General features: G+C 71.1%; 119 protein-coding genes and 1 pseudogene (1 of these 120 running past the window's edge). 63 read left to right on the top strand and 57 right to left on the bottom strand.

The features are described from left to right. Together J1M46_RS10640 and J1M46_RS10635 are read left to right on the top strand one after the other, a co-directional pair. On the top strand, positions 1-692 hold the 3' portion of the coding sequence (locus J1M46_RS10640; RefSeq protein WP_206447776.1) for a DUF1206 domain-containing protein. 175 nt of this gene lie to the left of the window's left edge; the window shows 692 of its 867 coding nt (coding positions 176-867); its start codon lies beyond the left edge, outside the window; it ends in the stop codon at positions 690-692. 41 nt (positions 693-733) lie between these two features. Further along, entirely contained in the window at positions 734-1,579 is an 846-nt protein-coding gene (locus tag J1M46_RS10635; RefSeq protein ID WP_206447775.1) for a DUF1206 domain-containing protein, read from the top strand. Between the two features lie 47 nt (positions 1,580-1,626). On the opposite strand, the gene J1M46_RS10630 is transcribed toward J1M46_RS10635, so the two are convergent. Beyond that, positions 1,627-2,067, bottom strand: a complete 441-nt coding sequence (locus J1M46_RS10630; RefSeq protein WP_206447774.1) for a hypothetical protein — start codon at positions 2,065-2,067, stop codon at positions 1,627-1,629. Positions 2,068-2,216: 149 nt separating this feature from the next. Here J1M46_RS10630 and dcd point away from each other — a divergent pair, with 149 nt between their 5' ends. Then, on the top strand, positions 2,217-2,810 hold the full coding sequence (gene dcd, locus J1M46_RS10625; protein WP_206447773.1) for a dCTP deaminase: 594 nt from the start codon (positions 2,217-2,219) through the stop codon (positions 2,808-2,810). A 3-nt stretch (positions 2,811-2,813) separates the two neighbouring features. After that, positions 2,814-3,728, top strand: coding sequence for a hypothetical protein (locus J1M46_RS10620; RefSeq protein ID WP_206447772.1), 915 nt, complete (start codon positions 2,814-2,816; stop codon positions 3,726-3,728). A 213-nt stretch (positions 3,729-3,941) separates the two neighbouring features. Here the strand turns inward: J1M46_RS10620 and J1M46_RS10615 are convergent, their stop codons facing one another. The 4 genes from J1M46_RS10615 to J1M46_RS10600 form a co-directional block, all read right to left on the bottom strand. After that, on the bottom strand, positions 3,942-4,184 hold the full coding sequence (locus J1M46_RS10615; protein ID WP_206447771.1) for a hypothetical protein: 243 nt from the start codon (positions 4,182-4,184) through the stop codon (positions 3,942-3,944). A 190-nt stretch (positions 4,185-4,374) separates the two neighbouring features. After that, positions 4,375-4,590 (bottom strand): hypothetical protein, encoded by a 216-nt coding sequence (locus J1M46_RS10610; protein WP_206447770.1) that lies wholly within the window; start codon positions 4,588-4,590, stop codon positions 4,375-4,377. A gap of 267 nt (positions 4,591-4,857) precedes the next feature. Beyond that, positions 4,858-7,755: a helix-turn-helix transcriptional regulator gene (locus J1M46_RS10605; RefSeq protein WP_206447769.1), complete on the bottom strand. Its 2,898-nt coding sequence runs from the start codon at positions 7,753-7,755 to the stop codon at positions 4,858-4,860. Positions 7,756-7,916: 161 nt separating this feature from the next. Further along, positions 7,917-8,312, bottom strand: coding sequence for a hypothetical protein (locus tag J1M46_RS10600; protein ID WP_206447768.1), 396 nt, complete (start codon positions 8,310-8,312; stop codon positions 7,917-7,919). 120 nt (positions 8,313-8,432) lie between these two features. Between J1M46_RS10600 and J1M46_RS15430 the strand changes: the two genes are divergently transcribed. Then, positions 8,433-9,002: a MarR family winged helix-turn-helix transcriptional regulator gene (locus J1M46_RS15430; RefSeq protein ID WP_241249092.1), complete on the top strand. Its 570-nt coding sequence runs from the start codon at positions 8,433-8,435 to the stop codon at positions 9,000-9,002. 55 nt (positions 9,003-9,057) lie between these two features. Further along, complete coding sequence (locus J1M46_RS10590; RefSeq protein WP_206447767.1) at positions 9,058-9,540, top strand: nucleoside deaminase; 483 nt, start codon at positions 9,058-9,060, stop codon at positions 9,538-9,540. A 31-nt stretch (positions 9,541-9,571) separates the two neighbouring features. On the opposite strand, the gene J1M46_RS10585 is transcribed toward J1M46_RS10590, so the two are convergent. The 3 genes from J1M46_RS10585 to J1M46_RS10575 all read right to left on the bottom strand — a co-directional run bounded on the left by J1M46_RS10585 (position 9,572) and on the right by J1M46_RS10575 (position 12,486). After that, positions 9,572-11,035, bottom strand: a complete 1,464-nt coding sequence (locus tag J1M46_RS10585; protein WP_206447766.1) for an MFS transporter — start codon at positions 11,033-11,035, stop codon at positions 9,572-9,574. Positions 11,036-11,106: 71 nt separating this feature from the next. Next, positions 11,107-11,745 carry an NYN domain-containing protein gene (locus J1M46_RS10580; protein WP_206447765.1) on the bottom strand — a complete coding sequence of 213 codons (639 nt, stop codon included), beginning with the start codon at positions 11,743-11,745 and terminating at the stop codon, positions 11,107-11,109. A gap of 201 nt (positions 11,746-11,946) precedes the next feature. Next, positions 11,947-12,486 (bottom strand): NUDIX domain-containing protein, encoded by a 540-nt coding sequence (locus J1M46_RS10575; RefSeq protein ID WP_206447764.1) that lies wholly within the window; start codon positions 12,484-12,486, stop codon positions 11,947-11,949. A gap of 289 nt (positions 12,487-12,775) precedes the next feature. Between J1M46_RS10575 and dnaK the strand changes: the two genes are divergently transcribed. The 9 genes from dnaK to J1M46_RS10530 all read left to right on the top strand — a co-directional run bounded on the left by dnaK (position 12,776) and on the right by J1M46_RS10530 (position 20,370). Then, the gene (gene dnaK / locus J1M46_RS10570) at positions 12,776-14,641 is read left to right on the top strand and encodes a molecular chaperone DnaK (protein ID WP_206447763.1); all 1,866 of its coding nucleotides are present in this window, start codon (positions 12,776-12,778) and stop codon (positions 14,639-14,641) included. 2 nt (positions 14,642-14,643) lie between these two features. Then, positions 14,644-15,393, top strand: a complete 750-nt coding sequence (locus J1M46_RS15830; protein ID WP_206447762.1) for a nucleotide exchange factor GrpE — start codon at positions 14,644-14,646, stop codon at positions 15,391-15,393. A gap of 51 nt (positions 15,394-15,444) precedes the next feature. Further along, positions 15,445-16,407 (top strand): DnaJ C-terminal domain-containing protein, encoded by a 963-nt coding sequence (locus J1M46_RS10560; protein WP_206447761.1) that lies wholly within the window; start codon positions 15,445-15,447, stop codon positions 16,405-16,407. Then, positions 16,407-16,841 carry a heat shock protein transcriptional repressor HspR gene (locus J1M46_RS10555; protein WP_206447760.1) on the top strand — a complete coding sequence of 145 codons (435 nt, stop codon included), beginning with the start codon at positions 16,407-16,409 and terminating at the stop codon, positions 16,839-16,841. The genes J1M46_RS10560 and J1M46_RS10555 overlap by 1 nt, the downstream gene beginning before the upstream one ends. Positions 16,842-16,882: 41 nt before the next feature. After that, entirely contained in the window at positions 16,883-17,761 is an 879-nt protein-coding gene (locus J1M46_RS10550) for a hypothetical protein (protein WP_206447759.1), read from the top strand. Positions 17,762-17,770: 9 nt separating this feature from the next. Beyond that, a complete protein-coding gene (locus tag J1M46_RS10545) occupies positions 17,771-19,126 on the top strand; it encodes a hypothetical protein (RefSeq protein ID WP_206447758.1) in 1,356 nt (451 codons plus the stop codon). A gap of 62 nt (positions 19,127-19,188) precedes the next feature. Further along, on the top strand, positions 19,189-19,728 hold the full coding sequence (locus J1M46_RS10540; RefSeq protein ID WP_206447757.1) for a hypothetical protein: 540 nt from the start codon (positions 19,189-19,191) through the stop codon (positions 19,726-19,728). Positions 19,729-19,762: 34 nt separating this feature from the next. Further along, complete coding sequence (locus tag J1M46_RS10535; protein WP_206447756.1) at positions 19,763-20,182, top strand: dihydrofolate reductase family protein; 420 nt, start codon at positions 19,763-19,765, stop codon at positions 20,180-20,182. A gap of 5 nt (positions 20,183-20,187) precedes the next feature. Further along, complete coding sequence (locus J1M46_RS10530; RefSeq protein ID WP_206447755.1) at positions 20,188-20,370, top strand: hypothetical protein; 183 nt, start codon at positions 20,188-20,190, stop codon at positions 20,368-20,370. A 64-nt stretch (positions 20,371-20,434) separates the two neighbouring features. On the opposite strand, the gene J1M46_RS10525 is transcribed toward J1M46_RS10530, so the two are convergent. Then, positions 20,435-20,917 (bottom strand): Hsp20/alpha crystallin family protein, encoded by a 483-nt coding sequence (locus J1M46_RS10525; protein ID WP_206447754.1) that lies wholly within the window; start codon positions 20,915-20,917, stop codon positions 20,435-20,437. Between the two features lie 266 nt (positions 20,918-21,183). Here J1M46_RS10525 and J1M46_RS10520 point away from each other — a divergent pair, with 266 nt between their 5' ends. Further along, a complete protein-coding gene (locus J1M46_RS10520) occupies positions 21,184-21,927 on the top strand; it encodes an ABC transporter ATP-binding protein (protein WP_206447753.1) in 744 nt (247 codons plus the stop codon). After that, on the top strand, positions 21,924-23,216 hold the full coding sequence (locus J1M46_RS10515) for an ABC transporter permease (protein ID WP_206447752.1): 1,293 nt from the start codon (positions 21,924-21,926) through the stop codon (positions 23,214-23,216). The genes J1M46_RS10520 and J1M46_RS10515 overlap by 4 nt, the downstream gene beginning before the upstream one ends. 159 nt (positions 23,217-23,375) lie before the next feature. On the opposite strand, the gene J1M46_RS10510 is transcribed toward J1M46_RS10515, so the two are convergent. Beyond that, entirely contained in the window at positions 23,376-23,978 is a 603-nt protein-coding gene (locus J1M46_RS10510; protein WP_206447751.1) for a uridine kinase family protein, read from the bottom strand. Between the two features lie 356 nt (positions 23,979-24,334). On the opposite strand from J1M46_RS10510, the gene J1M46_RS10505 reads away from it, so the two are divergent. Both J1M46_RS10505 and J1M46_RS10500 read left to right on the top strand, forming a co-directional pair. Beyond that, a complete protein-coding gene (locus J1M46_RS10505; protein WP_206447750.1) occupies positions 24,335-25,534 on the top strand; it encodes a serine hydrolase in 1,200 nt (399 codons plus the stop codon). Between the two features lie 56 nt (positions 25,535-25,590). Continuing rightward, complete coding sequence (locus J1M46_RS10500) at positions 25,591-26,139, top strand: hypothetical protein (protein ID WP_206447749.1); 549 nt, start codon at positions 25,591-25,593, stop codon at positions 26,137-26,139. A gap of 297 nt (positions 26,140-26,436) precedes the next feature. Here J1M46_RS10500 and J1M46_RS10495 read toward each other — a convergent pair whose 3' ends face one another. From J1M46_RS10495 to J1M46_RS10475, 5 genes are all read right to left on the bottom strand, one after another. After that, on the bottom strand, positions 26,437-26,910 hold the full coding sequence (locus J1M46_RS10495) for a nucleotidyltransferase domain-containing protein (RefSeq protein WP_206447748.1): 474 nt from the start codon (positions 26,908-26,910) through the stop codon (positions 26,437-26,439). 46 nt (positions 26,911-26,956) lie between these two features. Then, positions 26,957-27,736, bottom strand: coding sequence for an alpha/beta fold hydrolase (locus J1M46_RS10490; RefSeq protein ID WP_342384348.1), 780 nt, complete (start codon positions 27,734-27,736; stop codon positions 26,957-26,959). 10 nt (positions 27,737-27,746) lie between these two features. After that, on the bottom strand, positions 27,747-28,469 hold the full coding sequence (locus tag J1M46_RS10485; protein ID WP_206447746.1) for a Pr6Pr family membrane protein: 723 nt from the start codon (positions 28,467-28,469) through the stop codon (positions 27,747-27,749). A gap of 175 nt (positions 28,470-28,644) precedes the next feature. After that, complete coding sequence (locus J1M46_RS10480; RefSeq protein ID WP_206447745.1) at positions 28,645-28,923, bottom strand: hypothetical protein; 279 nt, start codon at positions 28,921-28,923, stop codon at positions 28,645-28,647. A gap of 105 nt (positions 28,924-29,028) precedes the next feature. Beyond that, positions 29,029-30,102 (bottom strand): alpha/beta fold hydrolase, encoded by a 1,074-nt coding sequence (locus J1M46_RS10475; RefSeq protein ID WP_206447744.1) that lies wholly within the window; start codon positions 30,100-30,102, stop codon positions 29,029-29,031. A 189-nt stretch (positions 30,103-30,291) separates the two neighbouring features. On the opposite strand from J1M46_RS10475, the gene J1M46_RS10470 reads away from it, so the two are divergent. The 11 genes from J1M46_RS10470 to J1M46_RS10420 all read left to right on the top strand — a co-directional run bounded on the left by J1M46_RS10470 (position 30,292) and on the right by J1M46_RS10420 (position 43,976). Beyond that, entirely contained in the window at positions 30,292-30,660 is a 369-nt protein-coding gene (locus J1M46_RS10470) for a hypothetical protein (RefSeq protein WP_206447743.1), read from the top strand. Continuing rightward, complete coding sequence (locus J1M46_RS10465) at positions 30,648-31,001, top strand: hypothetical protein (protein ID WP_206447742.1); 354 nt, start codon at positions 30,648-30,650, stop codon at positions 30,999-31,001. Before J1M46_RS10470 ends, J1M46_RS10465 begins: the two co-directional genes overlap by 13 nt. A 9-nt stretch (positions 31,002-31,010) precedes the next feature. Then, positions 31,011-31,538: a helix-turn-helix domain-containing protein gene (locus tag J1M46_RS10460; RefSeq protein WP_206447741.1), complete on the top strand. Its 528-nt coding sequence runs from the start codon at positions 31,011-31,013 to the stop codon at positions 31,536-31,538. Then, on the top strand, positions 31,490-31,750 hold the full coding sequence (locus J1M46_RS10455; RefSeq protein ID WP_241249089.1) for an NlpC/P60 family protein: 261 nt from the start codon (positions 31,490-31,492) through the stop codon (positions 31,748-31,750). The genes J1M46_RS10460 and J1M46_RS10455 overlap by 49 nt, the downstream gene beginning before the upstream one ends. Positions 31,751-31,893: 143 nt before the next feature. Next, positions 31,894-32,604: a response regulator transcription factor gene (locus J1M46_RS10450; RefSeq protein ID WP_206447739.1), complete on the top strand. Its 711-nt coding sequence runs from the start codon at positions 31,894-31,896 to the stop codon at positions 32,602-32,604. Then, positions 32,601-33,770 carry a sensor histidine kinase gene (locus J1M46_RS10445; protein ID WP_206447738.1) on the top strand — a complete coding sequence of 390 codons (1,170 nt, stop codon included), beginning with the start codon at positions 32,601-32,603 and terminating at the stop codon, positions 33,768-33,770. The genes J1M46_RS10450 and J1M46_RS10445 overlap by 4 nt, the downstream gene beginning before the upstream one ends. A 188-nt stretch (positions 33,771-33,958) precedes the next feature. Then, complete coding sequence (locus tag J1M46_RS10440; protein ID WP_342384347.1) at positions 33,959-34,576, top strand: DUF305 domain-containing protein; 618 nt, start codon at positions 33,959-33,961, stop codon at positions 34,574-34,576. Positions 34,577-34,744: 168 nt separating this feature from the next. After that, entirely contained in the window at positions 34,745-37,162 is a 2,418-nt protein-coding gene (locus J1M46_RS10435; RefSeq protein WP_206447737.1) for a heavy metal translocating P-type ATPase, read from the top strand. 48 nt (positions 37,163-37,210) lie between these two features. Then, positions 37,211-39,640, top strand: coding sequence for a phosphoketolase family protein (locus J1M46_RS10430; protein ID WP_206447736.1), 2,430 nt, complete (start codon positions 37,211-37,213; stop codon positions 39,638-39,640). Position 39,641: 1 nt separating this feature from the next. After that, complete coding sequence (locus tag J1M46_RS10425) at positions 39,642-42,863, top strand: beta-phosphoglucomutase family hydrolase (protein ID WP_206447735.1); 3,222 nt, start codon at positions 39,642-39,644, stop codon at positions 42,861-42,863. A 33-nt stretch (positions 42,864-42,896) separates the two neighbouring features. After that, positions 42,897-43,976 carry a type II glyceraldehyde-3-phosphate dehydrogenase gene (locus J1M46_RS10420; protein WP_206447734.1) on the top strand — a complete coding sequence of 360 codons (1,080 nt, stop codon included), beginning with the start codon at positions 42,897-42,899 and terminating at the stop codon, positions 43,974-43,976. A gap of 18 nt (positions 43,977-43,994) precedes the next feature. Here J1M46_RS10420 and J1M46_RS10415 read toward each other — a convergent pair whose 3' ends face one another. From J1M46_RS10415 to J1M46_RS10390, 6 genes are all read right to left on the bottom strand, one after another. Then, positions 43,995-44,261 carry a metal-sensing transcriptional repressor gene (locus tag J1M46_RS10415; protein ID WP_206448688.1) on the bottom strand — a complete coding sequence of 89 codons (267 nt, stop codon included), beginning with the start codon at positions 44,259-44,261 and terminating at the stop codon, positions 43,995-43,997. Positions 44,262-44,334: 73 nt separating this feature from the next. Beyond that, positions 44,335-46,617 carry a heavy metal translocating P-type ATPase gene (locus J1M46_RS10410; RefSeq protein ID WP_446698582.1) on the bottom strand — a complete coding sequence of 761 codons (2,283 nt, stop codon included), beginning with the start codon at positions 46,615-46,617 and terminating at the stop codon, positions 44,335-44,337. 68 nt (positions 46,618-46,685) lie between these two features. Continuing rightward, positions 46,686-46,991: a hypothetical protein gene (locus J1M46_RS10405; protein ID WP_206448765.1), complete on the bottom strand. Its 306-nt coding sequence runs from the start codon at positions 46,989-46,991 to the stop codon at positions 46,686-46,688. Positions 46,992-47,002: 11 nt separating this feature from the next. After that, positions 47,003-49,330, bottom strand: coding sequence for a heavy metal translocating P-type ATPase (locus tag J1M46_RS10400; RefSeq protein ID WP_206447733.1), 2,328 nt, complete (start codon positions 49,328-49,330; stop codon positions 47,003-47,005). A gap of 48 nt (positions 49,331-49,378) precedes the next feature. Further along, positions 49,379-49,726 (bottom strand): hypothetical protein, encoded by a 348-nt coding sequence (locus J1M46_RS10395; protein ID WP_206447732.1) that lies wholly within the window; start codon positions 49,724-49,726, stop codon positions 49,379-49,381. Beyond that, positions 49,723-49,935, bottom strand: coding sequence for a heavy-metal-associated domain-containing protein (locus J1M46_RS10390; protein ID WP_206447731.1), 213 nt, complete (start codon positions 49,933-49,935; stop codon positions 49,723-49,725). Before J1M46_RS10390 ends, J1M46_RS10395 begins: the two co-directional genes overlap by 4 nt. Positions 49,936-50,034: 99 nt before the next feature. On the opposite strand from J1M46_RS10390, the gene J1M46_RS10385 reads away from it, so the two are divergent. The 4 genes from J1M46_RS10385 to J1M46_RS10370 all read left to right on the top strand — a co-directional run bounded on the left by J1M46_RS10385 (position 50,035) and on the right by J1M46_RS10370 (position 52,035). Then, positions 50,035-50,460, top strand: a complete 426-nt coding sequence (locus J1M46_RS10385) for an FAD-dependent oxidoreductase (RefSeq protein WP_206447730.1) — start codon at positions 50,035-50,037, stop codon at positions 50,458-50,460. Next, positions 50,363-51,540, top strand: a protein-coding gene (locus J1M46_RS10380) for an IS3 family transposase (RefSeq protein ID WP_095376931.1) whose coding sequence is annotated in 2 segments (ribosomal slippage) — positions 50,363-50,621 and positions 50,621-51,540 — 1,179 coding nt in all. Because the reading frame shifts where the segments join, the coding sequence is not laid out codon by codon here. The genes J1M46_RS10385 and J1M46_RS10380 overlap by 98 nt, the downstream gene beginning before the upstream one ends. A 53-nt stretch (positions 51,541-51,593) precedes the next feature. After that, the gene (locus J1M46_RS10375; protein ID WP_206447729.1) at positions 51,594-51,743 is read left to right on the top strand and encodes a hypothetical protein; all 150 of its coding nucleotides are present in this window, start codon (positions 51,594-51,596) and stop codon (positions 51,741-51,743) included. Continuing rightward, positions 51,703-52,035 carry a hypothetical protein gene (locus tag J1M46_RS10370; RefSeq protein WP_206447728.1) on the top strand — a complete coding sequence of 111 codons (333 nt, stop codon included), beginning with the start codon at positions 51,703-51,705 and terminating at the stop codon, positions 52,033-52,035. Before J1M46_RS10375 ends, J1M46_RS10370 begins: the two co-directional genes overlap by 41 nt. 145 nt (positions 52,036-52,180) lie before the next feature. Here J1M46_RS10370 and J1M46_RS10365 read toward each other — a convergent pair. Then, positions 52,181-52,531, bottom strand: a pseudogene (locus J1M46_RS10365) (IS21 family transposase); the annotation flags it as partial. A gap of 259 nt (positions 52,532-52,790) precedes the next feature. On the opposite strand from J1M46_RS10365, the gene J1M46_RS10360 reads away from it, so the two are divergent. From J1M46_RS10360 to J1M46_RS10340, 5 genes are all read left to right on the top strand, one after another. Further along, positions 52,791-53,552 (top strand): tyrosine-type recombinase/integrase, encoded by a 762-nt coding sequence (locus J1M46_RS10360; RefSeq protein WP_206447727.1) that lies wholly within the window; start codon positions 52,791-52,793, stop codon positions 53,550-53,552. An 81-nt stretch (positions 53,553-53,633) separates the two neighbouring features. Further along, positions 53,634-53,789, top strand: a complete 156-nt coding sequence (locus J1M46_RS10355) for a hypothetical protein (protein WP_206447726.1) — start codon at positions 53,634-53,636, stop codon at positions 53,787-53,789. Then, a complete protein-coding gene (locus J1M46_RS10350; RefSeq protein WP_206447725.1) occupies positions 53,786-54,763 on the top strand; it encodes a tyrosine-type recombinase/integrase in 978 nt (325 codons plus the stop codon). The genes J1M46_RS10355 and J1M46_RS10350 overlap by 4 nt, the downstream gene beginning before the upstream one ends. After that, a complete protein-coding gene (locus J1M46_RS10345) occupies positions 54,750-55,769 on the top strand; it encodes a tyrosine-type recombinase/integrase (protein ID WP_206447724.1) in 1,020 nt (339 codons plus the stop codon). The genes J1M46_RS10350 and J1M46_RS10345 overlap by 14 nt, the downstream gene beginning before the upstream one ends. A gap of 666 nt (positions 55,770-56,435) precedes the next feature. Then, entirely contained in the window at positions 56,436-57,185 is a 750-nt protein-coding gene (locus tag J1M46_RS10340) for a hypothetical protein (protein ID WP_206447723.1), read from the top strand. Between the two features lie 161 nt (positions 57,186-57,346). Here the strand turns inward: J1M46_RS10340 and J1M46_RS10335 are convergent, their stop codons facing one another. Beyond that, positions 57,347-57,715, bottom strand: coding sequence for a hypothetical protein (locus J1M46_RS10335; RefSeq protein ID WP_206447722.1), 369 nt, complete (start codon positions 57,713-57,715; stop codon positions 57,347-57,349). Positions 57,716-57,943: 228 nt separating this feature from the next. Between J1M46_RS10335 and J1M46_RS10330 the strand changes: the two genes are divergently transcribed. Next, the gene (locus tag J1M46_RS10330; RefSeq protein WP_206447721.1) at positions 57,944-60,244 is read left to right on the top strand and encodes an AAA family ATPase; all 2,301 of its coding nucleotides are present in this window, start codon (positions 57,944-57,946) and stop codon (positions 60,242-60,244) included. A gap of 146 nt (positions 60,245-60,390) precedes the next feature. Here the strand turns inward: J1M46_RS10330 and J1M46_RS10325 are convergent, their stop codons facing one another. Together J1M46_RS10325 and J1M46_RS10320 are read right to left on the bottom strand one after the other, a co-directional pair. Beyond that, positions 60,391-60,711: a type II toxin-antitoxin system RelE/ParE family toxin gene (locus J1M46_RS10325; protein WP_206447720.1), complete on the bottom strand. Its 321-nt coding sequence runs from the start codon at positions 60,709-60,711 to the stop codon at positions 60,391-60,393. Then, positions 60,708-60,959 (bottom strand): addiction module protein, encoded by a 252-nt coding sequence (locus J1M46_RS10320; protein WP_206447719.1) that lies wholly within the window; start codon positions 60,957-60,959, stop codon positions 60,708-60,710. The genes J1M46_RS10325 and J1M46_RS10320 overlap by 4 nt, the downstream gene beginning before the upstream one ends. Positions 60,960-61,092: 133 nt before the next feature. Between J1M46_RS10320 and J1M46_RS10315 the strand changes: the two genes are divergently transcribed. The 3 genes from J1M46_RS10315 (at position 61,093) to map (ending at position 63,720) form a co-directional block, all read left to right on the top strand. Then, entirely contained in the window at positions 61,093-61,416 is a 324-nt protein-coding gene (locus J1M46_RS10315) for a hypothetical protein (RefSeq protein WP_206447718.1), read from the top strand. Positions 61,417-61,499: 83 nt separating this feature from the next. Next, complete coding sequence (locus J1M46_RS10310; protein ID WP_206447717.1) at positions 61,500-62,906, top strand: sugar porter family MFS transporter; 1,407 nt, start codon at positions 61,500-61,502, stop codon at positions 62,904-62,906. A gap of 31 nt (positions 62,907-62,937) precedes the next feature. Next, a complete protein-coding gene (gene map, locus J1M46_RS10305) occupies positions 62,938-63,720 on the top strand; it encodes a type I methionyl aminopeptidase (protein ID WP_206447716.1) in 783 nt (260 codons plus the stop codon). Here map and J1M46_RS10300 read toward each other — a convergent pair whose 3' ends face one another. Together J1M46_RS10300 and J1M46_RS10295 are read right to left on the bottom strand one after the other, a co-directional pair. Continuing rightward, positions 63,721-64,188 carry a hypothetical protein gene (locus tag J1M46_RS10300; RefSeq protein ID WP_206447715.1) on the bottom strand — a complete coding sequence of 156 codons (468 nt, stop codon included), beginning with the start codon at positions 64,186-64,188 and terminating at the stop codon, positions 63,721-63,723. A 73-nt stretch (positions 64,189-64,261) separates the two neighbouring features. After that, positions 64,262-65,590, bottom strand: coding sequence for a cytochrome P450 (locus tag J1M46_RS10295; protein WP_206447714.1), 1,329 nt, complete (start codon positions 65,588-65,590; stop codon positions 64,262-64,264). Positions 65,591-66,027: 437 nt separating this feature from the next. Between J1M46_RS10295 and J1M46_RS10290 the strand changes: the two genes are divergently transcribed. Continuing rightward, positions 66,028-67,719 carry a DEAD/DEAH box helicase gene (locus J1M46_RS10290; protein WP_241249087.1) on the top strand — a complete coding sequence of 564 codons (1,692 nt, stop codon included), beginning with the start codon at positions 66,028-66,030 and terminating at the stop codon, positions 67,717-67,719. A gap of 157 nt (positions 67,720-67,876) precedes the next feature. Here J1M46_RS10290 and J1M46_RS10285 read toward each other — a convergent pair whose 3' ends face one another. Next, positions 67,877-68,956, bottom strand: coding sequence for an ROK family protein (locus tag J1M46_RS10285; RefSeq protein ID WP_206447713.1), 1,080 nt, complete (start codon positions 68,954-68,956; stop codon positions 67,877-67,879). A gap of 80 nt (positions 68,957-69,036) precedes the next feature. On the opposite strand from J1M46_RS10285, the gene J1M46_RS10280 reads away from it, so the two are divergent. Both J1M46_RS10280 and J1M46_RS15420 read left to right on the top strand, forming a co-directional pair. Further along, the gene (locus J1M46_RS10280) at positions 69,037-69,801 is read left to right on the top strand and encodes an endonuclease/exonuclease/phosphatase family protein (RefSeq protein WP_206447712.1); all 765 of its coding nucleotides are present in this window, start codon (positions 69,037-69,039) and stop codon (positions 69,799-69,801) included. 74 nt (positions 69,802-69,875) lie between these two features. After that, complete coding sequence (locus J1M46_RS15420; RefSeq protein WP_241249086.1) at positions 69,876-71,024, top strand: pyroglutamyl-peptidase I family protein; 1,149 nt, start codon at positions 69,876-69,878, stop codon at positions 71,022-71,024. Position 71,025: 1 nt separating this feature from the next. On the opposite strand, the gene J1M46_RS10265 is transcribed toward J1M46_RS15420, so the two are convergent. Further along, on the bottom strand, positions 71,026-71,709 hold the full coding sequence (locus J1M46_RS10265; protein ID WP_206447711.1) for a YdeI/OmpD-associated family protein: 684 nt from the start codon (positions 71,707-71,709) through the stop codon (positions 71,026-71,028). A gap of 207 nt (positions 71,710-71,916) precedes the next feature. Between J1M46_RS10265 and J1M46_RS10260 the strand changes: the two genes are divergently transcribed. The 3 genes from J1M46_RS10260 (at position 71,917) to J1M46_RS10250 (ending at position 73,810) form a co-directional block, all read left to right on the top strand. Continuing rightward, a complete protein-coding gene (locus J1M46_RS10260) occupies positions 71,917-72,705 on the top strand; it encodes a hypothetical protein (RefSeq protein WP_206447710.1) in 789 nt (262 codons plus the stop codon). A gap of 140 nt (positions 72,706-72,845) precedes the next feature. Then, positions 72,846-73,208: a phage holin family protein gene (locus J1M46_RS10255; protein WP_342384414.1), complete on the top strand. Its 363-nt coding sequence runs from the start codon at positions 72,846-72,848 to the stop codon at positions 73,206-73,208. Continuing rightward, on the top strand, positions 73,205-73,810 hold the full coding sequence (locus J1M46_RS10250; RefSeq protein WP_206447709.1) for a DUF3618 domain-containing protein: 606 nt from the start codon (positions 73,205-73,207) through the stop codon (positions 73,808-73,810). Before J1M46_RS10255 ends, J1M46_RS10250 begins: the two co-directional genes overlap by 4 nt. 56 nt (positions 73,811-73,866) lie before the next feature. Here J1M46_RS10250 and J1M46_RS10245 read toward each other — a convergent pair whose 3' ends face one another. Beyond that, a complete protein-coding gene (locus J1M46_RS10245; protein WP_342384346.1) occupies positions 73,867-74,916 on the bottom strand; it encodes a threonine aldolase family protein in 1,050 nt (349 codons plus the stop codon). Positions 74,917-75,104: 188 nt separating this feature from the next. Between J1M46_RS10245 and J1M46_RS10240 the strand changes: the two genes are divergently transcribed. Further along, a complete protein-coding gene (locus J1M46_RS10240; protein ID WP_206447707.1) occupies positions 75,105-75,413 on the top strand; it encodes a hypothetical protein in 309 nt (102 codons plus the stop codon). Positions 75,414-75,538: 125 nt separating this feature from the next. Beyond that, positions 75,539-75,868: a hypothetical protein gene (locus tag J1M46_RS10235; protein ID WP_206447706.1), complete on the top strand. Its 330-nt coding sequence runs from the start codon at positions 75,539-75,541 to the stop codon at positions 75,866-75,868. A gap of 90 nt (positions 75,869-75,958) precedes the next feature. Here the strand turns inward: J1M46_RS10235 and J1M46_RS10230 are convergent, their stop codons facing one another. The 5 genes from J1M46_RS10230 to J1M46_RS10210 all read right to left on the bottom strand — a co-directional run bounded on the left by J1M46_RS10230 (position 75,959) and on the right by J1M46_RS10210 (position 80,421). Next, complete coding sequence (locus J1M46_RS10230; protein ID WP_206447705.1) at positions 75,959-76,678, bottom strand: hypothetical protein; 720 nt, start codon at positions 76,676-76,678, stop codon at positions 75,959-75,961. An 11-nt stretch (positions 76,679-76,689) separates the two neighbouring features. After that, complete coding sequence (locus tag J1M46_RS10225) at positions 76,690-77,607, bottom strand: ABC transporter ATP-binding protein (RefSeq protein ID WP_206447704.1); 918 nt, start codon at positions 77,605-77,607, stop codon at positions 76,690-76,692. Further along, complete coding sequence (locus J1M46_RS10220; protein ID WP_146797372.1) at positions 77,604-77,963, bottom strand: GntR family transcriptional regulator; 360 nt, start codon at positions 77,961-77,963, stop codon at positions 77,604-77,606. The genes J1M46_RS10225 and J1M46_RS10220 overlap by 4 nt, the downstream gene beginning before the upstream one ends. Before the next feature lie 440 nt (positions 77,964-78,403). Further along, positions 78,404-79,543 carry an ABC transporter permease gene (locus J1M46_RS10215; protein WP_206447703.1) on the bottom strand — a complete coding sequence of 380 codons (1,140 nt, stop codon included), beginning with the start codon at positions 79,541-79,543 and terminating at the stop codon, positions 78,404-78,406. Further along, complete coding sequence (locus J1M46_RS10210) at positions 79,540-80,421, bottom strand: ABC transporter ATP-binding protein (RefSeq protein ID WP_206447702.1); 882 nt, start codon at positions 80,419-80,421, stop codon at positions 79,540-79,542. Before J1M46_RS10210 ends, J1M46_RS10215 begins: the two co-directional genes overlap by 4 nt. Before the next feature lie 193 nt (positions 80,422-80,614). On the opposite strand from J1M46_RS10210, the gene J1M46_RS10205 reads away from it, so the two are divergent. Then, the gene (locus tag J1M46_RS10205) at positions 80,615-81,280 is read left to right on the top strand and encodes a hypothetical protein (protein ID WP_206447701.1); all 666 of its coding nucleotides are present in this window, start codon (positions 80,615-80,617) and stop codon (positions 81,278-81,280) included. A gap of 272 nt (positions 81,281-81,552) precedes the next feature. Here the strand turns inward: J1M46_RS10205 and J1M46_RS10200 are convergent, their stop codons facing one another. Further along, positions 81,553-83,439: a hypothetical protein gene (locus J1M46_RS10200; protein ID WP_206447700.1), complete on the bottom strand. Its 1,887-nt coding sequence runs from the start codon at positions 83,437-83,439 to the stop codon at positions 81,553-81,555. 82 nt (positions 83,440-83,521) lie between these two features. Continuing rightward, positions 83,522-83,839 (bottom strand): ArsR/SmtB family transcription factor, encoded by a 318-nt coding sequence (locus tag J1M46_RS10195; protein ID WP_241249590.1) that lies wholly within the window; start codon positions 83,837-83,839, stop codon positions 83,522-83,524. On the opposite strand from J1M46_RS10195, the gene J1M46_RS10190 reads away from it, so the two are divergent. Continuing rightward, complete coding sequence (locus tag J1M46_RS10190) at positions 83,789-84,175, top strand: arsenate reductase/protein-tyrosine-phosphatase family protein (protein ID WP_342384345.1); 387 nt, start codon at positions 83,789-83,791, stop codon at positions 84,173-84,175. The two genes, J1M46_RS10195 and J1M46_RS10190, sit on opposite strands and share 51 nt — an antisense overlap. A gap of 45 nt (positions 84,176-84,220) precedes the next feature. Here J1M46_RS10190 and J1M46_RS10185 read toward each other — a convergent pair whose 3' ends face one another. Continuing rightward, positions 84,221-84,667, bottom strand: a complete 447-nt coding sequence (locus tag J1M46_RS10185; protein WP_241249085.1) for an SRPBCC family protein — start codon at positions 84,665-84,667, stop codon at positions 84,221-84,223. Beyond that, positions 84,667-85,020 carry an ArsR/SmtB family transcription factor gene (locus J1M46_RS10180; protein ID WP_206447697.1) on the bottom strand — a complete coding sequence of 118 codons (354 nt, stop codon included), beginning with the start codon at positions 85,018-85,020 and terminating at the stop codon, positions 84,667-84,669. Before J1M46_RS10180 ends, J1M46_RS10185 begins: the two co-directional genes overlap by 1 nt. A 272-nt stretch (positions 85,021-85,292) precedes the next feature. Between J1M46_RS10180 and J1M46_RS10175 the strand changes: the two genes are divergently transcribed. Then, positions 85,293-86,816, top strand: a complete 1,524-nt coding sequence (locus J1M46_RS10175; protein ID WP_206447696.1) for an HNH endonuclease signature motif containing protein — start codon at positions 85,293-85,295, stop codon at positions 86,814-86,816. A gap of 201 nt (positions 86,817-87,017) precedes the next feature. Beyond that, complete coding sequence (locus J1M46_RS10170) at positions 87,018-87,227, top strand: DUF433 domain-containing protein (RefSeq protein ID WP_206447695.1); 210 nt, start codon at positions 87,018-87,020, stop codon at positions 87,225-87,227. Positions 87,228-87,261: 34 nt separating this feature from the next. Here J1M46_RS10170 and J1M46_RS10165 read toward each other — a convergent pair whose 3' ends face one another. Genes J1M46_RS10165 through J1M46_RS10145 form a run of 5 tightly spaced genes read right to left on the bottom strand, consistent with a single transcriptional unit; the run spans position 87,262 to position 92,704 of the window. Then, positions 87,262-88,377 carry an aminotransferase class V-fold PLP-dependent enzyme gene (locus J1M46_RS10165; protein WP_206447694.1) on the bottom strand — a complete coding sequence of 372 codons (1,116 nt, stop codon included), beginning with the start codon at positions 88,375-88,377 and terminating at the stop codon, positions 87,262-87,264. Then, positions 88,374-89,210: a carboxylating nicotinate-nucleotide diphosphorylase gene (gene nadC, locus J1M46_RS10160; RefSeq protein ID WP_206447693.1), complete on the bottom strand. Its 837-nt coding sequence runs from the start codon at positions 89,208-89,210 to the stop codon at positions 88,374-88,376. The genes J1M46_RS10165 and nadC overlap by 4 nt, the downstream gene beginning before the upstream one ends. Beyond that, on the bottom strand, positions 89,203-90,822 hold the full coding sequence (gene nadB, locus J1M46_RS10155; protein ID WP_206447692.1) for an L-aspartate oxidase: 1,620 nt from the start codon (positions 90,820-90,822) through the stop codon (positions 89,203-89,205). The genes nadC and nadB overlap by 8 nt, the downstream gene beginning before the upstream one ends. Further along, complete coding sequence (nadA, locus tag J1M46_RS10150) at positions 90,819-92,066, bottom strand: quinolinate synthase NadA (protein WP_206447691.1); 1,248 nt, start codon at positions 92,064-92,066, stop codon at positions 90,819-90,821. The genes nadB and nadA overlap by 4 nt, the downstream gene beginning before the upstream one ends. Next, entirely contained in the window at positions 92,063-92,704 is a 642-nt protein-coding gene (locus J1M46_RS10145; RefSeq protein WP_206447690.1) for an NUDIX hydrolase, read from the bottom strand. Before J1M46_RS10145 ends, nadA begins: the two co-directional genes overlap by 4 nt. Positions 92,705-92,831: 127 nt before the next feature. Between J1M46_RS10145 and J1M46_RS10140 the strand changes: the two genes are divergently transcribed. Both J1M46_RS10140 and J1M46_RS10135 read left to right on the top strand, forming a co-directional pair. Beyond that, positions 92,832-93,308 (top strand): DUF2975 domain-containing protein, encoded by a 477-nt coding sequence (locus J1M46_RS10140; RefSeq protein WP_206447689.1) that lies wholly within the window; start codon positions 92,832-92,834, stop codon positions 93,306-93,308. Further along, complete coding sequence (locus J1M46_RS10135; RefSeq protein WP_206447688.1) at positions 93,308-93,547, top strand: helix-turn-helix domain-containing protein; 240 nt, start codon at positions 93,308-93,310, stop codon at positions 93,545-93,547. Before J1M46_RS10140 ends, J1M46_RS10135 begins: the two co-directional genes overlap by 1 nt. 18 nt (positions 93,548-93,565) lie before the next feature. On the opposite strand, the gene J1M46_RS10130 is transcribed toward J1M46_RS10135, so the two are convergent. From J1M46_RS10130 to J1M46_RS10120, 3 genes are read right to left on the bottom strand one after another with little or no spacing between them, the layout of a single operon-like run. Next, positions 93,566-94,228, bottom strand: coding sequence for a response regulator (locus tag J1M46_RS10130; RefSeq protein ID WP_206447687.1), 663 nt, complete (start codon positions 94,226-94,228; stop codon positions 93,566-93,568). Beyond that, entirely contained in the window at positions 94,225-95,502 is a 1,278-nt protein-coding gene (locus J1M46_RS10125; RefSeq protein ID WP_206447686.1) for a sensor histidine kinase, read from the bottom strand. Before J1M46_RS10125 ends, J1M46_RS10130 begins: the two co-directional genes overlap by 4 nt. Positions 95,503-95,542: 40 nt before the next feature. Then, entirely contained in the window at positions 95,543-95,713 is a 171-nt protein-coding gene (locus J1M46_RS10120) for a hypothetical protein (RefSeq protein ID WP_206447685.1), read from the bottom strand. A gap of 168 nt (positions 95,714-95,881) precedes the next feature. On the opposite strand from J1M46_RS10120, the gene J1M46_RS10115 reads away from it, so the two are divergent. Then, positions 95,882-96,544 (top strand): DUF6766 family protein, encoded by a 663-nt coding sequence (locus tag J1M46_RS10115; protein ID WP_206447684.1) that lies wholly within the window; start codon positions 95,882-95,884, stop codon positions 96,542-96,544. 61 nt (positions 96,545-96,605) lie between these two features. Here J1M46_RS10115 and J1M46_RS10110 read toward each other — a convergent pair whose 3' ends face one another. After that, on the bottom strand, positions 96,606-96,872 hold the full coding sequence (locus J1M46_RS10110) for a hypothetical protein (RefSeq protein WP_206447683.1): 267 nt from the start codon (positions 96,870-96,872) through the stop codon (positions 96,606-96,608). Between J1M46_RS10110 and J1M46_RS15640 the strand changes: the two genes are divergently transcribed. After that, positions 96,871-97,005, top strand: coding sequence for a hypothetical protein (locus tag J1M46_RS15640; protein WP_274606921.1), 135 nt, complete (start codon positions 96,871-96,873; stop codon positions 97,003-97,005). The genes J1M46_RS10110 and J1M46_RS15640 overlap by 2 nt on opposite strands. A gap of 72 nt (positions 97,006-97,077) precedes the next feature. Beyond that, positions 97,078-97,755, top strand: coding sequence for an O-methyltransferase (locus J1M46_RS10105; RefSeq protein ID WP_206447682.1), 678 nt, complete (start codon positions 97,078-97,080; stop codon positions 97,753-97,755). Between the two features lie 190 nt (positions 97,756-97,945). Here the strand turns inward: J1M46_RS10105 and J1M46_RS10100 are convergent, their stop codons facing one another. Further along, positions 97,946-98,104 (bottom strand): hypothetical protein, encoded by a 159-nt coding sequence (locus tag J1M46_RS10100; RefSeq protein WP_206447681.1) that lies wholly within the window; start codon positions 98,102-98,104, stop codon positions 97,946-97,948. Positions 98,105-98,124: 20 nt separating this feature from the next. On the opposite strand from J1M46_RS10100, the gene J1M46_RS10095 reads away from it, so the two are divergent. After that, the gene (locus tag J1M46_RS10095) at positions 98,125-99,135 is read left to right on the top strand and encodes an alpha/beta hydrolase (protein WP_206447680.1); all 1,011 of its coding nucleotides are present in this window, start codon (positions 98,125-98,127) and stop codon (positions 99,133-99,135) included. 67 nt (positions 99,136-99,202) lie between these two features. Here J1M46_RS10095 and J1M46_RS10090 read toward each other — a convergent pair whose 3' ends face one another. The 4 genes from J1M46_RS10090 to J1M46_RS10075 all read right to left on the bottom strand — a co-directional run bounded on the left by J1M46_RS10090 (position 99,203) and on the right by J1M46_RS10075 (position 101,306). Then, positions 99,203-99,460 carry a 2-oxo acid dehydrogenase subunit E2 gene (locus J1M46_RS10090; RefSeq protein WP_241249584.1) on the bottom strand — a complete coding sequence of 86 codons (258 nt, stop codon included), beginning with the start codon at positions 99,458-99,460 and terminating at the stop codon, positions 99,203-99,205. Continuing rightward, entirely contained in the window at positions 99,457-99,768 is a 312-nt protein-coding gene (locus tag J1M46_RS10085) for a hypothetical protein (protein WP_206447679.1), read from the bottom strand. The genes J1M46_RS10090 and J1M46_RS10085 overlap by 4 nt, the downstream gene beginning before the upstream one ends. Next, entirely contained in the window at positions 99,765-100,013 is a 249-nt protein-coding gene (locus tag J1M46_RS10080; RefSeq protein ID WP_206447678.1) for an addiction module protein, read from the bottom strand. The genes J1M46_RS10085 and J1M46_RS10080 overlap by 4 nt, the downstream gene beginning before the upstream one ends. Positions 100,014-100,121: 108 nt before the next feature. After that, positions 100,122-101,306 (bottom strand): hypothetical protein, encoded by a 1,185-nt coding sequence (locus tag J1M46_RS10075; RefSeq protein ID WP_206447677.1) that lies wholly within the window; start codon positions 101,304-101,306, stop codon positions 100,122-100,124. A 91-nt stretch (positions 101,307-101,397) separates the two neighbouring features. Here J1M46_RS10075 and J1M46_RS10070 point away from each other — a divergent pair, with 91 nt between their 5' ends. Then, on the top strand, positions 101,398-102,627 hold the full coding sequence (locus J1M46_RS10070; RefSeq protein WP_206447676.1) for an MFS transporter: 1,230 nt from the start codon (positions 101,398-101,400) through the stop codon (positions 102,625-102,627). 118 nt (positions 102,628-102,745) lie between these two features. Here the strand turns inward: J1M46_RS10070 and J1M46_RS10065 are convergent, their stop codons facing one another. From J1M46_RS10065 to J1M46_RS10055, 3 genes are read right to left on the bottom strand one after another with little or no spacing between them, the layout of a single operon-like run. Continuing rightward, the gene (locus J1M46_RS10065) at positions 102,746-103,588 is read right to left on the bottom strand and encodes a MetQ/NlpA family ABC transporter substrate-binding protein (RefSeq protein WP_206447675.1); all 843 of its coding nucleotides are present in this window, start codon (positions 103,586-103,588) and stop codon (positions 102,746-102,748) included. Between the two features lie 54 nt (positions 103,589-103,642). After that, complete coding sequence (locus tag J1M46_RS10060; RefSeq protein ID WP_206447674.1) at positions 103,643-104,455, bottom strand: methionine ABC transporter permease; 813 nt, start codon at positions 104,453-104,455, stop codon at positions 103,643-103,645. Beyond that, on the bottom strand, positions 104,452-105,438 hold the full coding sequence (locus J1M46_RS10055; protein WP_206447673.1) for a methionine ABC transporter ATP-binding protein: 987 nt from the start codon (positions 105,436-105,438) through the stop codon (positions 104,452-104,454). The genes J1M46_RS10060 and J1M46_RS10055 overlap by 4 nt, the downstream gene beginning before the upstream one ends. A 227-nt stretch (positions 105,439-105,665) precedes the next feature. Here J1M46_RS10055 and J1M46_RS10050 point away from each other — a divergent pair, with 227 nt between their 5' ends. Further along, a complete protein-coding gene (locus tag J1M46_RS10050; protein WP_206447672.1) occupies positions 105,666-106,868 on the top strand; it encodes a hypothetical protein in 1,203 nt (400 codons plus the stop codon). A gap of 30 nt (positions 106,869-106,898) precedes the next feature. Here the strand turns inward: J1M46_RS10050 and dcm are convergent, their stop codons facing one another. Next, complete coding sequence (gene dcm, locus J1M46_RS10045; RefSeq protein ID WP_206447671.1) at positions 106,899-108,272, bottom strand: DNA (cytosine-5-)-methyltransferase; 1,374 nt, start codon at positions 108,270-108,272, stop codon at positions 106,899-106,901. Positions 108,273-108,586: the final 314 nt, after the last annotated feature.

Here is a 108,586-nt window from a genome sequence, read left to right as displayed (position 1 = left end):
TGCACCTGATCATCGGCGGCATCGCGCTGAGCGTCGCGCTGGGCGCGGGCGGCTCCGCCGACCAGTCGGGGGCCATGCGCGCGATGCAGCAGACGCCGCTGGGCGGCATCGCGCTGTGGGCTGTGGGCATCGCGATGGTGCTGCTGGCGCTGCACGCGCTCGTGAGCGCCATCGCCGCTTCGCGACGCGACTGGAAGGATGCGCTCAAGCACGCCGGGCGCGGCATCGCCTACGCCGCGGTCGGCTCGACGGCGCTCGTCTACGCGGTCGGCGGCTCGTCCGACAGCGAGCAGAGCACCGACTCGATCTCCTCCGACCTGATGGCGACGCCCTTCGGGCCGTGGCTGGTCGGTGCGGTCGGCACGGTGATCGCCGGCATCGGGGTCTACTTCGTCATCAAGGGGGTACGGCGCACGTTCCTCGAGGACGTCTCGCCGCCGCGCAGGTTCCGCCGGCTCGTCGAGGTGCTCGGCACCGGCGGCTACGTCGCCAAGGGGTTGGCCGTGGTCGTCGTCGGCGTGCTGTTCCTGACCGCCGCCGTGCAGCACGATCCCGAGCAGGCCGGCGGCCTCGATGCCGCGCTGCAGTCGCTCACCACGGTGCCCGGCGGCGTCTTCGCGCTCGTCGGCATCGCCGTCGGGCTGATGCTCTACGGCATCTACTGCTTCGCGCGAGGCGCTTGGTCGCGCTGACGCGGCGGGCGATCCCCGGCCGGCGCGGCTAGCGTTGGCCCATGGCGTCGGGCGAAGGGCTGCGGGAGCCGCTGTCGGACGCGGCGGACGCGGCATCGGACGCCGCGCACAAGGCGCAGCGCGCCGCCGCCGGAGCCGAGGACCACCGCGCCACCTCCTGGATCGAGAGCGTCGGCCAGTCGGCGAACGGCGTCGTGCACATGGTGATCGGCGGCATCGCGCTCGGCATCGCCTTCGGCGCGGGCGGCCCCGCCGACCAGTCCGGCGCCATGCGCGCGATCGAGCGCACGGTCGTGGGTGGCATCGCGCTCTGGGTGGTCGGCATCGCGCTCATCGCGCTGGCATTGCACGCCTTCGTCATCGCGATCGCCCAGTCGCGACGCAGCCGACGCGACGCCCTCCGTGCGGCGGGCCGCGGCATCGGCCACGCGGTCGTCGGCGGCACCGCGCTGGTCTTCGCGTTCGGCGGCGAGGTCGACGGGGAGCGGGCGACGGAGACGCTCTCGTCCGCCGTGATGGCGAGCCCGGTGGGGCTGTGGCTCATCGGCGCCGCCGGCCTCGTGATCGTCGGGGTGGGGGTGGCGTTCGTGCTGCGAGGGCTGCGCCGCACGTTCTTCGAGGATGTGGCCCCGCCGCGGCGATTCCGGCGGCTCGTCGAGGCGCTCGGCATGCCGGGCTTCGTCTCGAAGGGCATCGCGATCGCCATCGTCGGCGTGCTGTTCGTGCTCGCCGCCGTGCGGCACGAGCCCGATGACACCGGTGGGCTCGACGGCGCGCTGCAGTCGCTGACCACCGTGCCCGGCGGCGTGATCGCGCTGGTCGCGATCGCGATCGGCCTGATCGTCTACGGCGGCTACTGCGTCGCCCGCGGCATCTGGGCGCGCTGAGGGCGGCGCCCTTCGCGCCCCGCTCGGCGCGCGGAGCGAAGGGCGGCCTACGCGCCGCGACCGCGCCGCGGGTGCGGCAGGATCGGGTTGCGCAGCCGCGCGAGCTTCCTCGCCAGCTCCGCGGGCGTCAGGTTCGCCCGCTCGTGCGCCGGCAGGTCGGCGAGCGTGGGCTCGGGATTCCGCTCGACGGTGGCCGGCGCCGCATCGGCTGGCGTGACATCGTCCGGAGCCTCCGGCACGTGGGGATGCTGCTCGACGTGCCCGGCGCGCAGGCGGGCGTCGAGCGCCGAGAGGTCGGTGCCGCTCGACTGCAGGTCGCGGCCCATCGTGCGCAGCACGCGCACCACCACCTCGTACTCCTCGTCGGTCACACCTGCCTCGACGCGGCGGGCCACCTCGTCGTCGCCGATCGAGCGCCGCGCGCGCTCGACGGCGGCCGCTGCGAGCTCGACCCAGTCCTCGAGCCGGCGATCGCGCCTGCCGTCCATGGCCACCTCCCCTGCGACCTCAGACCACGACCTGGTGCCCAGGCCCGTCTGCACCCATCGTCCTCCCTTCTGCTGTGAACCGCGCCAGCGCATCCGCCGTGTCGGATACTGACGAGGGCCGGCGCGCGCCGAGCGATACGCTCGCACTCGTGCTGCTCAGTGATCGCGACATCCGTGCCCGGCTCGACTCGGGCGAGCTCGCCCTCGACCCGCTCGACCTGTCGATGGTGCAGCCGGCGAGCGTCGACGTGCGGCTCGACCGCGGCTTCCGGCTGTTCGACAACCACAAGTACCCGTTCATCGACCCGGCGGAGGATCAGCCGGAACTCACCCGGCTGGTCGAGGTCGACCACGACGAGCCGTTCATCCTGCACCCGGGCGAGTTCGTGCTCGGCGCCACCTACGAGCGGGTGACGCTGCCCGACGACGTCGCCGCGCGGCTCGAGGGCAAGTCGTCGCTCGGGCGGCTCGGCCTGCTGACCCACTCGACCGCCGGCTTCATCGACCCTGGCTTCTCGGGCCACGTCACCCTCGAGCTCTCGAACGTGTCGACGCTGCCGATCAAGCTCTGGCCGGGCATGAAGATCGGGCAGGTCTGCTACTTCCAGCTCTCGTCGCCGGCCGAGTCGCCGTACGGCCAGGGCGCGAACCTCAACCGCTACCAGGGGCAGCGCGGGCCGACCGCGTCGCGCTCCTTCCAGTCGTTCCACCGCACGCGCATCGACGCGCCCGAGATCGAGTAGCCCGTGGCCGGGCCGCTGCGCGTCGAGCGCGACGTCGAGGTGGCGCGCTGGGTGCAGGAGTCGCTCGCCGACTTCGGCTCGGTCGCCGCCCACGTGCCGCCGATCTTCGACGCCTACGCGCGCGTCCTGCACCCGGCGACGCTCGAGACGCCGGCACTCCGTGCTGACGGCACCGGTGAGACGGATGCGTGGGGCAGCGTTCGGTACGACGCACGCGAGATCACGTGGGCGGAGGCCGGGAGGCTGCTGGGCGATCGCGACCTGTCGGGTGACCGCTACACGGTCTGGGAGTCGCGCTTCGGCGACGGCGACGCCGAGCTGGCCGACGGCCGCCGCATCCTGCCGCCGCACGGCCTCGACACCCCGGTGCCGCTGCTGGCGACGCTCACCGAGCTGCTGCTCGAGTGCCACGGTGATGCCGAGGTGCTGGCAGCGGTGTGGGCGGGGAGCGGCCTCGACCCGCGCGGGTCGAGCGTGTTCACAGCGTTCCCGGAGGGCACGAGCTGGTGGGTGCGGCGGCGCGAGTCGCGGCGGCTGCAGGCGCAGCATCGGGCCGAGCAGGTCGCCGCGGTCGACCCCGAGGTGCTGGCCGCGATGCAGGCGCAGCATGTGCTCGGGCTGCCGGCCGAGCAGCAGGGCCGCGGCCACGTGCTGCTGCGCGCGCAGCTCGGCGTCTTCGCCGACCCCGCCTGGGTCGAGACGGCTGGGCTCGGCTGGCGTGCCGACCGCCCCCTCGGATACCGCGCGCCCAACGCGATCTGGCCGGTCGAGCCGCACGCCGCACCGGCTTGGTTCATCGCGACCGACCTCGACCTCGACGTGACGCTGATCGGCGGCAGCGCCCAGCTCGTGGACCGCGTGCTGGACCATCCCGCGATCGAGGCGGAGCGCATCCGCCCCACTGACCCCGTGCTCTGACCCGCGACGCCCCGCCGCGCTGAGCGTTCGCCGCCGCAGGTATAGGGCAACTTGCTCAGACCGATGTCCCCACAGAGCGAACAGTCATATATCTATGGCAGCGCCGCTCGCGGGGCGACCCAATGGCGAGGCGATGCGAGGCCAACGAGGACGCTGGTGCGGACGGGGCCGGTACGGCGGCGGGGGCGCCGGCCGTGTTGCGCTGGTCTGGTCTCAGGAAGGCCGTTGGCCGTGCGCCGCGGCGTCGGCGCTGCGGCGCTGGCGGCGCTCGCGGCGGAACTGCACGGCGCCCGCGACGAACGCGACCACGCCGACGACGATGCAGCCGATGCGCGCCCAAGCGGGCACGTCGGGGAAGAACAGCGTCGGCGCGACGAACGCGAAGGTCGCGCCGACGAAGTACCAGACGGCTGTCTGGGGCGCGCTGGCATTGGTCCCGGTCGCGGAGTGGCTCATAGCCTTGACCGTATCAGGGCACCTCCTCGTCTGCTTGCTGTCGCGGCACCACGGGACGGATGCGTCGCGCCGAGCGCATCCGCCCTGCCGCACCGATCGTGCCGCCGCATGCGGCGAGGCGCACCGCCCGTGGGGGGTCAGTGCGCCTCTTCTGCGGGTGCGGTGCGGTGCGGCGCGCGCCGCCGGCAACTCACGCGGTCGCGGGGCGGCGGTGCGCGGGGCGCAGCAGCGAGGCCAGGCGGACGAGGATGCCGGTGCGGACGGGGGTCGGTGCGGCGGCGGGGGTGCTGACGGTGCCGGCGTCGCGGCGCTCCTGCAGCATGCGGCGGGTCTCGGCGTCGCGGACGACCTGGGCGTGGCGCTCGCGAAGGATGCTCTGCGTGGCCTCGAGGTTGATCTGTTCCATGATCTGCTCCTGGTGCTGCTGGTGCGGTGCTGGGTGCTCCGGCTGATGTCTACGAGATTCCTCGCTGAGGGGTGGCCCGCGGATCGGGCGGATGCCCTAACTTCGGCCCCGATCTGCCGATCTGAGGTGGGCCCGGATGCCTTAGGCCTGCACCGCAGGCACCCTCAGAAGCGCTCGGCGCGGCTAAGGCACGCCTACTGGGCCGGTCGCGAGCGCGTCGGGCGCGCGCGGCCCCTCAGACGAGCAGCTCGGCCGCGGTCGGTGCCCTCAGACGAGCAGCTCGGCCGCCCGTGCGGCAGCCTCGGCGCGGCCGCTCGCGCCGAGCTTGCGCAGGATCGCCGAGACGTGCACGCTCGCGGTCTTGTCGCTGATGAACAGGCGCTCGCCGATCTGCCGATTGGTGAGGCCCTCGGCGACGAGCTCCAGCACCTGGCGCTCGCGCGCCGTGAGCTCGATCGCACCGGTCGCGCCACCGCCGGCCGCCGAGGCGAAGCCGGCGCGAGCGGCGAACTCGGCGATCTCGCCCGCGGGGCCGGTCATGCCCAGATCCTCCGCGAGCGCGGCAGCAGTGGCGGCGGTGGCCTCGGCGGCGGTGCGGTCGCCGCTGAGCAGCTGCGCCTGCGCCAGCCGCAGCAGCGCGGTGAACCGCACGCGCACCGGCAGCCGGCCGCTCTCGGTCGCGGCGACGGCCGCCAGCCACGCCTCGACATCGTCGCCGGCGAGGTGCGCTTCGAGCTGGGGCCGCCAGAACTCGGCGATCTCCCATACGGCGGCCGCGTCGAACGCTGCACGCAGCCGCCCCTCGGCCTCGCCGAGTGCAAGCCCGGCCGGGCTGCGGCCGGCGCGGCGCATGCGGTCGAGCAGCTCGGCGCCGAGCACGGCCATCCACAGGGCAGGGCCGGGCAGCACCGGCGCGCCCGACCAGAGCAGCGCGACCCGCTCCCACGCAGCGTCGAGGTCGCCGTGCGCGACGGAGAGGTTCGCCATCGTGCGTCCCAGCTCGAGCGCATCCTCGGGCTCGCCGCTCGCCGCATCCTCGAGGGCGCCGCGCCACTCGCGCTCGATGCGCGTCGCGCCGTCGACGTCGCCCCGCAGCAGCAGCAGATCGATCTCGGCCCCGGCCGCATATCCCTCATACATGGGCGACGAGTGCAGCGATCGCACGTGGCGCACGGTCGCGGCTGCGCCGTCGAGGTCTCCCAGCGCGAGCTTCGAGCGCGTCCCTGTCGCAGCGATGCTCGCGCCCCAGCCGCGCTCCATCCCGAACCCGCGCGAGAACTCGACGGCCGCATCCGCCATCGCCACTGCCTCGTCGAAGCGGCCCATCAGAGCGAGCATCCAGCCCACCTGCTCGTCGTGCCGCAGCCGCGCGTTGGGCTCGCCGTCGGAGAGCGTGAGCGCTTCGTCGAAGGCTGCGAAGGCCCTGTCGACCTCGCCGTCGAAGGCGAACGCGCTCGCCAGATTGGTCAGCGCGCGGACGAGCTCGAAGCCGACGCGTGCCGCGATGCCCTCGTCGCGGTTGCTCGCGAGCGCCGCCCTGGCGTAGCGCACGGCCTCCTCGAGCGTGGCGCGGCTGCCGGGCTCATGGTGCGCGGCGCTGATGATGCCGAGGCCGCACAGCACGCGCGCGCGGATCGCCTGGCCCTCGGCGTCGTCATCCGCGGGCAGCAGCTCGAGCGCCTGCCGGCACATCTCGAGCCCGCCTGGCCTGCCATGGGTGTGCCGCACGATCATCGCCTCGTGCAGCAGCAGCGCCCGTCCGCGCGGGTCGTCCTCGCCGATCTCGGCGAGCGCCTCGTCGAGGACGGCGAGCGCGCGGGCATCGCCGGCCTGGTCGTAGGCGCTGGCGGTCTCCAGGAACAGCTGCGACCGCCGCACGCCGGTGAGCCCCTCGGCGTCGGGCACGTGCGGCCACAGCTCGAGCGCGCGCTCGCCGAGCCGCGCGGCGCTCGCGGGGGCGCCGGCGCCGACCGCCTGGCGGGCCGCGTCGATGAGCGCAGGCAGCGCGCGCAGCTGGTCGCGCGCCTCGAGCCAGTGGTGCGCGATCTCGGCCGAGCTGCCCGCGCGGTCGTCGCCCGCTTCGAGCGCGGTCGCGTAGCGGGCGTGGAAGCGACTGCGCTCGCCGGGCAGCAGCTCGTCGTGCACGGCCTCGTGGGTCAGCGCGTGGCGGAAGCCGTAGGCGGTGCCGTCGGCCGTCAGCACGTTCGCGGCCATCGCCTCCCGCACGGCCGCATCGAACCCATCCGGGTCACCCGTGTGCACGCGCGAGACGATCTCGTGGTCGACGCTCGCGCCGCCCGCAGCGATCAGCCGCACGAGCGCCTGGGTCGGCTCGCTCAGTCGCGCGTAGCGGGCCAGCACGAGGTCGCGCAGCGTGCTCGGCAGCTGGTCGCCGGGCTCGGTCTCGAGCGCCAGCAGCTCCTCGATGAAGAAGGGGATGCCGTCGCTGCGCTCGATGAGGGCCGCCACCGCCTCGGGCTCCGGCAGCTCGCCGCGGATCCGTTGCACCTGCTCGATCACCTGCTCGGCGCTCAGGCGGCGCACGTCGATGCGGCGCACCTCGCGCGCGCGGTCGAGCTCGACCAGCACCGGCTGCAGCGGGTGCCCGCGGCCGACGTCGTCGGTGCGGTAGCTGAGCACCATGAGCACCCGACCGTTCCGCAGCGTGCGCAGCAGGCTGCGCAGCAGGTCGAGCGTCGGCACGTCGGCCCAGTGCACGTCCTCGACGACGGCCACCAGCGGCGCCTCTGCCGAGAGCCGCTCGAGCAGCAGGCTCACCGCGTCGTGCAGCTGCTCCTGGCTGATCTCGCTCGCCTCGCCCTCGGCGAGCTCGGGCAGCACGGCGGGCAGCAGCCGGCCGCCGGGGCCTGCGGCCTCGAGCACGACGGATGCGCCGAAGCGCGCGACGAGGTCGCGCAACAGACCGCGCAGGGGCGCGAAGGGCGTCGCGAGCGAGCCCATCGCGACACACTGGCCGCGCGCCACGACGACGCCGTCGAGCCCGGCGAGGAAGTCCTGCAGCAGCCGCGTCTTGCCGATGCCGGCCTCGCCGGCGATCACGACACCGGAGGGGGTGCCGTCGAGCGTCGCCGCGTGGGCCTCGCGCAGTGCGGTGAGCTCGCGGGCGCGCCCGATCGTCGCAGGACTCGTCGCCGGCGACAGCATGCGCTCATCGTGGCACCGGAACGCGTCGCTTGCCACGATCCTGTGCGCCTCCTGAGCCGCCACGCACGAGCGCGCCCCTGCCTGGGCAGGAGCGCGCTCGGTGGTGCCGCGTCAGCCGCGCGCGTTCAGCGTGCGGTGTCCTTGCAGCGTTGTGGGTCGGTTCAGCGTGCGGTGTCGGCCGAGTCCGACCGCAGCTCCATGCCGATGCGCCGCAGGGTGCGGAGCGTCGTCATGTAGTCGGCGTGGCTGACCGTTGCCGCGATGCGGCGGTGCAGCTGCTCGGGTGCGAGGCCCGACCGGCGGATGCGTCGGGCCGACTTCATGATGCTGCGCTCGAGGGCGGGTCGGCGGTGGGCGCCGCCGCGCGGGTGCTCGCCGCCGGTGCCCTGGTGCTGCTCGCAGTGCTGGCCGTGGTGCATGCCGTGGTGCATGTGCGGCCCCATGCCGCCGCGATGGAAGCGGCCGTGGCTGCGGGGATGACCGCTGCGCTCGGGCTGCTCGCCCTGGTGTGCCTTGGCCTGGTCGGTGTGCTCGTGGATGTGGTTGGGGTATCGCATGGCGATGGTCCTCTCGTCGGTGGGCAGCAGGAGCGCTGCGGTCCGCTCGGCCGGGGGCCGACGGATCCATGTCACTCGACATATCCATGTCAAGCAGCATGTACATGTAGAATGACATGCATGACCGCCGCGCGTCAAGTCCCAGATCCTGAGACCGCCCAGATCGCCGCCGCGCTCGACCGCATCGGCATGCGGCGACCGCCCGGTGCCGGCGGATCCGGTCGGCCCGAGGGTGCTGCCGGCCACGGTCCGCACGGCTTCGGTCATGGCGGCCCGCATGCCCGCGGCTGGGGCGGCCGGCCCGGGCCGCACGCGCCGGGCGCCGGCGCAAGGGAGGGCGGCCCTGGCCGCCGGGGCGCCATGGGCGCGAGGCGCATGCTGCACGCGATCGTGCATGCCACCCAGCCGCGATCGATCACCGACCTCGGCCACGCGATCGGCGTCGACCAGCCCCGCGCCTCCCGGCTGGTGCAGGCGCTCGCCGACGCCGGGCTCGTGCGCCGCATCCCCGATCCCTCAGATGGCCGCCGCGTCGTGATCGAGGCGACGAAGGCGGGTCGCTCGCGCTTCGAGGCGCACGTGGAGGCGCGCGCAGCGGAGGTTGCCGCCGCTGCCCAGGCGCTCACGGATGCGGAGCGGGCCGAACTCGCGCGGCTGCTGGCCAAGCTCGCCGAGGCGTGGCCCGCCTGACGAGCCTGATGGCCACGGCCAGCCGCGCGTGGTTCGCTGAGCGCGGAGGCATCATATGCAGGAAGCAGCAGCACACGACGGCGAAGCACCGCTGGCGCGCGCGATCGCGCTGGCGACCGAGAGCGCCAGCAGTGCCGGCGGGCCCTTCGGCGCCGTCGTCGTCACCGCCGAGGGCCGCGCGTTCGAGGGCACGAACCAGGTGACCGCGGCGAACGACCCGACCGCGCACGGCGAGGTGATGGCGATCAGGACCGCCTGTGCCGAGCTCGGGACCTTCGACCTGAGCGGCGCCGTGCTCTACACGAGCTGCGAGCCGTGCCCGATGTGCCTCGCTGCCGCGCTGTGGGCGCGCATCGATCGCGTCGTCTTCGCGGCCGACCGGCACGACGCCGCGGCTGCCGGCTTCGACGACGCGGCCTTCTACGCGTACTTCGAGTCGGCAGACCGCTCACGTATGCCGGTGCGCCAGCAGCACATCGAGTCGCGGGTCGCACCGTTCGACGCCTGGCGCGCGAACGCGTCCCGCATCGACTACTGACGCCGCGCGCGCCCGCGCACTCGGCGCAGGGTCAGTCGCGGTCGTCGATCTTCGTCGGCTTGGGCGTCACCGGCAGCACGAGCAGCAGGCCGGCGATGAGCACGATCACGATGCCGAGGATGCCGAAGCGGGTGTCGCCGGTCAGGCCGACGAACGCGCCGAACAACGAGGCGGTGAGGAACGACACCGAGCGGCCCGTGGTGGCGTAGAGGCCGAACATCTCGCCCTCGCGGCCCTCCGGCGTGATGCGCGCCATGAACGAGCGCGATGCCGACTGCACCGGCCCGACGAAGGTCGCCAGCGCGAGCCCGCAGACCCAGAAGAGCGCCTTGGTGTCGATGAACATCACGGCGCTGCCCGAGATCGCCAGCGCGACCAGCGAGATGATGATGACGGTCTTCGGGCCGAAGCGGTCGTCGGCCCAGCCGCCCACGAAGGTGCCGATGCCGGCCGTGACGTTCGCGGCGATCGCGAACAGGATGACCTCGGTCGACGTGAAGTCGAACACCTGCGCGGCGATGATGGCGCCGAAGGTGAACACGCCGGAGAGGCCGTCGCGGAAGACCGCCGAGGCGATCAGGAACAGCAGCGTCTTCGGTGCGCGGCGGCCGATGCGGCCGATGGTGCGGAAGAGGATGCGGTACGACTCGACGATGCCCACGCGGGTCGGCACGGCGCCGGTGGGCGGCAGCTCCGGCACCCGGAACAGCAGCGGCAGCGCGAACACCAGGAACCAGCCGGCGCTCGCGAGCACCGCGAAGCGCACGTCGAGCCCGCCGCCGTCGCGGCCGAAGGGCACGTTCAGGATGCCGTGGCCGGCGTCGTCGCCGGGCAGCAGCGGGAAGATGAACAGCACCAGCAGCAGCCCCAGCAGCACGATGCCGCCCACGTAGCCCATGCCCCAGCCGAAGCCGGAGGTGCGGCCCAGCGACTCCTTGGTCGAGACCTGGTGCAGCATCGCGTTGTAGTTGACGCCCGCGAACTCGAAGAAGAGGTTGCCGGCGGCCAGCAGCAGCGCGCCGAACCACAGGTACTCGGGCACCGGCGCCACGAAGAACATGCCGACCATGGCGAGGATCGTGATGCCGGTGTTCACCGCCACCCACAGCTTGCGGCGCCCGCCGCCATCCGAGCGCTGCCCCACGATCGGCGCGATGAGCGCGACGAGGATGCCCGCGATCGCCACCGCCCAAGCGACGACGGCGGCGTTGTCGGCGAGCGCGCGGGTGAGCTCGGGCGAGCCCGCCTCGCCCGCGGCATCCACGATCGCCGGGTCGACGAACAGCCCCGAGGCCAGGTAGGTGCTGAAGATGAAGGTGGTGACGACCGCGTTGAACGAGGCGGAGCCCCAATCCCACATCGCCCAGGCCCGCGCGCGGCGGCCCAGCTCGCGGCGGGTGATCGGCCCGATGCCGACCTGCGCCGGCTGCACCAGCTCGTCGGGCGACGGCCTGGTGGTGACGGATGCCGCGGGCGGCTCGTGAGGGACGCTCATGGCTTGAGCGTAGGCCGGAAAGGCGAACGGCAGGTGTCGCGGCACGGCACTGGAGCGATCGGCAGCACGACCTACCGCCAGTGGACCGGCCGCTGGAAGGTCGACGTCCCCTCCGTGAAGCTGTCCGGCAGCTGTGCTGCCTTGATGCGTCCACTACCGAGTACGAATGAGGCGGGCATGAGGCGCTGGAGCTCTTTCGATTTCCGCTTCGGAGGGAAGGCCGCGACCGAAAAGAGCGACGGTCGCAGCCGCCGTGCCGCGCGAACCGCAGGGGCCAAGTCGGAATCGCCAGAGATCAACAGCGCTGTCGTCATCGCCTGCATCGCTGCATCGCTGACCAGACTGACTGCGATGTTGACGTCGGTCTCCTTCTCCTCGTATGTCGTGTATTTGTTGCCACAGGTGCTGCACCAGACCTGCTTCTGCTGGTATCTGCCCTGGATCACGTCGATCCGGTGGGGATGCTTCGCTTCGAGCGCGGCGATGTAGTGCGCCTGGCGGCTCTGAGCGCCGGGGTCGTCCAGCACGGGAGCGGTGAAGTACTTGACCTTGACGAGTTGCTGCGTCGGGCGGAGGGAAGATGCGAGTGCAACGAGGTCGAGCCACAGCATCGATCGGCCGGATGCGGCGTGGAGTCCGTTGTACAAGTTGAAGCCGTCGACATACACGATCATTCGCTCAGGGGGAGGTCCAGGCAGGGCCGTCTTCATCTCGCCATGATGACCCATGGATCACCACCGCGTCCGCCCACCGAGCGCGCTTGGGGATACCGAGTGCAACGGCATCGCCAGATTGTGTATCGTTATCGCTACACCACCCCTGGTTGAACCCACGCAATCAGGCCCGGCGGCCCCCTCGGGGGCCGCTTTTGTCTTCGCAGCCGCAGCCGCGGCCGGGCCGGTCGGGCCGCCTCAGCGCAGTCGCCCGAGCCGGATGGCGGCGAGCGCGAGCGCGGCGACCGTCTCGCCGTCGGTGATGCGGCCGTCGCCGCACATCGCGAGCGCCTCGCTGAACGGCATCCGCGTGACGGCCGAGATGCCCTCCTCGCCCTGCGACTGGGCGGCGTCGGCGCGAGCGGTGAGCCCGCGGGCGAGGAAGACGTGCTCGGCCGCGCGGGCGACGCCGTTGAGCGCGTTGATGCTGCCCAGCGGGGTCCACTCGTCCGCCTCGAGCCCGGTCTCCTCCAGCAGCTCGCGCCGCGCGGCGATCAGCGGCTCCTGGTCGTCGCCGCCGCCGGCTGGCACCTCGATCGAGTCGCCCGTCGTGTGCCGGTCGACGGTGACGAGCACCACCCGCTCCGCCTCGTCGAGCGCGACGACGAAGACCGCGTCGCGCACCTCGAGCACCCCGTACAGCCCCGGCTGCCCGTCGGGACGGACGACGGCCTCCTCGCGGATGCGGATCCACGGGTTCTCGTAGGCGATGCGGGTCTCGGTGACGGGCCAGGGCATGCCCCGAGCGTACGGGGACGGACCTCGACACCGGACCCTGCGCATCCGCTCGGATTCCCAGTCGATGCACAGGTACCAAACTTGACACGACTCGACTCAACCTGGCAAAGTTGAGCCATCGCGACTCAAGTCGGGTGCCCAGCCGGGCGCCGGTCGCGGCACGGTTCCGGGGGACGAGTCCACCGCCAGACACGTGCGTCCGATCGGACGCGCATGGGGGCTGACGGTGGCCTCCTCCGCCGGAATCAGGCAGAGCGCAGCAGAGCTGCGAACTAGGAGGCAAGAGCATATGGCACGAGCAGTCGGCATCGACCTCGGCACCACCAACTCCGTCGTCGCGTTCCTCGACAACGGAGAGCCCACCGTCATCGCAAACGCGGAGGGCTTCCGCACGACCCCCTCGGTCGTCGCATTCGTCAAGGAGGGCGAGACCCTCGTCGGCGAGCCGGCCAAGCGCCAGGCCGTCACGAACGTCGATCGCACCATCTCGTCGGTCAAGCGCCACATGGGCACCGACTGGAGGCAGGAGATCGACGGCAAGCAGCTGACGCCGCAGGAGATCTCGGCGCGCATCCTCGGCAAGCTCAAGCGCGACGCCGAGACGTACCTCGGCGAGAAGGTGACGGATGCGGTGGTCACCGTACCCGCGTACTTCAACGACGCCGAGCGCCAGGCCACGAAGGAGGCCGGCGAGATCTCCGGCCTGAACGTGCTGCGCATCATCAACGAGCCCACCGCCGCCGCACTGGCGTACGGCCTCGACAAGGGCAAGGAGGACGAGCTCATCCTCGTCTTCGACCTCGGTGGCGGCACCTTCGACGTCTCGCTGCTCGAGGTGGGCAAGGACGACGACTTCTCGACCATCCAGGTGCGCTCGACTGCCGGCGACAACCGCCTCGGCGGCGACGACTGGGACGACCGCGTCGTCGAGTGGCTGAAGAAGCGCTTCAAGGAGCAGTCGGGCGTCGACGTCTCGAACGACAAGATCGCGATGCGCCGCCTCAAGGAGGCTGCCGAGCAGGCCAAGAAGGAGCTCTCGTCGTCGACGACCACGAGCATCCAGCTGCCCTACTTCTCGCTCACCGAGGCCGGCCCCGCCAACCTCGAGGAGACGCTGACGCGCGCGCAGTTCGAGAACATGACGAAGGATCTGCTCGAGCGCACCAAGAAGCCGTTCGAGGACGTCATCCGCGAGGCCGGCATCAAGGTGGCCGACATCGCCCACGTGGTGCTCGTCGGCGGCTCGACGCGCATGCCCGCGGTCACCGACCTCGTCAAGGAGATGACCGGCGGCCAGGAGCCCAACAAGAGCGTCAACCCGGATGAGGTCGTCGCCGTCGGCGCCGCGCTGCAGGCCGGCGTGCTGAAGGGCGAGCGCAAGGACGTCCTGCTCATCGACGTCACGCCGCTCTCGCTCGGCATCGAGACCAAGGGCGGCATGATGACGAAGCTCATCGACCGCAACACGGCCATCCCGACGAAGCGCTCCGAGACCTTCACGACCGCCGAGGACAACCAGCCCTCGGTCGCCATCCAGGTCTTCCAGGGCGAGCGCGACTTCACCCGCGACAACAAGCCGCTCGGCACGTTCGAGCTCACCGGCATCGCGCCGGCCCCGCGCGGCATCCCGCAGGTCGAGGTCACCTTCGACATCGACGCGAACGGCATCGTGCACGTCTCCGCGAAGGACAAGGGCACCGGCACCGAGCAGTCGATGACCATCACGGGCGGCTCGAGCCTCTCGAAGGAGGACATCGACCGCATGGTGAAGGACGCCGAGGAGAACGCGGCGGCCGACCACGCCCGGCGCGAGACCGCCGAGCTGCGCAACTCCGGTGAGCAGCTGGTCTACTCGGTCGAGAAGGTGCTGACCGACAACGCCGACAAGCTGCCCGAGGATGTCAAGACCGAGGTGCAGGCCGACGTCGACGCCGTGAAGGCGGCGCTCGCGGGCGACGACGACGAAGCAGTCAAGACCTCGGTCGAGAAGCTGCAGCAGTCGCAGTCGAAGCTGGGCGAGGCGATCTACCAGCAGACCCAAGCCGAGCAGCCCGCCGGCGAGGCCGGCGACGAGCCGCAGGCCGAGGAGAGCACCGACGACGATGTCGTCGACGCCGAGGTCGTGGACGACGAGGACGAGAGCGAGAACAAGTAGCTGTGACGAATCACGAGGAGTTCGAAGAGCCGCGCGTCAACGACAAGCGACGCATCGACCCCGTGACGGGTGAGCCCCGCGAGCCGGCCCAGGCCGACTCCGGGGCTCAGCCCGCAGCGGAGCCGACCGGTCACGTCGACCTGGGCAGCCAGGCGGTGCCGGCGGATGCGTCCACGACGCCCGTCGTGCCGGCCGACAGCGACGGGGCCGAGAGCGGCGCTCCGTCGGATGCCCAGCCTGCCCCGCAGGCGGAAGCCGACGAGCTGAGCGCCGAGGACCGCGCCCTGCTCGAGGGCGAGGCATCGAAGGTCGAGGCCGAGCGCGCCGCGCTGGAGGCGAAGTCTGCCGCCCAGCTCGACGAGCTGAAGCGGCTGCGCGCCGAGTACGTCAACTACCGCAACCGCGTCGAGCGGGAGCGAGCGGGTGACCGCGAGGCGACCACCGCATCCGTCATCAAGGCCATGCTGCCGGCGCTCGACGACCTCGACCTGGCCGACAAGCACGGCGACCTGGTCGAGGGCCCGCTCGCGATCGTGGCCGCGAAGCTGCGCGGCTCGTTCACCGACCTGGGCGTCGTGAAGCTCGGCGAGGTCGGCGAGGCGTTCGACATCGACAAGCACGAGGCCGTCGCCCAGCTGCCCAGCGCGGAGGTGACCGAGATGGTCGTCGCCGACGTGATCCAGTCGGGCTACCGCGTCGGCGAGCGCGTGCTGCGCGCCGCCAAGGTCGCGGTCTTCGTTCCGGCAGAGTGAGCCCGAGAGGGATGGATGCAGCGCCGATGAGGCAGGAGGAGGTGACGCCGCATGGCCAGCAATGACTGGTTCGACAAGGACTTCTACGCTGTGCTGGGCGTCGCCAAGGATGTCTCGGCCGCTGACCTGAAGAAGCAGTACCGCAAGCTCGCGCGGCAGTTCCACCCGGATTCGAACCCGGGCGACGCTGCCGCCGAGGCGCGCTTCAAGGAGATCTCCGAGGCGCACGCGGTGCTCGCCGACCCCAAGCAGCGGCAGGAGTACGACGCGGTGCGCGCGATGGCCGGCGGCCGCCCGCGCTTCGCACCGGGCGGCTCCGGCGGCTTCGAGGACGTCTTCGGCGGCTTCGGCGGTGGCCCGCGGGTGCAGTACTCGCAGGGCGACTTCGACGACCTGCTGGGCGGCATGTTCGGCGGCGGCGGTGCTGGTGGCTTCAGCGGCTTCGGCGGCGCGCGGCGCCCCGCGAAGGGCCGCGACATCACGGCCCGCGCGGCGCTCGACTTCACCTCGGCGGTGCAGGGCGACACGCTCAAGCTCACCGTCGGCGGCAAGACGATGACGGTGAAGATCCCCGCCGGCGTGCACGACGGCCAGAAGATCAAGCTGGCCGGCAAGGGCGACGCGTCCACCACCGGCGGCCCGCCCGGCGACCTCATCCTGACGGTGCAGGTGCGACCGCATCCGGTCTTCACGATGGACGGCCTCAACCTGCGCCTCGACGTGCCGGTGACCTTCGCCGAGGCGACCCTGGGCGCGACCATCGAGGTGCCGACGCTGGGCGGCAGCCCGGTGCGCCTGAAGGTCGCCCCCGGCACCCCGAGCGGCCGCGTGCTGCGCGTCAAGGGCCGCGGCGTGGCCGGCAAGAAGGGCACCGGCGACCTGCTTGCCAGCATCCAGGTGGTCGTGCCGGCGCACCTCACCAAGGAGCAGGTCGAGCACCTCGAGGCCTTCGTCAAGGCGGGCCCGAACGAGTCGCCGCGTGCCGACCTGGTGGCGAAGGCCAAGGCGAACTGATGCTCGGGCAGCCCGCTGGACTCGACGAGTCGTCGCCGATCTTCTCGATCGCGGCGGCCGCCGAGCTGGCGGGTCTGCACGCGCAGACGCTGCGCCAGTACGACCGGCTGGGGTTGGTCGAGCCCGCCCGCACCGCCGGCAACACCCGCCGCTACTCGATGCGCGACGTCGGCCGGCTCAAGCAGGTGCAGCTGCTCTCTGGCGAGGGCGTCTCGCTCGAGGGCATCCGGCGCATCCTCGACATGAGCGACGAGAACCGCGAGCTGCGCGAGCGCGTTCGCGAGCTCGAGGGTGCACTGGCGGATGCGGTGATGCAGCAGTCGGGCCGGCGCGTGTTCGCGGCCGGGCACGCGGGCATCACCTCGATCCGCGCGGGCGCCCGCCCGTCGAGGCCGGGCGCCGTGGTGCTCTGGCGCCCGCACCGGCGCGACTGATCCCGCCGACGTCGCGCTGGCTCCGGTGCCATGATGAGCGCGTGGAACAGACCCCGAAGCCGCGCCCCGTGCGGCGCGACGACTCCGCGCCCATCCCGCTGCCGACCGACGACGGCGAGACGAGGCTGCGGCGCTCGACCGCGCGCGAACCGATGCCTGCCGCAGAGCTCGAGCCCGAGTCGGCACCTGTGGCGGCGGCCCCGCGCGACGATGCGCCCACCGCGGTCGCGACCAGGCCGCTCGGCGACGCGGACGCGGCCGAGCGCATCCGTCATGGTGACGTGCAGATCGAGACGGTGCAGGTGCATCGACCCGGGCTCGGCAAGCGCGAGCGCCGCGGCGTGATGATCGCCGGTGCGCTCGGGCTGCCGCTGGTGACGCTCGGGCTCATCACGCTGGCCGTGCCGATCGGCGCCTGGTACGCCACGACGGTGTTCAAGTCGGTGATCATGGCCGTCGCGGCGCTGTTCGCGAGCGAGGCGCAGGTGCGCGAGCTGGACCGGTCGATCACGCAGGTCGACCCCACCTCGTTCGGCAACGTGTCGTTCTGGCTGATCGTGATCGGTGCCGTGCTGCTGCTGGGCGGCTTCGTGCTGTCGTGGCTGGTGCTGCGGGCGCACGGGGTCTTCCACCCGGTGCTGGTGACGCTCACGGCCGTGCCGATGGCGCTGGGGCTGTCGGCGATCCTGCAGGCAGGCGCGGGGGCGCTCGCGGGCCTGGTGTTCCAGCTCGGCGACGGCGGCATCTCGGCGGTGATCGCGAACGCGCTGTTCGCGCTGCTGCTGTTCCTGGTCGCCTCGGTGGTGATCGCGGTCATCGTGGGTGTGCTCGTGTGGCTCTGGATGGGCTCGGTCTTCCGGGCGACGGTCGTGACCGGCGCGCCGGGCAGCGCGACGGCACCAGCGGGCGCGAAGGGCTGATCCGGCACCGTGGCTGAGCGACCCGAATCCGGCGACCCGAGCGCGGCCGTCGGTGGCGCGCCGCCACCACCCGGAGCGGACTCACCGGTGCCCGCGGATGCCGCCGCCCGCGCCGCAGCCGCCGGGCGCGCCAAGCGGATGCCGGCGCCTTCCGCACCGCGCGCCGACGCGCTCGTGCCGACCACGGCGATCGAGAACCGCGCGCAGGATCGCGCTCGCGCCCGGCGCGCCCGGCTCGGGCTGGGCGGGCAGGAGCACGAGCAGGCGGTCGCGAATCCCGGCGCCGGCATGCCGGGACAGCTCATGCCGCCGGGCCTCATGCCGGCGGTGGCCGAGTCGATGCCGCAGCGCCTCGTGCCGACCGGCTGGCAGCAGCCGGCGGCCCACAGGCAGCACGTGCAGCCGATGGGGCCGTACCCGGGTCCTCCACCGCGCCCGGCGCCGTATGCGGCGAACCCCTCCGCGGTCGCCCCCTACGGTCCGGCGCCGGGTGCGGCACCGGCGCAGCCCAGGGCGATCTACGAGCAGCTGTACCCCGGATTGCCCTACCCCGGCACTGTCGGCACGAGTCCGATCGTCGCGTACCCGGCCGGCGCGGCGCCAGCCTACGCATCCGGCCCCTACCCGTACATGCAGCCGGTGGCCTATGCACCCGGCTCGTATGCCCCGATGCTTCCGCCGCGCGTGGCTTGGAGCAGGCGGCAGCGCTCGGCGGCGCTGCTGAGCTCGTGGCTCGGCCAGACACTGATGGCGCTCGCGACCCACCTGCTGACCGCCTTCACGCTCATCGTCACCTTCGCCTTCCTGCTCCACGTCTCCGGCGACTCGATGAGCGACTTCGAGGCCGACTCGTTCACCTCGGTGATCGCCCGCTGGACGATGCCCGACCGCGTGTGGGCGACCGCCGTCATCGGCGCGCTCGTCGGCGGCGGACTGCTCGCCGCCGGCTGGCTGCTGCACGCCCTGTGGGCACGATCGGCCGGGCTCGCGAAGCCGCACCGCTCCGCCTGGCTGGCGTGGCTGTGCACGACTGCTACCACCGGGCTGATCGGCATGGTGGTGTGGCCCTTCGCGCTCATCGGCGGCTTCATCGTGGTGCTGACGGGCGCCGACGCCTCGCTCACGACCGGCACCATGTGGGAGGTGCTGTTCTGGGAGCTGGGCCTCGCCGTGCTGCTCACCGGCGGCGTCGGCCTGCTGTTCGGCTGGCTGTTCCTCTCGCAGGCGCGGCCGCGCGTCGACTACCGGGCGGTCGCCGAGGCCGAGGAGGCGGCGGCCCGCGCTCGCGACGAGGCAGAGCTCACCGCGGTGCAGCTGCGCGGCGAGCCCTCGAGCGCAGACCCGTGGGGCCGCGACCCGCGATGAGTCCGCGAGGCGCCCGCCGGCCCAAGCCGACCGATCCGCTCGACGCGAGGCAGCGCGCCGCCGTGACGTCGGCGGGCGCCATCGGCCTCTCGCTGGTCGCCGCGGGCGCGGGACTGGTGTGGGGCCTGCTGGTGGCCGCCCTCGTGCTGGCGGTCATCCGCTCGGTGATCATCGATCTCTTCGACGACGTCGAGTGGGGGCGCGGCGTCATCGCGTGGATCGAGCAGCTCGATCCCGGCTGGCTGGTGCCGCTCGTGCTCGGGCTGGTGCTGCTCGCGGTCGCCGCGATCGCGCTCGGCTGCTGGCTGAGCGTGCGGCGGATGCGGACGGCCGGTGTGGTCGGCGCGACCGCCGTCACCGTGCGCGGCGCAGCGATCGGCACCGGCCTGCAGGCCGTGCTCTCGACCCTGTCGAGCTGGCTGCTCGGACTGCTCGTGCTGCTGACCGGCGTGGTCGGCTTCTGGATCATTGCCTCGGTCTGGGTGGTGGCCTCGATCGCGCTCTCGGCGCTGATCGGCTGGCTCGCCGGACCGCGCACGTGGCTCGCGATCGCGCGCCGCGAGGCGCGACGCGTCGGCCCGCCCCTTGCGGCGGACGGCTGACGGGAGCACGCTTCCACGAGACGGAGGAGGAGCGATGCGACTGGTCGCGCACGAGTTCATGACCCTCGACGGCGTCATGCAGGGCCCTGGCGGCGCCGAGGAGGACACGACCGGCGGCTTCCGCTGGGGCGGCTGGGGCGCCACGATTTTCGACGACGTGGTCGCCAAGACCGTCGACGGGTGGTTCGGCGGCACCACGGCGCTGCTGTTCGGCCGCACGACCTACGACATGATGGCCGACTACTGGTCGCAGGTCACCGACCCTGATGACCGCGTCGCCGCCAGGCTCAACGCGGCGCCGAAGCACGTCGTCTCGACCACGATGGGCGGCTCGGGGCCGATGGCGGGCGACGGACCGTGGGCGTCGACGACGTCGGTCGTCGCCGACGACGTGCCTGCACGCATCCGCAGCCTGAAGGACGAGGGCGAGGGCGAGCTGCAGGTGCACGGCTGATCGTGGTGCCGGCCGCGATCGGCTCGGGCAAGCGCGTCTTCGAGCAGGCGAGCCCGACCGGGTTCGACGTGACGGATGCGCGGGTCGCCACGAACGGGTGCGTCGCGATGACGCTCATTCCGGCCCCGTTCCGCACCGCGGCCTTCGAGGTGGTCGACGGCAAGGAGCGGCTGGTCGAGCAGGGCTGACGCGCGGCGGCGCCCCGTCGGGCCGCGGGGGAGCGCAGCCCGACGGGGCGCCGTGCAGGCCGGCTCAGGTGCCCTCTGCGACCGCTGCCGCTGTCGCGCCGGCCTCGGAGCCGGAGCCGGCGTCGATCGAGGTCTGCCGGCCGCGCTGCTCGACCGTGATCCTGCGCGGCTTCGCGCGCTCGGCGATCGGGATCGTGAGCATCAGCACGCCGTGCTCGTAGTTCGCCTGGATGCGCTCGAGGTCGACATCAGCGCCGAGCCCGAGCTGGCGGATGTAGCGGCCGGCCGGTCGCTCCTGCGCGAGCCACTGCGCGCCGTCGGCGGCACCGATGGTGCGCTCGGCCTGGATCGTGAGCGTGTTGGCGTCGACGTCCAGCTCGATCGAGCCCGGATCCACGCCCGGCAGGTCGACGTTCACGACGTAGTGATCTCCGGACCGGTAGAGGTCCATCGGCATCCAGCTCGCCGATCGTTGCGTGCCGCCGCTCGTCAGCAGGCGTGCGGCCATGCGATCCATCTCGCGGAAGGGATCGAAGGTCAGTGCCATGACAACCACCTCCTCGTTCGCGAGCCGCCGCCCCGTGCGGCGGCCCCGGTGTCTGTGGCAGCCCCGCGGCTACCGCGGGGACGCCTCCATTGTTGGCACTCTTGCCTGGAGAGTGCCAAAAATCTGCTGACAGGATTCTGAGCGTCGGGCAGCCGGGGGAGAACCGTAGGGTCAGCCCCCTGTCCGACCCGCCATCGCCGGGGCAGGCTCGAATCGCTGCTGCGGCTTCGGTCGCGCATCGCAGCCCGACCCCTCATGGAGCCACCATGCCCGATCTCGTCCTGGACGCATCCGCCATCCAGAAGTCCTACGGCCGCGGCGACGGCCGCTTCGACGCGCTCAAGGGGGTGTCGATGCAGGTGCGCAGGGGCGAGTCGCTCGCGATCATCGGCAAGTCGGGCTCCGGCAAGTCGACCCTCATGCACATCCTCGCGCTGCTGGATGCCCCCGACGCCGGCACGCTGGCGATCGAGGGCGTCGACTCGGCGAGCCTGAGCCAGACCGACATCCACCGGCTGCGCAACCGCGACTTCGGCTTCGTCTTCCAGCAGTTCTTCCTGGTGCCGGATGCCACGGTGCTCGAGAACGTCGTGCTGCCGCTGAAGATCGCCGGCGTCGGCGCCCGCGAGCGCACCGAGCGCGGCATGGCGGCGCTGCGCGCGCTCGAGCTCGACGACAAGGCGAAGAACAGGGCGACGGCGCTCTCGGGCGGCCAGAAGCAGCGGGCGGTCATCGCTCGCGCGCTCGTGAACAGCCCGACCGTGATCTTCGCCGACGAGCCCACGGGCAACCTCGACACCGTCACCGGTGGCCTGGTCGAAGACATCCTGTTCGACCTCAACCGCGAGCAGGGCATCACGCTCGTGATCGTCACGCACGACGAGGAGCTCGCCGCCCGCTGCGACCGGCAGATCCATCTGCGGGACGGCCTCGAGGTCGACGCGCCCGAACCCACCGCATCCGCCCCCTCGCGCACCGTCGCGAGCGCTGTTCAGGAGGTCTCGGCATGAAGACCCGCGACGTCATCGCCTCGGCGGTGCAGAACACCTTCCGCAGCAAGCTGCGCACCTCGCTCACCGTGATCGCCATCTTCATCGGCGCGTTCACGCTCACGATGACGAGCGCGATCGGCGCCGGCGTCGCGAGCTTCATCGACAGCCAGGTCGGTGCGATCGGCGCGCCCGGCGTGCTCGCGGTCACGCCCGCGCCCGCCGACGGCCTGGTCGCCGACGGCCCCGCCGTCTACGACCCCGAGCGCGCCACCGGCGGCGCGAGCATCGACGGCCCTCCCGGCATGGCCGCGGGCGGCATGAACGAGGCAGACCTCGAGCGCATCGCCGAGGTCGAGGGCATCACCGGCGTCTCGCCCATGGTCTCGCTGCCGGTGGACTACATAGCAGCGGCGGGCTCCCAGCAGTACGAGCTGCCGATCGACCTCGCCTCCGGAGCGTTCATCCCCGATCTGGCCGCAGGCGCGGCCGTCGACGACCGCGCCGAGCGGCAGGTGCAGCTGCCCGCCGACTACGTCGAGGCGCTCGGCTTCACCGACGCTGAGGCCGCCATCGGTCAGCCGGTCACCCTCGGGGTGACGGATGCGGTGGGCGAGCACCACGTGGTCGGCGCGGTCATCGCAGGGGTCACGAATCCGGGGTTGCTGAGCCTCGGCGCCGAGGGCAACCAGGCGCTCGCCGATGCGGTGCAGGAGGCGCAGCAGACCGGCATCACCGGCGACGTCGCACCCGTGTACCTCGCCACCAACGCGACCATCGACCCGGCGTCGACCCCCGAGCAGATCGCCGCGATCAAGGCCGACCTGCTCGAGGCGGGCTTCCAGGGCCAGACGACGGCCGACCAGATCGGCGCGTTCAAGACCGTGATCGACGTGGTCACGGGCATCCTGAACGCGTTCGCGGTGATCGCGCTGCTGGCTGCCGGCTTCGGCATCGTCAACACGCTGCTGATGAGCGTGCAGGAGCGCACTCGCGAGATCGGCCTGATGAAGGCGATGGGGATGCGCTCGGGCAAGGTCTTCGGGCTGTTCTCGATGGAGGCGGTGTTCATCGGCTTCCTCGGCAGCGCCATCGGCGCGGGTGTCGCCATCCTCACCGGGCTCATCGCGGCGCCGCTGCTGGCCGAGGGGCTCTTCGCCGAGCTGCCGGGGCTCGAGATCGTGCGCTTCGAACCGCTCTCGGTGGCCGTCATCATCTCGGTGGTGATGGCGATCGCGTTTCTCGCCGGCACGCTGCCCGCCCGCCGGGCGGCGCGCCAGCACCCGATCGAGGCGCTGCGCTACGAGTAGCGGTGGCGTGGCGCCGCGTCAGCGTAGCCGCCCGAACACAACGCAAGCCCAAGCACCGCGTTCTGCGGCAGATCGAGCCACCCCAGCTCGGATTCTGCAGAAACCTCGATCGGGGCTTGCGTTGTGCTCGTGGCTGGCGAGGAGCCGGCCGCGGGGGTGCTACCGCGACCGGGAGGCGAGCATGCGCGCGGCAGCGCGCACGCGCACGGGCCGGCACCCCGCATCCGTCAGCGCGCCCACGATGGCGGGCTCGCGCCGGGCGAGCAGCAGGCCCCGCTTGACGAGGAAGGCGGGGGACTTGCGGTGCTCGCGCAGGTCGCGGGCGAGGCGCAGCCCCATCGTCACCCAGCGCGAGCGGTGCACGCAGAGCGCGTCGGCGAGGATGCCGCGGCGTCGCGCCTCGGCGATCACCTCGGCGACGAAGATGCCCTCCGCCACGAACAGGTGCGCGCCGTCGAGCGTGATCTCGCGGGTGCCGACGGATGCGCTGCGCGAGATGTCGTAGATCGGTGCGGTCGTGCGGCCGGTGCGGGCGAGCTCCTCGAGCGCGTCGGCCGCCCGGTCGAGGTGCCAGGAGCCCGGGTGATCCCAGTCGACCTCGCCCGACTCGAGCTGCGGCAGCGCCGGATCGTCGTGCTCGCGGTAGAAGTCGTCGAGCCGCAGCAGCGGCAGTCCCGAGCGCTCGGCGATGCGCGACTTGCCGGAGCCGGAGGCGCCGCCGATGAGCACGACGCGCGCGAGGGGCTCGTCGGTCGCAGGCATGCAGACGATTCTGCCGGATGCTTGGGGCTCTCGATTGCAGTAAGACATGGACAGCGGCGGGAATACCACGCGCCCGGCGGCGTTGCACCCTGGGTCGCGCCTGTCACGCGCACCGAGGTCTGCCGAGCAGCTCGATGCGGAGCGCGCTTGATCCCGCCGACGCGCCGTCGGCTCTGTGCCCTCCGCCGTGGAGGGCTGCCGCAAGGAGCACCTCGATCCATCTTCCCGACGAACCCAGACGCCCTCTGGGGCGCCCCGCCCTCGTCGCGCGCCGCGCCGCGCGTCTGCGAGCCGCACGGCTGCTGGCCGGTGGCCTGACCGCCGCGGCGGTCGCGATCGCACCGCTCGCCGGTTCGATGTTCGCCGACGATGTGGCGCCATTGCTGTCGCAGCACAGCTCCGACGCCGTCGACACCGACGGCACCGATGCAGCCGACGGCGCCGATGCCAGCGGCATCGCCGCCGCTGGCGGCGCGCCCATGCCGTCGGCCGCGCTGCACACCGCCGAGGTCGCGCCCGATGTCGGCACCGCGCGTGTGGAGTGGCCGGAGGGCGTCCGCGCCGCGGCCTTCGATGTCGACGGTGTCGAAGGTGCCGCCGGCACCACCGGTGACGCGGGTGCCCTGCCGATGGCCAGCATCGCGAAGCTGGTGTTCGCGCTCGTGCTGCTGGAGGAGCGCCCGCTGGCCCAGGGCGAACAGGGGCCGGCGATCACGCTCGACGACGACGACCTGCGGCACCTCGCCGACGGGCGCCGTGAGCGCGCCAGCGTGCTGCCCGTGCAGGCCGGCGACGTGCTGTCGCAGCGGCAGCTGCTGGAGGCGGCGATGCTGATGAGCGCGTCGAACGCGACGATGACGCTCGCGGACTGGGCGTTCGGCAGCCACGACGGCTATCTCGCGGCCGCGGAGCGGTGGCTCGACGCGCGAGGACTCGACGGCATCGAGGTCGCCGATGCGAGCGGCCTGAGCGCCCGGGGCGTCGCGACCGCCGCCGACCTGCTCGAGGTCATGGATGCGGTCGATGACGAGCCGACGCTGCTCGAGGTCACCGGGATGGAGGCGACCACGCTCCCGCGCGTGGGCAGGGTCGAGAACTCCAACGAGGCGCTCGGCGCCGCAGGGATCGACAGCGGCAAGACCGGCAGTCTGATCGCCCATGGCCGCACCGTGCTCGCCGGAGCGACGCGCACGATCGACGGCACCTCCGTGCGCATCCACGTCGCCCTGCTCGGCATCGCGCCCGGTGTCGACCGCGGAGCGGCGACGGCCGCGCTGGTCGACAGCATCGCGACCAATCTGCAGCGGCTGCCCGTGCTGTCGTCAGGCGCGGTGGTGGGCTGGTACGACCTGCCGTGGAGCGAACCGATCGCGCTCGAGACGATGACGGCCGTGCGCCTGCTGCACTGGCGCGGCACGCCCGTGCGGATCGCGGTGGATGCGCCGGCGGCGTGGAGCGCGGGCGTAGCGGCATCGCTCGATGTGCAGGTCGGTGACACCTCGCGCTCCCTGCCGCTCGAGCTGACCGGTGCAGAGGCCACGCCCAACCTGGGGTGACGACGCAGGCTCCGTGGCGCAGGCGCTCGCCGACGGCTGCCGGTAGCGTCTCTGGAGTGAGCGAACAGAGCCTGACCACGATCCTGCGCGGCGCCAACCCGGCGGCGCAGCTGCTCGACGGCGAGGAGACGGTGGCGCTGGCCTCCGTGTGGCGCGTCGACGAGTCGCCGATGGGCTCGGGCACGGCGCTCATCCTGTGGCACGCGGACCGCGTGCGCGTGATCGGCGTCGACCCGGCGCTGAGCTCGTGGCTGTCGGGACGTTTCGTGCGGCATTTCCCCAGAGCCGAGGGCCTCGACTGGTCGCAGGTCGAGGTGCGCACCGAGGAGGTCGAGATCGAGCTCGACATCGAGACCGGGCTCGTCGCCCGTGCCGGCGACATCGAGGTGCGGATCGCCGAGCCGATCGGGCAGCGCGACGTGTCGATCGACGACTTCGCGCTCGACGGCGTCCCGCATCAGCTGTCGCTGCGGCTCGCGGCGTGCAGGCAGGCGATGATCACGGTCGGCGGGCAGCTGCTGGGCGGTGAGCCGCGCGTCGACGAGTCGGGCGAGCGCCCGCAGTCGACCGCGTTCCTGGCGGTCGACGAGGTCTGGAGCCGCTGAGGCTCGCGCGCTCTCGACGGCGAGCAGTCCCGGGATCGATCGCCGGCGACTCACTCCTCAAGTCGGTCGAGCAGGCCCGAGTACCGATCGCGAGCCATCGCGGAGCGCTCCTGCACGGCACGGTCGTGGTCGCGAGTCGCGCCCGCTTCTGCAATCAGTCGGTGCAGCGCCACATGCCAAGCAGGCAGGTCGGCCGACAGAGCGACCCACGTCTGGGCGCGGTCGATCGCGTCGTACTCGTGGATCAGGAAGTTGCGGTTCGCGACCGCAGGAGTTCCTTCGCGGTCCGGCGATCCATCACAGCAGCACCGCTTCGTGCAGGATGTCGCTGTCCAACTCGTTCTTGAGCCCGCCGTAGGAGGCGAGGTCGACCGAGCGACCGAGCGTCTGCTCGATCATCTGCCGGAATCGCAGGAACGAGAACGTCGACGTGCCATGCGGCGCCTCCACGAGGAGATCGATGTCGGAATCGGCGCGGGCCTCGTGACGGGCGACTGAGCCGAACGCGGCGAGACGCGTGTAGCCGTGAGCGGCGGCCAGCGCCTTGAGCACCGGGCCCGCTGCGGTGAGCAGCACCTTCGGATGGATCGAATCCAGATCAGGGGTCGCCTTGAGCTGCTGGCTCACCGCCGGCTGCGAGATGCCGAGGCTGACGGCGATCTGCCGCTGACTCTGACCGGAGGCGACCATCGCGCGCAGGGCGAGGATTCGGCGCAGGCGTGCGACGTCCTCATCGTGGCGCGCCTGGCGGTAGGCATCGGCGAGACTCATAAGGGAACCTTATCAAGCGCTTCCGCCGGGCGTCAGGGTATAACGATCAGCCGGCGTCGCCGAGGAAGCGCTGCAGCAGGCCGATGGTGACCGCCGGCTGCTCGGAGTGCACCCAGTGGCCCGCGCCCTTCACCGTCACGCGGCGCACGTTCGGGAAGCGCGCCTCCATCGGCTCGCGGAACTCGTCGCGCACGTAGCCCGAGTCGGCGCCGCCGATCCACAGCACCGGCCCCTCGTACACGGCGTCGGTCTCGGGGAAGCCGCGCAGCACGTCGAGGTCGCGGCGCAGCACCTCGAGGTTGGGCAGCCAGCGCCAGCCGCCGCCGTCGGCGCTGCTCTCGCGGCGCAGGTTCGTCAGCAGGAAGGCGCGCACGCCCGGGTTCGGCACCGCCTCGGCGAGCGCCGCATCGGCCTCACCGCGCGAGCCGAGCGTGCCGAGGTCGATGGCCTGCATCGCGTCGATGAAGCCGCGGAACTCGTCGGCTGAGCGGTACTGCACCGGCGACACGTCGACGACGACCAGCCGCTCAACCTGCTCGGGGTGCCGCAGCGCCGTGAGCATCGCCGCCTTGCCGCCCATGGAATGGCCCACGAGTGCCGCGGGCTCCTCGATGACGCCCGCCACCGCATCCGCCATCTCGACGTAGTCGAGCCGCTCCGTCCAGGCCGACTGGCCGTGGTTGGGCATGTCGACGAGCGTCACGCGGTGCTCGGGTGCGAGCGCCTTGCCGATCTGCGTCCAGTTCTTGCCCTGGCCGAACAGGCCGTGGCAGAAGACGACGGGCGAGCCGGCTTCGCCGAGGCGCGTGGTGTGGAGGTCGCTCACGCCGCCCACCCTAGCGACGCGCGCGGCTCCGCCGGCGGTCGATGGCGAGCTGGCCGGCGGCCACCACGAGCAGCGCGGCCGCGACCGCGAGGCAGGCGCCGACGACGCCGAGCACGCCGATGTCGTAGCTCGCGGGGTCGAGCATCGGGTACCAATAGGGCGTCTCGCCCGCCTGCACCGTGGTCTTCGGTGCGCGCAGGAAGGTGAGGCCGAGCCAGACGAGCGGGAAGATGAGCACCGTGCCGACATCGCGCCAGTGCAGCTGGCGCTTGCGCGGGCAGAGGATCCAGTCGAGCAGCATCCACAGCGGGGCGACGAGGTGGAGCACCTCGTTCGACCAGTCGAGGGTGGCGCCCTGCGGCAGCTCGACGTCGCGCATCGTCGCGTTGTAGACGATGCCGGTGACCAGCATGAAGCTCGTCACGCACAGCAGCACGACGTCGAAGCGGCGGCCGATGCGGGGCAGGCCGAAGTGGGCGGCGATGAGGATGCCGAGGGTCGCAACGGCCAGGATGTTCGACTCGACGGTGAAGAACGAGAGGTAGTTCGCGACGTTGCGCGGCACGTCGCCGTAGCCCTGCTGGCCCCAGAACGCGAGGCTCGTCGTCAGCTGGCCCGCGATCGCCGCGACGATGAGCGCCGCCATGGCGGCGCGGCCGACGAGCAGGGCTCGAGAGACTCGAGAGACCGTGCCGCGCTGCAGTGCGCTCCGGGCCGTGACCGCCTGGACCATCCTTCGAGCCTAGGCAGGGCCGCGCCCGACTCGCGAGACCGACGGCTCAGTGTCGCCCGAAGAATTGCCGAACCTGCGGAACGCCGCGGGTCACGCGGTGCCGCCGGCACCGCGATCCGGCCCATGCGTCTGCGGGCCGGGGCCGGATCGCGTCGGCGCGTGATGGCGCTGCCGGTCAGGGGGTGATCTGCCCTCCCGGGTTGGGCACCGCCGGGCAGTCGCCCGGCCACACCATGGGCAGGAATGTGACGACGCCGTTCGAGGCCTCGTGCACGACGCCGGGCGATGCGGCGCTGCAGTGCGCCTGCGCCCACGGCTGGCTGATGGGGCCGGTGACGGTGGGGCCGATGTCGCCGGGCGGGTCGACGGTCTGACTGTGCGCGTTGGCGGTCAGCGGGCCGGCGAGCACGAGGCCCGTGGCGATCGCGGCCGCGGCGAGGATCTTGCGGATCATGGTCACTCCTTTGTTGGTTGATGCGGTGCGGCCGGGCCCGACGCATCCGCCCCAGTACGCAATCTGCGGATGCGTCATGGCCGCCGGGTGGGGCCTGGCACGCAGTCAGACGCGGGCGAGGAAGCGCGCGACCGCCGCCGTGCGGGCGGCGCGGCCCGACAGGCCCGCCTTGCCGTAGATGTTCTGCAGGTGCCGCTCGACCGTGCGGGGGCTGAGCACGAGCTCGGCGGCGATGCGGGCGTTGTCGAGGCCGCGGGCGGCCAGGCCGAGGATCTCGCGCTCGCGGGCGGAGAGCTCGAGCGGGGCATCGGGTGCGGCGACGGGCCGCTCGGGCTCGAGGAAGCGGGTGACCTCGCTCAGCCACTGCGCCCAGGCGGGCTCGTCGGAGAGCAGGATGTGGTTGCTCGACTCGAGCGCCACGAGACGTGCGTCGGGGATGGCGCTCGCGATCAGGCGGCCGGCATGGAAGGGCGCGGCGCGATCCTCGCGCGCGTGCAGCACGAGCGTGGGCGCCTGGACGCGCGGCAGCTCGCCCGAGATGTCGACACCGGCGCGCGCGATGCGGCTCGCCACGGCGTTCCCGGGCGAGGTGGCCATGCGCTGCAGCGCGTCGAGCCAGGCCATCTGCTGCTCGGTGGCGCCGGGGATGAGCAGCGACGTGAAGACCCGCTGGAACAGGGTGTCGGGCCGCGCCCAGCTGGCGCGGATGATCGCCAGTAGCGCCGCCTCGGCGTCGACGCCGCCCAGCCCGCCGAAGCAGCCCGAGCTGATGGGGGCGTAGAGCACCAGCCGACTGACCCGATCGGGGTGCCGCGCCGCGTAGGCGATCGCCACCGGTGCGCCGGAAGAGACGCCCAGCAGCGCGAAGCGCTCGTGCGGCACGTGCTCGACGATCGTCTCGAGGTCGCCGATGCGCGCCTCGAGCGAGAAGTCGGAGACCTCCCAGTCGGAGAGCCCGAACCCGCGCTCGTCGAAGCGGGTGGTGGTCGCGATGCGCCCGAGCGCCGTCAGGAAGTGCCGCCAGACGGGGCTCTGCCAGTCATGCGTGAGGTGGCTGAGCCAGCAGGAGGCGATCGCGAGCGGCGGGCCGGAGCCGTGCGTCGCCCACGCGAGCCGGGTGCCGTCGGCGGCCGTGCAGAAGCGCAGCTCCTGGTCGGCTCCCGGCGCCGTCGCGCTCATGGGTGAACGATACGCCTGTTAGGGCTCTCCACTTAACCGGAGTCGTGCTGCTGGTGGCCTCGCCAGGGCCGGTTGGCGCGGGGGCGGTCGATGCTGGTGTAGATTCTCAATTTCGGTGGCGCATTCTCAACTTCGTGGCGCAGCCGTGTCGCAGCTTCTCAGTTTCGTGGCGCAGCGCATCCTGGATGCATGAGCGGCGACAAGCTGCTTGAAGCCGAGGTTCGCTACCTCACCGAGGACGACGAGTCGATCGAGACGACACTCGCCAAGGTGGACCTCGCTCGCCTCGCGCAGGCCAAACCTGTCCGTCGTGTCCGGTCCTACGCGCGGCAGCGGCACTACTCCGGGCTCTACTGGTCCTTCAAGAACCGCGATCACGTCGTCTACGAGAGTCGACTCGAGCTCGCAAGGCTCTTGGTCGCCGACATCGATCCGGCGACGCAACGCATCGCCGCACAACCCATGCAGCTGGTCGGAGTCGACGGCTCGCGAACGCGGCGGCACGTACCGACTTCCTCATTGTCCGCGCCGACGACTGTCCGCTGGTGGTCGACGTGAAGCCTGCCCGGTTCGCCGCGAAGCCAGAGGTGGCGGAGGTGCTCCGCTGGACCGCGAAGCTGTGCTCAGCGCGCGGACTCGACTACCAGGTGTGGAGCGGCACGGATTCCGTCGTCATCCGCAACATCGAATGGCTGCAGGGTGCCAAGAGACGCCCGCTGCCGACTGCGACGCTGATCGAGAAGATCCACGGGATCGCCGAAACTCCGATCCCGATCGGCCAGCTCTTGCATCAGACTTCGGCGACGCACCAGGACCTGTTCCGACTCGTCTGGCACGGAACCTTGCAACTCGAACTCGGAAGCACGCTCAGCGACGAGACAGCCGTCTGGACAAGTTAGGAGCACAACATGGACACCCGCTCGATCGAGATCATGCCGGGATCGGAGATGTGGTTCGAGGGCGAACTGGTCGAGATCCGCGAGTTGCGCGCCGACTCTATCCTCATCGCCACGGGGACCGAGATCCGAGCGATCGTGACCCGCGACTTCGTCGCACACGCGACTCCCCTCGGTAACCATGATCGGGAACCTCAGCTACTCCAGCAGCCGACGAATGTGGTGCTCAGCTCACTCGCCACCAAGCAGCGTGAGGCTGTGGAAACGAAGATGCGCGCCGTGCGGGCCGTGCTCGAAGCCGCTGAAGACAAGGAGATCTCCGTGCGTCATGCGTGCGACAGCATGGCTGACGAGCTCGGCATCCCTACTCGAACACTGCAACGCTGGGTCTCGGCGTTCCGCGACGCGGGTGAGGCGGGCCTGGTGCCTCCGGCAGCGTCATCGCGGATGCAGCGATCGCGCAGGTCGGCATCTCGCAGGACTGCGTCGCCATGGTGCGCCGGGCGATTGCCGCAGCGGGGCTGCCGTACTCTGGTATGAATTCTCTGTTCAACCTCGGCCCGACGATCCCGATGTCTGCCGCCTCGCCCGGTGACGTCATCTACTACGCCGACGGCGGTGTGGGGCGCGCGCACATCGGCATCTACATCGGCGGTGGCCGTGCGGTGCACGGCGGCTGGTCAGGCTTCAACACCGTGATCGCCGGCGTCGACATCGGCGGCTCGGCACCGGTGTTCATCGACATCACCTGAGCGTGCAGAGGAGTGGCCCGCCCATCGCGGGCGGGCCAACTGAGTAGTACTGCCGCTTATCTGGGTCTCCAGCCCGACTCGCGGTCGCGTGTCTACGGACGCAGGTAGGCTTGCAGCTGCGAGAGCCGGGCAGGGTGAGGCCAATGATGAGTCCGACTGACCCCGGTCTCCGCGTGTTGGTCGTCGAGGACGAGGAGCCGCTGGCCCGGCTCGTCGCGACGTACCTCCAGCGGAGCCGATTCGCCGTCCAGGCCACAGGTGACGGCGCGGAGGCGCTCGCGATCGCGCGCCAGTGGGATCCAGACGTCGTGGTGCTCGACCTTGGGCTTCCGGGCGCCGACGGCATCGAGGTATGTCGCGCGCTCCGGACGTTCTCCGACTGCTACGTCGTGATGCTCACCGCCCGGGCAGAGGAGGTCGACAAGCTGGTCGGGCTCTCGGCCGGCGCGGACGACTACGTCACCAAGCCGTTCAGCCCCCGGGAGCTGGTCGCCCGCGTGCAGACGATGCTGCGTCGGCCGCGTGCGCGGGCTCCGGGGACGGCGGGTTCACCGCTGACCGTCGGCGCGCTCATACTGGACCCCGTCGGACGCGAGGTCCTCGTCGCCGGCGAGCCGGTGCGACTGACGAGGACGGAGTTCGATGTCCTGTTCGCGCTCGCCAGCCACCCCGAGCTGGCCTTCTCACGCAGGCAGATCATCGATGCGGTGTGGGGCTCGGACTGGGTGGGGGACGAGCGTCTCGTCGACGTGCATGTCGCGCATGTGCGCCGCAAGCTCGGCGATGACGCCGCCGCGCCCGACTTCATCTGCACCGTGCGCGGTGTGGGCTACCGCATGGGAGCAGGCCGATGAGCCCCTCTGTGCCGCACGACGCCGGCGTGCTGCAGCGCCTGCGAGGACTGCGTGCACGACTGCTGACCGCCATCGCCGTCGCTGTCCTCGCCGGCTTCCTGACATCGTGGACGGTGGCCTCGGTCATCGGGCCGCCCATCTTCCAAGCACACCTCCTCGAGTCCGGCGCCCTCGACCCGGCCGTGGACCGGCACGCGCAAGCAGCGTTCCGCACCGCCTCCGCAGTGAGCCTCGGGCTGGCACTGGTCGCCGCCGCCGTCAGCTCGATGGTCGTCAGCGCATTCCTCGCTCGCCGGATCCAGCGGCGGCTGACCGGCGTGCGTCGCGCCGCAGAACAGGTCGCGGTAGGCGACTACTCGGCTCGCGCCCCGCAGATCGGCATGGGCTCGGAGTTCGACGAGCTGGCTGGCGCCTTCAACACCATGGCGGCCGACCTGGCCGGGATCGAGGCCGCCCGCACGCGCATGCTCAGCGAGCTGGCTCACGAGATGCGGACGCCCGCTGCCATCTTGGAGGCCTATCTCGAGGCCATCCGCGACGGCGTCGCGCACGCCGACGGGCCGACCATCGAGATGCTGCAGGCGCAGGTCGCGCGACTCACCCGCCTCAGCCAGGACATCGCGCTGGTCACCACCGCCGAAGAGGGGCGGCTCGCCATGCGGCGAGCGCGCGTGCCCGCACGCGCGCTCCTCAACGAGGCTGCCGCTCAGATCGTCGGTCGCGCCGCCGACGCCGACATCCGGTTCAGCGTCGACGTCGCCCCCAGTGCTGAAGGGGCACTGCTCGACGCGGACGTCGACCGGCTGGGACAGGTGCTCACCAACCTGCTGGACAATGCGCTGCGGCACACGCCCTCGGGAGGCAGCGTGCGCCTCGGTGCAGTCCGCGTCGGCGACCGACTTCGGATCACCGTGCGCGACGACGGGGAGGGCATCTCCCCGGAGCACCTGCCGCGCATCTTCGATCGCTTCTACCGCGTCGATACCGCGCGCGACCGGGCGCACGGCGGCTCGGGGGTCGGGCTGTCGATCGTCCGGTCGATCACGGAGGCCCACGGCGGCTCCGTCACCGCCCGCAGCGACGGGCCCGCCCGCGGAACCGTGCTCGTCGTAGAGCTGCCGGTGGTGACCGACCGCGCAACGGGCGATGCCGCCGGGACCGCATGATGAAGGTTCTGTGAATACGGCGTCCCGGGGCACGGCTGGTTCCCGATCCGCGATAGACATGAGAGTGAAGCTCGGTGCGGGCGCCCTGGGGGCCGCCGCGGTGGACCGCGTGCAGCCTCGCGGACCCGCTACGCGCTTCGGTTGTGCGGACAACCCGCGCTGCGAATGCCTGTCAAGGAGAGATGAAGATGATGAAGAACATGCGCAAGCTCGGTGTCGTCACGGGCACCGCCATCGCGGTGAGCCTCACGCTCGCCGCGTGCAGCGGCGGGGCGAGCACGACGCCGAGCGCGGCACCGACGAGTGCCGCGTCGACGGCGCCGGCAGCTGGGGACGCCAGCGAGGCCCACAACGACGCGGACACGATGTTCGCCCAGATGATGATCGTCCACCACGAGGGTGCCATCGAGATGGCTGACCTGGCCGTCGAGCAGGCGGAGAGCGATGAGGTCCGTTCCCTCGCGGAGGGCATCTCCGCGGCCCAGGGGCCGGAGATCGAGAAGATGACCTCCTGGCTCGAGGCCTGGGGCGAGGAGACCGCGCCCATGGGCGGGATGGACATGGGCATGGACATGGAGGGCATGAGCCAGGAAGAGGCCATGGCGGACCTTGAGAGCCTCTCGGGGGGCGACTTCGACCGCCGCTTCCTCGAGCTCATGGTGGCGCACCACAAGGGCGCCGTGGAGATGGCCCAGTCCGAGCTGCAGGATGGCGAGAACCCCGAGGCGCTCGAGCTGGCCGAGCAGATCGTCGCGGACCAGGAGGCGGAGATCGCCGAGATGGAGCAGCTGCTCTCGGCGCTCTGACGCGACAGGGCGATCCCTCGGCCCGTCGCGCCATTCGAGCCGCTGCAGGCTGAGCCGGCCAGCAGCAGTCGACCGCCCACCGTCGACTGCTGCTGGCATACTCACGATCGGGGCGCAGTCCCGAGTGATGCAGGACCCCACGACCGATGCTTGAGGGGAACGGGCGCTATGAGTGACAAGACGCAGACCGCCGTGATGGAAGTGGCGGGTGTCCACTGGGCCTCGTCGAAGTCGATCGCGGAGGCGAGCCTCTCCCGTCGGCCGGGCGTGGTGAGCGTGGAAGCGAATCCCGTCTCGCAGAGCGCGAACGTCACCTTCGACCCTAAGGTGACATCGATCGCTGACCTGACCGAGTGGATCCGCGACTGCGGCTATCACTGCTCCGGCCAGTCCGTGCCGGACCACATCTGCGATCCGATGGAGGACGGCGCGGGCGCTGAGCGGGCCGACGGCTCGGCCCACGCCGGTCATGCCGACATGGGGCCGGTCGGCGAGCGCCAGCCCGTCGCCCGCGACGCGCAGGAGGTCATGGGTCACGGAGGCGGTCACGGCGTGTCGATGGAGTCGATGATCCGCGACATGCGGAATCGGTTCCTGGTCGCGGCGATCCTGTCGGTGCCGATCACCCTGTGGTCGCCCATCGGACGTGAGGTCCTCGGCTTCAGCGTCCCGGCGCCGTTCGGCCTGCGCGACGACGTCTTCATGCTCGTCCTGTCGCTGCCGGTGATCTTCTACTCGGCGTGGATCTTCTTCGACGGTGCCTACCGGGCGCTGAGGGCGCGGACGCTCGACATGATGGTCCTCGTGGCCGTCGGCGTGGGGGCAGGGTGGGTCTACAGCCTCCTCGTCACGCTGACCGGCGGCGGCGACGTCTTCTACGAGGCCGCCACCGTCCTGGCGACGTTCGTGCTGCTGGGCCACTGGGTGGAGATGCGAGCCAGGGGCGGGGCCAACGACGCGGTGCGCACGCTGCTGGAGCTGGCGCCCTCGAAGGCTCTGGTGATCCGCGACGGAGAGACCATCGAGCTCCCGACCGCCGAGGTGATGCCTGGGGACCTGATGCTGGTGCGCCCCGGCTCGAAGATCCCCACGGACGGCGTGGTCGAGATGGGCGAGTCGGAGATCGACGAATCCATGGTGACGGGCGAGAGCCTCCCGGTCGCCAAGTCCGCAGGATCCGGGGTGATCGGAGCCTCGGTGAACACCACCGGGACCCTGCGGGTCCGGGCGACGAAGGTCGGCGCGGACACCGCCCTGGCGCAGATCGTCGCCCTCGTCCAGGAGGCCCAGAACTCGAAGGCCCCGGGCCAGAAGCTGGCGGACCGCGCAGCGTTCTGGCTCGTGCTCGTGGCGCTGATCGGAGGGTCGGCCACGTTCCTCACGTGGTGGCTCGCCGGCGCGGGCGTTCCGCAGGCCATCCTCTTCGCGATCACCGTCGTGGTCATCACCTGTCCCGATGCCCTGGGCCTGGCCACGCCGACGGCGATCATGGTCGGCACGGGTCTCGGTGCCAAGCGCGGCGTCCTGTTCAAGAATGCCACCGCACTGGAGGCCGCGGCCGGCGTCGACGTCGTGGTGATGGACAAGACGGGCACCCTGACCAAGGGTGAGCCGGAAGTCACGGACTTCATCGCGCATGGCATCGACGAGGACGAGCTGCTGGCCCTTGTCGCCGCGGTCGAACGCGAGTCGGAGCATCCGCTGGCCGGCGCCGTTGTCAACTTTGCCGCCGCCCGTAGCGTCCGCTCGACGGCTGCCACTGCGTTCCGGAACGTTCCCGGGCACGGCGCCGGGGCGACCGTGCACGGCAGGAAGGTCTTCGTCGGCAACCGGAAGCTGATGGTCGCCGAAGGCATCGACCTGGCACCCGTGGACGAGGAGCGGAAGGCGCTCGCCTCGACCGGCCGTACTGCGGTGCTCGTCGCTGTCGACGGCAAGGCCGCTGGCGTCATCGCCCTGGCCGATGCCGCCCGCGAGACCGCCGCCCCCGCTGTGGCGGCCCTGCACGCGGCCGGCATCGAGGTCGTCATGCTGACGGGCGACAACGAGGCGACCGCGAAGCGGATCGCCTCGCAGCTCGGCATCGACACCGTCATCGCGGAGGTGCTGCCCGGCGAGAAGTCAGTCAAGGTTGCAGAGCTGCGGAAGGCCGGCAAGCGGGTCGCGATGGTCGGGGACGGCGTGAACGACGCCCCCGCGCTGGCCCAGGCAGACCTGGGCATCGCCATCGGCGCCGGCACCGACGTGGCGATCGAGACCGCCGATGTCGTGCTGATGCGCTCCGACCCGCTGGATGTCCCGATCGCGCTGACCATCGGCAAGGGCACGGTGCGCAAGATGCGACAGAACCTGGCCTGGGCGATCGGGTACAACGTCATCGCGCTGCCGATCGCCGCTGGCGTCTTTTACCCCGCCTTCGGGCTCATGCTCAGCCCCGAGATCGCCGCGATCTCCATGTCGGGTTCCAGCGTCATCGTCGCCGTGAACGCGCTCCTGCTGAAGCGCTTGCGCCTGCCGGAGCCGGGGGAAGCCGCCGACAGCGCGAAGCAGGGTCAGCCGCTTCCGGAGCCCAGCGGCGTACGGTAGCCGTTCCAGCACCGTGACGACCGAATATCCGCAGAGGCAGGAGATCTCATGAATGTTCAGGGCGAGCCCCGTCCGGTACCCGTCCTCGACCCCCAGCAGCTGGATCGCATCCACGCCTGGTGGCGGGCGGCCAACTACCTGTCGGTGGGACAGATCTACCTGATGGACAATCCGCTGCTCCGCGAGCCGCTGCTGCCGGAGCATGTCAAGCCGCGACTGCTGGGCCACTGGGGAACCACCCCGGGACTGAACTTCATCTACGCGCACCTGAACCGGGCGATCATGGAGCGCGACCTGGACACGATCTACATCATGGGCCCCGGGCATGGCGGACCCGGCCCCGTGGCGGCGGCTTGGCTCGAGGGCACCTACAGCGAGACCTACCCGAACGTCTCGCAGGACGCCGTCGGGATGATGCGGCTGTTCCACCAGTTCTCGTTCCCCGGCGGCATTCCCAGCCACGTCGCCCCCGAGACCCCTGGCTCGATCCACGAAGGCGGGGAACTGGGGTACGCCCTCTCCCACGCGTATGGGGCGGCGTTCGACAACCCGGAGCTGATCGTCGCCGCCGTCATCGGGGACGGCGAGGCCGAGACCGGTCCACTGGCCGCGAGCTGGCATTCGAACAAGTTCATCAACCCGGTCCGCGACGGCACGGTGCTGCCGATCCTGCACCTGAACGGCTACAAGATCGCCAACCCGACGGTGCTGGACCGGATCGACCGGGATGAGCTGGACAGCCTGCTGCGGGGCTACGGCCACACGCCGTACTACGTGGAGGGTGATGATCCGGAACAGATGCACCAGGACTTCGCCAGGACCCTGGACGCCAGCCTGGACGAGATCGCAGAGATCAAGCGCCGGGCCAGCGAAGAGGGCAGGGACGAGCGTCCCCGCTGGCCGATGATCGTGCTGAGGTCGCCGAAGGGGTGGACGGGACCCGCCGACGTGGACGGGAAGAAGGTCGAAGGCTCCTGGCGCTCCCACCAGGTGCCCTTCAGCGCTGCACGCGAGAACGACGGTCACCGACAGGTGCTGGAGGACTGGCTGCGCAGTTACCGGCCCGAGGAGCTCTTCGACGAGAGCGGCGCTCCGGTGGAAGCGATCCGCACCCTGCACCCGGAGGGCATCCGACGCATGAGTGCCAACCCGCACGCCAACGGCGGCGTACTGCTGCGGGAGCTGCGGATGCCGGGCTTCCGCGACTACGCCGTTCCTGTGACGGAGCCGGGCACCGGGGCGGTCGAGTCCACGCGTGTGCTGGGGGAGATGCTGCGAGATGTGATGGCACTGAACTCGGACAACTTCCGGGTCTTCGCCCCGGATGAGAACAACTCCAACCGGTTGGGCGCGGTGCTGGAAGCGACGGACCGGACATGGAACGCGCGGACGGTGCCGGAGGACGATCATCTGGCCCGAGACGGGCGCGTCATGGAGATACTGTCCGAGCACACCTGTCAGGGCTGGCTCGAAGGCTATCTGCTGACCGGGCGACACGGGTTCTTCTCGTGCTACGAGGCGTTCGTGCACATCGTCGACTCGATGTTCAACCAGCACGCCAAGTGGCTGGACACCGCCAACGGCATCGAATGGCGCCGACCGGTCGCATCGTTGAACTACCTTCTGACCTCCCACGTCTGGCGGCAGGACCACAACGGCTTCTCGCACCAGGATCCGGGCTTCATCGACCATGTGATCAACAAGAAGCCCGAAGTGATCCGCGTCTACCTGCCGCCGGACGCCAACACGCTGCTGTCCGTCGCCGACCACTGCCTGCGGAGCCGCCAGTACGTCAACGTGATCGTGGCGGGCAAGCAGCCGCAACTGCAGTACCTCGACATGGACTCCGCCGTCGTGCACTGCACCAAGGGGATCGGCATCTGGGACTGGGCGAGTTCGGATGCGGACGCCGAACCCGACATCGTGATGGCCTGCGCCGGGGACGTGCCGACGATGGAGACCCTTGCGGCCGTCGACATCCTGCGCACGCGCTTCCCCGACCTGCGGATCCGGGTGGTCAACGTCGTGGACCTGATGCGGCTGCAGGATGACGCGGAGAATCCGCACGGCCTGACGGACCGCGACTTCGACGCGCTCTTCACCGCAGACGCGCCGGTGATCTTCGCCTACCACGGCTACCCGTGGCTGATCCACCGGCTCACCTACCGGCGCACCAACCATCACAACTTCCATGTCCGCGGATACAAGGAGGAAGGAACCACCACCACCCCGTTCGACATGTGCGTGCTCAACCAGATCGATCGGTTCAACCTGGCCATCGACGTCATCGACCGGGTGCCGCGGCTGCGTGGCACCTCCGCCCACGTGCGCGAGGAGCTGAAGGACAAGCTGCTCGAGCACCGCCAGTACATCCGCGTCCACGGAGAAGACATGCCCGAGATCAGGAACTGGCAGTGGTCGCCGGCGGCGGGGCCCGCCAACCAGCCGCCGAACGAACCCCTGGAGGAGCCCGTCTAGCATGGATCGGTCGAGTCACGCCGGGCATGTGCACCGGGACGAGCGGGCCGGGCATGGCGTCGCGGTGCCCTACGAGGCGGTCCTGTTCGACATGGATGGGGTGGTCACCCAGACCGCGACCGTGCACGCGACGGCGTGGAAGCAGCTCTTCGATGAGGTCCTCCAGGATCGTCGACTCTCCGGAGCTGCCGGAACACACCCGTTCGACGAGGACGCCGACTACCGGCGCTACGTCGACGGCAGGCAGCGAGAGGATGGCGTGGTCGCCTTCCTTGCCTCGCGTGGCGTCCGGCTCCCCGAGGGCAGCCCGGACGACGGGCCCGAGGAGTGGTCTATCCATGGGCTCGGTGCCCGCAAGAACGCGTTGTTCCTGGAAGCCGTGAGCCGCGACGGCGTCGCCGCGTACCCGGGGACCGTCGCACTGCTTGAACGGCTGCGAGCCGGAGGAATCCCGGTGGGTCTGGTCACCGCCAGCCGCAACGCCCTCGCTTCACTCACCGCCGCCGGGCTCGACGTCGAGTTCGACGTGATCGTCGACGGGCAGACCGCTGCGGACCAGAACCTGCCGGGCAAACCGGATCCGGCGATGTTCCTCGAGGCCGCGCGCCGCCTCGGTGTGTTACCCGAACGTGCTGCCGTCGTCGAGGACGCGGTCGCCGGTGTGCAAGCCGGCAGCCGCGGCGGCTTCGGTCTGGTGGTCGGCATCGACCGGGCAGGGAATCGGGAGCAGCTGGAGCTGGCCGGCGCCGACATCGTCCTTGGGGACGCCTCGGAACTGGACTTGGGCGCCACCCGCACCGACGCCTGGACACTCGTCTACGAAGGCTTCGATCCAGCGCACGAGGGCCACCGCGAAGCGCTGACGGCCCTCGGCAATGGATATATGGCCACCCGGGGCGTGCGCCCCGAGCGCCGCGACGACGACGTCCACTATCCCGGCACCTATCTGGCCGGGGTCTACAACCGTGCCGTCGGCATGATCCATGGTCGCGAGCTCGAAGAGGAGCACCTGGTCAACGTCCCCAACTGGCTTCCTCTCGACATCCGCATCGGCGATGGCTCGTGGTGGTCGACGGGGGAGATCGGACTCTCGGACGAGCGGAGCGAACTCGATCTGCGCCGGGGTGTGCTGACGCGCCGAGCCACCCTGGCCGGGCAGGACGGGGAACGACTCACCGTCGTCCAACGGCGGCTCGTCTCCATGCACAACCCCCACCTTGCGGGCTTGGAGACCACCATCACGGCTGACGGGTTCAGCGGCACCGCCAGCGTTCGGATCGGCATCGACGCAGCCGTGACGAACGGCAACGTCCGCACCTATGCCAGCACGCGGCATCTGACGGATCCTGCCTTCGCTGAGACGAGCAACGACACGGTCCTGTGCGAGGTGAGCACTAGTCAAAGCCGGATCGGCATCGCCCTCGCGGTCCGGACGACATTCGACGATGGCGCAACGGTGACGACGCACGACGCCGAGCGCGATGGCGGAACCCACTCGCAGCAGTTCGACCTCCGGCTCGCCGATGGTCAGCCGGTCACGATCGACAAGACCGCGGCCATGGTGACCTCCCGCGACAGTGCCATCGCTTCCCCGGGCACTGCCGCGTTGGCGAAGCTCTCCCGCCACGACGGCGGCTTCAACGCACTGCTGACAGAGCACGAGGCGGCATGGCGGCGCCTGTGGGACAGATTCGCGGTCACCCTCGATTCCGACCGACAGTCCCGTCTGATCCTCAACCTGCACGTATTCCACCTGCTGCAGACGATCTCCGCACACAGCGCAGCCCTGGATGCCGGGGTGCCTGCTCGGGGACTGCACGGGGAGGGCTACCGCGGGCACATCTTCTGGGACGAGCTGTTCGTCATGCCCGTCATCGGGATGCGGCGCCCACAGCTCGGTCATGCACTCCTGGAGTACCGCTGGCGGCGGTTGGATGAGGCCCGCGCCGCCGCCCGCACGCAGAGCCTCGAGGGGGCGCTCTTCCCCTGGCAGAGCGGCAGCGACGGTCGGGAGGAGACACCCGCTCAGCTGTACAACGCCCGCTCCGCCCGATGGATGCCGGACAACTCCACTCGTCAGCGCCATGTCGGACTCGCCGTCGCCTTCAACGCGTGGCAGCACTTCCAGGCCACGGGCGACAGGGACTGGCTTGCCGCCCGCGGCGCGGAGCTCATCGTCGAAGTCACCCGGATGTTCGCGTCGTCGGCAGCCTGGGACCCGGCCACCGACAGGTACCACATCGACGGTGTCATGGGACCCGATGAGTACCACGACGGATACCCGGACGCACCCGGCGCCGGCCTGCGCGACAACGCGTACACCAACGTGCTGCTGTCCTGGCTCTGCGACCGCGCGGCCGATGCCCTGAGCGAGCTGCAGGGCCATCCCGGTAACGACCTTGCCGGCCGGCTGCGCATCACCCCGGCGGAGATCCGCCGGTGGTCCCGGCTCGGCGGCCGTCTCGCCGTGCCCTTCCACGCCGATGGCGTGATCAGTCAGTTCGAAGGCTACGAAGAGCTTCTCGAACTCGACTGGCCCCGCTATCGAGCCGCGTACGGCAACATCGGGCGGCTGGACCTGATCCTCGAAGCCGAGGACGACATGACCAACCGGTACAAGCTCTCCAAGCAGGCAGATGTGCTGATGCTGATCTACCTCCTCGGACCCGTAGGCGTGCTCGACCAACTGCATCGGCTCGGCTATCAGTGCACCGAACAGCAGCTGGAACGCACGGTCGCGTACTACCTCCCCCGCACCGCGGACGGCTCGACCCTCAGCCGCGTCGTGCACGCCTCAGTGCTGTCGCGATTCGACCAAGTCCGCGCCTGGTCCACGTTCCGCGAGGCATTGGTCGCAGACCTGGACGACACCCAAGGCGGCACCACCCGTGAAGGGATCCACCTCGGAGCCATGTCCGGGACGATCGACATCGTGATCCGCGCCTTCGCAGGCCTGCGGACCGAGGCGAACGCGCTGACCTTCGACCCGAGATTGCCCGCCCATCTTGGACGGGCATGCTTCCAGGTCGGATACCGGGGTCATCGGATCGACGTGTCCGTGCGCACCGATCTCCTGTCGGTGTGCCTGCAGCCGTGCAACGCACCGCCCGTCCGGATCGGCGTGACAGGACGCTACGCGCTGCTCGCCGGAGGCGAAGCACGGGAGTTCCCGCTGGCGTCACACGTGCCACCGAAAGGCGTGGCCGACACCCCAACTGAATGATGCAGGACACATCACGAACCGGAAGGATCAGCAATGAGCACGACCAGAGTGGCTGTCAACGGCTACGGAGTGATCGGAAAGCGGGTCGCCGATGCGGTGAAGCTGCAACCAGACATGGAATTGGTGGGCATCGCCGACGTCGCGACCGATTGGCGCATCAGGGCCGCCGCTGGAAGGGCGCCCATCTTCGGCGCAACTGTCGAGGCGGTCCACGGCATGCGCGCGGCAGGACTCGACATCGCCGGAACGCTGCAGGACCTCATCGACGGCGCCGACATCGTGGTGGACACCACTCCCAAGCACATCGCGGCCGGGAACGTCGAGCGGTACCGGGAGGCCGGCGTCAAGTTCGTGCTCCAAGGCGGAGAGTCGCATGAGACGACCGGGCACTCGTTCGTCGCGCAGGCGAACTACGACAGTGCCCTCGGCCGGGAGAGCACCCGCGTGGTGTCGTGCAACACCACGAGCATCGTCCGCGTGCTCGGCGCACTCCAGGACGCGGGCCTCCTCGCCAAGGCTCGAGGCGTGCTCATCCGCCGCGCGACCGACCCGTGGGAATCGCACCTGGGCGGCATCATGAACACCATGGTTCCCGAAGCGACCATCCCCTCACATCAGGGCCCGGACGCGCAAACCGTGCTGCCGAACCTCGACCTCATCACCATCGCGGCGAAGGGGGCCCACACGCAGACGCACAACCACTATTGGACGCTGCACCTGACGAGGGACGCAACCAGGGATGAGGTGCTCGACGCCTTCCGTGCCGCGCCGCGAATCGCCTTCATTCGAATGTCGGACGGACTCGTCGCGCTGAACTCCACGATCGAACTCATGCGGGACCTCGGTCGACCACGAGGCGACATGTGGGAGGTGGCGCTCTGGGAGGACCTCGTCACCGTGAACGGCGACGAGGTGTATCTCACATACCAGGTCTTCAACGAGGCCATCGTCGTGCCGGAGACCATCGACGCGATCCGCGCCCTGACCGAGAGCGCCCCCGATGCGGCCACTTCCATGCACATCACCGACACCACCCTCGGGATGCGGCGGGACTTCGTGACCGCGCCGCTGGGCACGTCGGAGTCGACAAGCCGTCCATCGAGGGCCCGATAGTCATCCCCATCGAGTGGTTCAGCGGATGTGTCGCCCGATGGCTTGCGATGCTTCGCGGATCCTCTCTTCGGCGACGTCGTCGCCGGCACGGGCTGCGTCGGCGACGCAGTGGCGCAGGTGCTCCTCGAGGAGCCCGACGGCGACGTTCTGCAGCGCGCCGGTGAGGGCGGAGATCTGGGTGAGGATGTCGATGCAGTACTGCTCTTGATCGACCATGCGGTGGATCCCGCGTGCCTGTCCCTCGATCCGCCGGAGTCGCGCGAGGTATCGGGCCTTGTCGGTGATCTAGCCGTGCTCACCCTGATCGCAGGTTGTGGGAGTGGTGGTGTCCGTCATCATGCTCTCCGGTCCGGTGCATTCATTGCTGGAGAACGGCTCGGGTCGTGGCTTCGGGCCGCAGATCGAGACGGCGGAGCAGCTGCGCGTTGAGCGCCACGACGATCGTCGAGAGCGACATCAGGACGGCGCCGACGGACATCGGCAGCACGAACCCGATGGGTGCGAGCACGCCGGCCGCCAGCGGCACGGAGATGAGGTTGTAGCCGGCTGCCCACCAGAGGTTCTGCTTCATCTTCCGGTAGGCGGCGCGGGAGAGCTCGATCACCGAGAGCACGGAGCGGGGGTCGTCGCTGGCGAGGATGACGCCAGCGGATGCGATCGCGACATCGGTGCCGGCGCCGATCGCGAGCCCCACATCCGCTTGGGCGAGGGCCGGGGCGTCGTTCACGCCGTCTCCGACCATCGCGACCTTCCGGCCCTCGCGCTGCAGCTGCTGCACCTTCGCGGCCTTGTCCTCCGGGCGCACGCCGGCGAAGAACCGGTCGATGCCCAGCTCCTCAGCGACCGAACGTGCCACGGCTTCCGCGTCACCGGTGATCATGACGACTTGCACGTCGAGCGCGTGCAGCGCTTCGATCGCCTCGCGCGACTCCGCGCGGATCTCGTCGGCGAGCTTGAGGGCTCCGATGACCTGGCCGTTCTGGATGACGTGGAGGATGATCGCCCCGTCGGAGCGCCACTGGTCGGCGACCTCGAGCTCGTGCGCGGATTCTTCGGTGAGCAGGTGCGGTCCGCCGACACGGACAGTCGCCCCGTCGACAGTCGCGGTGACGCCGACCGCGGGGGAGGAGGAGAAGTCACGGCTGCGCGGCACGGTGAGTTCCTTGGCGGCGGCTGCGCGGACGATCGCCTTGGCGAGCGGGTGCTCGCTGTCGGACTCGGCGGACGCGGCGAGACCGAGCACGTGATCCGGGTCGTGGCCATCGATCACGGCGATGTCGGTCACCGTCGGCTCGCCCTTGGTGAGGGTGCCGGTCTTGTCGAACAGCACCGTGTCGACGGTGCGCATGCTCTCGAGCGCGAGGCGATCCTTGACGAGCACGCCACCGCGGGCGGCACGCTCGGTGGCGATGGAGACCACCAGCGGGATGGCCAAACCGAGCGCGTGGGGGCAGGCGATGACGAGCACGGTGATGGTGCGGATGACCGCCGCGTCAGGGAGACCGACGAGGGTCCAGACGATCGCGGTGATCGCTGCCGCGCCGAGCGCGAACCAGAAGAGCCATCCGGCGGCGGTGTCGGCGAGACGCTGCGCTCGGGAGGAGGAGCTCTGCGCGTCCGTGACCAGCCGCTGGATGCCTGCGAGGGCGGTGTCGTCACCGGTGGCGGTCACTTCGACGCGCAGGCCGGAATCTGTGGCGACGGTGCCGGCGGTGACGGATTCGCCGATGGTGCGCGTGACCGTCTGCGACTCTCCCGTGACCATCGACTCGTCCATGGCTGCGCGTCCATCGACGATGCTGCCATCGGCGGGCACGCTGCCGCCGGGACGGACGACGACGACGTCTCCGACCGCAAGATCGGCAGGCGCGACGGTGACGACGCTGTCGCCTTCCACACGCTCGGCCTCGTCCGGGAGCAGCGCCGCGAGCGAGTCCAGAGCGCTGGTGGTCTGCGCGAGCGAGCGCATCTCGATCCAGTGCCCGAGCAGCATGATCACGATCAGCAGCGCGAGCTCCCACCAGAAGTCGAGCTCGTGGTGCAGCAGTCCGAGGCTGGCGCCCCATGAGGCGATGAACGCGACGGTGATCGCGAGGCCGATCAGCAGCATCATGCCGGGCTTGCGCGCGCGGATCTCGCTCACAGCGCCGGTCAGGAAGGGCTTGCCGCCCCACACGTACATCACCGTGCCGAGCACGGGGGAGACCCAGGCGAGTCCGGGGATGTCCGGGAGCGTGTAGCCGACGATCATCGCGAACATGCCCGAGAGCGCGACCGTCGGGACCGCCAGGGCCAGCATGATCCAGAACAGGCGACGGAACTGCCCGACGTGATCGCCGTGACCGCCGTGACCGCCGTGACCGCCGTGACCGCCGTGTTCGCCATCTGCGCCATGGTCGTCGTGGCCCGCATGCGACATGTGGCTTCCGCCATGGGAGTCGCTCGTGGCCGCACCGTCGGACGCCGCGGTCGCGTGACCCCCCATCCGATCGTGCGCACCCGTCGGCTGAGCCTGAACGTGATGATGGTCTGCATGGTCGGACCCGTTGGCCTCGGGTGCCTCCATCGGTGCGGCGGCGTGCTGCGCGTGGAGCTGGGCGAGATGCGTCGGGTCGGGTCGGTGCTCGTGCGGGTTGGTCATGGTCTCATCCTCTCGGGTACGGGAAGCAGTGTCGGACCTGTCTGGCGACAGGTCCGACACTGCTTGGTTCAGGCCGCGGCGGCGTACTTCGCGGGGTCGGCGTCGAACAAGGGCCCGCAGGCGGCGCAGCACAGGTAGTAGCGGGTGCCCTCGAAGTCGCGGACGAGGCCCGCCGTCTCGGCGTCCGACTTCAGGACCGTACTGCCGGCCATCACCGGGCACTCGGCGATCTCACCGGCGGCTGCACCGTGCCCGTGGGTGCCGGTGGCGGTGTGGCTGTGGCCGTGGCTGTGATCCTCGTGATGGCCGGCGTGATCATGGCTGCCGTGATTGTGGCTGTCGTGGCTGTGGTCGTGACCGGTGGTGTTGGACATGGGGGTTCCTCTCAGTGATGGATGGCGACTGCTGCCGACCGCGCCGCAGGACGCGGTGCGGCCGTGGCTGTCGGTGCGGGGTCCACCGCCTCGCTCTTGAAGCTGCGGAGGCGGAGGCTGTTGCCGACGACGAAGACGCTGGAGAACGCCATCGCCGCGCCGGCGAGCATGGGGTTGAGCAGGCCGAGCGCCGCCAGCGGGATGGCGGCGACGTTGTAGGCGAAGGCCCAGAACAGGTTGCCCTTGATGGTGCCGAGCGTCTTCCGGGAGAGCCGGATGGCGTCGGCGGCGCTGCGCAGGTCGCCGCGGACGAGCGTGATGTCGGAGGCTTCGATCGCGACGTCGGTGCCGGTGCCCATCGCGAGGCCCAGGTCGGCCTGGGCGAGGGCGGCGGCGTCGTTCACGCCGTCGCCGACCATCGCGACAGCCTTGCCCTCGCGTTGCAGTCGAGTGATGACGTCGACCTTGTCCAGCGGCAGCACCTCTGCGATCACTTCGGTGATGCCTACCTCGGCGGCGATCTGCTCGGCCACGGTCTGGTTGTCGCCGGTGAGCAGCACCGGCGTGAGTCCCAGGCGCTTGAACTGCGCCACGGCGGCCGCGCTCGTGGGCTTGACGGTGTCGGCGACGACGAGCACGCCGCGCGCCTGACCGTCCCAGCCGGCGGCGATCGCGGTCTTCCCCTGGCGCTCGGCTGCGGCCTTCGCCTTGGCGAGCTCGGCAGATAGGTGCAGGGACCAGTCGGCCAGCAGCGAGGCCCGGCCGACGATCACCGCGTGCCCGTCGACGAGGCCCTGCACGCCCTTGCCCTCGATGTTCGTGAAGCCTTCTGGAGTAGGCAGCGCACCGAGCTCCTGCACCGCGGCCTTCGCGACGGCCTGGGCGATCGGGTGCTCGGACGCGTCCTCCAGGGCGCCCGCGAGGCGGAGCAGTTCGGTCCGGTCGGTGCCGTCGGCGGTGTGCACGTCGGTGAGGGTCATCTTCCCCGCGGTGACGGTGCCGGTCTTGTCGAGCACGATGGTGTCGATGCGGCGTGTGGACTCGAGCACTTCCGGCCCCTTGATGAGGATGCCCATCTGTGCGCCGCGCCCCGTGCCTACCAGCAGCGCGGTGGGGGTGGCGAGACCGAGCGCGCAGGGGCAGGCGATGATGAGCACGGCGACGGCGGCGGTGAATGCGGCCGCGGCGGGGAAGCCGGCGCCGAGCCAGGCGCCGAGCGTGCCCACGGCGATGACGATCACGATCGGCACGAAGATGCCGGAGATCTTGTCGGCAAGGCGCTGCACCTCGGCCTTGCCGGACTGCGCATCCTCCACGAGCTTCGCCATCTGGGCCAGCTGCGTGGCGGAGCCGACGCGTGTGGCTCGCACGACGATGCGGCCGCCCGCGTTGACGGTGGCGCCGGTGACGGTGTCGCCCTCCCCGACCTCGACGGGCACCGATTCGCCGGTGAGCATGGAGGCGTCGACGGCGGAGGTGCCGGAGACGACGATGCCGTCGGTGGCGATCTTCTCGCCCGGCCGGACGACGAACTCGTCACCGACCGCGAGATCCTTGGTCGGGATGCGGATCTCGACGCCCTCACGGAGCACGGCGACGTCCTTCGCGCCCAGATCGAGCAGTGCGCGCAGGGCCGCGCCGGCCTGCCGCTTGGAGCGCTTCTCGAAGTAGCGGCCGGCCAGGATGAACATCGTCACCCCGGCGCCGACTTCCAGGTAGATGTTCGCGGCGCCGTCACTGGGGGCGACGGTGAGCTCGAACGGGTGCGTCATGCCGGGGACGCCGGCGGTGCCGAAGAACAGGGCGTACAGCGACCACAGCAGCGCCGCGCTGGTGCCCATCGAGATGAGCGTGTCCATCGTCGCGGCACCGTGCCGCAGGTTCGTCCACGCCGCCTTGTGGAACGGCCACGCGCCCCACACGATCACCGGCGCGGCGAGCGCGAGCGAGAGCCACTGCCAGTAGGTGAACTGCAGCACCGGTGCCATCGCCATGGCGATGACGGGGACGGTGAGCACGACGGCGCCGATCAGTCGGTGTCGCAGGCTCACCAGCTCCGCATCCGGGGCCTCGCCGTCGTCGTCGGTCGTCGAGGACTGCTCCGGGGCGGGAAGTGCTGCGGTGTAGCCCGTCTTCTCGACCTCGGCGATCAGCAGCGCCGGGTCGAAGTCTGCGGGTGCAGACACCTTGGCTTTTTCGGTCGCGTAGTTCACGGTCGCGGTGACCCCGTCGAGTTTGTTCAGCTTCTTCTCGATCCGCATCGCGCAGGATGCGCACGTCATCCCGCCGATCTCCAGCTCCACGCTGGAAGCCGCAGCCGCTGCTTGCAAGTCCGTCATGGTCGTCTCCTCGTCGGTGCGCCGGGCGCATCCGGGGCTCGTTCCTGGTCAGTGTCCGTCGTGCTCGGCGTCGCTGTCGGTGCCTGCCGGTTCATCGGTGGCGTCCTCGCTGTCCGCCGAGTGCGTCGCGTCGAGCGTCGCGGGAGCATCGATGGGCCCGATCGTGAGGCCCGATCGCGCGATGGTCACTCCGGTCACGTCGATCTCCTGCGCTCGCTGCCCGGGTTGCGATGGTGTTGCCGTGCTGGCGGCCGGGTCCCCGTGGCCGGCCGGGTCGTCTTGCGCCCAATTGGCGGCGGCATCGTCGGGAACCAACGCGCCGGCGATGGCGAAGGTCCCGCCGAACGCGAACACGAGGCCAGCGCCATAGATGCCCAATCGGGCGCCGGTGTTCATCGGAGTGAGGCCGCCTCGTAGCCGGCTTCGTCGACCGCGGCGAGGATGGCTGCGTCGTCGATCGGCTGCGAGCCGGTGACCACGAGGCGCCCGGTCTGCGCGCTCACGTCGACGTTCTCGACGCCGACGACCTGCTCGACCTCGGCGCGGACCGCTGCCTCGCAGTGACCGCATGTCATGCCGGTGACCTGGAACTCGGAGTTGCTCATGGTGCCTTCCTTCCGTTTGACAAGATACCCCTGGGGGGTATCGTTCAGCACGACGCTATACCTAGCCGGGTACGCGGTCAAGGGAAGGGAGAGCGGGCGATGTCGATGCTCGAGTCGGACGTGCTGATCATTGGAGCCGGAGCTGCCGGACACTCGGCAGCCGTGACGCTGCGTGGACTGGGCTTTGCCGGTTCCGTGCGCATCATGCATGACGAGCCGCACGCGCCGTACAACCGGACCTTGGTCGACAAGGGGCTGCTGCCCGGCTTGCTCACTGTCGAGCAGGCGGCGCTCGAGGACGTCGCGCCGCTCGGCATAGAGCTCGTGCCCGGGCGGGCAGTTGCAGTCAACCCTGATCGGCGCACCATCCGCTGGGGTGTGACACTTCTCGTAGACAGTCGTTACCAGGAAGGCACGACAGGGAATCATGTCTACGAATCGCAGGACGTTCACGCCGGAGTTCAAAGCCGACGCGGTCCAGTTGGTGGTGCAGGGGCGCCGGCCGATCGCGCAGGTCGCGCGTGAGCTGGAGATCAACGAGAGCTCGCTGGGCTACTGGGTGAAGACCTACCGGGCGCAGCACCCCGACCCTGAGACGGCGCCGCCGGCGCCCGAGGCGCTGCGGATCGCGCGGCTGGAGGCGGAGAATCGCAGGCTGGCGGAGGAGAACACGTTCTTGAAAAAAGCCGCGGCCTTCTTCGCGAAGGAACAGCGGTGAGCGAGAAGTTCACGCTCATGCACGCGGAGAAGGCCAACCACACGATCGGCCTCATGGCCAGGCTCCTCGAGGTCTCTCGCGCCGGCTACTACGCCTGGGCGAAACGGCAGGGCACACTCTCGCCGACCGCAGCCCGGCGGACGTGGCTGGCAGAGCAGATCCGCACGATACACGCTGAGTCGAACGGCGTGAACGGGTTCCGGCGGGTGCTCGCCGCGCTCGCTCGGCGCGGCATCAGCGCCTCGGAGGGGCTGGTGCGCGGCATCATGAACGAGCTGGGGATCTTCGGCATCCAGCCCCGGACGAGCAAGCGCACCACGATCGCCGCCGACGACGAGCACGACCGCCCCGACCTGATCCGCCGGGACTTCACCGCCTGCCGGCCCGGCGAGCGGCTCGTGGGCGACATCACCTACTTGCGCACGGGCGAGGGATGGCTCTATCTGGCGACCGTGATCGACCTCCACAACCGTGAAGTGGTGGGCTGGTCGATGGCCGCGCACATGCGCACCGAGCTGATCAGCGACGCGCTGCGGATGGCCCACGCGCACGGCCGCATCGCACCGAACGCGATCTTTCACTCGGACCGCGGAGCTCAATACACATCGGCTGAATACGCCGCTCTCGCGAAGGAGCTCGACGTGCGACTCTCGGTCGGTCGCACCGGCTCGTGCCACGACAACGCTGTCGCCGAGTCGTGGTTCTCGATGCTCAAGAACGAGATGTACTACCGGCATCGTTTCGCCACCCGCCAGCAGGCGAGGTTCCACGTGATGCAGTACATCGAGGTCTTCTACAACCGGCAGCGGCTCCACTCGAGCCTCGGCTACCGCACGCCCGCCGAAGCGCGCGCCGACTACACCCTTCAGGCCGCGATCGCCGCCTGATCCACAAAGAGATCGTCTACGAAACTTGACACAGCCCAGTGAGTCGGGACTCGGTGACGAAGTACACGCGGGCGGTGGACTTCTCCCCGGTGGTGCCGGTGGCGGCGGCGCGGCCGGGCTCGGTGGTGCTGGCGGGGCTGGAGTCGGTGATCCAGCAGTGGCTTGGCGACGACGAGCGGCGTCCGCGGAAGCAGCGGAAATAGCCCAACGGAGGAGCACAGCAATGACGACCCCGCCCCCGCGCGCACGCGCAGCCACACGGCCACCACGATCGCGATCGGTGAACGAGACCGCGAATGGCAGGCCACGACCGACGAAGCCATCAGCCGCATCGACCATGCGCTCACGACCACCGACGCCCGCGCCGACACCGTCGCCGACGGCGATACCAGAGGCCACATCACCGGGCACCTCGCTGCCGCCCTCACGGTCCTGGAGCGGCTCGCCGACAGCCCCCCAGTCCCGCCCGCGGGCAGCGACGAGCACCCGCACTGACCCAGCCCACGCCACGAATACCGGCCGCGCTCAGCTGGCCGGAATCCGTGCACACGTGGCCGGAAAATCCGCGCTCAAACGGCCGACTTCAACTTGACAAAACACAGAAGTCGTACTGCAACCACAGCCCCGGCTCGGCGATCTACGGCCGATGCACCCGGCGCCGGCCCGCCCGCCACGCCGTCTTCGCCTCCGCGACGGCCCGCCGCGTGGACCGCTCCGAGCCGTCGAAGCCGGACGCGGCGAGGCGCTCGTGCACCTTGTCCGCCCGCACCTTCCCCTGCGAGCGCTCGACCAGCTCCTCGACCTTCTCCAGGAACCCATCGATCACCCTCGACCGTGGCGCCGACGCCCCGATCGGCCGCCCCGCGTCCCTTGCCGCGACATGCGCGGCGACCGTGTGATGCGAGCATCCCGCCAGCTCCGCAGCGGCCCGGAACGACCCGGTCAGGTCGTACGCTTCCAGAATTTCCATGATCTCTCCGTCAGACTTCACAACAGCCCCTTCCCGGGCACCGACACGGCATCAAGCACCGTCATCGAACCCGGGGAGGGGCCCCGCCACCGCGACGACGCGCGGAGCGGAACCAGCAGACGTGGGCAGAACTCATGGCCACCAGCGGGCAGCTCTGCTGGCCAACTATGGGCAGTTCTCGTGACCGCCTACGGGCAGTTTCACATGGCCGTCAACATCGGAGCATCGGGAAGGCCGCCTCAAGGAGTGGAAGCGCAAGCTGCTGCGCAAGGCGGTGCTGGTGCTGGCCGAGGTCGCGAGGACGGGCGGCTACGAGTGGAAGTTGTCCCGATCGGGACACCCCAACGACGCGCTGAACGAGGTGTTCCGCCCGGTGCAGGAGCAGTTCGAGGCCTGGCTCGACCGCCAGCAACTGGCGGTCTCGACGAAGAATCTGTATGCGACGGTCGCTCGCACGGCGCTCGGATGGCTACCGGTGCGCGGCGTCACCGACATCTCGGACCTGTCTGGCGCGGACATGGCAGGTGCGGTGGTGTTCCTCAGCGGCTCCTATCGGCCGGGGAGCATGCGGACAGTTGTGACCGCGCTGCGGGTGCTCTGCCGCTTCCTCGAGGACTCCGGCCGATGCACGGGGCTGTCCCGAGCGGTGCCGCGACGGGTGTTCCGACGGGTCGGCACGGTCCGCGTTCTCACAGCTGAGCGCATCGAGGAGTTGACGAACGCGCCTGATCTGAGCGCACCGGCGGGGCTGCGGGACAGGGCGATGTTGCTGTTGGCAGCCAGGACCGGTCTGCGGCCGATCGACATCGCGGGGCTGCGGCTGCGGGACATCGATTGGCGGCAGGGCCTGATCACGGTCGTCCAGCACAAGACGGGGACGTCGTTGACGTTGCCGCTGCTGACCGATGTCGGCGACGCGATCGCCGACTACCTCCTCCGTGGCCGACCTGCCGGGGCGGTCGACGATCACGTCTTCCTGCGCGCTCTGGCGCCGTTCACCGCGCTGTCGCCCTCGTCGAGCCTGTATTACGTGGCCGCGTGAGCGTTCGACCGCGCCGGCTCGGCCGCCGACCGCGACACGGGCCGTGGTTTCCGTGTGCTGCGGGCGTCGCTGGCGACACGGATGCTCGCGGACGGGACGCTGTTGCCGGTGATCTCCGCTGCGCTGGGCCACCGCGGGACCGACTCGGTGAAGCACTACCTCTCCGCCGATGAGCAGCGGCTGCGACAGTGCTGCCTCGATTTCGTCGGCATCGAACCGAACGCGGCGTGGGCATGACTGCTCCGTTCGTCTCCGGCCTGGCCGGCTCTATCCAGGGTCTTCTGGATCTCAAGCACGCGATCGGGTTGCCGTACGACACGTCCGAGCGGCACCTGCGCGGCTTCGACACAATGTGTGCTCGACACCATCCCGGGCAGTCCACGCTGACCGCGGAGATGGGCAAGGAATGGGTCGTCGCCCGGCCCGGTGAGCACGTCAACTCCCAGGTGCGGCGGGTGACGCCGATCCGGCAGCTCGCGAAGCACATGATCGGCCTCGGCGTCGACGCGTACGTGATTCCTGCCGGGATCCCGGGCAAGCAAGTCCGCTACCGCCCGCACACCTTCTCGCCCGCCCAGCTGCGGGCGATCTTCGACGCCGCCGACCAGGTTCGCCCCTCGCCCTCCGGCGGGCGACGACACCTGATCATCCCCGTGATCTTCCGGATGCTCTACTGCCTGGGCCTGCGACCCGGCGAGGCGATCCGGCTGCACTGCAACGACGTCGATCTGGGACACGGCGCGATCCACATCCGCGAGTCCAAAGGGCACAAGGACCGGACCGTGTTCATGTCGCCCGACCTGCACGACTACTGCCGTGCCTACGACGCCGCCATCCGCGCACATCATCCGGAGCGGGTGGCGTTCTTCCCCAACCGTTCGGGCAGCTGCTACTCGCCGTCGACCCTCAGCATTTGGTTCGGCGAGCTCCTGGCCGCCGCGGGCTCGGCGGTGTCGGCACGTCTCGGCGCTGCGCCCCGGCCGTACGATCTGCGGCACGCGCACGTCATCGAGACGATCAACCGGTGGGCACGCGCCGGCCAAGACCCGCTGGAGCAATTGGCGTATCTGAGTCTGCAGCTGGGGCACACCAGTCCCGAGCACACCTGGTACTACTTCCACCTCGCCGCCGATTTCCATCCCGACCTGCGCCGACTCGCCAATACCGGCATCGAGTCCGATCTCGCGGAGGCATCCGATGTCCTCGGGTGACTTCTTCGGCCTGGTCCGCGCCTGGCTGACCGTCCACCTGCCCAGAGCCCGCCGGCTCAGCCCGCACACCATCCGCTCCTACAAGACCGCGCTGACGGCGCTGCTGGACTACCTGCGCGAGACACGAGGACTGCGACTGGCCGAGGTCACCTTCGACGCCATCGACCATGCCACGATCGCCGGGTTCGGCAGCTGGCTGGTCGAGACCCGACACCTGGCGCCGTCCTCGGCGAATCAGCGGCTGGCGGCGATCAAGTCGTTCCTCGCCTTCTGCGCCGCGGAGGATCCGACGCTGGTGGCCGTCTGGCTGGGCGTGAAACAGGTCCGATCGATGCGCGCCCCGGCTCCGTCGCCGGACGCGCTGAGCATGACCGCCGTGCATGCGCTGATCGCCGCGCCAGGCCAGGCCACACCGCGTGGCGTGAGAGACACCACCCTCATCCTGGTCGTATTCGATACCGCCGCGCGCATCCAAGAAGCCCTGGATCTGACGCCGGCGGACATCGACACCACCCCTGGCCGTGGACGAGTGACGCTGACCGGGAAGGGCCGCAGGACCAGGACGATGCCGATCATGGACAAGACCGGCCGTCACCTCGATCAATATCTGCACGCGTTCCACCCCGGCACCCCCGACCCCGACGCGACGTTGTTCTACACCGTCCGCGCCGGTCGGCACCAGCAGATGAGCCAGGACAACATCACCTACCTGCTCAACAAGCATGCCGACACCGCCCGTCAGAGCTGTCCGGAGCTGCCGGAGCGGATCCACGCCCATCAGCTCCGGCACGCTCGGGCGATGCAGATGCTGCGCGCCGGCGTGCCGGTACCCCACATCAAGGAGTTCCTCGGGCACGCGAACATCGCCACCACCAGCATCTACGCATCGGCAGACAACCAGATGGTCCGCGAGGCCATCCAGAGAGCGGCCAGCCCCGCCCCGGATCTCGCCCCCGCCTGGAAGGGAGACGACGACCTCATCCTCAAGCTCTCCGGTCTCAGGTAGTAATCCCGAGGAATCAGCACGCAGCACCCCGCGGGCACGCCGATCCCGCAGCGGACTCGGGATAACCGATTCCTCGGGATAGTCGGTCGGCTTGTGTGGGATCGCCGGCTGGATCGTGATGCCGAGCCGGGCGCAGGCGGCGATGATGTGCGCGGACAGGTAGGGCTTGCCGTGATCGACGATGATCGCCTCCGGCAGGCACGCCGGCAGGCCCGCGACGCGCTCCTGTGACACGCCGTCGGGCACCTCAGTGCCGATCAGCAGATTGCGGGGGACTCCGTGGAAAGGCCAGCTCTGCTCACTGTCCTGATCGATCTGCGTGGTCGTGCACTGGTAGAGCACGCTCGCAACGTCCGAGGCGCTCGTCGATCCCACCGTCAGGCGGAGCCCCAGGATGCAGCGGGTGTAGAGGTCCTGCGCGACCGTCAGCTCGACCGGGAGCCATTCTCCGGTCGCAGACTCCATCGCAAATACATCCAGTGGTGTCGTGTCGAGCACGACGTACTCGCCCGGTCTTGTGGGGCGCAGCCTGCCGAAGGGGCCGACCGGCCGGTCGGCGACCGAGCGGCGCTGCTTCGCGGACCCGAACGCGTGCCGGCCCTTCGACAGCTCCTTCACCCGGCGATACGCCGTCGACCGGGCGGGACACGCGACCACGCCCTTGCCGTGCGCCTCGGCGACACCGCGGTTCGCCCGGTCGATGACCACGTCAATGGTGGGCGTCGAGGCAAACACGAACTCGCGGAGGACGGCCAGACATGCTTCGTCCCAGCGGGAGTCCACGGAGGATCGTTGGGAGGCGACGCGTGGATCGACAAGGCCGGCGGGGCCAGCATCGGTGTACGCCGTCACCCAGCGCCGCAGGGTCCGTGCGCTGACCGGCATCGAAGGCTCGAGTTCTTCGCACGCGCCGCGAGTCGTCGCGCCGGCTTCGCGAAGTGCCATCACGGCCGCCACGGCCTGGAGCCGCCTTTCGAGGTTCTGTCGATCGCGATCGGTGAGGTTGCTCAACACAATGTTGGACGCCGCGGCCGGATCCGATTCGGCTGGGTCATCCTCGACGCTGAGTGGTGCGACGTTCAGGAGTACCTCGCGCGCAGGCAAGGTGCGCATCATCCCGCCAGCTTGGAGCACGATCGTGTCCGATCGGAGCTCGTGCACCTCGACGAGTTCGCCCTCGAACCACAGTTGCGACCCGGTCACGACCTCCACGACTCGAGCACGCATCGATACCTACCTCAGCCAAACCTCTGTGCGTCCGTCGACGAGTCGCTCGAAGTCGACATCAAGGATGCCTTCCCAGATGAGACGCATAATGCCCTGGCGGCCGACGGCGTCAACGAGGCCAAGCTCGTCGATGGTCACGCCAGGCCGGAAGGCCTCGGCAATATGCTCGACCGTTGCCCGATTCGGTAGCGGGTGACGACGCGCGACCGCGATCGCCTGCACCCCGGCGATGCGCGCACGGCTCGCTTCACCGGTCCAAACCTCGTACTCGAGCCCGCGGGCGGAGCAGACCCGCCGAGTCCATTCGAAGACTCGAGCGACATCTGGTCGAGCCGCGAACGTCGCGGGCTTCACGTCGATGACGAGCAGGCAATCGGCACGCCGTAAGACGCAGAAGTCCGGCACATGTCTGATCGAGCCGTCAGCGTCGGCCCCTCGGAGCTGAACGGCTGCGCGGCGAGCCACATGGTCGCGGGATCAACATCGGCGAGCAGGAGTCGCTCGAGCTCGAGCCGGCTCTCGTAGGCGACGTGGGTGCGAGTTCGGAACGACCAGTACAGGCCCGAGTAGTGGCGCTGACCTCGATGGGAACGGATCCGGCGGATCGGCTCGGAGCGTGACGCCCGATCGAGGTCCATCGTCCCGACGGTCGTCGTGACGTCCTCGCCGGTTTCCGTGAGGTAGCGAACCTCAGTGTCAAGCAGCCCCTTGCCGCTCATGCCTCCGAGTGTGCGCTGGGACAACTACGTGGACGGGTTGCGACACGCGTGGGACAAGAAAGTGGGATTGGGACAGCTTAGCTGGGATCCGACAACGTGCTTCGCCCGCGGTGACGGGCGCTCCTAGCCAACATCCAGGATCACGAGTAAACTTGAGTCAACACCACTCAAGTTTCGGATGCGTGCGGATGCGTCGGGGGAGGCGCCCGCGCACGGCAAGGGGGATAGATGGCAAGGATGGGCGGCATGATGCCTGGGCAGGACGAGCAGCAGTCGGCGCTCGAGCAGTTCGGCACCGACCTGACGGCGATCGCACGGGCGGGCAAGCTCGACCCCGTGATCGGGCGCGACAGCGAGATCCGGCGCATCAGCCAGGTGCTCTCGCGCCGCACGAAGAACAACCCCGTGCTCATCGGCGAGCCCGGCGTCGGCAAGACCGCCGTCGTCGAGGGCCTCGCGCAGCGCATTGTCGCCGGCGACGTGCCCGAGAGCCTCAAGGGCAAGACCCTCATCGGGCTCGACGTCAACGCGATGATCGCCGGCAGCAAGTACCGCGGCGACTTCGAGGAGCGCATGAAGAACGTGCTCGCCGAGATCGCCAAGGCCGAGGGGCAGATCGTCACGTTCATCGACGAGCTGCACATCATCATGGGCGCCGGTGCCGCAGAGGGCAGCCAGGGTGCCTCCAACATGCTCAAGCCCATGCTCGCCCGCGGCGAGCTGCGCCTGATCGGCGCGACCACGCTCGACGAGTACCGCGAGTTCATCGAGAAGGATGCGGCCATGGAGCGCCGCTTCCAGCAGGTCTATGTGGGAGAGCCGTCGGTGGAGGACACCGTCGCGATCCTGCGCGGGCTCAAGGAGCGGTACGAGGCCCACCACAAGGTCACGATCGCCGACAGCGCGCTGGTCGCAGCTGCATCCCTCTCCAACCGCTACATCACCGCCCGCCAGCTGCCCGACAAGGCCATCGACCTGATCGACGAGGCCGCCAGCCGGCTGCGCATGGAGATCGACTCGGCGCCCACCGAGATCGACCAGCTGCGCCGCACCGTCGACCGCATGGAGATCGAGCGGCTCGCCCTCAAGCGCGAGCGCGACGAGGCCTCGCAGGAGCGGCTCGCGCTGCTCGAGACCAACCTGGCCGAGCACCGCTCGCAGCTGGCCGAGCTCGACGAGCGCTGGCAGGCGGAGCGCTCGAGCCTCAACCGCATCGGCGGCCTGCGAGAGCAGCTCGACGAGCTGCGCGGCCGCGCCGAGCGGGCGCAGCGCGAGGGCGACCTCGAGCGCGCCAGCCGGCTGCTCTACGGCGACATCCCGAAGGTCGAGAAGGAGCTCGCCGAGGCCGAGTCGACCGCCGCAGAGGCCGGTGCCCGCATGGTCGGAGACCAGGTGACGAGCGACGACATCGCCTCGGTGGTCGCCGCCTGGACGGGCATCCCGGTCGGCCGGCTGATGCAGGGCGAGACCGAGAAGCTGCTGGCGCTCGAGGATGAGCTCGCGAAGCGCGTCGTCGGCCAGCGACAGGCGGTCGGTGCGGTGGCGGATGCGGTGCGCCGCACCCGCGCAGGTGTCTCCGACCCCGACAAGCCCACCGGCTCGTTCCTCTTCCTCGGCCCCACCGGCGTCGGCAAGACCGAGCTGGCGAAGGCGCTCGCCGAGCTGCTCTTCGACGACGAGAAGGCGCTCGTCCGCATCGACATGTCGGAGTACGGCGAGAAGCACTCGGTGGCGCGACTGGTCGGCGCCCCTCCCGGCTACATCGGCTACGAGCAGGGCGGGCAGCTGACCGAGGCGGTGCGCCGCCGCCCCTACTCGGTCATCCTCATGGACGAGGTCGAGAAGGCCCACCCCGAGGTCTTCGACCTGCTGCTGCAGGTGCTCGACGACGGCCGCCTCACCGACGGGCAGGGCCGCACGGTCGACTTCCGCAACACCATCCTCATCCTCACCTCCAACCTGGGCTCGCCCTACCTCACCGACCCGACGGTGCCGCAGGTGCAGGCACACGACCAGGTGATGGGGGCGGTGCGCGCGGCCTTCAAGCCCGAGTTCGTCAACCGGCTCGACGACATCGTCATCTTCGACGCGCTCTCGCCGTCGGAGCTCGGCTCCATCGTCGACATCCAGGTGCTCGGGCTTGACCGTCGCCTGCACGAGCGGCGCCTGCTGGTCGAGGTGACGGATGCGGCCAGGCAGTGGCTGGGGGAGCGCGGCTACGACCCCATGTACGGTGCGCGACCGCTGCGCAGGCTCATGCAGCGCGAGATCGACGATCGGCTGGCGCGCGCGCTGCTGGCGGGCGAGGTGCGCGACGGCGACACCGTCGTGGTCGACGTCGCCCCCGGCGGCTCGGGGCTCTGGGTCGGCCGCGCCGACGCCGAGCGGCCCGCGCAGTGGTCGTTCGACGCCGACGGCTCGCCTGCTGCAGGCTCGTCGGCCACCGGCGCGTCGACCACCGACGCCCGCCCCGGCACCCAGCCCGACGCATCCGGCGTCGTCGAGGGCGAGCCGCTCGACGACCTCTAGCCGCGAGCGGCCGCAAGCGGCGCGTGTTCCAACCGGAAGCGCGCCGTTCGCGCCATCTCGTTGCCGATGCTGACGAAGTGTCCCCGTCAACTGACATCCGATGCGATGTCGGGCTTGACGGACATCTCGGAGATTGGGCCGGCACTTCAGTCTGTGATGCGTCGCATCCAGTACCCCGGACGCTGCCGGTCGTGCGGGTAGGCGAAGATCACGAGCTGACCGCCATCGACGAGATACACGATGCTGTACGGGAATCCCTTGATCCGTGTGGTTCGGATCGGAGTGACGCGGTCAGCGCCAATGCCGGAGATTCGGCCGAGATTCGGCCATGTGGCGACGCGTGCGATTGCGGCTTCGGTCGCGTCGAGGAAGGCAACGGCCACCGTCGAGCTCCGCTCTGCGTACCAGTCGAGCGCGGCGTCAAACTCATCGGCGGCCTGACTGTGCTCTCGCCGATGGAGCCTCATACGACGCGAGCGGCCAGCCTTGCCCTGCGCTGAGCGAAGCGCTCATCTGCGTCGACCAACTGCGCGTCGCCGTTCACATACTCGTCGACCCTGCGCTCGATCTCGATGCGCCAAGCCTCATCGATCTCGGCCTGCGGCACATCGTCGATGTCTTCGAGACTGAGTAGTCCGCGCTCGATGATGATGGCGCGATCAGCCGGAGCCAGAGACAGCAGGCCCCGCTCGATCTCCGCCTTGTCCAGTCCCATGCTCCGATGGTACGTCGAACCGCTGACACGGACCAGAGATCTTCTATCGACTGTGGAGAGGCGCACGCTGAACTGATGCCGGCGCTTCCAGGACCGCCTCGCCCAGCTCGCGAGGCTGGCCTACATTGGGCGCATGCGAGTGATCGAGACCGTCCACGCGGAGCCGCGCGACCAGATGGATGACCCCGGGTACCGGGTGAACTTCTGGCAGCCCACGCCGCAGGGCGCATGGGCGCTCGATGCATTCGCGCTGCTGGGCGCGGTCGATGTGCAGGAGGTGCTCGACTGGATCGAGGCGCACGCGTCCGGCCGTCGCTTCGAGCTGTTCGCCGAAGTGGACCGCGAAGCCGCGGGTGCCTTCCAGCAGCCGCGGAAGGCCGCACTCGTCCGCCTGCTCGGCACCAACCCGAACGAGGGCGTGAGCGTACCGATCGGTGGGTTCGTCAAGCAGGAGTGACCGCTCTCGTATCCTGAGGGGATGTTCGCGACCGCGGGCATCATCGACGATGTCGGGCCCGACGGGAACCGGGGGAGGCACGCATGACCTCCGCCCTGCCGCCGCTGACGCCCGGCCCGCACCGCGCCCGGCTCGGCGTCATCTCGCTCGTCGCGTGCTTCGGCGGGCTGCTGTTCGGCTACGACACCGGCGTCATCAACGGGGCGCTGCGGCCGCTGAGCGCCGAGCTCGGCCTCGAGGCCTTCACGCAGGGCATCGTCACCAGCTCGCTCGTGTTCGCCGCCGCCATCGGGGCGCTCGCGGGCGGCAGATTGTCGGATGCGTTCGGTCGCCGCACGATGCTCGTCGCCCTGGCCGTGCTGTTCTTCGTCGGCACGCTCGTGCTGGTGCTCGCGCCCGGCTTCGCGGTGCTCGTGGTCGGCCGCGTGCTGCTGGGCCTCGCCGTCGGCGGCGCCTCGACGGTGGTGCCGGTGTACCTGGCGGAGATGGCGCCCTACGAGATCCGCGGCTCGATCTCTGGTCGCAACGAGGTGGCCGTCGTCGGCGGGCAGCTGGCGGCGTTCATCGTCAACGCGATCCTCGGCATCACCCTCGGCCACCTCGACGGGGTGTGGCGCATCATGTTCGCCGTCTGCGCGCTGCCGGCGATCGCCCTGTTCGTCGGCATGCTGCGCATGCCCGAGTCGCCGCGCTGGCTCGCCAGGAAGGGGCGCCGCGAGGAGGCGCTCGCGGTGCTGCGCACCGTGCGCGCAGAGGATCGGGCGGTCGCCGAGCTCGCGCAGATCGAGCTGGTCGCCGACGATCACCACGCGCCGCTGGGGCTGGCGGCGGTGCTGCGCAGCCGCTGGCTGCGACGCATGCTGCTGGTGGGCATCGGCGTGGGCGTCGCGCAGCAGCTCACCGGCATCAACTCGATCATGTACTACGGGCAGAGCGTGCTGGTCGAGTCGGGCTTCGACGAGCAGGCGGCGCTGATCGCCAACGTGGCGCCGGGCGCGATCGCCGTCCTCGGCGGCTTCCTCGCGCTGTGGATGATGGACAGCGTCGACCGCCGCACGACCTTCCTGCTCGGCTTCGGGCTCACCACCGTGTGCCACGTGCTGATCGGGGTCGCGTCCATCGCGCTCGAGCCGGGCCACCCCATCCGCCCCTTCGTCATCCTGGCGCTCGTGGTCGCCTTCGTCGGCTCGATGCAGACGTTCCTGAACGTGGCGACCTGGGTGTACCTGTCGGAGATCTTCCCGCTGCGGATGCGCGGGCTCGGCATCGGCATCGCGGCGTTCGCGAACTGGGTGGCGAACGGCACGCTGGCGCTGTGGTTCCCGACGCTCGTCGAGGCGACCGGCATCACCGGCACCTTCTTCCTGTTCGCGGCGGTCGGCGCGCTCGCGGTCGTCTTTGTGGCGACCCAGCTGCCGGAGACGCGCGGCCGCACACTCGAGGGGCTCGAGGCCGGCCTGGCGAACGGCAGCGTCTTCGCCAGGCGGTGACGGGCACGGCGGCCTGCGACAGGATGGAGGCATGATCGAGATCCTGAGCCCCGCCGAGGTGCAGCGCGGGCGCGCGACGGGCGCGCTCGTCGGCGGCATCCTGCAGACCCTCAAGCAGCGCAGCGTCGCGGGCACGAACCTGCTCGAGATCGATCGCTGGACGCGGCAGCTCATCGCCGAGGCCGGCGCCACCTCCTGCTACCTCGACTACGCGCCCGCGTGGGCCGACGGCCCCTTCGGTCACGCCATCTGCACGGGCGTGAACGACGGGGTGCTGCACGGCAAGCCCTACGACTACCGCCTCGCCGACGGCGATCTGCTGAGCCTCGACCTCGCCGTGCTGCTCGACGGCATCGCAGCGGATGCCGCCATCAGCTTCGTCATCGGCGGCGAGCCGGACCCCGAGAGCAGCGCGCTCATCGACGCGACCGAGCGGGCGCTCGCGGCCGGCTTCGCTGCGGCGCGGCCCGGCGGTCGCACGGGCGACATCTCGCACGCGATTGGCACGGTGCTGCGCGAGGCCGGCTACGAGGTCAACACCGACTACGGCGGCCACGGCATCGGCACCGTGATGCACCAGGAGCCGCCCGTCCCCAACGACGGCCGGGCCTCGCGCGGCTACGAGCTGCGCACCGGCATGCTGCTGGCGATCGAGCCGTGGGTGATGGCCGACACGGCCGAGCTGGTCACCGGCGACGACGGCTGGACGCTGCGCAGCGCCACCGGCTGCCGCACCGCGCACACCGAGCACACGATCGCGATCACCGAGGACGGCGCCGAGATCCTCACGCTGCCGAGCGCGCCGGGCAGCTGATCAGCCCTGGCCGGCGCCGAGGTCGTTGTAGATCGCGGCCGGCGAGTTCGACTGGTGCATGCCCGCGAGGGATGGCCCGTCGTCGGTGACGCGGCGGTAGCCGAGCCAGCCGACCACGATCGCGACCGGCACGAGCACGATCAGCGCGATCACCAGCACGAGCTCCCCGACCGAGCCGGACGCGCCCATGAAGAAGTAGCTCGCCGCATCGCCGCCGCTCTCGCGCGCGGCCACGAACGCTGGGAACATGCGGGTGCCGAGCGCGATGAGCGCGCCGAGCGTCGCGATGATGCCGAACAGCAGCATGCCGATGCCGACGGCGGCGTTCCGCCTCGTGCCCCAGCCGGTCGCCCGCCCCGCCACCATGGGCGCCGCCTCGGGCGCGGTGCGGTGCATGATCGGCCCGCGCTCGCGAGCGCTGTGCTGGGTGTTGCTGCCCTGTGCATTGCTCTGGGAACTGCGCTGCATGGCGACCTCCTCGTCGTGCCCCCACGCTACCGCCGCTCGCTGGATGCGGGGCCGGAATCTTCGCCTCCGCGCCTCAGTGGAACGGGCAGCGGGCGGCGGACGAGGGGGCGGATGCGCTGCGCACGAGACCGCCGGACGCGGGCTTGGTGGGCAGGCGGCGCCGATTCACCTCGAGGCCCTCGCCGAGGATCGCCACTCGCGGGTCGCTCAGCGCCGCGACCGCCGCGGCCAGCCCGGCGATGGCGAGCTTCTCGCCCGGGCAGCGGTGACCCGTCGCCGGGTCGCCGCCGCCGTGCGGGATGAACGCGGCGATCGACTCCCAGTCGTCGCGGCCGACGAAGCGCTCCGGGTCGAACTCGTGCGCGCGCTCCCACGACTCGGCGTCGGTGTTCGTGCCGAGGATGTCGATCAGCACCCGGTCGCCGGCCTGCGCGCGCTCGCCGTCGAGCTCGACGTCGACGATCGCCTGCGCGGGCAGCATCGGCACGAACGGCGCGGTGCGGCGCAGCTCCTGCGCGAACGCGGTCGCCAGCGGCCCCTCGGTGAGCGCGCCCCGCTCGGCGGTCTCGGCGGCGATGCGCTCGCGCCACTCGGGCCGCTCGTGCAGCTGCTTCGCGGCGAAGGCGACGAAGCGGGCGACGGCGATCGTCGGCCGCAGCACGTTCTGCAGCTCGACGCCGGCGAGCTTCGCCTCGAGCAGCGCGCCCTCGGGGTCGCGGTGCCAGGCCCAGGCGTGCAGGGCGGTGCCCTCGGCCGCCTCGAGCGTGCCGGTGCGCACCGCCTCGATCAGCTCCTTCGCGTGCCGGTCGCACCACAGCCGGTTGAGGCCCGCGAGCAGGAACTCGGGCGAGTAGGGCACCCCGAAGCCGTCGACGATCTGCGCCTCTCGCGCGGCCCAGCGGGTCTTCGCCGCCGCGGTGCCGGGCAGCCCGGCCCAGCGCATGATCGCGCGGCCGAGCGCGCCGACCGCTGCGTCGTATGCTGAGCGCTCGCCGCCGGCGATCCAGGCGTCCAGCTCCGCCCGCCACTCGCGCTCCAGGTGCGGCAGCAGCCGCACCACCTGCTCGTCCTCGTAGGCGACCTCAAGGAAGGTCGCCTTGCGGTGGCGGTGCTCCGCCCCGTCGAGCGAGTGCACCGAGGCGTGCCCGAAGAGCGTCTCCTGGATGAACGCGGGCATCGCACCGTGCCGACGCATCCGCCCCTCGTCGTAGAAGAGGTCGACCCCCTCGGCGCCCCGCACCAGCAGCGAGTCGCCGCCCAGCAGCCGCAGCGGCACCGCGCGCGAGGTCGCGCTGCGGGCGCGGCGCCAGATGTGGCGGCCGAAGCCGTAGCCCTTGCTGATGAACGCGAGCGTGTCGTCGCGCAGGAGCGCCGTGCCGTCGGGAGTCGAAGCTGCAGCCATGGGGTGTCGCCTTTCCGTCGCCGCCGACGCTAACCCCTCCGCCTGAACGGCCGGCCCGGCCCGAGCGGTACCGAATTGCCACCTGCAGTGGCTCGAAGCGGCAATGTCGTACCGGTCCCGCAGCGCGACCCGGCGGCGGGCTCGCCCTGATCGCGCGCCGTGCGGGGAGCGACGCCGAGACCGATCGCTAGGCGATGTCAGACCCCTCCTGCTAGAGTGGGGGCACTGCGCGAGCTCGGCATCGAAGTCGTCTCGCCTGCGTCGTTGAACGCTCCTCTCTCCGTCCGGAATCTCCGGACGTCGATGAACCTTCCACGGCGAACGATCGCGGCCACCGCCGCGCTCGCCGAATTGCGTCGACGCACCCACCCAAGAAGAACGCCTGCACGAGTGTGCGGGCGGCAGGGTGCGCACGCACGCTCACAGAAAGAGCAACCTTGACTGACACCATCACCACCCCCGAGGTCACCACGACCTTCGCCGAGCTGGGCGTTCCCGCCAAGCTGGTCGCCGCACTGCGCGCCGCGAACCGTGAGACCCCGTTCCCGATCCAGGCCGACACCCTGCCTGACACGCTCGCAGGCCGCGATGTGCTCGGCCGCGGCAAGACCGGCTCGGGCAAGACCCTCGCCTTCTCCATCCCGCTGGTCGCCCGCCTCTCCGGCGAGCTCGCCGGCGGCGGCCGCCGCAAGGGCCTGCCGCTGGGTCTGGTGCTCGCACCGACCCGCGAGCTCGCCACCCAGATCGCGACCGAGATCGCGCCGCTGGCCAAGGCCGCCGGCCTGACGGTCACCACCATCTTCGGCGGCGTCTCGCAGCGCCCGCAGGAGACCGCGCTGCGGAACGGCGTCGACATCGTCGTCGCCTGCCCCGGCCGCCTCGAGGACCTCATGAAGCAGGGCATCGCCTCGCTGCAGGCGATCGAGATGACCGTCATCGACGAGGCCGACCACATGGCCGACCTCGGCTTCCTGCCGGTCGTCACGAAGATCCTCGACAAGACGCCCTCCTCGGGCCAGCGCCTGCTGTTCTCGGCCACGCTCGACAACGGCGTGGACAAGCTCGTCAAGCGCTTCCTCACCAACGAGGTCATGCACTCGGTCGACGAGGCGAACTCGCCCGTCACCGCGATGACGCACCACGTCTTCGAGGTCGCCCCCGACGACAAGAACCTGCTCGTGCGCCGCCTGGCCTCGGGCGAGGGACGCCGCATCCTCTTCACCCGCACCAAGCACCAGGCGAAGAAGCTCGCGAAGCACCTCACCGCATCCGGCATCCCGGCCGTCGACCTCCACGGCAATCTGTCGCAGAACGCGCGCGACCGCAATCTGGCGCAGTTCTCCGACGGCACCGTGCGCGTGCTGGTGGCGACGGATGTCGCTGCGCGCGGCGTGCACGTCGATGACGTCGCCCTCGTGGTGCACGTCGACCCGCCCATCGAGCACAAGTCCTACCTGCACCGCTCGGGCCGCACGGCTCGCGCCGGCTCGTCGGGCGACGTGGCCACGGTCATGCTGCCCGCGCAGCGCCGCGACACGATGACGCTGCTGCGCAAGGCCGACATCAAGGTGCAGCCGCAGATCGTGACCGCCTCGTCGGATGCGGTGGATGTGCTGGTCGGCCCGTACGCCCCGCACGTGGCGCCGGTTCCCGGTGGCCCCGGCTCGGGCAACGAGCTGCCGCAGTCGCAGGGCGGCGGCGGTCGCTCGCGCGGCGGCAGCGGTCGCGGTCGCGGCCCGGCGCGCGACGGTGTCGCAGGCTCTGGGGCTCACGGCGCTGGCAGCGGTGCTGCTCGCGGCGAGCGCCCGCGTCGCGACCGCTCGGGTCGCCCCGAGGCCGCCGGTGCGGCTGCAGGCCGTGGCGGTCAGGGTGCCGCTGGCGGCCGTGGCGGCCAGCCCGCCGAGGGTGGCCGCGGTGGTCGCGGCCAGGGCGGCGCGTCGCGCGGCCAGGGCGCCGGCCGTTCGGGTCAGCCCGCTCGCCAGGGCGGCCGCGGCGGCGCTCCGCGCGGCGGCTCGGCTGTCGCCTGGTCGTCGACCGGTGGCGGCTCGATGCAGGGCGGCGACGCCGGCGGCCGCTCGGGCGGTCGCTCGGGCGGCGAGCGCCGCGCACCCCGCCGCGCGCAGGGCTGATCTGCAGCACTGACGCCCCGCGCTGACCTCAGCGCCAGATATACAGCGATCGGCTCCTCGGACACGTTCCCAGGAGCCGATCGCTGTATATCTGCGGTGTGGCAGGTGCGGCCGGCGCGGGTCAGCGCGCGGCGAGCGCCGGCGCGGCCGGCGCGGGTCAGTGCGCGGCGAGCACCGCCGCGCCGATCGCGGCCGCATGGCCGCCGAGCTGCGCCAGCACCAGCCGCCGTGGCTGCGGCACGCCCTGCAGCGGCGCGTGCGCGGCGAGCTCGCGCTCGATCACGGGCAGCAGCAGGTCGGCGCACGTGAGCATCACGGTGCCACCCAGCACCACCACCTCGGGGTCGAATGCCGGCAGCAGGCGCCGCAGCCCGGCGGCGACCGCCCGTGCGGCGCCGTCCATCACGGCGATCGCCTCCGAGTCGCCGGCGCGCGCCGCAGCCGCGAGGTGCACGGCGGTCGGCGCGACGGCGGCTGGCTGCGCGCCGACGGCACCTGGCTGCGCGCCGACGGCGCCCGGCTGCGCGCCGACCGCGGCGGGCTGCGCGCCGACGGCGCCCGGCTGCGCGCCGACCGCGGCTTCGGCTGCCTCCGCCGCGGCCAGCGCCACCGCGGCCGGCACCCCGGCGGCCTCGCGCGCGAGCGCGTTGCCGCCCGCGAAGGCCTCGAGGCAGCCGTAGGCGTCGCACGAGCAGCGCGGTCCCGCCTCGTCGATCGTGACGTGGCCGAGCTCGGCGCCCAGGCCGTTGGCGCCGATGAGCGGCCGCCCGTCGGCGACGTACGCGCCCCCGACCCCGGTGCCGAGCGCGATCAGGATCGATGTGGACGCATCCGCCGCCGCACCCATGGCGTCCTCGCCGAGCAGGTAGCCGTCGGCGTCGTTGTCGAGCACGATCGGCAGCCCGAGGCGCCGCTCGAGCATGGCCTTCACAGGGGCGTTCCGCACGCCCAGGTGCGCCGCCCAGATGACCGTCTCGCGGTCGCGCGTCATCCACGCGGCGAGCGCGAGCCCGACGGCGGTGATCGGCGGGTGGCCGCCGGCGGCGAGCTGCTCGCCGAGCTCGCGCACGTTCGCCTCGACGGCGTCGACGAGCGATTCGGGCCCGTGGATGCGGTGCGGCCGGTGGGTGCGCACGAGCACGTCGTCGAGAGTGTGGCGGTCGGCGCCGCCAGCGGGCGCGGCGAGTGCCACGCCGGCGATCTTGGTGCCACCGATGTCGAAGCCTGCGACTGTCACGCGACCATCTTGCCGCGCCGCGGCGGCGTCGAGCGCCAGCGGGCGTCCGACGCCGCCTCGCGGGAGGGCAGGATGGGGGCATGCGGCTCGCCACCTGGAACGTGCTCCACGGCAGGAGCCTCACCAGCCCCGCCGTCGACGGCGAGCGGCTGGCGCGCGCGGTGGCGGCGCTCGACGCCGATGTGCTCGCCCTGCAGGAGGTCGACAGCGGCCAGCCACGCTCGGGCGGGCTCGACCTGACGGCGATCGCCGCCGAGGCCATGGGCGGGGCGGCCTCGCTGTTCGTCCCCACCCTCATCGGCGACCCGGCGCGCGCGTGGCGGGCCGCCGACGACGCCGATCTCAACACCGCGGTCGACGGGTACGGCATCGCGCTGCTCTCTCGCTACCCGGTGCTGCGCTGGCACGTGCTGCGACTGCCGCCGTCGGCGCGCTTCGGGGCGCCGCCCGGCGATCGCCTGCAGCGCGGCGTGCCGCTGGCGCGCGAAGAGCCGCGCGCGGTGGTCGCGGCGACGATCCGCACACCGCTGGGGGTGTGGACGGTGGCCTGCGCGCACCTCTCGTTCGTGCCGGGCATCACCGTGCGGCAGCTGCGCCGAACTATGCGCTGGCTGGGGCGCCTGCCCGGCCCGCGCCTGCTGATGGGCGACCTGAACATGCCGCCGGCGCTGGCGCGGCGCGTGACCGGGGCCCGTTCGCTCGCGCGCGGCGCCACCTTCCCGTCGCACCGGCCGCTCGTGCAGCTCGACCACGTGCTCAGCGCCGACCCGCTGCCGCCAGCGCGCCAGATCCGGCTGCCGCGACCCGCGCTCTCCGACCACCTCCCGGTCGCCCTCGAGCTGTAGTGCTCGATGCCCGGCGACGGCGCTGGCCGAACGGTCGGTGCGACCTGGCGGTCGTGGCGCGACAGGATGGTGCCATGAGGATCCTCGTGACTGCTTTCGAGCCCTTCGGCGGAGACGCCGAGAACGCGAGTGCCGAGGCGGTGCGCAGGCTGTCGGATGCGTGGGCGGCCGACCCGCAGGCGGGCGTCGAGCTGGTCGCGGGCACGCTCCCGGTCGCGTTCGCCGCTGCCGGGCCGGCGCTCGCTGCGCTCGTCGAGCAGCACGCTCCGGATGCGGTACTGGCGGTCGGCGAGGCCGGTGGCCGCTCGGCGATCACGCCGGAGCGCTGGGGCGTGAACGAGGATGACGCGCGCATCCCCGACAATGCCGGCGATCAGCCGCGCGCCGTCGTGATCGATCCGGCCGGCCCCGCGCGCCGCGAGTCGGCGTTCGACGCCGATGCGCTCGCGAGCGCGGTGCTCGCCGTCGGCCTGCCCGCCGATGCCAGCGACGACGCCGGCCGTTTCCTCTGCAACCACGTCGCCTACCTGGTCGCGGGGCTGCGCCGCGACGGCACCGCGATCCCCGGCGGCTTCGTGCACGTGCCCGCGGTGCGCTCGCACGGCAGCGCCACCGTCGGGGCCGAGACCGACGCGGATGCGTCACCGGACGCATCCGTCGTCACGCACGACGGCGAGGCGCTCACCTTCGACGACCTCGCCCTGGGGCTGGCCGCGATGGTGCGCGCGATCGCGAGCGGCGAGGCGCATCGCGCATCCACGCGCGAGGCGGGCCGCGTCGACCGGGCGTCGACGGTGATCGACGCGGCGCCCGAGGTCGTCTACCAGGCGCTGCTCGACCCGGTCGCGCTCGCGGCATGGCTGCCGCCGGAGGGCGCGACCGGAACGATCGAGCAGATGGATGCGCGCGAGGGCGGCGGGTTCCGCGTCGTGCTGCGCTTCGACGATCCGGCAGACACGAAGACGGATGCCACCACCGACGTCTCGCACGTGCGGTTCGTCGAGCTCGTGCAAGGCTCGCGCGTCGAGCAGGCGGTGACCTTCGAGTCGGGCGAGAAGCGCTTCAGGGGCGAGATGCGCATGAGCTGGCGGCTGGAGCCGGTGGAGGCGGGCACCCGCGTGACCGTGGCGGCGACGGATGTGCCGGCCGGCATCGCGCAGTCGGATCACGAGCTCGGGCTCGGATCGTCGCTGGCGAACCTGGCTCGCCACCTGACGCGGTAGCTCAGCGAGCGCGTGCAGCGGCAGCCGCGGCGCGCTCGACCCACTTCGGCGTCTCGCCGTAGCGCTGCGGCGGGATGAGGCGGCCGGCGGCGGAGTCGTGGGCGAGCTGCTTCGCGCGCTGCTCGCGAGTGGCCTCGCGCTTGGCGCCGAGCACCCAGCCGATGGCCGTCCTGCGGTAGCTCGGGGTGGCCTCGGCGAGGAACGCCTGCGCCGCCGGTGACGCGTCGACGTGCCGCTGCAGCTCGGGCGGCAGCGCCTTCGGCGCGCTCTCATAGGAGTAGCCGGCGCCGGTGTCCGCGGGCCGCGCCTCGTACGCAGCCAGGCCGGCCGGCCGCATCCGTCCCTCCTCGGTCAGCCGCTTGACGTGGGCGATGTTCACGGCCGACCAGACCGAGGTGCGCTTGCGGGGCGTCCAGCGCTGGCGGCGGCGGTCGTCGTCGATCTTCTGCGAGAGCGAGTCGATCCAGCCGAAGCAGAGCGCCTCCGGCACCGCGTCGGCCCAGGTGAGGCCGCGCGGGGCGACGTGCTTCGCGTTGAAGCCCATCCAGAGCTCGGTCGCGCTCTCGTGATTGGCTTCCAGCCACGCCCGGAACTCGTCGGCATCGCGGAAGAACACCGCGTGGCGCTCGGCGCTGCCGCCGGGCGCGCCCGGTTGCGACTGGGCATCCGCGCGATCCGTGGCCATGCAGACAGCGTGCCACGGGCCGCTGACGCGGCCGGGCTGCGCTCGGCGCTGCTCGAGGAATCCTCCGGCGAGGAAGGAGCGCGAAACCTGGGAGTCCGCCCGTTGACACCGGATCATGGGGGACAAGGATGGGGGACACGCAAACCCGCACCCGGTGGCACTCGCCGCCGGGATCGGGCCGGCAGTTCACAGAGAGGTGGATGAACCATGACCGACAGCAGTCAGCCCGTCACTGGCCGCGAAGCGTATCTGGGAGGAGCCGCGCCAGACAGCGGCGGCGCTCCGCTCGGCGATGCCTACGGCACCGATCCGGCGATGCCCGGCTCGGCGATGCCCGGCTCAGCGATGGCCGAGACCGACATGCCGAGGACGGTCCCTGGCTCGTCGTGGCCCGAGGCCGATCCGTCGAGGCAGGGCACGGCCGAGACGGTGAAGGACGAGGCGCAGCACGTGGGCGAGAGCGCGAAGGATGCCGGCAAGCACATCGCCGACACCGCCAAGGACGAGGCGCGACAGGTGGCGGGCGAGGCGAAGCAGCAGGCCCGCCAGCTGCTCGACCAGACGATGCACGAGGCGCGCGAGCAGGCGCGATCGCAGCAGCACCGTGCCGCCGACGGCATGCACACGTTCGGCGACGACCTGCGCGGCATGGCCGACGGTGCGCAGAGCGGCCTGGCCGCGCAGCTCGTGAGCGAGGTGGGCGAGCGCGCGAGCGCGGCCGCCCGCTGGCTCGAGGAGCGCGAGCCGGCCGACGTGCTCGATGAGGTGAAGGCGTTCGCGCGCCGGCGCCCCGGGACGTTCATCGCCATCGCCGGGGTCGCGGGCCTGCTGGTCGGCCGGCTCGCGCGCAGCATCATGAGCGAGGCGAACGACGAGCGCGAGCAGCGCGACCGCAGCGCGAGCGGCCCCGCCGTCGACGCGGATGTGCCGGCGCAGACCGGGCACTCGCCGAGCGGCACGGGCATGCCGAGCGGCCGGAGGGAGGCGGGGCTGTGAGCGGCCTCCCCGTGCCGGGGCGCGACCCGGCGACCGGCGGTGCGCACAGCGCGCGGGCGGAAGGCGCCCACCCCGATGCCGCAGCCGCCGCGGCCGACACCGAGGCCGAGCACCGCGCTGCCACCCAGTCGCTCGGCGACATCGTGGGCGAGCTCACCTCCGACCTCTCGACCCTCATGCGGCAGGAGCTCACGCTCGCCAAGGCTGAGGCCAAGCAGCAGGCCACGCGAGCCGGCAAGGGCGCGGGCATGCTCGGCGGCGCCGGCTACGCAGCGGGCCTCGTGCTGCTGTTCCTGTCGTTCGCGCTCATGTGGGCGCTGGGCGACCTGTTCGGCCACATCGGCTGGGGCGCGCTGGTCGTCGCTCTCCTGTGGGCGATCATCGCGGCGGTGCTGTACTTCGCCGGCCGCAGGGCGCTCGCAACGGTCGAGCCCATGCCCGAGACGGTCGACTCCGTCAAGCACATCCCAGACGCACTGCACACCAAGGAGGAGCTCCGATGAGCGAGACACCCGAAGAGATCCGCGCCCGCATCGAGCGCACCCGCGCCGAGGTCAGCGGCGACGTCGACGCACTGGCCGAGAAGGTCTCGCCCAGCAGCGCCGTCGGCCGGCAGACCGAGCGCGTGAAGTCGGCGATCGGCGATGCGAAGGACCGCATCTTCGGCGTCGACGACCGCGACCCGGGCGTGGTCGGCCACGCCGGCGACGAGCTGCGGCACGGCGCCGAGCACCTGGGCGAGGAGGTGCGGCACACCACCGAGCGCGCCGTGCACAAGGCGAAGGGCAACCCGCTGGCGGTGGGCCTGATCGCCTTCGGCGTCGGAGCGCTGGTCGCCTCCCTCATCCCCGCGAGCGACAAGGAGAAGGAAGTCGCCGGCAAGGTGAAGGAGAGCGCCGAGCCGCTCGTCGACGAGGCGAAGGGCATCGCCAAGGAGGCCGGCGAGCACCTCAAGGAACCGGCGAAGCAGGCCGCGGAGACGGTGCGGGAGTCGGCGATGGACGCCGGCGAGCACGTCAAGCAGGAGGCGCAGGGCGCTGCCGACGACGTCCGTGCCGACACGGAGCACGCGCGCGACCGCGTGCAGGATCAGCGGCAGTCCTGACCTGCGATCACGGGGCCCCGGCGGAGTACCGCCGGGGCCCCGTTTCGCGGCCTTGGCTACCCGCCGACGGCCTCCCGCACGGCTGCCGCGAACGCATCCACGTCGGCCTCCGTGGTGTCCCAGGTGCACATCCATCGCACCTCACGGGCGGATGCGTCCCAGTCGTAGAAGAAGAAGGCGTCGCGCACGCGATCGGCCACCCCCTCAGGCAGCCGGGCGAAGACGCCGTTCGACTGCGTCGGGTAGGCGAAGCCGACGCCCTCGAGGGGCTCGACCGCGGCGCGCAGCCGTGCAGCCATCGCATTGGCGTGGCTGGCGTTCTGGTGCCACAGCTCGCCCTCGAACAGCGCGATCAGCTGCGCCGAGATGAAGCGCATCTTCGACGCCAGCTGCATGTTCAGTTTGCGCAGGTAGACGAGGCCCTCGCCGGCACCCTCCGACAGGACGACGACGGCCTCGGCGCCCATCGCCCCGTTCTTCGTGCCGCCGAGCGAGAGGATGTCGACGCCCGCATCCGTCGTGAACGCCCGGAACGGCTGGCCGAGCGCGACCGCCGCGTTCGAGAGCCGGGCGCCGTCGACGTGCAGCAGCATGCCCTTGGTGTGCGCGTGGTCGGCGATCGCGCGGATCTCGGCCGCCGTGTAGAGCGTGCCGAGCTCGGTCGACTGCGTGATGGAGACCGCCAGCGGCTGCGCGCGGTGCTCGTCGCCGTAGCCCCAGGCCTCCTGGTCGATCAGCTCGGGGGTGAGCTTGCCGTCGGGGGTGGGCACCGTGAGCAGCTTCATGCCGCCGACCCGCTCGGGCGCGCCGCCCTCGTCGACGTTGATGTGGGCGCTCTTCGCCGCGACCACCGCGCCCCAGCGGGGCAGCAGCGACTGCAGCGCCACCACGTTCGCGCCGGTGCCGTTGAAGACCGGGAAGGCCTCGGCCTGCTCGCCGAAGTGCCGGCGAATCACCTGCTGCAGGTGAGCGGTGTAGTCGTCGGCGCCATAGGCGGTCTGGTGCCCGTCGTTGGCCGCGGCGATCGCCGCGAGCACCTCGGGGTGCACGCCGGAGTAGTTGTCGGAGGCGAAGCCGCGGATGGCCGGGTCGTGGAGCGTCTGCACCCGACGATCCTCGCAGACGAGCGCGGCCGCCGACGATGCGCGTCGCACACGATCGCGATGGCGGAGGATGGGCCTCGCAGAAGTGTGGGGTACAGCTGGACGGCGAGGCGCGCCACAATGCGAGTGGGGAGACCCCGCGGAGCCAGCGGCGCCCACCGGTGCCGACCGCGAGACGATCGGAGGAGCAGATGACCGACACATCGCAGCCCGACTTCGAGGAGGCCGCCGTGCCCGAGCACGCGCGGCCCGTGCATCCCGACGGCGAGGTGGACGACCCGGTCGACGCCGAGGTCGATGCCGCCGAGGGCGACCCGCAGTACGGCGGCACCACCGGCGCCGAGCACGACGGCGGCGCCGAGCAGATCGCCGCCGAGGCGCAGGACGCCACCGATTCGCTCGACGGCCGCTCACCGCAGGGTGCCTCGGAGCCGGTGCACGGCGGCGCGGGCGATCCGGTCGCCGGCACCGGCTCGCCGGTCGAGGGCGCGGGCTCCTGACCGGAGGCGGCGGGCACGGCTCGCGGATTCCCAGCGGATGCAGGGTGGAGGAACCGGCGCGGCCGGGGCAGGATGACAGCACAGGTACAACGGCGTGTGCGCATCGCGCAGGAGCGGAGGACGAGATGAACCACCACACATCAGAGCCAGGAGAGCACGAGCACGAGGTGCCCGAGAGCGCTCGGCCGGTGCACCCCGACGGCGAGGTGGATGAGCCGCAGGCGCAGGAGCACATCCGCTCGTCGCCCACCGACGGCCTCGGCCCCGGCTCGACCGTGCACGAGGCCGACTCGCCCGTCGATGGCCTGGGCTCGTCGGCAGCCGGCGGCTCGCCCGTGCGCGAGGCCGAATCGCCCCGCGAGGGTCTGGGCGGAACGCCCGACTCGGCACCTCGCCCCTCGGAGTCGCCCGACCACGGCACCGGCGCCTCGGGGCAGGGCGACCAGCGCTACTGAGGCGCTGACCACAGCACGGCAGCGGCGGCCGCCCGGAAGGGGCGGCCGCCGCTGGTCGTGGTAGCGGATGCGGCGGGTGCCGCAGGTGGGCTACCGGGCCTGGGCGCGGCGCACGAGTGCGAGCCAGGTGCCGCCGCCCACCACGGCGAAGCCCAGGATGACGCCCATCCACGGCACCCACCCCATGCCGCCGACCTGGCCGGCGAAGGCGCGGAAGTCCTCCGAGATCAGGAAGCCGGCCACCACCGGCAGGATCAGCACCGCCAGCGCGATCCAGAAGATCCACAGGAACGACTGCCCCCAGCGGTGGAACGCGGTGGTGATCGCGGCGCCCACGAGCATCACCGTGAAGATCAGCAGGAAGGTCTGGATGAGCGTCTGCCACCACTCGCCGAGGCCCGTGTAGACGACGTCGAAGAAGCGCACGCTCAGGCCGAAGCCGCCGGTGGCGACTTCGATCACCTTGCCGATCGTGACGATCACTGCGTAGAACAGCGCGTTGCCGAGGAAGACCAGCAGCGTGCCGGTCGCGAACTCGCGGCGGGTGAGGCCGAAGCCCAGCGCGAGCGGGAAGTACTGCCCCATCGCCGTGAAGCCGAAGCCGATCAGCGGCCCCAGCAGCGCGAAGATCGCGCCGCTGTACTGCATGCCCTCGTTCATGCCCTCGCGAGCCTCGGCGCCGCCGACGTTCACGATGAGCGCGCCGATGACCAGCACGAGGGTGAGCGACAGGCTCATGATGATGAGCGGCCAGCCGAAGGCCTGCAGCTTGTTGACGGTGTGGAGCTGGACGACGTTGCGGATGCGCATGACGACTCCTCTCAGACGATCGCGCGGTCGGATGCGCGGTGGGTGTCGGTCGCGGCAGCGGCCGAGGCCGTGTTGGCGGTGGTCAGGTGCACGAAGAGCGCCTGCAGGGAGACCGGGGTGAGATCCAGGCCTGCCTCGCGGGCGGCGAGCTCGTCGCCGTCGCGGGGCGTGAAGGTGGCGGTGGCCAGCGTGCCCAGCGTCTTGCGCTCGAGCACTTCGCGGCCGGCCAGGAACGCATCCACTGCCGTCGCCTTGCCGGACACGGTGATCGCCGCGTCGTGCAGCTCGTCGGTGTCGGCCTCGAGCAGCACCTTGCCCTGATCGAGGATGACCACGTGCTCGAGCAGGTTCGCGACCTCGTCGATGTGGTGGGTCGAGAGCACGATGGTGCGCGGGTGCGCGGTGTAGTCGGCGAGCAGGTCGTCGAAGAACATCTGCCTGGCGACCGCGTCGAGGCCCAGGTAGGGCTCGTCGAAGAAGGTCAGCGGCGCCCGCGAGGCGAGCCCGATGACGATGCCGACGGCCGAGAGCTGGCCGCGCGAGAGCTTCTTGATGAGGCGCTTGGCGGGCAGCCGGTACTGCTCGACGAGCCGGTCGGCGTAGCCCTGATCCCAGTTGGGGTAGGCGCCGGCCGCGATGCGCAGCACGTCGACGGCGCGGAAGGTGTCGGGGTACTTCTGGCTCTCCTGGATGAAGACGGTCTGCGAGAGCACCTCGACGTTCTCGACCGGGCTGCCGCCCAGCACCTGCATCGAGCCCGCGGTCGCGAAGACCTGGCCGGTGAGCAGCTGCATGAGGGTGGTCTTGCCGGCGCCGTTGCGGCCCAGCAGGCCGTGGATGCGGTTCTCCTCGAGCGCCACGCTGACGCCGTCGAGGGCGGCGACCTCCGGGTAGCGCTTGGTGAGGCCGGTGGTGCTGATGGCGGTCATCGTGCGACTTCCTTCGTGATCATGCCCGCGAGCTCCTCCGGCGTGATGCCGAGCTGGGCTGCTTCGCGGAGCAGGGGTGCGATGTACTGGTCTTGGAACGCGAACTTGCGGCGCTGACGGAGCGCCTCGCGGGCGCCGGGGGCGACGAACATGCCGATCCCTCTCCTCTTGATGAGCACCTCCGCGTCGACGAGGAGCCCGAGGCCCTTGCCGGCGGTGGCGGGGTTGATGCGGAGGAACGCAGCCAGCTGGTTGGTCGAGGGCACCGGATCGTCTTCGGCGTAGGTGCCGTCGAGGATGCCGTCCTCGATCTGCTCAGCGACTGCTTGGAACAGCGGCTTGCTCTCATCGAGCATCACTGCCTCCTTGGGGTCTGGGACGAGCTGCGCATCTCGCTCCGTTGGTTCATTACTCGACTAATGAACCACGCAACCCACCAACCTGTCAAGCGCGTGTCGCGCATCCGCACCGGATCGACTCGGGTCGGAGGGGATCGCGCTGCGTTGCCGTGCGCGCAGAACGCCGATCGGGCCGGGCACTCACGAAAGATTCAGGCGAGCCTGCTTGTGTGCACCCAGGTCGATCGCCGACCAGCGTGGCGCTCCTGCCGCGTTCTGGTGGCGATGACTACGAACCATAGGAGGAGTCACCATGCGTGGAAGCGGCCTGATCTGGACCATCGTTGGCGTGCTGGCGGCCATCGCCCTGATCATCTGGATCGTCTCGGCGATCTAGCACCGACTCGAAGCATGCTGGCCCCTCGTCCGGAGGCGGACGCAGGGGCCAGCGTGCGCTGTCAGCCCTTCAGCGCGTCCTTCCACTTCACCATCGAGCCGGTCTTCAGCAGCGAGCGCTCGTAGACCTTCGCGGCGAAGGCGATCACCAGCACCGTGAACGCGGCCAGGATCGCCAGCGACAGGAACGGCTCCCACCACGCCTGCGACTGCAGGTACACCCGCATCGGCACCGCGACCGGCGCCGAGAACGGCACGTACGACATGATCTGCAGCGCCAGCGGGTTGTTGTTGAAGATGATCACCGCGAAGTACGGGATCATGATCAGCATCATCAGCGGGCTCGTGGCCGTGCCGAGATCCTCGGATCGGGAGACGAGCGCCGCAGCCGCCGCGTAGAGCGCCGCGAGCATGACGAAGCCCACGGTGAACAGCACGACGAACCACACGATCGGCATGCCCAGCCCGTCGAGCACGAGCTGCGAGCCGGTGATGGCGCCGCCGACGAGCACGGCCGCCGCGATCAGCACGATCTGCCCGAAGGCGAGCACCGAGTTGCCGAGCACCTTGCCGGCCAGGATGGCCCGCGCCGGCACGGCGGCGAGCATGATCTCGACGATGCGCGACTGCTTCTCCTCCACCACCGACTGCGCGATCGTCTGCCCGAACGTGATCGCCGACATGAAGAAGACGATGCCGAAGCCGATGCCGATGTAGTAGGTGAGCATCGGGTCGGGCGCGTTCGGGTCGAGCAGTTCGAGCTCGGGCGCGACGCTGAGCATCTGGATGAGGCTCGAGGGCGCCTCGCGGTCGGCCAGCACCAGCAGGCCGCTGGGCCCGCTGCCCGGCACGACCCCGGCGTCGGCCGCGCCCGACTGCACGGCCTGCCGCACCGCATCCGCAGTGCTGAGCATGTCGATGTCGAGGCCGTCGAGCCCCTGCAGGGCGGGTGCGATGGCGGCGACCGTCGCGACCGTGGTGTCCTCGTCGAACAGCGCGGGGCCGATCGCCGAGAAGATGATGCCGCCGACGATGAGCACGAGCATGATCGCGGTCGAGATGATGAACGACTTCGAGCGCAGACGGGTCATGATCTCGCGCTGCGCGACGATGCCGGTCGCGGCCCAGAAGCCCGTGCGACCCCGGTGGTTGGGGGCGGATGGGTTGAGGCCGGCTGCGCGGCCGGGTGCGGTGGCGCTCATCGCACGACCTCCTGGAAGATCTCGTTCAGCGGGCGGATGGAGGGGGCGAAGCTGCGCACCGAGCCGCGCTCGATCGCCTCGCGGAGGACGCGGTCGGCCGCGTCGTCGCTCGCGGCGGTGAAGCGCACGTGGCCGCCGTCGAACTCGATGACCTCGACGCCGCCGATGCCGCGCACGAAGCCCGCGTCGTCGGTCTCGAGCACCCACTCGGGGCGCGTGTGGGCTGCGCGGATCTGCTCGCGAGTGCCGGCCGCTCGCACCTCGCCGTGGGCGAGGATGATGAGCGAGTCGCAGAGGCGCTCGACGACGTCGAGCTGGTGGCTCGAGAAGAGCACCGGGGCGCCGGAGCGGGCGACGTCGCGCAGCACCTCGAGGGTGGTCTCGACTGCCATCGGGTCGAGGCCCGAGAAGGGCTCGTCGAGCACCAGCGCGGTGGGCTCGTGCACGAGGGCGGCGGCGATCTGCGCGCGCTGCTGGTTGCCGAGGCTGAGCGACTCGAGGGTGTCGTGCCGCCGCTCGCCGAGGCCGAGCTGCTCGAGCAGCGCGTCGGCGCGCCTGCCGGCGGCAGCGGCGGTCATGCCGTGCAGCCGGGCGAGGTAGACGAGCTGCTCGTGCACCTTCATCTTCGGGTAGAGGCCGCGCTCCTCGGGCATGTAGCCGAACTGGGCGCGGTTGTCGGCGGTGATGGGACGGCCGTCGACGTGCACCTCGCCGCTGTCGGCGGCGAGCACGCCCAGGATGATGCGCATGGCGGTGGTCTTGCCGGCGCCGTTGGCGCCGACGAAGCCGGTCATCAGGCCGTCGTGCACCTCGAAGGAGACGTCGTGCAGCGCCCGCTGCCCGTTGAACGAGCGGGAGATCGCGTGGATGGAGAGCATGCCTCGACGCTACGGCCGCACGGGCGGGGCATGCCTCCGCCGCACGGTTGGACTTCCGGCTCCCCCGAGCGGGGGAGCGGCGGCCCCGCCGCGCCCGCAGACCGGTACCGGTTGGTCGTTCAGACCGAACGTTCGCGACCAATCAGTACCGGTCGGCCTCGCCGCGGTCGCAGATGCGTGCCAGGCTCGCCGCATGGAGTCCGCCGAGCACGACGGTCCGCTGCCGGAGCCGCCGACGCTCGACGGCGTCTCGGCGGCGTTCCCCGTGCGGCTCGCGACGCTGGTGCCGCAGCCGGCGCTGCGCGAGATCGGCGTCAACACGATCGCGTCGGGCGGCGACGGCAGCTGGGCCTACGAGGCCGCGGCGATCACCTACGCGGTCTTCTGGAACCCCGACGACCTCGACGACCCGGTCAACCACGTGGCGCTCACGCCCGAGCTCGAGGATGCGCTCAAGCACCCCTCGCCGCGGCTCTCGGCCGCTTCGGTCGAGTGGATGCAGTGGATGCGCTTCCCCTCGCTGTACGAGGCGGTGCAGACGCATGTGCAGGGCTCCGCGAGCCTGACGGTCGCCGACCGGCTCGCGATGCACATGTGGAACGTGATCGCGAACACCTTCCGGGAGCAGCGGCATCCGCGGCCGATGGAGCGCGGCACCTTCGTCGACGAGCCGGACGCGCACGACGGGGTCGACGCATCCGTCATCGTCGACGGCGTCGAGCTGCCCGGGGTGACGATCGACGACGAGCACGTGCTGGGCATCGGGGTCGAGCTCGAGGACGCGGTGGCGACGGTCGTGCTGGCGAAGCACCTGCTGCCGCTGGTGCGGCTCGAGCTGACGCGGCGACCGCGACCGTAGCGGCGCATCTGGCCACTGGCGGCTGGCCGTGCGCGGGTGGAGGATGAGTCATGGCCGAGGATACGGCCGATGCCGTGCTGCCGCGCGGCACCGATAGTGCTGATGATCCGCTCCCGCGAGGCGGAGCAGAGTCGGACGCCGTGCTCGGCCGCCGGGCGCAGCTCGATGGCGCTCATCCTGGTGGTCAACGGATGCGTCGACGGGCTGCTCGCGCGGCGCGAGGCCGACCCCGTCGAGCGCGACGCCGTGGTGGCGACCGTGGCTCGTGCCGCCTACTCGAGCTGCTCGTCTGCCACGGCGAGCGCCATGGTGAGCAGGATGCCGCGCGCCACCGTGCCGCGCAGCTCGACCGGGACGACCGCCGCGTGGTCGCCGTCGAGCTCGAGGAGGCCGACCGACTGCAGCAGGTGCAGCGTGCGCTGCGCGTGCTCCCCCGCGAACTTCTCCCACCACATCCCGAGTTCGTCTGCCTCGTCGAGCACCTCGAGCCCGGCGGCCTCGACACGGTCGGGCGCGATCGCCCGCAGCAGCCGGTGAACCGTGACCGACACGAGGGACTCGGCCGAAATCGGAAGCCAGTCGCTCTCGCTGAGCACACGCGCCACGAACATGCCGACGACCATCTCGGCCACGTCGAGCGGCGGTTGCGCGGCCGACCAAGTCGCCGACGCGGGGCCGGGGCGCACCCGAGTCGAGGTCGTCTCGATGATGCCGGCGATGGACAGCGCCTCCCACCAGGCGGCCAGCAGCGGCACGTCCCACATCGAGTGCGCGTGGATCGTCGCGGATTCCGAGGTGTCGAGCATCTCCTCCGTGGGGTGTGGGCGCTTGCTGACCCCGATCGCCGAGATGCCGAGCAGCCCGGCGACATGCTGGATGTCGGTGCGGCGGAGGCCGCCCGTCGATGTCGCAGGCCGCCCCTTGCCGAGCCAGTCCAGCAGCTCGCCGACGGCCGCGACGACGCGGGTCTGCGCGAGCGCTGCCCCCACCTGCTCAGGCGCGAACTGCCGCGAGCCGGCGATCGCGCTGTCGATGGCCTCGCGGAAGTCGTCGTCGATGTCGGCGAAGGCCTCCTCCGCACCCTCGTGCACCTCCAGCCAGTCGGAGGGGTCGTCGGCGGTCTCGATGTTGAAGTGCAGGTAGTCGTCGAGGGTGTCCAGTGCCGGCGCGAGCGGCTGCTCCTCCGGTGCGTCGTCATCCTCGTAGAGCGCGTCGACGAGATCCGCGAGATCCTCGGGCTCACGGAGGTCGAGCCCCATGTCGCGCGCGACCCCGAGCAGCGCCTCGAACACGCGCACCTCGGCTCGCACGGCATCCGCAGCCATGCCGGGCTGCTGCCGCAGCCAGGCGCCGAACTCGCGCGCGATGGCGGCATCCGTTCGATCCGGCGCCGCTTCCGCGGCGGCGGCCCTCGGCTTCCGGAACGCGGAGCCCGGCTGGCTCGCGCCGGCGGGCTGCCCGGTGACGGCAGGAAGCGGGGACCAGGCGGATGCGTCCGCGTCATCGGTCAGGATGCGTCGCGCGACCGCGTCCACCGTGACGCCCTCGCGCGCGGCACGCGCGATGACCGACGCGGCGACCGCAAGGCATCCGCCCTCGTAGACCGCGAGCCCGTGGTGCCGCATGATCAGGCTCCCCTGCGAGTCGAACGCACGCCCCTTGCGCGCGAGCGACAGGACGTCGGTGGCCGCCGCGCGAGCCGGCCGGCCCTGCCAGCGAGGCGGGCGCGCGGAGTCGAGGGCGGGGCCCGTCGACGGGTCGGTGGACCAGGTGTCGAGCAGGCCGAGGCTCACGCCGATCACGTGCGAGATCGCCGGCGCGTCGCCGTCGGGCTCGGGGCCGATGCTGCTCAGCAGGCCGCGCGCGAGCGAGTCGTCGCCGTCGGCGATCGCGCTCGTGAACAGCCGCAGCATCGTGAGCACTCCCGCCCGCTGGGCGCCGATCGGGGTGGCCAGCAGCAGGTTGTGCTGCTCCGTGGCGCGCGCCAGGGCGGTGTCGAAGGTGCCGGCATCGAAGTCGGGGTCGTCGAGGTCGACGCCCTCGGCGGCCAGCAGCGGCGCGAGCTGCTGCATCAGCTCGTTCGCCATGCCGGGCTTGTGGACGATGCCCAGGCGGGCCATCTGAGCGCGGATCTCGGGGTCGTCGAACGGCTCGTTCATGCGCACCAGAGTAATCACTGACGAGAGCGGCCGCGGCCGGTGATGCCCTCCGCTGCTCACACGCGCCAGCGCCTCGCCGAGCTCAGCCCTCGGTGAGCAGCGCCGAGACCTGCCCGAGCGACTCCGGCACCAGCCGGTAGTACGCCCAGGTGCCGCGCTTCGAGCGGGTGAGGAATCCGGCGTCGACGAGCACCTTGAGGTGGTGCGAGACGGTCGGCTGCGAGAGGCCGAGCGGCTCGGTCAGGTCGCACACGCACGCCTCGTCGTCCTCGTGGGCGGCGATCATCGACAGCAGTCGCAGCCGCGCCGGTTCGGCGAGCGCCTTCAGCGTGCGGGCGAGGCTCGCGGCGTGCTCGGCGCTCATCACCTCGCCCGTGACGGGCGAGCAGCACGCCTGCAGGCGATCGCCGGCGACCGCATCGAGATGCGCTCCGCCGGCTCAGCCCCGGAGGAGAGCATCAACCCCGTCGCCGTCGAGGCGATGAGGGAGGAGGGCATCGACATCGCGGCGAACGCGCCGAAGCTGCTGATGACGGATGCGGTGGGTGCGTCGGATGCGGTCATCACGATGGGGTGCGGGGACGCGTGCCCGATCTTCCCCGGCAAGCGCTACGAGGATTGGGAGCTCGACGACCCGGCCGGCGCGGGGATCGAGGACGTGCGCGCGATCCGCGACGAGATCCGCGGACGCGTCGAGACGCTGATCGCGGAGCTGCTGCCCGAGCGCGCCGGCTGAGTCGTCAGTTCAGCATGTACTCCGTCACGATCTGCTCGAGCGTGATCATGCGCGCGCCAGCGCGTCGTCGAGCTCCTCGAAGGCCTCGGTCCAGCCGTCGTAGACGCCGTGCTCGCTCGGGCGGTCGTCGCCCATGCCCTGCAGGCGGAAGGTCATCTCGCACCGGTCGCCGGGCAGCTCAGCGAGGTCGACCGTGATCACCGGCGCCTCGCGCGCATCGTCGCCCGGGTCGGCCCACGTGAACCGCAGCCGCTCGGGCTCGCGCACCTCGAGGTACTCGCCGCCGGTGGGGTACTCGGTGCCATCGGGGATCACCATCGTGTACGCGTAGCTGCCGCCGACGCGCAGGTCGATGCGGGCGCCATCCTTGAGCGTCACCTCGTGCGGGTGCCACCACTGCCCTGCGATCGTCGGGTCGGTCCAGGCCCGCCAGACGGTCTCCCGCGGCGCGTCGAACTCGCGCGTGATCGTGAACTCCTTCGTCGTGTCCATCATTCCTCCTCTGTCGGGGTCTGGCCGGATGTCAGCTGGGCGAGGGTCTCGTCCAGCCGGTCGAAGCGGGATTGCCAGGCGGCGCGGTGCTCGGCCACCCAGCGCTCGGCGTCGTCGAGGCCCTCGGGCCGCAGTGCGCAGCTGCGCCACCTGCCCTGCCGGGTGCGCTCGATGAGGCCGGCGTCCTCGAGCACGCCGAGGTGCTGCGAGACGGCCGGCCGGCTCATCGCGAAGGGCTCGGTGAGCTCGCCCACCGTCGCGCTGCCGGCCGCGAGCCGCTCGAGCATCGCGCGCCGGGTCGGGTCGGCGAGCGCGAAGAAGATGCGACTGAGCGGGTCGGTCGCGATCGGCATGTCGGCACCTCCTTACGTAAGCAACTGCCTACATGATGCGCCGACGCATCCGCGCTGTCAACCCCCGTGCGCGGGGTTGCAGTTCGAGATGAGCTGCCCGCCGCTTTGCTTGCCCGCAGGCTGCAGATAGGCCCCACCGCGTCACTGTCCGCCGACGCTCGCCAGACCCCTCGGTGGTGGAGTAGCGCGCCCTGCGCACGCATCGGGACCGAGTTCTCCACACCTCTCCGGCGCGCGGCCGCCGTGTCAGTGGCCCATGGTGGAATGCCTGCATGTTCGAAGACGGCATGGACGCGGAGGAGTACATCGATGCTGTCCGTGCCGGCGCGATCGACCCCTTCGGGCACACCGCCGACGAGCTCCAAGACTCCCTCGACGCGTACGATCGCGACTGGACCGAACGCCTGATGGCGCTCACCGACGAGCAGCTCGACGAGGTGGTCGCCGGCCGCATGCAGCTGCCGCCGCTGCCGGGCCCGATCGAGTCGGAGCACGCCGCGCGCTTCCGCGCCGAGTCGGAGTTCGTGGGCCGGATGCGGGCGCTGGAGGCGCAGACCGCGCGACTGGAAGCCAGCAAGCGCGAGCTGCTCGCGGGCCGCTTCGCGCGGCTGGCCGACGAGCCGGGCGTGTTCGACACGAACCTGCGCGAGGCCGCCTCGAATCTGGCGGTGGAGCTGCGGCTGTCGGATCAGACGATGGAGCGGCGCATGATCGCCGCCTCCCGGCTGGTGACCGAGCTGCCGCTCGCGCACGACGCGCACGGCGCGGGCCGCATCACGGGCGGGCATCTGCGCACGATCGAGCGGGCGACCGAGGCGCTGCGCATCGACAGCACCGTCGAACCCGGCGAGCGGGCGCGGGTCGAGCAGGAGCTCGTGGCCGTGGCCGAGACGGTCACGCCCGGGCAGCTGCGCTCGCGGGCGAAGCGGATCGTCGATGCGGCGCTGACGGCGCCGCTGCAGACGCGGCATCAGCTCGCCCGCGGGAAGCGGCGGGTGGGGCTGTTCGACGAGGGCGACGGCATGGTCTACGTCGGCGCCTACGTGCCCGCCGTGCCCGGCAAGGCCGCGTACGAGCGGATCACGCAGACCGCCTGCAAGAAGCCCAAGGACGACCCGCGCACCTTCGACCAGTACCGGGCCGACGCGTTCCTGGAACTCATGCTCACCGGCCAGGTGCCGGAGAACCTCACGGGCGTGAACGCCGTGACCGCGACCATCGCCATCACCATCCCCGCGACCGCCCTGCTGCACGACGACGACGATTCGCGCGGGCAGGAGCCGTTCCCGGCGCTGCTGGATGGCCACATCCTGGTCGATGCCGCCACCGTCCGCGCGCTCGCGGCCGACACGGTCACCTGGGAGCGGCTCTTCCTCCACCCCGTCACCGGGGTGCCGGTCACGGTCGACACGTACCGGCCCAACCGGGCCATGCGGCGCTGGCTGAAGCAGCGCGACGGCACCTGCCGCTGGCCCGGCTGCCACAACCCCGTCTGCCGCGCCGACATCGACCACACCGAGGACTGGGACAACGGCGGCCCGACCGCGCTCTGGAACCTGGCGAATCTCTGCCGACGCCACCACGTCATGAAGCACGCCACCGCCTGGACCATGCGACAGCTCGAAGACGGCATCCTCGAGTTCACCAGCCCCCTGGGCATCGTCATCCGCGACGAACCCGAACCCCAAGGCCCACACTTCACCGACACCGGCACCGACGACGTCTACTGGGGAACGATCGCCGCCACCGAACCCAGCCTCCCCAACGCACCACCGGCGCCGCACCTGCTCTTCTGACACCAGCCGCATCGAGATGCGGTCGTACTGAAACGGCCCTCGTCGTCCTGACGGCCGGATGCAGTCCTGACATCGTCCCGACGCCGGCATTCGGACGCCACGCGCCGTGGGCAGATCGTGCGATGATCGCGGCATGTCGAACAAACTCGAGACGCCTTCGAGCCGCTGCCCATCCGACTCCAAAACGGTGGACTTCAGGCCATGACTGCAGATCGGGTCACGGCGGACCCGGTCGTCATGGCGGGGGTGCCCACGATCCGCGGGACCCGGATCACTGTGTCGAGCATCCTCGGGCAGCTCGCCGCGGGTTCAACCGTTGAACAGCTGCTCGTCGACTACCCGTCGCTGGAGCGCGACGACGTCTACGCTGCCCTCGGATTCGCAGCGGAGTCGATGCCCCAAGGGCGGTAGCGGCCGTCCTGCGGCCGCAACGCCGACACGTGCCTCAGCCGCCCGTCACCTGCTCGAGCGCCGCGACGGCGTCGGCGAGCTGCGCGTCGTCGACGGTGCCGTCGAAGGTGAAGCGGATCGCGGTCTGCGCCGTCTCGCGGTCGACGCCCATCGCCGTGAGCACGTGGCTGGGCTCGTCGCTGCCGGCCGCGCAGGCCGAACCGCTGGAGGTGACGATGCCGCGCGCGTCGAGGTCCACCAGCAGCGATTCGCCGCTGCGGCGGCTACCGGTGAGCACGAAGGATGCGTGGCCGGGCAGGCGGTGCTCGCGGTGCCCGGTGAGTAGTGCGCCGGGCACGCGCTGCTCGACCTGCGCGATGAAGCGGTCGCGGCGCGCTGCGACGAGCGCCGGGTCGCCGTGGCCGAGCTCCAGCGCCGTCGCCAGCCCGACGGCTCCGGCGACATCCTCGGTGCCCGAGCGCCGGCCGCCCTGCTGCCCACCGCCGTGCACCAGCGGCTCCCAGCGCTGCCGCCGGTCGATCCAGAGCAGCCCCACGCCCTTCGGGGTGCCGAGCTTGTGCCCGCTGATGCTCAGCGCGGTCACGCCCGGCCCGAGCGCGTCGGGCGCCACCCACCCGGCCGCCTGCACCGCATCCGTGTGGAAGGGCACGCCGCGCGCCGCAGCGGCCGCGGCCAGCTCGGCGATCGGCTGCACGGTGCCCACCTCGTTGTTCGCGTGCTGGATGCTCACGAGCGTCGTGTCGTCGCGCAGCGCCGCCTCGAGCGCGCCGGGGTCGACGAGCCCGTCGGCATCGACCGGCAGCGTCGCGATGTCGTAGCCGAGGCGGCCGAGCCAGGCGGCCGACTCGAGCACGGCGGGGTGCTCGACGGCGCTGACCACGACGTGCCGGCCGCGCGGCTCGGCCAGCGCGATGCCCTTGATGGCGGTGTTCACCGACTCGGTGCCGCCGCTGCAGAAGGTCAGCTCGCCTGCGCGGGCGCCGAGGCTGCGAGCGACCCGCGCCCGAGCCTCGCCCAGGGCGCGGCGCGCCGAAGCCCCCACCTCGTGGTGGCTGGCCGGGTTGCCGAAGTCGTGGGTGAGGAAGGGCCACATCGCCTCGAGCACCTCCCTGCGCACGGGCGAGGTGGCGGCCAGGTCGAGGTAGATCACGTCAGCCGCACATCCAGCCCGAGGTCGAGGCCGCGGGCCGAGTGGGTGAGGGCGCCGACGCTCACCAGGTCGACACCGGTGGCGGCGATCGCGCCGATGGTCTCGAGGCTGACGTTGCCGGAGGCCTCGACCAGCGCGCGGCCGGCGACCAGCGCGACGCCCGCGCGCAGCTCGTCGAGGCTGAAGTTGTCGAGCATGATCGTGTCGACGCCGCCGGCGAGCACCGGCTCGATCTGCTCGATGCGGTCGACCTCGACCTCCAGGTGCACGGTGTGGGGGAGGCGGGCGCGGGCGGCGCGGATCGCGGCGGTGACGTCGTCGACGAGCGCCAGGTGGTTGTCCTTGGCCATCACCGCCTCCGAGAGGCTGAAGCGGTGGTTGTGGCCGCCGCCGCAGACCACCGCGTGCCGCTCGAGTGCCCGCAGCCCGGGCGTGGTCTTGCGGGTGTCGGTGACACGGATGCCCGGGCCGGCCGCGTCGACGTAGCGGGCCGTGAGGGTGGCGATGCCGCACATGCGCTGCAGCAGGTTGAGCGCGATGCGCTCGGCGCGCAGCACGGCGCGGGCGCTGCCGCGCACCGTGGCCAGGCTGGCGCCGGCCTCGAAGCGGTCGCCGTCCGCCGCGTGCAGCGTCACCTCGATCGCCGGGTCGACCGTCGTCATGGCGAGCTCGAACACCTCGGCGCCGGCGAGCACGCCGGCCTCGCGGGCGACCAGGTCGGCGGTGGCGAGCGCCTCCGCCGGCACGAAGACCTCGCTGGTGAGGTCGCCGTGCGGCGCGTCCTCGAGCAGGGCGGCGTCGACGACGGGCACGATCTGGCGGCGGTCAAGCATGGGCGGGCTCCAGTGCGGGGGCGGATCCGGATGCGTCTGCGCCGGTCTCGTCGACGAGGACCGTCGAGCGCGACGCCGGTGACGGATGCGGCTGCGGGAAGTCGCGGCGGTGGTGCGCGCCGCGCGACTCGCGGCGGGCGAGGGCGCCGGCCACCAGCGCGCGAGCGACCAGCCACAGGTTGGCGGTCTCGGCCGCCTCCACGGAGGTGGGCTCGGGCGGCGCCCAGGAGCAGAGCACCGCTGCGGCGCGCGCCAGCCCCTCGGCGTCGCGCACCAGGCCGGCCGCATCCCACAGCAGGCGCTGCAGCTCGGCGCGGTCGAAGGGCAGCTCGCCGTGCGCGGCGGGCAGGGCGATCGGCTCGGGCCGCGCCTGCGCGGGCGATGCCAGCTCGGGCCATGCCTGCTCGGGCCACGCCGGCTCGGGCCACGCGGCAGTCGCGTCGGCCTGCAGGATCGCCGCGGCGACGCGACGCCCGAACACCGCGCCCTCGAGCAGCGAGTTCGAGGCGAGCCGGTTGGCCCCGTGCACGCCGGTGCAGGTGGTCTCGCCGACCGCGAAGAGCCCTGGCAGGCTCGTGCGCCCCGACAGGTCGGTGCGCACGCCGCCCATCGCGTAGTGCGCGACGGGCTCGACCGGGATGGCCTCGCGCGACCAGTCGAAGCCGTGCCCGCGCACCGTCGCGTCGATCGTTGGGAAGCGCTCGGCGAGGAACCGTGCGCCGAGTGCCGTCGCATCGAGCAGCACCGGGGCGCCGCCCTGCCGCGCCAGCTGCGCGGCGATGGCGCGGGCGACGACATCGCGCGGCGCGAGCTCGGCATCCGGGTGCGCGTCGGCCAGGAACCGCCGGCCGTCGGCGGCGCGCAGCACGGCGCCCTCGCCTCGCACGGCCTCCGAGACCAGCGGGTGGCCGGGCACGGCGAGCGCGGTCGGGTGGAACTGCACGAACTCGAGATCGGCGACCGCAGCGCCGGCCCGCAGCGCCATGGCGACGCCGTCGGCGGTCGCTCCGGCAGGGTTCGTCGTGCAGGGGTAGAGCCGGCCCGAGCCGCCGGTGGCGAGCACCACCGCGTCGGCGGGCAGCAGCTCGCCGCCCAGCAGCCGCACGCCGCGGGCGCGCCCCTCGGTCACGACCACGTCGAGCACCATGGCGCGCTCGCGCACCGCGATCGGGGCGGCGGCGAGCTGGCCGAGCAGCGCCGCCACGATCGCCGCGCCGGTCGCGTCGCCGCCGGCGTGCAGGATGCGCGCGTGCGCGTGCGCGGCCTCGAGCCCGCGGGCGAACCGACCCTCATGCAGGTCGAAGCGCACGCCCCGCGACAGCAGCGTCGCCACGGCGGCAGGTCCCTCGCCGCAGAGCGCCCGCACCGCCTCCTCGTCGCACAGCCCGGCGCCCGCGGCGAGCGTGTCGGCGACGTGCGAGGCGACGGTGTCGTCGAGGGAGGTCACCGCGGCCACGCCGCCCTGCGCCAGCCGGGTGGCCGAGTCCTTCAGCGCGCCCTTGGCGACCAGCGTCACCGCGACGCCCGGCCGCTCCGCGAGCTCGAGCGCGGCGGTGAGCCCGGCGATGCCGCTGCCCACGACCACGACCCGGGTCTGGGGCGCACCCGTCATGCGCCGTCCCTCGGCAGTGCCGCGAGCATCCGCTCGAGTGCGACCCGCGCGTGCACCGCGACCTCGTGGTCGACCGAGATCTGGTTGCGCACCTCGCCGACCACCAGCCCGTCGAGCACCCAGGCGAGGTAGCCGGGGTGGATGCGGTACATCGTCGAGCACGGGCAGATGACGGGGTCGAGGCAGAAGACCGTCTTGTCGGGGTGCTCGGCGGCGAGCCGGTTGACGAGGTTGATCTCGGTGCCGATCGCGATCACGGCGCCGGCCGGCGCGTCGGCCACGTACCGGCGGATCACGTCGGTCGAGCCGGCGGCGTCGGCGGCGTCGACGACCGCCATCGGGCTCTCGGGGTGCACGATCACCCGCACGTCGGGGAAGTCGGCGCGCGCCTTGTCGATCTGCGCGACCGTGAAGCGCTTGTGCACCGAGCAGAAGCCCGGCCACAGCAGCACCCGGGCATCGCGCATCGTCTGCGGGTCGACGCCCAGGTCGGGCTTCCAGGGCGCGAGCATCGGCATCTGCTCGACCGGCACGCCCATCGCCTTGCCGGTGTTGCGGCCCAGGTGCTGGTCGGGGAAGAACAGCACCCGCTTGCCGCGCTCGAAGGCCCACTCGAGCACGGTCGAGGCGTTCGACGAGGTGCAGACGATGCCCCCGTTGCGCCCGCAGAAGGCCTTCAGGGCGGCGGATGAGTTCATGTATGTGACGGGGATCGTCGCGTCGTCGGCGTAGAAGTCGGTGATCGCCTCCCAGGCGGTCTCGACGGAGTCCTCGTCGGCCATGTCGGCCATCGAGCAGCCGGCGGCCAGGTTCGGCAGGATGACGCGCTGCTCGGGCCTCGCCAGGATGTCGGCCGTCTCCGCCATGAAGTGTACGCCGCAGAAGACGATCGACTCGGCCTCCGGCCGGGTGAGCGCGGCGTTGGCGAGCTGGAACGAGTCGCCCACGAAGTCGGCGTGCTGGATGACCTCGTCGCGCTGGTAGAAGTGGCCGAGGATCAGGAGCCGCTCGCCGAGGGTCTGCTTGGCCGCACGGATGCGCGCGTGCAGCTCGTCGTCGGCCATCTGCTGGTAGGCCGCGGGCAGCTGGCCGGGGCGGGTGATCGCCACCGGGATCGGGTCGGCGTTCGAAGAGCCGGGGCCGTAGCCGGGCATGGCGTCGAGCTCCCAGGGGCTCGTCGCCAGGTCGGTGTCGCAGGTGCTGTCGGGGGCCGCGAGGACGCGGTCGTTGACGGAGAGGGTCATGGTCGTTCCAGTCGGTAGATGGCCGGCGGCCGGTGGCTCGTGCCGCCGAGGTGGCGCCCGGTCGCGACGATGCGCGGGTTGGCGAGCGCCTGGCGGCGGAAGTTCGCGGGGTCGAGGCTGAGCTGCCGCACGGCCTCGTGCACCTCGCGCAGCTGCGCGATGGTGAACTCGTCGCCGGTGAAGGCGTGCGCGATGTCGGAGTAGGTGAGCTTCGCGCGCAGCCGGCGCAGCGCGTAGTCGACGATGGCGTTGTGGTCGAACGCGAGCGCGCGCACCTCGTCGGCGACGAACCACTCGACGTTCTCGCCGTCGATGGCCCGGGCATCCTCGTCGGCGCGCACCAGCGCCCAGTAGACGATCGAGACCACCCGGTCGGGGGAGCGGTCGATGCCGCCGAAGCTGTAGAGCTGCTCGAGGTGGGCGGGCTCGAGCCCGGTGGTGCGCGCGAGCGAGTGGCGGGCGGAGGCGTCGAGATCCTCGTGCGGCTGCAGCGGGCCGCCCGGCAGTGCCCAGCGGCCCAGGTAGGGCTCGCGGATGCGCTTGACCAGCGGCAGCCACAGTGTCGGCCGGCCGCTGGTCGGGTGCGGGCGCAGCGCGAAGCTCACCGTCGACACGGCCAGCTCGATCCGCTGCTCCATCGCGCCCTCCTTAGGGTCATACTGACTCTAAGCGCAGACTTCTGGTCATGTCAACCCGAAGTCGGTCGGCTTTCGATGGTGTATCGTTTGTCGATAGTCAAGTGTCGAAGAACGATAGGAGTCGGTCATGGAGCGTGCCGCCATCATCGGAGCCAAGGCGGTGATCGTGGTCGCCCTGCTGCTGTCGCTGCTGGGGCAGATCGTGGTCATCCCGCTGCTCGCCGCCGAGACCGTGCGCGAGCTGCCCGCGGCCGAGGGGCTGCGCTGGCCGGGCATCATCGGCTGCTGGGCGGTCATCCTCTGCGCGCAGGTGGCGCTGGTGTGCATGTGGCGGCTGCTGTCGATGGTGGCGCGGCAGCGCATCTTCGATCGCCGGGCCTTCCGCGTCGTCGACGTCATGACCGGCAGCGCGCTCGCGGCGGCCGCGCTGTTCGCGATCGCCTTCGCCGTGCTGACGATCGCGAACGCGATGCCGCCGGTGGTCGGCCTCTTCCTCATCATGGGCTTCTTCGGCGCCGCGGGCATCGGGCTGCTGCTGGTGGTCATGCGCGGACTGCTGGCCAAGGCCACCGCGCTCGAGACCGAGATGGCCGAGGTGGTCTGATGCCGATCGTGCTCAACCTCGACGTCGAGCTCGCCAAGCGCAAGCTGAGCGTGGCCGAGCTGGCCGAGCAGATCGGCATCACGCCGGCCAACCTGCACGTGCTCAAGAGCGGCCGCGCCAAGGCGGTGCGCTTCACCACCCTCGAGGCGATCTGCCAGGTGCTCGAGTGCCAGCCGGGCGACCTGCTCGCCTACGAGGCCGACGCCGGAGCCGGGGCCGGGGCCACGACCGCGAGCTGAGCCGCCGGGCTCCGCAGCTCAGTCGCCCGGAGCGATCAGCCCGTGCTCGTACGCCCAGATGACGGCGTGGATGCGGTCGCGGATGCCGAGCTTCATCAGCACGTTCGACACGTGCGTCTTCACCGTCGCCTCGCCGACGAACAGCTGCGCCGCGATCTCGCCGTTCGAGCGGCCGCGGGCGAGCAGCAGCAGGGTCTCGCGCTCGCGGTCGGTGAGCTGGGTGAGGTCGGGGGCGGATGCGGTGGGTGCCGCGGGTGCGGTCGGGGCCGCGAAGCGCTCGATCACCCGGCGCGTGACCTCGGGGGAGAGCAGCGCGTCGCCGCGGGCGAGCGCGTGCACGGCGTCGATGAGGTGCTCGGGCTCGGCGGTCTTCAGCAGGAAGCCCGAGGCGCCTGCCGAGAGCGCCTCGAACAGGAAGTCCTCGCGGTCGAAGGTCGTGAGCATCAGCACGGCGGCGTGCGAGGGCCCGGCGACGATCTCGCGGGTCGCCTCGAGCCCGTCCATCACGGGCATCTGCACATCCATGCAGATCACGTCGGGCTGCAGCTCGGCGGCGAGCCGCACGCCCTCGGCGCCGTCCTTCGCCTGCCCCACCACCTCGAAGCCGGGCTCGCTCATGAGGATGGTCTGGAAGCCGGCCCGGATGAGGGCCTGATCGTCGACCAGCAGGATCCGCGTCACGGGTCCACGCTAGCCGGAGCCTGGTGCGTCGACGCGGCGCCCGTCGCATCCGCACCCGCGACATCGGGCGCGGGCACCCGGGCTCGCACGAGCCAGCCGCCGCGCGAGCGCGGGCCCACCTCGAGCGCACCGCCGAGCGCCGAGACGCGCTCGCGCATGCCGAGCAGGCCGGCGCCGGCGCCGTGCTCGCCCGAGCCGCTGCCGTGGCCGTCGTCGGTGACCTCCACCTCGAGCTCGCCCGGCAGGTAGCGCACCCGCACATCCACCTCCGCCACCGGCCCGGCGTACTTGCGGGCGTTGGTGAGCGCCTCCTGCACGACGCGGTAGGCGGTCAGCCCGACCATCGGCGTCACCGGGCGGGGCGTGCCGATCTCGCGCAGCGTCACGTGCTGCCCGGCGTCCGCTGCGGCCGCCACGAGCGCCGGCAGTGCGCCCAGATCCGGCGCGGAGGCGGTGACGCCGTCGTCGGATCGCAGCGTCACCACGAGTGCCCGCAGCTCCCCGATCGCGTCGCGCGCGGACTGCTCGACGTGCCGCAGCGCATCCGCCGCCTGGTCGGCATCAGCCGCGAGCGCGCGCCGGGCGGCGCCGGCCTGCACGCCCATCGCCGAGACGTGGTGGGCGACCACGTCGTGCAGCTCGCGCGCGATGCGCACCCGCTCGAGCGAGACGGCCTGCTCGGCCAGCTGCGTCTGCTGCGCCTGGATCTCGGCGTGGGCGGCGGCCAGCTGCTCCTGCTCGATGGCACTCGCCCAGGCTCGGTTGCCGAAGAGCCAGGCGCCGCCGAAGTAGGCGATGTTGATGACGATCTGGATGAGCAGGAAGGCGAAGAACGCCGAGACGCCGCGCTCGCCGGTCTCGGGGTCGAAGAAGCCGTGGATCGCGGACCACGCGAGCCACGCTGCCATCGCGATGACGATGCTCACGCGCGTCCAGTGCGCGCGCTTGCGGTTCGCATCCCACGCGCCGATCGAGTAGAAGCCCATGAACAGCGCGACCTGCGAGGCGTAGAGCTCGAGCGCACCCAGCTCGCCGGCGGCGATGTAGACGACGATCTGCGCTGCTGACACCGCCACCGGATGCACGCGCCGCAGCACCAGCGGCGCGGCCAGCAGCACGGCCGCCAGCAGCGATTGCCAGATGGGCACCTCGGTGAGCTGCAGCCCCGTCATGGCGCTCAGCGCCACCATGACGCAGCCGACCAGCGCGAGCACCCCCGCGAGCAGCGCGTCGGCGCGCAGCGATCGCGCGTCGGGGGCGGGGCGCACGGGCATGCGCTCGAGCCTATGCGCGCGGCGGCGGCCGGCGCCTCCGTCAGGAGACGGGCGGATGCGTCGGGTCGCCTCCGCCGCGCGGGGGAGCGGGGCGGCCGGTCGCGCCGGGCACCGCCGGCCCGCCGGCCGCGTCGTGCGCCGCTGGCCCGCCGGCCGCGCCGGGCGCCGCCGGCCCGCCGGCCGCGTCGTGCGCGAGGGCTCGTCCGCTCACGATGCTGAGGCCATTTCCAGCCGACCGGGGCCATGCTCGGCGCATGAGCAAAGACAGCAGCAGTCCCGGCACGCCGGGCACTCGGGCGGTGTTCGTCGTCTGCCTCGCGGTGATCGCGATCGGCCTCGCGCTGATGATCGCTCTGCCGCTGGCGGGGCGGTGAGCGGCATGCGCAAGCACGCGCTCACGATCGCGTTCGGCAGCATCTTCCTGCTGGCGCTCGCCGGCCAGTCGATCGCCGGGCTGCAGCTGTTCAACGACGAGCAGGCGGCGCACGGCGCGCAAGCGGTCGGCTACCTCGACTTCGTCACCTCATCGCACTTCATCCTCGACGTCGCCGAGAACTGGCAGTCGGAGTACCTGCAGTTCTTCCTCTTCATCGGCGCGACCATCTGGCTCGTGCAGCAGGGCTCGCCCGAGTCGAAGAAGCCCGGCGAGGAGGGCATCGGCACCGACGAGGAGCAGCTGGTCTTCGAGCACGCCAGGGCCGCCTCGCCCGCGTGGGCGAAGGTGCGCGGGTGGCGCAACGTGCTGCTCTCGAACTCGCTGCTGCTCGTGATGGGCGTCATCTTCCTGCTGTCGTGGCTCGCGCAGTCGCTCGCCGGCGTGACCGTCTACAACCACGATCAGCTGCAGCACGGGCAGGAGACGCTGACGTGGCTCGAGTACATCGCCTCTGCCGAGTTCTGGAACCGCACGCTGCAGAACTGGCAGTCGGAGTTCCTCGCCGTCGGCAGCATGATCGCGCTCTCGATCTACCTGCGCCAGCGCGGCTCGCCCGAGTCGAAGCCGGTCGGCGCCCCGCACGGCGAGGGAGCGGTGAGCGGGTAGGCGACGGCCGTGACCTCGGCCCGAGGAGTACCCCAGTCGTGTACCCCAAGCGTGTACCCCATCAGGCTATGCTCAAACCATAGAACTCCACCTGGCCCAGAACGTCGTCTACACGGAGGCCGAGCTCGACGAGATCCTCGCCGAGCTCAACGGCGCCGTCGCGAGCCCTCGCGGTCCCGCCGCCGAGCATGCTCACTCGAACCATGCGATCGCCCGCCTCATCGCGGGCGCCGGTCTCGACTCCATCACGCTCGCGTGCCCGACCGAGCAGGGCGATGCGGTCGAGCTGACGCGGGTCGACGGCGTCTGGAAGCGGGCGCGCGATCATGGGTGACGTGGGGGTCGCCGAACTGCTGCTCGTGGCGGCCGTCGCAGCAGGCTTCCTGGTCGCGGTCGTCGTGGGCGTGCATGCGCTGCGCCGCTGCATCGCGCGGCGCCACCCCGAGATTGACGGCCCCTAGCCGCGGCACTTGCACCCCTGGCGCCCGCCGACGCCGTGCCCCAGACTGGCCCCCACCGAGCAAGGAGGTCGCATGCCCGATCCCGATGAGGTCAGCGCCGGCGAGGTGGAGGCCTACCTCGCCGCCACCCTGCGCGTCGAGGACGGCGCCGCAGCCGGCACGCGCGCCCGCCAGCGCGCCGAGGGCCTGCCCGACATCGAGGTGTCGTCGCTGCAGGCGAAGCTGCTCGAGCTGCTCGCCCGCGTCGCCGGCGCCCGCCGCGCACTCGAGATCGGCACGCTCGGCGGCTACTCCACGCTGCACCTCGCCCGCGGCGTGGGCGAGGGCGGGCAGGTCGTCACGCTCGAGCTCGAGCCCGATCACGCGGCGATCGCACGCGCGAGCCTCGACGACGCAGGTGTCGGCGAGCGCGTCGATATCCGCGTCGGCCGGGCCGTCGACAGCCTGCAGCGCCTCGTCGACGAGGCCGCGCATCCGTTCGACCTCGTCTTCATCGACGCCGACAAGGAATCGAACCTCGCCTACCTCGACTTCGCCATGCGGCTCACCGCGCCCGGCGCGCTCATCGTGGTCGACAACGTCGTGCGCGGCGGCGACGTCGTGCACGCGCACACCGAGTCGTCGATGACGCAGGGCTCCCGCGCGGTGCTCGAGGCGATGGGGGCGGATGCGCGGCTCGAGTCGACCGCGCTGCAGACCGTCGGTGCGAAGGGCTGGGACGGGCTGGCGATCGCCCGCCGTCGCGCCTGACGCCCGCCCCGCCCGTGCCAGCCGCGGCCACCCGCCGCGACCACCGGCGAATGACGGGTTCGTGCACGCGTGAGCCGACACTCCTGCAGCAACCCGTCATCCCTCGGGCGGGTCCTCGAGGTGGGGCGGCCAGGCGCCAGGCGGCGCGCGGCGGACGTGCGGATCAGTGGGCGGGCGGCGGACGTCCGGATCAGTGGGCGGGCGGCGTGCGGCGGGCGAGATGATCTCGGCCGACGTGATCCTGGGCGGCCTGACCGATGACGGCTGGCCGGCCGACTTCGTGATGCTGCCCGGCATCCTCCGCAACCACACGATGGGCATCGCGGTCGGGGCAGTCGTGTCCGCCCATCCGGCTCCTAGGATGAGCCCATGGCCGAGGCGTGGATCCCCGACGTGCTCGGCGCGCCGTTCGAGCAGCGCACGCTGCCGCTCGGTGAGGATGCCGAAGGCGAGCTGGTCGCCACGCTGGTGCGCAGCCTGCCGGCCTGGCGGCAGCGGATGCTCGCACCGCTCAAGGACGTCGACGTGCTGTACGTGCACGGCTGGTCCGACTACTTCTTCCAGACCGAGCTCGCCCGTGCCTGGAACGAGCTCGGCGCCCGCTTCTTCGCGCTCGACCTGCGCAAGTACGGCCGCTCCATGCGCGAGGGACAGGCACCCGGCTACGTTGACTCGCTCGACAGCTACGACGCCGACATCGCCGCCGCGCTGGCCGCGATGGGGGAGAGCGTGGCGCCCGGGCCGCGCCGGCTGGTGCTGCTCGGCCACTCGACCGGCGGCCTCGTGCTCACGCTGTGGGCCGCGCGCAACCCGGGCCGCGCATCCGCCCTCATCCTCAACAGCCCATGGCTCGAGCTGCAGACCGGCGCGCTCGCGCGACAGGTGCTGGCGCCGCTGCTGCGCGCGCAAGCACGGGTCGCGCCACTCGCCGCGCCACCCGCCATCGATCTGGGTTTCTATGCCAGGGCGCAGGGCGAGATCGGCTCGCTGCCGACGCTCGAGGGCGTCGAGCACTGGCGGCCGGCGCTGGCCTTCCCGGTGCATCCGGGGTGGCTGAACGCGATCTTCGCCGGCCACCAGCAGATCGCCGCGGGCGTCGACGTGGGCTGCCCGACGCTGGTGCTGCTATCGGCGAGGTCGACGCCGCCGTTCCGGTGGTCGGATGCGCTGACCAGCACGGATTCGGTGCTCACGGTCGACGACATCGCACGGGCGGCGACGAGGATCGGCTCGCTGGTGACGCTCGCGCGCGTCGAGGGCGCGATCCACGACGTCTTCCTGTCGCGAGCGCAGCCGCGGGCGCTCGCCTACGACATCATGCGGTCGTGGGCGCGGGCGACGCTGACGCGGGGCGGGATCCTGCGCGACCTGCTGCCCTGACGACAGCGCGATCGCGGGGGTCGAGCTGCTCATCGCGTGACGTTGACGCGCCTCGAGCGCGCTCCGCTCAGACGAGCATCGACACCGGGTTCTCGACGCGAGCGACGAAGGCCGCGAGCCACTGGGCGGCGAGCGCCCCGTCGAGCACCCGGTGGTCGGCCGAGAGTGTGACGGTCATCATGGTCGCGCTCGTCAGGGCTCCGTCCGCGCCGACGACCGCGCGCGGCTCGGCAGCGCCCACGGCGAGGATCCCCGAGTGCGGCGGGTTGATGATGGCCGCGAACTGCCGGGTGCGCGGTACCGGCGTCGGCCAGCTCTGGTTCAGGCAGCTATGCGTGCCTTCCAGTAGCCCGGTCGCCGCTTCTCGTGGGCGTAGGCGACGATCACGATCTCACTCTCCGTGACGTAGTAGACGATCGCATAGGGGAACCCGGCGACGCCCTTGCGCCTGACGGTGGGCTGTCGATTCCAGCCTTGCACCGGTGGCCACGCATTCGGCATCGCCGCGATCGTTCGTCGCGCTTCTCGCGTCGCGTCGAGCAGTTCCTGGCCTGTCGCAACGTCGTCGTACCAGGTGACTCCGGCAAGGAGTTCGGCTCGCGCAGCGGGATGCTCGCGCTGAGCCAACGTCACTCGCGCGATTGGAGTTCGGAGGAGATCATCCGATAGGTCTCCTCCGCGTCGACGAGCGCGACCCGTCCAGCAGCGATGTCGTCGACGCGGCCTCCGATCTCACCAAGCCACGCCGCAGCTGCCTCAGTCGAGTCGCTGTCGACGTCTTGGTCGACGCTCAGACGCAGCATCCGTGCAGCCTCCAAGCGCTCGCCCGGCGTGAGTGCATACCCCGCCTCGATGTAATCAGCCAGCTTCGGTGCCATGTGAACAGGGTACGACCGTGCTGGCATCGCGGCCAGGACGGGCCGGCGCCGCTGTGGAGAGCGGCCCCGGGCGCCGCCCGCAGATCAGCGGAGTCGCGATGCTCTCGATCAGCGCCGGCGCGGGTACGCGAGGAGCACCGCGGCGGAGACCAGCCAGACGGCGCCCGAGCCCGCCAGCAGCAGCAGCAGCGGCTCGACGCCGGCCAGCGCGCCCGCGATCGCCGTGCCTGCGGCGGCAGCCGCCGTGCGCAGCGCGGCACCGACCGTGAAGACCTGCGCGACCACGTGATCCGGGCTCTCCGTGCGCCGCAGCAGCAGCATCGCGGCGGTCGGCGCCGCCGAGAACAGCCCCGAGAGGCCGACGAGCGCGATCGTCCACCACAGGTGCACATCGAACGCCGCGGCGAGGGTCGCGAGCCCGACGAGGGCGTAGCCGACGCCCATCGTCGCCTGCGGCGTGAGCAGCTGCCTGCGCAGCGGCTCGAGGGCGGCGCCGATGAGCGCGCCGACGGCGTAGCCCGAGACGATCAGCGCGCTCAGCGCCGCGTCGCCGGTGGCGGCGAGCGCGATGCCGATCGCGGCGATCGGCATGATGCCGCGGCCGAGCTCGGCCAGCGTGCCGGAGGTGGTGACCACGGCGAGGCTGCGGCGGGTGGTGAGCGCCACGATGCCCGCCGCCATCGATCGCAGCAGGCCGGCGCGCTCGGCGGCGCGCGGCTGCACCGGCAGCAGCGCGAACGCCGCGACCGAGGCCAGCGCGATCACGGCCATCGCGATGAGCGCCGCCGGCGTCCCGAGCGTCGGCGCCAGCACGGCAACCAGGGCCGGCCCCGCGACCCCGCTGACGTTGTAGCTGAGCGCGTCCAGCGCGTACGCGCGCCGCGCATCCGTTCCCGGTGGTGCCACGAAGCTCGACAGGCCGCCGAACCCGAACGGCGTCAGCAGGCCGCTGAGGACGAGCGCGATCGCCACCGCCCACACCGGCACAGGACCGAGCGCCGCGGTGATGGCGTAGGCGACCGCCGTGCCGGCAGCCGCGGCCATGAGCAGCGCGCGCGGCCGCCGGGTGCCGTCGAGCAGCGCGCCGACCAGCGGCGCGACGATGATGCCGGGCACGAGCGCGAGCGCGACCAGCGCGGCGCCGAGCGCGAGGTCGCCGGTGCTCTCGACGACCAGGATCGGGATGGCGATCTGCGTGCCGCTGACGGCCGTGCGGATCGGTACCGAGGCGGCGAGCTGGCGCGGGCCGCCCATCACGGCGGATGAGTCGCGCGGAGACGAGCGATCGAGCACACCCCATCCTCTCGCGAGAGGGGTGACAGCCGGCACCCGTCCCGCTAGCGTGAGCCTGACGCCCATCTCGTTCCGAAGAACGGAGCCGTCGATGACGACGAGCGCCCCCGCAGAGCAGACCGAGTCTGCAGCACCGGACCTGCGCGGCGGGATGACCCAGGTCATCATCGCGACGCTCGCCTCGACCGTCGGCTTCTGGGCGTGGATGTCGATCGCCCCGCTGCAGAACATCTACGCCGAGTCGATGGGGCTCGATCAGAACCAGATGTCGATCCTGCTCGCCATGCCGGTGCTCGTCGGCGCGCTCGGCCGCGTCGTCGTCGGGGCGATGACCGACCGGTTCGGCGGTCGCATCATGTTCAGCGCACTCCTGCTGCTGGGCGTGCCGGCGGTGCTGCTGGTCGCCGTCGCGGGCAGCACCGGCAGCTATCCGCTGCTGCTGGTGGCGGCGTTCCTCCTCGGCATCCCCGGCACCATCTTCGCCGTCGGCATCCCGTTCTCGAGCGCCTGGTTCACCCCGCAGCGGCGCGGCTTCGCGACCGGCGTGTTCGGCATGGGCATGATCGGCACCGCCGTGTCGGCGTTCCTCACGCCGCGGCTCGTGGCGTGGATCGGCTACTGGCCGACGCACCTGCTGATCGTCGCCGTCATGGTGCTGTTCGCGCTGCTGGTGTGGTTCGGCATGCGTGAGTCGCCCGCGTGGGCCTCGAGCCACCAGAAGCTCATCCCGAAGGTCGTCGGCGCGCTGAAGCTGCTCATCACGTGGAAGATGTCCTTCCTCTACGCGATCGTGTTCGGCGGCTTTGTCGCGTTCTCGACCTACCTGCCGAAGTACCTGATCACGATCTACCCCAACGAGGTCGACCCGATCGGCGCCGGCACGCGCACGGCGCTGTTCGCCGCCGCGGCCGTGGTCGCGCGCCCGCTCGGCGGCGTGCTGGCAGACAAGGTCGGGCCGAAGGTCGTCGCGCTCGTCTCGCTCGCCGGCATCCTCGTGACGGCCTACGTCGTAGGCCAGCAGCCGCCGGAGGGCGTGCTCACAGGGGCGGTGTTCATCCTGATGGCGGCGGCGATGGGACTCGGGATGGGTGCCGTGTTCGCCTGGATCGGCCCGTCGACCCCGCCGGACAAGGTCGGCGCCGTCACCGGCGTCGTCGCCGCGGCCGGCGGCCTGGGCGGCTACTTCCCGCCGCTGGTCATGGGCGCCACCTACCAGGCCGACACGAACTCGTACGCGCTCGGCCTGTGGCTGCTGGTGCTCGTCGGCTCCGCGGCGCTCGTGGTCGCCGGCATGCTGCACGACGCGCGGCCGCAAACGTAGTTGCGCCCCAGCGCGAGACGAGACGAGTTGAGGGTTTGCGTCCCAGCTGCTCGCAACTCGGACGCAAACCCTCAACTGACAGGAGCGGGCGGCGCGGAGGGCACCCGATCCGGGCGGTTTACTCCGCGACGGGGACGATCAGGCCGCCCCAGGTCTCGAGCATGTAGTCCTGCAGCTCGTCGGAGGTGAGCAGCTCGTAGAGCGCGGTCACGCGCGGGTCGTCCTGCAGCTCGGGCGTGGTGACGAGCGCGTTGAAGTACGCGGAGTCGTCGCCCTCGACCAGGATGGCCTGCTCACCCGTGAGGCCGGCCGGCAGCGCGAACGAGGCGGTGACGAAGACGGCGTCGTTGTCGGGGATCGCCAGCGGCAGCGTGGCGTTCTCGACCTCGGTGAACTGGAAGTTCTGGGGGTTCGAGGTGATGCCGTCGAGGTTGGTGGTGCCCTCGGCGATCTCGATCAGGCCCTCGGCCGCCAGGATCTCGAGCGCGCGCGCCTCATTGGTCGGGTCGTTGGGCACGGCGATGGAGGCGCCCTCGGGCAGCTCATCGAGCGAGCCGATCGACTCCGAGTAGAAGGCGGCCGCCGGCAGGTAGACGTCGCCGACCGAGACCAGCTCGCCGCCCGCCTGCGAGTTGTAGGTCTCCATGAACGTGGTGTTCTGGAAGAGGTTCGCCTCGGTCGAGCCGTCGGTGAGCGCCGGGTTGGGCGTGTTGTAGTCGGTGAACTCGACCCACTCGATGTCGAGGCCGGCGTCGGCGGCGAGGTTCTCGTCGACCCAGGTGAGCATGTCGCCGGCCGGCACGGGCAGGGCGCCGACGCGGATGGTGCCGAGCGTGCCGTCCTCGGGCGCCGCGGCGGGCGCGGCCGACGAGCAGGCGGCGAGCGAGACGACGGCGGCGCCGGCGACGAGGGTGACGAGGGCGGGGCGGCGCAGGGCGCCGCGCTTCAGGGGGTTGCGCATGGTGGTGCTTCCTTCTGGATATGGGTCAGTGCGGGGCGGATGCGGTGCGGCGCCTCAGCGCGCACCGTCCCGGCCGCGGTCGGGGGTCTGGGGCGCCTCGAGCGCGACGTCCGCGTCGAGGTGCGCCTGCGCATCCGCCATCGCCTTCTTGCCGCCGCGCCGGTTGGGCACGGCGCCGAAGCGCTTGGCTGCGAGGGTGAGCAGCCACTGGATGACCTGCACGAGCACGAACAGGATGACGACGACGAAGACGATGTGCAGCACGCTGTAGCGCTGCATGCCGTAGGTGAGGGCGACGTTGCCGAGGCCGCCGCCGCCGACCACGCCGACCATCGCCGAGAAGTTGATGATCGAGGTGATGGTGGTGGCGGTGCCGAGCAGGATCGCCGGCCACGCCTGCGGCAGCAGCACGCGCTTGACGAGCAGCCAGCGGGAGGCGCCGAGCGAGTCGGCCGCCTCGAACAGGCCAGGGTCGACCTCGCGCACGGCGATCTCGACCACGCGCACGAAGAACGGAATGGCGACGAGCGTGAGCGGCACGATGGCGGGGCCGGTGCCGATGAACGATCCGAGCAGCCAGCGGGTGACGGGGATGAGCGCGATCATCAGCACGATGAACGGCACCGAGCGGCCGAGGTTGACGACGAAGCCGAGCACGGCGTTGATGGCGCGGCCGAGCGCGCGCGAGCCGAAGGGCCGCTCGAGGAAGCGCCCCTGCTCGGTGCCGACCAGGATGATGCCCAGCGGCAGGCCGACGACGAAGGTGATGGCCATGGCGATGGCCGTCATGTAGATCGTCTCCCAGGTGCCCTCGAGCATCACCTGCATGAGGTTGGGCCAGAAGTCGGGCGCGTTGACGTCGATCATGCGAGCACCTCCCAGGCGGTGACGCCCTGCGCGGTGAGCGTGTCGATCACCTTGAGGGCGACGGATGCGTCGCCGGGCACGGCGAGGCGGGTGCGGCCGGCCTGGTGGCCGCCGATGGTCTCGAGCGCGGCGCCGAGGATGGAGACGTCGAGGCCGAAGTCGCGCGCGAGCTGCGCGATGATCGGCCGGTCGGCGCTGAGGCCGGTGTAGGTGATGTCGATGATGCGGTGACCGGAGATGTAGTGGGCCTCGCCGACGGGGAAGAGCTCGGCGGCAACGGCCGAGCCGGGCGTGCGGATGAGCTCGTCGAGCGGGCCCTGCTCGATGACGCGGCCGTGCTCCATGAGGGCGGCCGCGTCGCAGATGCGCTTGACGACCTCCATCTCGTGGGTGATGAGCAGCACGGTGAGGCCGAGCTCGCGGCTGAGCCGCTGGATGAGCTCGAGGATCGAGCGGGTGGTCTCGGGGTCGAGGGCGCTGGTGGCCTCGTCGCTCAGCAGCACGTCGGGGCCGGAGGCGAGGGCGCGCGCGATGCCGACGCGCTGGCGCTGGCCGCCGGAGAGCTGCCCGGGACGGTCGTCGGCGCGGTGGGCGAGGCCGACGAGGTCGAGCATCTCGAGCGCCTTCGGGCGGCGGTCGCTCTTGGGCGTGCCGACCGCCTCGAGCGCGAACTCGACGTTCTGCGCCACGGTGCGGTTGCCGACCAGGTTGAAGTGCTGGAAGACCATGCCGATCTTGTGGCGCTCCTTGAGCAGCGCCTTGCCGCTCAGGCTCGTCACGTCGACGCCGTCGACGACGACGCGGCCGCTGTCGGGCCGCTCGAGTGCGTTGACGGTGCGCAGCAGCGTGGACTTGCCGGCGCCCGACTGCCCGACGACGCCGAAGATCTGCCCCTTGGCGACCTCGATCGACACGTCGTCGAGCGCGACGACGGCGTTGGGGCCGTCGCCGAAGCGGCGGCTGACGTGCTCGATCGAGATCATGCGGCTCCTGGTGCTCCCCGGGGGCGGATGCGGTGGGTCACCTTCCATGGTCGCACGCGGTCTGATATCGCGGCGGGATGTGACGTCCTGTGACGTCCATTCGGTGGCCGAGCAAGCGTGCGCAGCGCGCCGCATCGAGACCAGGACCTGCCGAGGTCAGCCGGCTGTTCACGCCGTGGCGTAAGTTAATTCGGAGTGCAATCTGGCTTCGACGATGGGACATTTCGATGGGCTCGGTTCTGGTTGATCAGATCGGGCCTGCCGGCCAGCTGTTGAGCGACTTCGACGTCCGTTTGTCGAACAGAAGGAAGATGGACCTACTTCTCCAGGCCTTGCCTGGAGCGCAAGAGGAGACCTACTCCGGTGAGCAGGTCGTTCGGTTCAATGACCAACTGATCTTGAAAAAGCAGGTGACACATCTCGGCATCCCCTGGCCCGCCTTCAAGAAGCGGATCCAGATACCCAAGAAGTGGTTGGACGTGCATCGCCAGGCGCTATCCGACGGGTTGACACCGAGGTTCGTCGGCATCTATCACTACAGCGGCGTGACGATCTTCGTCGATTTCGATCCGTCGAGCTACATGCAGAGGAAGGCCAACAACTCTGCGGCTCACGTCGCGACGAACGACCTGTTCCAGGCGCAGACGCTCGGGGTCTTCTCACGGCAGGACCGCAATGGCAATCGACTCACGAGCGTCAGGGCCGCCGAGTTTTCGGACTATCTCCTTGGGGTGGCTCGTCGGCTCCACCCCCGAATCGAACTGTTCGAACGCTTCAACTCGGGACTCCTGTCAAGTGAGCCCGTGATGGCGCTGGACGCGATCAAGGAGATGCACGAGGTCCAGTGGCCGGACCGCTTCCAGGGCGAATGGCCCGGTTTCTATCTGGAGTTTCGCTTCGACCGCTTCGTTCGGCAGCACAACCTCCAGGACAGGGTGTCGTTCCAGAAGGCGAAGAAGAGGGGAGACTTCGACTTTGACCTAATCTTCGGTCAGCCCGGCGAGGCCGACTACTACGGCGACCTCAAGGCCTCGAACCTCAGCAAGAGCGAATCCCCCGGCAATGACGCTGAGACCATCCTCGAGTGCGTGCAAACGTTCGGCAGGTTCTGGTATGTCCTCTACGAACACGAGACGTGGCACGGGAAGTCGCAGGAGCACGCTCCGACTATTGCCTGGAACGAGTGGCGACGATCCGTTGGATACCAGGGGCGCAATCCATACAACGCGTTGTCCTATGCCTCAAGGTTCAAGGCGGCAGTTTCGTACGTGCAGATGTCGATCCTCGAGATCAACGAAGCGAACTTCCACCTGGCGCTGGGCCAGTTCAATCAAGGTCAGCAGCCAGGAGGCGCGACGCGGGCACCCAAGGTGATGATCCTGAAGCGCGACATCGACAACTTCCTGATCTACTCCGAACGCGTCCGTTGACTCGCGGGCGAACCGTGGGATAGGCGACGGCTAGGCCGCCTTCGGCATCCGATCGGGCTCAGCAAGAGCCTCATCAGGGTTGCGTGGAGCCGAGAGGATCGCGTCGGCGACGTCCGGCGCGGTCTCCGCGATCAGCTCGGCATCCTGCTCGACGTGAGTCCGAAGCATGAAGTTCGCCGCGCCTACATTGACGCCGTTGCCGAGTTGCTTGTACGTCAGGGCATCGCGCTGACCGTCGAAGCCGAACCAATCGGGGAGACCCTGCAACCGAGCCGCCTCGCGCGGGGAGAGCCGGCGGCCGCGTGCGCCGAGTATTGACGTCTGCGTGATGGCGACGAGCGCGGGCAAATACGTCGGGCGCTTCACCCGGAGGCCAGAAGGGCGTAGGTGCATCACGGTCTCGTGCAGCGACTCCGTTGCTTGAGCCTGCCATTCGAGCTTGCGGCGCGACGCGGGCAGATCCTGAAGGTTCGAGTGCGTCCGGAGCCAGGGATCGATGACGTCTCGATGCTCTGTGTAGAACGCAGCGTTCTTCCGAAGAAAGTCCGCCTTCCACGCCGGCACGTCGTCACCGATCTCGAGTGCGTCCATGTGGGTGAAGTGGTCGGCCCAGATGGGGAATCCAGGGAGCTTAGGGACTCCCTTCTTCCTGAGGCGCATCACGAAGTCCGCCCAGATGTCGATCACCAAGGAGTCGATCTCCGTCAGACGGTAGTCGTCTAGCCGCGCGACCTCCCGGTCGGGCTGGACCAGTGGGCGCTGCTGCGGGCCGATGGGCGTCCTGAAGATGTCCCAGTCGTCCGGGTTCCAGCCTTCGATCGGACCTCGGGGCACGAGAGGAGCGTGCGACGATAGCGCGCGAGCCCGAACTGGGTCGCCGACGTACGTCGCCATGATGAAGACACGCTCGCGAATCTGGGGACGGCCGCCAAGGTGCGGCGGGAGGAGGTGCGGCGAGAAGACGGTCGGCGCGGTGGAGACCTTGTAGCCCGCGTCCTGCATCAAGCGGACGATGGTGGCCCACGTGTCGCGGTGGCGCGGGCCCGCAAGGTTGCGGACGTTCTCGAGCATCACGACGGGGGGTTTCCGCTCCTGCAAGATCCGCAGGATGTTGAAGAAGAGGGTCCCTCGTGCCTCATTGATGCCCCGCTGGAAGCCTGACTTCGAGAACGGCTGGCATGGGAAGCCAGCGGTCAGGACTTCGTGCGCCGGGACAGCCATGCTGCTCTCGGTGAGCGGGATGATGTCGCCCTCTGGCGCCTCGTGCCAGTTCTGTGCGTAGATGGCAGCGGCGGAGGTGTCGATCTCGGATGCCATGGCGAGAGTGCCGCCGTTCACGGCTCCCAGCGCAGCATGGAAACCGCCAATACCGGCGAAGAGGTCGACGAATCTGAAGGAGGACATGGCTCGAATGTACCTTCGGCCGCCAACAAAAGCTAGCCAGCTCGCACCATCGGTGGAAAGCTGTGAGTGAGCTGAACGAGGACCTTGCGTCTGTCCTGCGTGCCAAGCAAGCGCAACCCGGCCGTTGGGCTTCAAGCGCGGCTTCGACCGCTGTCATGCGCGGCAATCGGCGCCGCGATACAACCCCAGACCTGGATCGTGCCAAGTTAGTGCCCCATGGCCGACCTGAGTTTGGTGAGGATCTCGGCGGCTTCGCCGGTGGCAGGGGTCTGGGCGGTGATCCGGTGTCCGTCGACGCTGATCACGATGTCGCG

Source organism: Agrococcus sp. KRD186 (genome assembly GCF_017168255.1).
Lineage (GTDB): Bacteria > Actinomycetota > Actinomycetes > Actinomycetales > Microbacteriaceae > Agrococcus.
The sequence above is the reverse complement of the archived record's forward strand: the minus strand, read 5'-3'. Positions and strand labels throughout refer to the sequence as shown.

What these genes read in the sequence shown, in the direction of transcription:
- J1M46_RS10615 (WP_206447771.1), bottom strand. Translation starts at nt 4,184, where the DNA reads ATGAGCCACTCCGCGACCGGGACCAATGCCAGCGCGCCCCAGACAGCC.
- J1M46_RS10435 (WP_206447737.1), top strand. Translation starts at nt 34,745, where the DNA reads ATGAGTGACAAGACGCAGACCGCCGTGATGGAAGTGGCGGGTGTCCAC.
- nadB (WP_206447692.1), bottom strand. Translation starts at nt 90,822, where the DNA reads ATGACGGGTGCGCCCCAGACCCGGGTCGTGGTCGTGGGCAGCGGCATC.
- J1M46_RS10140 (WP_206447689.1), top strand. Translation starts at nt 92,832, where the DNA reads ATGGAGCGTGCCGCCATCATCGGAGCCAAGGCGGTGATCGTGGTCGCC.
- J1M46_RS10485 (WP_206447746.1), bottom strand. Translation starts at nt 28,469, where the DNA reads ATGGTCCAGGCGGTCACGGCCCGGAGCGCACTGCAGCGCGGCACGGTC.
- J1M46_RS10405 (WP_206448765.1), bottom strand. Translation starts at nt 46,991, where the DNA reads ATGTCCAACACCACCGGTCACGACCACAGCCACGACAGCCACAATCAC.
- J1M46_RS10455 (WP_241249089.1), top strand. Translation starts at nt 31,490, where the DNA reads ATGGTGCGCCGGGCGATTGCCGCAGCGGGGCTGCCGTACTCTGGTATG.
- J1M46_RS10240 (WP_206447707.1), top strand. Translation starts at nt 75,105, where the DNA reads ATGACCGACACATCGCAGCCCGACTTCGAGGAGGCCGCCGTGCCCGAG.
- J1M46_RS10605 (WP_206447769.1), bottom strand. Translation starts at nt 7,755, where the DNA reads ATGCTGTCGCCGGCGACGAGTCCTGCGACGATCGGGCGCGCCCGCGAG.
- J1M46_RS10350 (WP_206447725.1), top strand. Translation starts at nt 53,786, where the DNA reads ATGACTGCTCCGTTCGTCTCCGGCCTGGCCGGCTCTATCCAGGGTCTT.
- J1M46_RS10580 (WP_206447765.1), bottom strand. Translation starts at nt 11,745, where the DNA reads ATGAAGACGGCCCTGCCTGGACCTCCCCCTGAGCGAATGATCGTGTAT.
- J1M46_RS10065 (WP_206447675.1), bottom strand. Translation starts at nt 103,588, where the DNA reads ATGCGCAACCCCCTGAAGCGCGGCGCCCTGCGCCGCCCCGCCCTCGTC.
- J1M46_RS10315 (WP_206447718.1), top strand. Translation starts at nt 61,093, where the DNA reads ATGCGAGTGATCGAGACCGTCCACGCGGAGCCGCGCGACCAGATGGAT.
- J1M46_RS10250 (WP_206447709.1), top strand. Translation starts at nt 73,205, where the DNA reads ATGAGCGAGACACCCGAAGAGATCCGCGCCCGCATCGAGCGCACCCGC.
- J1M46_RS10265 (WP_206447711.1), bottom strand. Translation starts at nt 71,709, where the DNA reads ATGGCCACGGATCGCGCGGATGCCCAGTCGCAACCGGGCGCGCCCGGC.
- J1M46_RS10475 (WP_206447744.1), bottom strand. Translation starts at nt 30,102, where the DNA reads ATGAGCGCGACGGCGCCGGGAGCCGACCAGGAGCTGCGCTTCTGCACG.
- J1M46_RS10230 (WP_206447705.1), bottom strand. Translation starts at nt 76,678, where the DNA reads ATGCGCATCCGCAACGTCGTCCAGCTCCACACCGTCAACAAGCTGCAG.
- J1M46_RS10135 (WP_206447688.1), top strand. Translation starts at nt 93,308, where the DNA reads ATGCCGATCGTGCTCAACCTCGACGTCGAGCTCGCCAAGCGCAAGCTG.
- J1M46_RS15420 (WP_241249086.1), top strand. Translation starts at nt 69,876, where the DNA reads ATGAGGATCCTCGTGACTGCTTTCGAGCCCTTCGGCGGAGACGCCGAG.
- dnaK (WP_206447763.1), top strand. Translation starts at nt 12,776, where the DNA reads ATGGCACGAGCAGTCGGCATCGACCTCGGCACCACCAACTCCGTCGTC.
- J1M46_RS10385 (WP_206447730.1), top strand. Translation starts at nt 50,035, where the DNA reads ATGTCGATGCTCGAGTCGGACGTGCTGATCATTGGAGCCGGAGCTGCC.
- J1M46_RS10345 (WP_206447724.1), top strand. Translation starts at nt 54,750, where the DNA reads ATGTCCTCGGGTGACTTCTTCGGCCTGGTCCGCGCCTGGCTGACCGTC.
- J1M46_RS10460 (WP_206447741.1), top strand. Translation starts at nt 31,011, where the DNA reads ATGGACACCCGCTCGATCGAGATCATGCCGGGATCGGAGATGTGGTTC.
- J1M46_RS10520 (WP_206447753.1), top strand. Translation starts at nt 21,184, where the DNA reads ATGCCCGATCTCGTCCTGGACGCATCCGCCATCCAGAAGTCCTACGGC.
- J1M46_RS10450 (WP_206447739.1), top strand. Translation starts at nt 31,894, where the DNA reads ATGATGAGTCCGACTGACCCCGGTCTCCGCGTGTTGGTCGTCGAGGAC.
- J1M46_RS10260 (WP_206447710.1), top strand. Translation starts at nt 71,917, where the DNA reads ATGACCGACAGCAGTCAGCCCGTCACTGGCCGCGAAGCGTATCTGGGA.
- J1M46_RS10205 (WP_206447701.1), top strand. Translation starts at nt 80,615, where the DNA reads ATGGAGTCCGCCGAGCACGACGGTCCGCTGCCGGAGCCGCCGACGCTC.
- J1M46_RS10630 (WP_206447774.1), bottom strand. Translation starts at nt 2,067, where the DNA reads ATGGACGGCAGGCGCGATCGCCGGCTCGAGGACTGGGTCGAGCTCGCA.
- J1M46_RS10100 (WP_206447681.1), bottom strand. Translation starts at nt 98,104, where the DNA reads ATGGGCGGACACGACTGCCCCGACCGCGATGCCCATCGTGTGGTTGCG.
- J1M46_RS10060 (WP_206447674.1), bottom strand. Translation starts at nt 104,455, where the DNA reads ATGATCGACGTCAACGCGCCCGACTTCTGGCCCAACCTCATGCAGGTG.
- J1M46_RS10115 (WP_206447684.1), top strand. Translation starts at nt 95,882, where the DNA reads ATGCGCAAGCACGCGCTCACGATCGCGTTCGGCAGCATCTTCCTGCTG.
- J1M46_RS10505 (WP_206447750.1), top strand. Translation starts at nt 24,335, where the DNA reads ATGTTCGCCGACGATGTGGCGCCATTGCTGTCGCAGCACAGCTCCGAC.
- J1M46_RS10430 (WP_206447736.1), top strand. Translation starts at nt 37,211, where the DNA reads ATGAATGTTCAGGGCGAGCCCCGTCCGGTACCCGTCCTCGACCCCCAG.
- J1M46_RS10185 (WP_241249085.1), bottom strand. Translation starts at nt 84,667, where the DNA reads ATGGACACGACGAAGGAGTTCACGATCACGCGCGAGTTCGACGCGCCG.
- J1M46_RS10410 (WP_446698582.1), bottom strand. Translation starts at nt 46,617, where the DNA reads ATGACCAACCCGCACGAGCACCGACCCGACCCGACGCATCTCGCCCAG.
- J1M46_RS10215 (WP_206447703.1), bottom strand. Translation starts at nt 79,543, where the DNA reads ATGAGCGCCACCGCACCCGGCCGCGCAGCCGGCCTCAACCCATCCGCC.
- J1M46_RS10300 (WP_206447715.1), bottom strand. Translation starts at nt 64,188, where the DNA reads ATGCAGCGCAGTTCCCAGAGCAATGCACAGGGCAGCAACACCCAGCAC.
- J1M46_RS10610 (WP_206447770.1), bottom strand. Translation starts at nt 4,590, where the DNA reads ATGGAACAGATCAACCTCGAGGCCACGCAGAGCATCCTTCGCGAGCGC.
- J1M46_RS10445 (WP_206447738.1), top strand. Translation starts at nt 32,601, where the DNA reads ATGAGCCCCTCTGTGCCGCACGACGCCGGCGTGCTGCAGCGCCTGCGA.
- J1M46_RS10335 (WP_206447722.1), bottom strand. Translation starts at nt 57,715, where the DNA reads ATGAGCGGCAAGGGGCTGCTTGACACTGAGGTTCGCTACCTCACGGAA.
- J1M46_RS10440 (WP_342384347.1), top strand. Translation starts at nt 33,959, where the DNA reads ATGATGAAGAACATGCGCAAGCTCGGTGTCGTCACGGGCACCGCCATC.
- J1M46_RS10210 (WP_206447702.1), bottom strand. Translation starts at nt 80,421, where the DNA reads ATGCTCTCCATCCACGCGATCTCCCGCTCGTTCAACGGGCAGCGGGCG.
- J1M46_RS10400 (WP_206447733.1), bottom strand. Translation starts at nt 49,330, where the DNA reads ATGACGGACTTGCAAGCAGCGGCTGCGGCTTCCAGCGTGGAGCTGGAG.
- J1M46_RS10180 (WP_206447697.1), bottom strand. Translation starts at nt 85,020, where the DNA reads ATGCCGATCGCGACCGACCCGCTCAGTCGCATCTTCTTCGCGCTCGCC.
- J1M46_RS10125 (WP_206447686.1), bottom strand. Translation starts at nt 95,502, where the DNA reads ATGCCCGTGCGCCCCGCCCCCGACGCGCGATCGCTGCGCGCCGACGCG.
- J1M46_RS10555 (WP_206447760.1), top strand. Translation starts at nt 16,407, where the DNA reads ATGCTCGGGCAGCCCGCTGGACTCGACGAGTCGTCGCCGATCTTCTCG.
- J1M46_RS10310 (WP_206447717.1), top strand. Translation starts at nt 61,500, where the DNA reads ATGACCTCCGCCCTGCCGCCGCTGACGCCCGGCCCGCACCGCGCCCGG.
- J1M46_RS15640 (WP_274606921.1), top strand. Translation starts at nt 96,871, where the DNA reads ATGGGTGACGTGGGGGTCGCCGAACTGCTGCTCGTGGCGGCCGTCGCA.
- J1M46_RS10470 (WP_206447743.1), top strand. Translation starts at nt 30,292, where the DNA reads ATGAGCGGCGACAAGCTGCTTGAAGCCGAGGTTCGCTACCTCACCGAG.
- J1M46_RS10320 (WP_206447719.1), bottom strand. Translation starts at nt 60,959, where the DNA reads ATGGGACTGGACAAGGCGGAGATCGAGCGGGGCCTGCTGTCTCTGGCT.
- nadA (WP_206447691.1), bottom strand. Translation starts at nt 92,066, where the DNA reads ATGACCCTCTCCGTCAACGACCGCGTCCTCGCGGCCCCCGACAGCACC.
- J1M46_RS10425 (WP_206447735.1), top strand. Translation starts at nt 39,642, where the DNA reads ATGGATCGGTCGAGTCACGCCGGGCATGTGCACCGGGACGAGCGGGCC.
- J1M46_RS10170 (WP_206447695.1), top strand. Translation starts at nt 87,018, where the DNA reads ATGACTGCAGATCGGGTCACGGCGGACCCGGTCGTCATGGCGGGGGTG.
- J1M46_RS10355 (WP_206447726.1), top strand. Translation starts at nt 53,634, where the DNA reads ATGCTCGCGGACGGGACGCTGTTGCCGGTGATCTCCGCTGCGCTGGGC.
- J1M46_RS10280 (WP_206447712.1), top strand. Translation starts at nt 69,037, where the DNA reads ATGCGGCTCGCCACCTGGAACGTGCTCCACGGCAGGAGCCTCACCAGC.
- J1M46_RS10145 (WP_206447690.1), bottom strand. Translation starts at nt 92,704, where the DNA reads ATGGAGCAGCGGATCGAGCTGGCCGTGTCGACGGTGAGCTTCGCGCTG.
- J1M46_RS10575 (WP_206447764.1), bottom strand. Translation starts at nt 12,486, where the DNA reads ATGCCCTGGCCCGTCACCGAGACCCGCATCGCCTACGAGAACCCGTGG.
- J1M46_RS10585 (WP_206447766.1), bottom strand. Translation starts at nt 11,035, where the DNA reads ATGAGCGTCCCTCACGAGCCGCCCGCGGCATCCGTCACCACCAGGCCG.
- J1M46_RS10110 (WP_206447683.1), bottom strand. Translation starts at nt 96,872, where the DNA reads ATGATCGCGCGCCCGCTTCCAGACGCCGTCGACCCGCGTCAGCTCGAC.
- J1M46_RS10535 (WP_206447756.1), top strand. Translation starts at nt 19,763, where the DNA reads ATGCGACTGGTCGCGCACGAGTTCATGACCCTCGACGGCGTCATGCAG.
- J1M46_RS10080 (WP_206447678.1), bottom strand. Translation starts at nt 100,013, where the DNA reads ATGGCACCGAAGCTGGCTGATTACATCGAGGCGGGGTATGCACTCACG.
- J1M46_RS10515 (WP_206447752.1), top strand. Translation starts at nt 21,924, where the DNA reads ATGAAGACCCGCGACGTCATCGCCTCGGCGGTGCAGAACACCTTCCGC.
- dcm (WP_206447671.1), bottom strand. Translation starts at nt 108,272, where the DNA reads ATGTCCTCCTTCAGATTCGTCGACCTCTTCGCCGGTATTGGCGGTTTC.
- J1M46_RS10050 (WP_206447672.1), top strand. Translation starts at nt 105,666, where the DNA reads ATGGGCTCGGTTCTGGTTGATCAGATCGGGCCTGCCGGCCAGCTGTTG.
- J1M46_RS10105 (WP_206447682.1), top strand. Translation starts at nt 97,078, where the DNA reads ATGCCCGATCCCGATGAGGTCAGCGCCGGCGAGGTGGAGGCCTACCTC.
- J1M46_RS10200 (WP_206447700.1), bottom strand. Translation starts at nt 83,439, where the DNA reads ATGAACGAGCCGTTCGACGACCCCGAGATCCGCGCTCAGATGGCCCGC.
- J1M46_RS10390 (WP_206447731.1), bottom strand. Translation starts at nt 49,935, where the DNA reads ATGAGCAACTCCGAGTTCCAGGTCACCGGCATGACATGCGGTCACTGC.
- J1M46_RS10510 (WP_206447751.1), bottom strand. Translation starts at nt 23,978, where the DNA reads ATGCCTGCGACCGACGAGCCCCTCGCGCGCGTCGTGCTCATCGGCGGC.
- J1M46_RS10635 (WP_206447775.1), top strand. Translation starts at nt 734, where the DNA reads ATGGCGTCGGGCGAAGGGCTGCGGGAGCCGCTGTCGGACGCGGCGGAC.
- J1M46_RS10480 (WP_206447745.1), bottom strand. Translation starts at nt 28,923, where the DNA reads ATGATCCGCAAGATCCTCGCCGCGGCCGCGATCGCCACGGGCCTCGTG.
- map (WP_206447716.1), top strand. Translation starts at nt 62,938, where the DNA reads ATGATCGAGATCCTGAGCCCCGCCGAGGTGCAGCGCGGGCGCGCGACG.
- J1M46_RS10055 (WP_206447673.1), bottom strand. Translation starts at nt 105,438, where the DNA reads ATGATCTCGATCGAGCACGTCAGCCGCCGCTTCGGCGACGGCCCCAAC.
- J1M46_RS15430 (WP_241249092.1), top strand. Translation starts at nt 8,433, where the DNA reads ATGACCGCCGCGCGTCAAGTCCCAGATCCTGAGACCGCCCAGATCGCC.
- J1M46_RS10395 (WP_206447732.1), bottom strand. Translation starts at nt 49,726, where the DNA reads ATGAACACCGGCGCCCGATTGGGCATCTATGGCGCTGGCCTCGTGTTC.
- J1M46_RS10525 (WP_206447754.1), bottom strand. Translation starts at nt 20,917, where the DNA reads ATGGCACTGACCTTCGATCCCTTCCGCGAGATGGATCGCATGGCCGCA.
- J1M46_RS10560 (WP_206447761.1), top strand. Translation starts at nt 15,445, where the DNA reads ATGGCCAGCAATGACTGGTTCGACAAGGACTTCTACGCTGTGCTGGGC.
- J1M46_RS10295 (WP_206447714.1), bottom strand. Translation starts at nt 65,590, where the DNA reads ATGGCTGCAGCTTCGACTCCCGACGGCACGGCGCTCCTGCGCGACGAC.
- J1M46_RS10325 (WP_206447720.1), bottom strand. Translation starts at nt 60,711, where the DNA reads ATGAGGCTCCATCGGCGAGAGCACAGTCAGGCCGCCGATGAGTTTGAC.
- nadC (WP_206447693.1), bottom strand. Translation starts at nt 89,210, where the DNA reads ATGCTTGACCGCCGCCAGATCGTGCCCGTCGTCGACGCCGCCCTGCTC.
- J1M46_RS10070 (WP_206447676.1), top strand. Translation starts at nt 101,398, where the DNA reads ATGACGACGAGCGCCCCCGCAGAGCAGACCGAGTCTGCAGCACCGGAC.
- J1M46_RS10220 (WP_146797372.1), bottom strand. Translation starts at nt 77,963, where the DNA reads ATGCTCGATGAGAGCAAGCCGCTGTTCCAAGCAGTCGCTGAGCAGATC.
- J1M46_RS10095 (WP_206447680.1), top strand. Translation starts at nt 98,125, where the DNA reads ATGGCCGAGGCGTGGATCCCCGACGTGCTCGGCGCGCCGTTCGAGCAG.
- J1M46_RS10330 (WP_206447721.1), top strand. Translation starts at nt 57,944, where the DNA reads ATGGCAAGGATGGGCGGCATGATGCCTGGGCAGGACGAGCAGCAGTCG.
- J1M46_RS10175 (WP_206447696.1), top strand. Translation starts at nt 85,293, where the DNA reads ATGTTCGAAGACGGCATGGACGCGGAGGAGTACATCGATGCTGTCCGT.
- J1M46_RS10600 (WP_206447768.1), bottom strand. Translation starts at nt 8,312, where the DNA reads ATGCGATACCCCAACCACATCCACGAGCACACCGACCAGGCCAAGGCA.
- J1M46_RS10495 (WP_206447748.1), bottom strand. Translation starts at nt 26,910, where the DNA reads ATGAGTCTCGCCGATGCCTACCGCCAGGCGCGCCACGATGAGGACGTC.
- J1M46_RS10225 (WP_206447704.1), bottom strand. Translation starts at nt 77,607, where the DNA reads ATGACCGCCATCAGCACCACCGGCCTCACCAAGCGCTACCCGGAGGTC.
- J1M46_RS10235 (WP_206447706.1), top strand. Translation starts at nt 75,539, where the DNA reads ATGAACCACCACACATCAGAGCCAGGAGAGCACGAGCACGAGGTGCCC.
- J1M46_RS10590 (WP_206447767.1), top strand. Translation starts at nt 9,058, where the DNA reads ATGCAGGAAGCAGCAGCACACGACGGCGAAGCACCGCTGGCGCGCGCG.
- J1M46_RS10420 (WP_206447734.1), top strand. Translation starts at nt 42,897, where the DNA reads ATGAGCACGACCAGAGTGGCTGTCAACGGCTACGGAGTGATCGGAAAG.